The 115343-nt window shown below is 45.9% G+C and carries 104 protein-coding genes and 1 riboswitch (2 of these 105 running past the window's edge); of the genes, 34 read left to right on the top strand and 70 right to left on the bottom strand.

The window, feature by feature from the left end:
• The 3 genes in view from rsgA to EYQ95_RS10835 are tightly spaced (at most 9 nt apart) and all read left to right on the top strand, a layout consistent with a single transcriptional unit that may run on beyond the window.
• On the top strand, positions 1–817 hold the 3' portion of the coding sequence (gene rsgA / locus EYQ95_RS10845) for a small ribosomal subunit biogenesis GTPase RsgA (protein ID WP_243699897.1). It extends 302 nt beyond the left edge of the window; only the last 817 of its 1119 coding nucleotides appear in the window; the start codon falls outside the window, past its left edge; its stop codon occupies positions 815–817.
• Positions 818–826: 9 nt separating this feature from the next.
• Positions 827–1702, top strand: coding sequence for an archaetidylserine decarboxylase (gene asd, locus EYQ95_RS10840; RefSeq protein ID WP_111915723.1), 876 nt, complete (start codon positions 827–829; stop codon positions 1700–1702).
• Complete coding sequence (locus EYQ95_RS10835) at positions 1703–2437, top strand: glycerophosphodiester phosphodiesterase (RefSeq protein ID WP_111915724.1); 735 nt, start codon at positions 1703–1705, stop codon at positions 2435–2437. It begins immediately after the preceding gene.
• A gap of 6 nt (positions 2438–2443) precedes the next feature.
• On the opposite strand, the gene EYQ95_RS10830 is transcribed toward EYQ95_RS10835, so the two are convergent.
• From EYQ95_RS10830 to nudC, 4 genes are all read right to left on the bottom strand, one after another.
• Positions 2444–5590, bottom strand: coding sequence for an efflux RND transporter permease subunit (locus tag EYQ95_RS10830; protein WP_111915725.1), 3147 nt, complete (start codon positions 5588–5590; stop codon positions 2444–2446).
• A gap of 3 nt (positions 5591–5593) precedes the next feature.
• Positions 5594–6649 (bottom strand): efflux RND transporter periplasmic adaptor subunit, encoded by a 1056-nt coding sequence (locus EYQ95_RS10825; RefSeq protein WP_111915726.1) that lies wholly within the window; start codon positions 6647–6649, stop codon positions 5594–5596.
• Between the two features lie 106 nt (positions 6650–6755).
• Positions 6756–7826, bottom strand: a complete 1071-nt coding sequence (gene hemE, locus EYQ95_RS10820) for a uroporphyrinogen decarboxylase (RefSeq protein WP_111915727.1) — start codon at positions 7824–7826, stop codon at positions 6756–6758.
• 58 nt (positions 7827–7884) lie between these two features.
• The gene (gene nudC / locus EYQ95_RS10815) at positions 7885–8706 is read right to left on the bottom strand and encodes an NAD(+) diphosphatase (RefSeq protein WP_111915728.1); all 822 of its coding nucleotides are present in this window, start codon (positions 8704–8706) and stop codon (positions 7885–7887) included.
• A 95-nt stretch (positions 8707–8801) separates the two neighbouring features.
• Here nudC and rsd point away from each other — a divergent pair, with 95 nt between their 5' ends.
• The gene (rsd, locus tag EYQ95_RS10810) at positions 8802–9287 is read left to right on the top strand and encodes a sigma D regulator (RefSeq protein WP_111915729.1); all 486 of its coding nucleotides are present in this window, start codon (positions 8802–8804) and stop codon (positions 9285–9287) included.
• 69 nt (positions 9288–9356) lie between these two features.
• Here the strand turns inward: rsd and fkpA are convergent, their stop codons facing one another.
• Entirely contained in the window at positions 9357–10115 is a 759-nt protein-coding gene (gene fkpA / locus EYQ95_RS10805) for an FKBP-type peptidyl-prolyl cis-trans isomerase (protein ID WP_111915730.1), read from the bottom strand.
• Positions 10116–10228: 113 nt separating this feature from the next.
• Here fkpA and EYQ95_RS10800 point away from each other — a divergent pair, with 113 nt between their 5' ends.
• Genes EYQ95_RS10800 through EYQ95_RS10790 form a run of 3 tightly spaced genes read left to right on the top strand, consistent with a single transcriptional unit; the run spans position 10229 to position 12380 of the window.
• Positions 10229–11230, top strand: a complete 1002-nt coding sequence (locus EYQ95_RS10800; RefSeq protein WP_111915731.1) for a WD40 repeat domain-containing protein — start codon at positions 10229–10231, stop codon at positions 11228–11230.
• A gap of 1 nt (position 11231) precedes the next feature.
• A complete protein-coding gene (locus EYQ95_RS10795) occupies positions 11232–11468 on the top strand; it encodes a SlyX family protein (protein WP_111915732.1) in 237 nt (78 codons plus the stop codon).
• A 30-nt stretch (positions 11469–11498) separates the two neighbouring features.
• Entirely contained in the window at positions 11499–12380 is an 882-nt protein-coding gene (locus EYQ95_RS10790) for a phosphoribulokinase (protein ID WP_111915733.1), read from the top strand.
• Here EYQ95_RS10790 and EYQ95_RS10785 read toward each other — a convergent pair.
• The 10 genes from EYQ95_RS10785 to rpe form a co-directional block, all read right to left on the bottom strand.
• On the bottom strand, positions 12367–12771 hold the full coding sequence (locus EYQ95_RS10785) for an OsmC family protein (protein ID WP_132327488.1): 405 nt from the start codon (positions 12769–12771) through the stop codon (positions 12367–12369). The two genes, EYQ95_RS10790 and EYQ95_RS10785, sit on opposite strands and share 14 nt — an antisense overlap.
• Positions 12772–12780: 9 nt before the next feature.
• The gene (locus EYQ95_RS10780) at positions 12781–13125 is read right to left on the bottom strand and encodes a DUF3802 family protein (protein WP_132327487.1); all 345 of its coding nucleotides are present in this window, start codon (positions 13123–13125) and stop codon (positions 12781–12783) included.
• Positions 13126–13152: 27 nt separating this feature from the next.
• Positions 13153–14637 (bottom strand): succinylglutamate-semialdehyde dehydrogenase, encoded by a 1485-nt coding sequence (gene astD, locus EYQ95_RS10775; RefSeq protein WP_207916363.1) that lies wholly within the window; start codon positions 14635–14637, stop codon positions 13153–13155.
• Between the two features lie 13 nt (positions 14638–14650).
• Positions 14651–15670, bottom strand: a complete 1020-nt coding sequence (gene astA, locus EYQ95_RS10770; RefSeq protein ID WP_111915734.1) for an arginine N-succinyltransferase — start codon at positions 15668–15670, stop codon at positions 14651–14653.
• A 4-nt stretch (positions 15671–15674) separates the two neighbouring features.
• Positions 15675–16898, bottom strand: coding sequence for an aspartate aminotransferase family protein (locus EYQ95_RS10765; RefSeq protein ID WP_207916361.1), 1224 nt, complete (start codon positions 16896–16898; stop codon positions 15675–15677).
• A 161-nt stretch (positions 16899–17059) separates the two neighbouring features.
• Entirely contained in the window at positions 17060–18244 is a 1185-nt protein-coding gene (locus EYQ95_RS10760; RefSeq protein WP_111915735.1) for an HDOD domain-containing protein, read from the bottom strand.
• 46 nt (positions 18245–18290) lie between these two features.
• Complete coding sequence (locus EYQ95_RS10755) at positions 18291–18929, bottom strand: aminodeoxychorismate/anthranilate synthase component II (protein ID WP_111915736.1); 639 nt, start codon at positions 18927–18929, stop codon at positions 18291–18293.
• Positions 18930–19042: 113 nt separating this feature from the next.
• Entirely contained in the window at positions 19043–22507 is a 3465-nt protein-coding gene (locus tag EYQ95_RS10750; protein WP_165924711.1) for a S8 family serine peptidase, read from the bottom strand.
• Positions 22508–22960: 453 nt separating this feature from the next.
• Positions 22961–23965 carry a tryptophan--tRNA ligase gene (gene trpS, locus EYQ95_RS10745; protein ID WP_111915738.1) on the bottom strand — a complete coding sequence of 335 codons (1005 nt, stop codon included), beginning with the start codon at positions 23963–23965 and terminating at the stop codon, positions 22961–22963.
• 23 nt (positions 23966–23988) lie between these two features.
• A complete protein-coding gene (gene rpe / locus EYQ95_RS10740; RefSeq protein WP_111915739.1) occupies positions 23989–24669 on the bottom strand; it encodes a ribulose-phosphate 3-epimerase in 681 nt (226 codons plus the stop codon).
• 139 nt (positions 24670–24808) lie between these two features.
• Here rpe and EYQ95_RS10735 point away from each other — a divergent pair, with 139 nt between their 5' ends.
• Together EYQ95_RS10735 and EYQ95_RS10730 are read left to right on the top strand one after the other, a co-directional pair.
• Positions 24809–25111 carry a hypothetical protein gene (locus EYQ95_RS10735; RefSeq protein ID WP_111915740.1) on the top strand — a complete coding sequence of 101 codons (303 nt, stop codon included), beginning with the start codon at positions 24809–24811 and terminating at the stop codon, positions 25109–25111.
• Between the two features lie 8 nt (positions 25112–25119).
• On the top strand, positions 25120–25329 hold the full coding sequence (locus tag EYQ95_RS10730) for a DUF2970 domain-containing protein (RefSeq protein ID WP_111915741.1): 210 nt from the start codon (positions 25120–25122) through the stop codon (positions 25327–25329).
• Here EYQ95_RS10730 and prlC read toward each other — a convergent pair whose 3' ends face one another.
• Entirely contained in the window at positions 25330–27399 is a 2070-nt protein-coding gene (prlC, locus tag EYQ95_RS10725) for an oligopeptidase A (RefSeq protein ID WP_111915742.1), read from the bottom strand.
• Between the two features lie 137 nt (positions 27400–27536).
• On the opposite strand from prlC, the gene EYQ95_RS10720 reads away from it, so the two are divergent.
• Positions 27537–29825 (top strand): S9 family peptidase, encoded by a 2289-nt coding sequence (locus EYQ95_RS10720; RefSeq protein WP_111915743.1) that lies wholly within the window; start codon positions 27537–27539, stop codon positions 29823–29825.
• 12 nt (positions 29826–29837) lie between these two features.
• Here the strand turns inward: EYQ95_RS10720 and EYQ95_RS10715 are convergent, their stop codons facing one another.
• Positions 29838–31841: a tetratricopeptide repeat-containing diguanylate cyclase gene (locus EYQ95_RS10715; protein WP_165831979.1), complete on the bottom strand. Its 2004-nt coding sequence runs from the start codon at positions 31839–31841 to the stop codon at positions 29838–29840.
• A gap of 253 nt (positions 31842–32094) precedes the next feature.
• Here EYQ95_RS10715 and EYQ95_RS10710 point away from each other — a divergent pair, with 253 nt between their 5' ends.
• The gene (locus EYQ95_RS10710) at positions 32095–32811 is read left to right on the top strand and encodes a YebC/PmpR family DNA-binding transcriptional regulator (RefSeq protein ID WP_111915745.1); all 717 of its coding nucleotides are present in this window, start codon (positions 32095–32097) and stop codon (positions 32809–32811) included.
• Between the two features lie 60 nt (positions 32812–32871).
• On the opposite strand, the gene EYQ95_RS10705 is transcribed toward EYQ95_RS10710, so the two are convergent.
• The 5 genes from EYQ95_RS10705 to EYQ95_RS10685 form a co-directional block, all read right to left on the bottom strand.
• Positions 32872–33192: a hypothetical protein gene (locus tag EYQ95_RS10705; RefSeq protein ID WP_111915746.1), complete on the bottom strand. Its 321-nt coding sequence runs from the start codon at positions 33190–33192 to the stop codon at positions 32872–32874.
• Between the two features lie 73 nt (positions 33193–33265).
• Positions 33266–34243: an aspartyl/asparaginyl beta-hydroxylase domain-containing protein gene (locus tag EYQ95_RS10700; protein ID WP_111915747.1), complete on the bottom strand. Its 978-nt coding sequence runs from the start codon at positions 34241–34243 to the stop codon at positions 33266–33268.
• A 70-nt stretch (positions 34244–34313) separates the two neighbouring features.
• A complete protein-coding gene (locus tag EYQ95_RS10695; protein WP_111915748.1) occupies positions 34314–35261 on the bottom strand; it encodes a DUF4097 family beta strand repeat-containing protein in 948 nt (315 codons plus the stop codon).
• A gap of 11 nt (positions 35262–35272) precedes the next feature.
• Complete coding sequence (locus EYQ95_RS10690; RefSeq protein ID WP_111915749.1) at positions 35273–35785, bottom strand: hypothetical protein; 513 nt, start codon at positions 35783–35785, stop codon at positions 35273–35275.
• The gene (locus EYQ95_RS10685) at positions 35772–36290 is read right to left on the bottom strand and encodes an RNA polymerase sigma factor (protein ID WP_111915750.1); all 519 of its coding nucleotides are present in this window, start codon (positions 36288–36290) and stop codon (positions 35772–35774) included. The genes EYQ95_RS10690 and EYQ95_RS10685 overlap by 14 nt, the downstream gene beginning before the upstream one ends.
• Before the next feature lie 117 nt (positions 36291–36407).
• Between EYQ95_RS10685 and EYQ95_RS10680 the strand changes: the two genes are divergently transcribed.
• Positions 36408–37349, top strand: a complete 942-nt coding sequence (locus EYQ95_RS10680) for a phospholipase A (RefSeq protein ID WP_111915751.1) — start codon at positions 36408–36410, stop codon at positions 37347–37349.
• Here EYQ95_RS10680 and EYQ95_RS10675 read toward each other — a convergent pair.
• The 4 genes from EYQ95_RS10675 to EYQ95_RS10660 form a co-directional block, all read right to left on the bottom strand.
• Complete coding sequence (locus EYQ95_RS10675; RefSeq protein ID WP_111915752.1) at positions 37346–39190, bottom strand: methyl-accepting chemotaxis protein; 1845 nt, start codon at positions 39188–39190, stop codon at positions 37346–37348. The two genes, EYQ95_RS10680 and EYQ95_RS10675, sit on opposite strands and share 4 nt — an antisense overlap.
• A 67-nt stretch (positions 39191–39257) precedes the next feature.
• Complete coding sequence (locus EYQ95_RS10670) at positions 39258–39956, bottom strand: LytTR family DNA-binding domain-containing protein (RefSeq protein ID WP_111915753.1); 699 nt, start codon at positions 39954–39956, stop codon at positions 39258–39260.
• Positions 39957–39990: 34 nt separating this feature from the next.
• The gene (locus tag EYQ95_RS10665; RefSeq protein WP_111915754.1) at positions 39991–41085 is read right to left on the bottom strand and encodes a sensor histidine kinase; all 1095 of its coding nucleotides are present in this window, start codon (positions 41083–41085) and stop codon (positions 39991–39993) included.
• Positions 41082–42677, bottom strand: a complete 1596-nt coding sequence (locus tag EYQ95_RS10660) for a serine hydrolase (RefSeq protein WP_111915755.1) — start codon at positions 42675–42677, stop codon at positions 41082–41084. Before EYQ95_RS10660 ends, EYQ95_RS10665 begins: the two co-directional genes overlap by 4 nt.
• Before the next feature lie 103 nt (positions 42678–42780).
• On the opposite strand from EYQ95_RS10660, the gene EYQ95_RS10655 reads away from it, so the two are divergent.
• Positions 42781–43455 (top strand): DNA-3-methyladenine glycosylase I, encoded by a 675-nt coding sequence (locus tag EYQ95_RS10655; protein WP_111915756.1) that lies wholly within the window; start codon positions 42781–42783, stop codon positions 43453–43455.
• 46 nt (positions 43456–43501) lie between these two features.
• Here the strand turns inward: EYQ95_RS10655 and EYQ95_RS10650 are convergent, their stop codons facing one another.
• The 3 genes from EYQ95_RS10650 to gorA form a co-directional block, all read right to left on the bottom strand.
• Positions 43502–44134 (bottom strand): peroxiredoxin, encoded by a 633-nt coding sequence (locus tag EYQ95_RS10650; protein ID WP_111915757.1) that lies wholly within the window; start codon positions 44132–44134, stop codon positions 43502–43504.
• A 142-nt stretch (positions 44135–44276) separates the two neighbouring features.
• A complete protein-coding gene (locus EYQ95_RS10645) occupies positions 44277–45623 on the bottom strand; it encodes a sodium-dependent transporter (protein ID WP_111915758.1) in 1347 nt (448 codons plus the stop codon).
• Between the two features lie 195 nt (positions 45624–45818).
• Positions 45819–47183 (bottom strand): glutathione-disulfide reductase, encoded by a 1365-nt coding sequence (gene gorA, locus EYQ95_RS10640; protein WP_111915759.1) that lies wholly within the window; start codon positions 47181–47183, stop codon positions 45819–45821.
• A gap of 138 nt (positions 47184–47321) precedes the next feature.
• Between gorA and EYQ95_RS10635 the strand changes: the two genes are divergently transcribed.
• Complete coding sequence (locus EYQ95_RS10635; RefSeq protein ID WP_132327486.1) at positions 47322–48317, top strand: hypothetical protein; 996 nt, start codon at positions 47322–47324, stop codon at positions 48315–48317.
• Between the two features lie 58 nt (positions 48318–48375).
• Here the strand turns inward: EYQ95_RS10635 and EYQ95_RS10630 are convergent, their stop codons facing one another.
• The 3 genes from EYQ95_RS10630 to udk form a co-directional block, all read right to left on the bottom strand.
• The gene (locus EYQ95_RS10630) at positions 48376–49041 is read right to left on the bottom strand and encodes a phospholipid-binding protein MlaC (RefSeq protein WP_111915761.1); all 666 of its coding nucleotides are present in this window, start codon (positions 49039–49041) and stop codon (positions 48376–48378) included.
• Between the two features lie 137 nt (positions 49042–49178).
• Positions 49179–50390 carry a NupC/NupG family nucleoside CNT transporter gene (locus EYQ95_RS10625; protein ID WP_111915762.1) on the bottom strand — a complete coding sequence of 404 codons (1212 nt, stop codon included), beginning with the start codon at positions 50388–50390 and terminating at the stop codon, positions 49179–49181.
• A 34-nt stretch (positions 50391–50424) separates the two neighbouring features.
• Positions 50425–51057 carry a uridine kinase gene (gene udk / locus EYQ95_RS10620; protein WP_111915763.1) on the bottom strand — a complete coding sequence of 211 codons (633 nt, stop codon included), beginning with the start codon at positions 51055–51057 and terminating at the stop codon, positions 50425–50427.
• 214 nt (positions 51058–51271) lie between these two features.
• On the opposite strand from udk, the gene EYQ95_RS10615 reads away from it, so the two are divergent.
• The 4 genes from EYQ95_RS10615 to EYQ95_RS10600 all read left to right on the top strand — a co-directional run bounded on the left by EYQ95_RS10615 (position 51272) and on the right by EYQ95_RS10600 (position 55908).
• Positions 51272–52432, top strand: coding sequence for a chorismate mutase (locus EYQ95_RS10615; RefSeq protein ID WP_111915764.1), 1161 nt, complete (start codon positions 51272–51274; stop codon positions 52430–52432).
• An 82-nt stretch (positions 52433–52514) separates the two neighbouring features.
• On the top strand, positions 52515–54329 hold the full coding sequence (locus EYQ95_RS10610; protein ID WP_111915765.1) for an ExeM/NucH family extracellular endonuclease: 1815 nt from the start codon (positions 52515–52517) through the stop codon (positions 54327–54329).
• Between the two features lie 116 nt (positions 54330–54445).
• Positions 54446–54919 carry a Dps family protein gene (locus tag EYQ95_RS10605; protein ID WP_111915766.1) on the top strand — a complete coding sequence of 158 codons (474 nt, stop codon included), beginning with the start codon at positions 54446–54448 and terminating at the stop codon, positions 54917–54919.
• A gap of 65 nt (positions 54920–54984) precedes the next feature.
• Complete coding sequence (locus tag EYQ95_RS10600) at positions 54985–55908, top strand: rhodanese-related sulfurtransferase (protein WP_207916356.1); 924 nt, start codon at positions 54985–54987, stop codon at positions 55906–55908.
• On the opposite strand, the gene EYQ95_RS10595 is transcribed toward EYQ95_RS10600, so the two are convergent.
• Complete coding sequence (locus EYQ95_RS10595) at positions 55905–57233, bottom strand: MFS transporter (RefSeq protein WP_111915768.1); 1329 nt, start codon at positions 57231–57233, stop codon at positions 55905–55907. The two genes, EYQ95_RS10600 and EYQ95_RS10595, sit on opposite strands and share 4 nt — an antisense overlap.
• A gap of 117 nt (positions 57234–57350) precedes the next feature.
• Between EYQ95_RS10595 and EYQ95_RS10590 the strand changes: the two genes are divergently transcribed.
• Positions 57351–58109 (top strand): hypothetical protein, encoded by a 759-nt coding sequence (locus tag EYQ95_RS10590; RefSeq protein ID WP_111915769.1) that lies wholly within the window; start codon positions 57351–57353, stop codon positions 58107–58109.
• A 43-nt stretch (positions 58110–58152) separates the two neighbouring features.
• Positions 58153–58956: a flagellin gene (locus tag EYQ95_RS10585; RefSeq protein ID WP_111915770.1), complete on the top strand. Its 804-nt coding sequence runs from the start codon at positions 58153–58155 to the stop codon at positions 58954–58956.
• Positions 58957–58988: 32 nt separating this feature from the next.
• On the opposite strand, the gene EYQ95_RS10580 is transcribed toward EYQ95_RS10585, so the two are convergent.
• The 7 genes from EYQ95_RS10580 to trxA all read right to left on the bottom strand — a co-directional run bounded on the left by EYQ95_RS10580 (position 58989) and on the right by trxA (position 66939).
• Positions 58989–59843 carry an aminoglycoside phosphotransferase family protein gene (locus EYQ95_RS10580; protein ID WP_111915771.1) on the bottom strand — a complete coding sequence of 285 codons (855 nt, stop codon included), beginning with the start codon at positions 59841–59843 and terminating at the stop codon, positions 58989–58991.
• On the bottom strand, positions 59804–60397 hold the full coding sequence (gene pnuC / locus EYQ95_RS10575) for a nicotinamide riboside transporter PnuC (RefSeq protein WP_111915772.1): 594 nt from the start codon (positions 60395–60397) through the stop codon (positions 59804–59806). The genes EYQ95_RS10580 and pnuC overlap by 40 nt, the downstream gene beginning before the upstream one ends.
• A gap of 24 nt (positions 60398–60421) precedes the next feature.
• Positions 60422–62539, bottom strand: a complete 2118-nt coding sequence (locus EYQ95_RS10570; protein ID WP_111915773.1) for a TonB-dependent receptor — start codon at positions 62537–62539, stop codon at positions 60422–60424.
• A 60-nt stretch (positions 62540–62599) separates the two neighbouring features.
• A riboswitch (TPP riboswitch) is annotated at positions 62600–62696 on the bottom strand.
• A gap of 61 nt (positions 62697–62757) precedes the next feature.
• Positions 62758–63465 (bottom strand): NAD(P)H-flavin reductase, encoded by a 708-nt coding sequence (fre, locus tag EYQ95_RS10565; protein WP_111915774.1) that lies wholly within the window; start codon positions 63463–63465, stop codon positions 62758–62760.
• On the bottom strand, positions 63458–64930 hold the full coding sequence (gene ubiD, locus EYQ95_RS10560) for a 4-hydroxy-3-polyprenylbenzoate decarboxylase (RefSeq protein WP_111915775.1): 1473 nt from the start codon (positions 64928–64930) through the stop codon (positions 63458–63460). Before ubiD ends, fre begins: the two co-directional genes overlap by 8 nt.
• Positions 64931–65095: 165 nt before the next feature.
• Entirely contained in the window at positions 65096–66358 is a 1263-nt protein-coding gene (gene rho / locus EYQ95_RS10555; RefSeq protein WP_111915776.1) for a transcription termination factor Rho, read from the bottom strand.
• Between the two features lie 254 nt (positions 66359–66612).
• A complete protein-coding gene (gene trxA / locus EYQ95_RS10550) occupies positions 66613–66939 on the bottom strand; it encodes a thioredoxin TrxA (RefSeq protein ID WP_111915777.1) in 327 nt (108 codons plus the stop codon).
• 121 nt (positions 66940–67060) lie between these two features.
• Here trxA and rhlB point away from each other — a divergent pair, with 121 nt between their 5' ends.
• Together rhlB and EYQ95_RS10540 are read left to right on the top strand one after the other, a co-directional pair.
• Complete coding sequence (gene rhlB, locus EYQ95_RS10545) at positions 67061–68329, top strand: ATP-dependent RNA helicase RhlB (RefSeq protein ID WP_111915778.1); 1269 nt, start codon at positions 67061–67063, stop codon at positions 68327–68329.
• Between the two features lie 17 nt (positions 68330–68346).
• The gene (locus EYQ95_RS10540) at positions 68347–69825 is read left to right on the top strand and encodes a guanosine-5'-triphosphate,3'-diphosphate pyrophosphatase (protein WP_126266348.1); all 1479 of its coding nucleotides are present in this window, start codon (positions 68347–68349) and stop codon (positions 69823–69825) included.
• Between the two features lie 4 nt (positions 69826–69829).
• Here EYQ95_RS10540 and hemB read toward each other — a convergent pair whose 3' ends face one another.
• The 11 genes from hemB to recG form a co-directional block, all read right to left on the bottom strand.
• Positions 69830–70834, bottom strand: a complete 1005-nt coding sequence (gene hemB / locus EYQ95_RS10535; RefSeq protein ID WP_111915780.1) for a porphobilinogen synthase — start codon at positions 70832–70834, stop codon at positions 69830–69832.
• A gap of 32 nt (positions 70835–70866) precedes the next feature.
• Positions 70867–72705 (bottom strand): diguanylate cyclase, encoded by a 1839-nt coding sequence (locus tag EYQ95_RS10530; RefSeq protein WP_111915781.1) that lies wholly within the window; start codon positions 72703–72705, stop codon positions 70867–70869.
• Entirely contained in the window at positions 72702–73496 is a 795-nt protein-coding gene (locus tag EYQ95_RS10525) for a TatD family hydrolase (RefSeq protein ID WP_111915782.1), read from the bottom strand. The genes EYQ95_RS10530 and EYQ95_RS10525 overlap by 4 nt, the downstream gene beginning before the upstream one ends.
• Entirely contained in the window at positions 73496–73960 is a 465-nt protein-coding gene (locus tag EYQ95_RS10520) for a hypothetical protein (protein ID WP_111915783.1), read from the bottom strand. Before EYQ95_RS10520 ends, EYQ95_RS10525 begins: the two co-directional genes overlap by 1 nt.
• Positions 73957–74727 carry a twin-arginine translocase subunit TatC gene (tatC, locus tag EYQ95_RS10515; protein ID WP_111915784.1) on the bottom strand — a complete coding sequence of 257 codons (771 nt, stop codon included), beginning with the start codon at positions 74725–74727 and terminating at the stop codon, positions 73957–73959. Before tatC ends, EYQ95_RS10520 begins: the two co-directional genes overlap by 4 nt.
• A complete protein-coding gene (gene tatB / locus EYQ95_RS10510; protein ID WP_111915785.1) occupies positions 74724–75092 on the bottom strand; it encodes a Sec-independent protein translocase protein TatB in 369 nt (122 codons plus the stop codon). Before tatB ends, tatC begins: the two co-directional genes overlap by 4 nt.
• Before the next feature lie 8 nt (positions 75093–75100).
• Positions 75101–75328: a twin-arginine translocase TatA/TatE family subunit gene (gene tatA / locus EYQ95_RS10505; RefSeq protein WP_111915786.1), complete on the bottom strand. Its 228-nt coding sequence runs from the start codon at positions 75326–75328 to the stop codon at positions 75101–75103.
• Between the two features lie 18 nt (positions 75329–75346).
• Positions 75347–77002 (bottom strand): ubiquinone biosynthesis regulatory protein kinase UbiB, encoded by a 1656-nt coding sequence (gene ubiB, locus EYQ95_RS10500; protein ID WP_111915787.1) that lies wholly within the window; start codon positions 77000–77002, stop codon positions 75347–75349.
• Position 77003: 1 nt separating this feature from the next.
• Positions 77004–77555, bottom strand: a complete 552-nt coding sequence (locus EYQ95_RS10495) for an SCP2 domain-containing protein (RefSeq protein ID WP_165924710.1) — start codon at positions 77553–77555, stop codon at positions 77004–77006.
• A 38-nt stretch (positions 77556–77593) separates the two neighbouring features.
• Complete coding sequence (gene ubiE, locus EYQ95_RS10490; protein WP_111915789.1) at positions 77594–78346, bottom strand: bifunctional demethylmenaquinone methyltransferase/2-methoxy-6-polyprenyl-1,4-benzoquinol methylase UbiE; 753 nt, start codon at positions 78344–78346, stop codon at positions 77594–77596.
• A 79-nt stretch (positions 78347–78425) separates the two neighbouring features.
• Positions 78426–80507 (bottom strand): ATP-dependent DNA helicase RecG, encoded by a 2082-nt coding sequence (gene recG, locus EYQ95_RS10485; protein WP_111915790.1) that lies wholly within the window; start codon positions 80505–80507, stop codon positions 78426–78428.
• Positions 80508–80638: 131 nt separating this feature from the next.
• Between recG and EYQ95_RS10480 the strand changes: the two genes are divergently transcribed.
• Both EYQ95_RS10480 and EYQ95_RS10475 read left to right on the top strand, forming a co-directional pair.
• Positions 80639–81865 carry an EAL and HDOD domain-containing protein gene (locus EYQ95_RS10480; protein WP_111915791.1) on the top strand — a complete coding sequence of 409 codons (1227 nt, stop codon included), beginning with the start codon at positions 80639–80641 and terminating at the stop codon, positions 81863–81865.
• A gap of 84 nt (positions 81866–81949) precedes the next feature.
• Positions 81950–82441 (top strand): hypothetical protein, encoded by a 492-nt coding sequence (locus tag EYQ95_RS10475; RefSeq protein WP_111915792.1) that lies wholly within the window; start codon positions 81950–81952, stop codon positions 82439–82441.
• A 1-nt stretch (position 82442) separates the two neighbouring features.
• Here the strand turns inward: EYQ95_RS10475 and EYQ95_RS10470 are convergent, their stop codons facing one another.
• On the bottom strand, positions 82443–83972 hold the full coding sequence (locus EYQ95_RS10470) for a carbon-nitrogen hydrolase family protein (protein WP_111915793.1): 1530 nt from the start codon (positions 83970–83972) through the stop codon (positions 82443–82445).
• 170 nt (positions 83973–84142) lie between these two features.
• Between EYQ95_RS10470 and EYQ95_RS10465 the strand changes: the two genes are divergently transcribed.
• Positions 84143–85492 (top strand): Na+/H+ antiporter NhaC family protein, encoded by a 1350-nt coding sequence (locus tag EYQ95_RS10465; protein WP_111915794.1) that lies wholly within the window; start codon positions 84143–84145, stop codon positions 85490–85492.
• Here EYQ95_RS10465 and EYQ95_RS10460 read toward each other — a convergent pair.
• From EYQ95_RS10460 to gmk, 4 genes are all read right to left on the bottom strand, one after another.
• Complete coding sequence (locus tag EYQ95_RS10460; protein ID WP_111915795.1) at positions 85489–85881, bottom strand: RidA family protein; 393 nt, start codon at positions 85879–85881, stop codon at positions 85489–85491. The genes EYQ95_RS10465 and EYQ95_RS10460 overlap by 4 nt on opposite strands.
• A 24-nt stretch (positions 85882–85905) precedes the next feature.
• On the bottom strand, positions 85906–88020 hold the full coding sequence (spoT, locus tag EYQ95_RS10455) for a bifunctional GTP diphosphokinase/guanosine-3',5'-bis pyrophosphate 3'-pyrophosphohydrolase (protein WP_111915796.1): 2115 nt from the start codon (positions 88018–88020) through the stop codon (positions 85906–85908).
• Positions 88021–88192: 172 nt separating this feature from the next.
• Positions 88193–88483: a DNA-directed RNA polymerase subunit omega gene (gene rpoZ / locus EYQ95_RS10450; RefSeq protein ID WP_111915797.1), complete on the bottom strand. Its 291-nt coding sequence runs from the start codon at positions 88481–88483 to the stop codon at positions 88193–88195.
• Positions 88484–88556: 73 nt separating this feature from the next.
• A complete protein-coding gene (gene gmk / locus EYQ95_RS10445) occupies positions 88557–89186 on the bottom strand; it encodes a guanylate kinase (RefSeq protein ID WP_111915798.1) in 630 nt (209 codons plus the stop codon).
• A gap of 147 nt (positions 89187–89333) precedes the next feature.
• Here gmk and EYQ95_RS10440 point away from each other — a divergent pair, with 147 nt between their 5' ends.
• On the top strand, positions 89334–89930 hold the full coding sequence (locus tag EYQ95_RS10440) for a LemA family protein (protein WP_111915799.1): 597 nt from the start codon (positions 89334–89336) through the stop codon (positions 89928–89930).
• Positions 89931–89961: 31 nt separating this feature from the next.
• Positions 89962–91812 (top strand): M48 family metallopeptidase, encoded by a 1851-nt coding sequence (locus tag EYQ95_RS10435; protein WP_207916350.1) that lies wholly within the window; start codon positions 89962–89964, stop codon positions 91810–91812.
• Here EYQ95_RS10435 and EYQ95_RS10430 read toward each other — a convergent pair.
• Entirely contained in the window at positions 91787–92698 is a 912-nt protein-coding gene (locus EYQ95_RS10430) for an alpha/beta fold hydrolase (protein WP_111915801.1), read from the bottom strand. The genes EYQ95_RS10435 and EYQ95_RS10430 overlap by 26 nt on opposite strands.
• A 42-nt stretch (positions 92699–92740) precedes the next feature.
• Between EYQ95_RS10430 and EYQ95_RS10425 the strand changes: the two genes are divergently transcribed.
• Entirely contained in the window at positions 92741–93496 is a 756-nt protein-coding gene (locus EYQ95_RS10425) for a ferredoxin--NADP reductase (RefSeq protein ID WP_111915802.1), read from the top strand.
• Between the two features lie 11 nt (positions 93497–93507).
• On the opposite strand, the gene EYQ95_RS10420 is transcribed toward EYQ95_RS10425, so the two are convergent.
• Together EYQ95_RS10420 and EYQ95_RS10415 are read right to left on the bottom strand one after the other, a co-directional pair.
• A complete protein-coding gene (locus EYQ95_RS10420) occupies positions 93508–94941 on the bottom strand; it encodes a PH domain-containing protein (protein ID WP_111915803.1) in 1434 nt (477 codons plus the stop codon).
• On the bottom strand, positions 94934–95473 hold the full coding sequence (locus EYQ95_RS10415) for a PH domain-containing protein (protein ID WP_111915804.1): 540 nt from the start codon (positions 95471–95473) through the stop codon (positions 94934–94936). Before EYQ95_RS10415 ends, EYQ95_RS10420 begins: the two co-directional genes overlap by 8 nt.
• 244 nt (positions 95474–95717) lie before the next feature.
• On the opposite strand from EYQ95_RS10415, the gene EYQ95_RS10410 reads away from it, so the two are divergent.
• Positions 95718–96503 carry a hypothetical protein gene (locus tag EYQ95_RS10410; protein ID WP_165924709.1) on the top strand — a complete coding sequence of 262 codons (786 nt, stop codon included), beginning with the start codon at positions 95718–95720 and terminating at the stop codon, positions 96501–96503.
• Here EYQ95_RS10410 and EYQ95_RS10405 read toward each other — a convergent pair.
• Together EYQ95_RS10405 and EYQ95_RS10400 are read right to left on the bottom strand one after the other, a co-directional pair.
• Positions 96445–97404, bottom strand: coding sequence for a RimK family alpha-L-glutamate ligase (locus EYQ95_RS10405; RefSeq protein ID WP_111915806.1), 960 nt, complete (start codon positions 97402–97404; stop codon positions 96445–96447). The two genes, EYQ95_RS10410 and EYQ95_RS10405, sit on opposite strands and share 59 nt — an antisense overlap.
• 5 nt (positions 97405–97409) lie before the next feature.
• Positions 97410–98336: a LysR family transcriptional regulator gene (locus EYQ95_RS10400; protein WP_111915992.1), complete on the bottom strand. Its 927-nt coding sequence runs from the start codon at positions 98334–98336 to the stop codon at positions 97410–97412.
• A gap of 67 nt (positions 98337–98403) precedes the next feature.
• Between EYQ95_RS10400 and EYQ95_RS10395 the strand changes: the two genes are divergently transcribed.
• The gene (locus EYQ95_RS10395) at positions 98404–99072 is read left to right on the top strand and encodes an FMN-dependent NADH-azoreductase (RefSeq protein WP_243699896.1); all 669 of its coding nucleotides are present in this window, start codon (positions 98404–98406) and stop codon (positions 99070–99072) included.
• A 142-nt stretch (positions 99073–99214) separates the two neighbouring features.
• Positions 99215–100720, top strand: a complete 1506-nt coding sequence (locus EYQ95_RS10390; RefSeq protein WP_111915808.1) for a bifunctional diguanylate cyclase/phosphodiesterase — start codon at positions 99215–99217, stop codon at positions 100718–100720.
• Here the strand turns inward: EYQ95_RS10390 and EYQ95_RS10385 are convergent.
• The 6 genes from EYQ95_RS10385 to EYQ95_RS10360 form a co-directional block, all read right to left on the bottom strand.
• A complete protein-coding gene (locus EYQ95_RS10385; RefSeq protein WP_207916347.1) occupies positions 100698–101957 on the bottom strand; it encodes a hypothetical protein in 1260 nt (419 codons plus the stop codon). The two genes, EYQ95_RS10390 and EYQ95_RS10385, sit on opposite strands and share 23 nt — an antisense overlap.
• Positions 101954–102577 (bottom strand): hypothetical protein, encoded by a 624-nt coding sequence (locus EYQ95_RS10380; RefSeq protein ID WP_111915810.1) that lies wholly within the window; start codon positions 102575–102577, stop codon positions 101954–101956. The genes EYQ95_RS10385 and EYQ95_RS10380 overlap by 4 nt, the downstream gene beginning before the upstream one ends.
• Positions 102574–106242, bottom strand: coding sequence for an ATP-binding protein (locus EYQ95_RS10375; RefSeq protein ID WP_111915811.1), 3669 nt, complete (start codon positions 106240–106242; stop codon positions 102574–102576). The genes EYQ95_RS10380 and EYQ95_RS10375 overlap by 4 nt, the downstream gene beginning before the upstream one ends.
• 53 nt (positions 106243–106295) lie before the next feature.
• Positions 106296–107267, bottom strand: coding sequence for an META domain-containing protein (locus tag EYQ95_RS10370; RefSeq protein ID WP_111915812.1), 972 nt, complete (start codon positions 107265–107267; stop codon positions 106296–106298).
• A gap of 26 nt (positions 107268–107293) precedes the next feature.
• On the bottom strand, positions 107294–108763 hold the full coding sequence (dgt, locus tag EYQ95_RS10365) for a dGTPase (protein WP_111915813.1): 1470 nt from the start codon (positions 108761–108763) through the stop codon (positions 107294–107296).
• A gap of 73 nt (positions 108764–108836) precedes the next feature.
• A complete protein-coding gene (locus tag EYQ95_RS10360) occupies positions 108837–109337 on the bottom strand; it encodes a DUF1543 domain-containing protein (protein WP_111915993.1) in 501 nt (166 codons plus the stop codon).
• Between the two features lie 107 nt (positions 109338–109444).
• Here EYQ95_RS10360 and EYQ95_RS10355 point away from each other — a divergent pair, with 107 nt between their 5' ends.
• Positions 109445–110926 carry a YdiU family protein gene (locus tag EYQ95_RS10355; RefSeq protein WP_111915814.1) on the top strand — a complete coding sequence of 494 codons (1482 nt, stop codon included), beginning with the start codon at positions 109445–109447 and terminating at the stop codon, positions 110924–110926.
• A gap of 22 nt (positions 110927–110948) precedes the next feature.
• Here EYQ95_RS10355 and EYQ95_RS10350 read toward each other — a convergent pair whose 3' ends face one another.
• Genes EYQ95_RS10350 through EYQ95_RS10340 form a run of 3 tightly spaced genes read right to left on the bottom strand, consistent with a single transcriptional unit; the run spans position 110949 to position 112245 of the window.
• Complete coding sequence (locus tag EYQ95_RS10350) at positions 110949–111275, bottom strand: YbjQ family protein (RefSeq protein ID WP_111915815.1); 327 nt, start codon at positions 111273–111275, stop codon at positions 110949–110951.
• On the bottom strand, positions 111272–111745 hold the full coding sequence (locus EYQ95_RS10345; protein ID WP_111915816.1) for an anti-sigma factor: 474 nt from the start codon (positions 111743–111745) through the stop codon (positions 111272–111274). The genes EYQ95_RS10350 and EYQ95_RS10345 overlap by 4 nt, the downstream gene beginning before the upstream one ends.
• Entirely contained in the window at positions 111742–112245 is a 504-nt protein-coding gene (locus EYQ95_RS10340) for a sigma-70 family RNA polymerase sigma factor (RefSeq protein WP_165831980.1), read from the bottom strand. Before EYQ95_RS10340 ends, EYQ95_RS10345 begins: the two co-directional genes overlap by 4 nt.
• A gap of 294 nt (positions 112246–112539) precedes the next feature.
• On the opposite strand from EYQ95_RS10340, the gene EYQ95_RS10335 reads away from it, so the two are divergent.
• Positions 112540–113877, top strand: a complete 1338-nt coding sequence (locus EYQ95_RS10335) for a hypothetical protein (RefSeq protein WP_111915818.1) — start codon at positions 112540–112542, stop codon at positions 113875–113877.
• On the top strand, positions 113867–115343 hold the 5' portion of the coding sequence (locus EYQ95_RS10330) for a FecR domain-containing protein (protein WP_111915819.1). The gene runs 6560 nt beyond the window's last position; only the first 1477 of its 8037 coding nucleotides appear in the window; its start codon is at positions 113867–113869; its stop codon lies beyond the right edge, outside the window. The genes EYQ95_RS10335 and EYQ95_RS10330 overlap by 11 nt, the downstream gene beginning before the upstream one ends.

Here is a 115343-nt window from a genome sequence, read left to right as displayed (position 1 = left end):
TTTACGTCGTAATATAGAATCTCTGGTCACTGGTGACAACGTAGTTTGGCGGCGTTTTACTGAGTCCGAGCAAGGAATGCAGGGCGTTATTGAAGCAGTCGAGGAACGCCATTCTGAATTACTTAGACCGGATATCTACGATGGTCTTAAACCTGTAGCGGCTAATGTAGACCGCATCTTTATAGTGTCTTCCCCTCAACCTGCTTTCTCCGATCAAATTATTGATCGCTACTTAGTAGCTTGTGACGAGGCCGGTATTCAAGCTGTTATTGTTTTTAATAAAAGCGACCTGATTACCGACGAGGATCGAGAGCATATCGATAACCGACTCGCCGTATATCGCAACATTGGCTACCCGGTCTATGTAGTAAGTGCCAAAGAAAAGACTGGTATGGAGAAACTTCGACAAGCATTTTCAGATCATATTTCTGTGTTTGTAGGTCAGTCCGGTGTGGGTAAATCAAGTTTGATGAACGCCCTCTTACCGGAGGTGGACCTACAAGTGGGAGCAATATCGGAGAACTCAGGTTTAGGCCAGCATACCACCACTGTGGCGCGTTGGCATGACCTTGAAGGTGGTGGAGCACTTATCGACTCTCCAGGTATCCGAGAGTTTGGCTTGTGGCATTTGCCCATAGACCAAATTGCCCAAGGGTTTGTCGACTTTCACCCCTACTTGGGCACATGTAAATTCCGTGATTGTAAACACGGAACCGACCCAGGCTGCTCGCTACGAGAGGCGGTAGCAAACGGAGAATTGGACGAAGGTAGACTCGCAAACTACCATCGAATAGTAGAATCAATTAGTAATATGTGAGGGCATTCAGTGTCTGCAATCGATAAAACAAAAATTACGCTTCAATACATACTTCCTAAACACTTAGTAACTCGCGTTGTGGGTCGTTTAGCCAGTGCTCGTGCAGGATGGTTGACCCGAATACTGATTAAAGCCTTTATTCGGAATTTTAGCGTGAATATGAGCGAGGCCGCTGAGCCTAATCCGAAAAAATATAAAACCTTCAACGAGTTCTTCACACGCCCACTGAAAGAAGGCGCTCGGCCCATTCAGGCAGAACAGGGGCAACTTATTCACCCGGTCGATGGAACAGTGAGTCAAGCAGGTGATATAGAGGAAGGTAAGCTCATTCAAGCCAAAGGACATAAATATTCTGTTCACGATCTTATGGGCGGAGACCATGAACTCAATAGCTACTTTGAAAAAGGCGACTTTGCCACGATTTACTTAGCACCCAGAGATTACCACCGTATTCACATGCCCTGTGCGGCGACGCTTAAAGAAATGATTTATGTGCCGGGTAGCCTGTTTTCTGTTAATCCTTTAACTGCTCGCCATGTACCGAACTTATTTGCGCGCAACGAACGTGTTATAGCCGTATTTGAAAGCGAGCAAGGACCATTTGCAATGATCCTTGTAGGAGCAACTATCGTTGGCAGTATCGAGACGACTTGGGCGGGTACGGTAACACCTCCGACTGGACCTAAAGTGCAAAGGTGGAGCTATCCAACCCAAGGGAATACCGCCATTCGCTTCGAGCAAGGTGATGAAATGGGTCGTTTTAAATTGGGTTCAACCGTAATTATGCTATTTGGTGACGACCAAGTAGACTTTTTAGACGACCTGCAGCCTGGCAAAACAACACGTATGGGTGAAGTTATGGCCGAATGGGAAAACGCTTCTTAAATGCTGGTTATTGCCCACCGAGGAGCAAGTGCTCTTGCTCCTGAAAACACTATCGCAGCATTTAACAAAGCGATAGAAGCCAAAGCCGACGCTATTGAATTTGACGTTGTTCAGGTTGGTCAGGAAATCTATGTATTCCACGACCGATATTTAGAGCGCTTGACCGCACAACCAGGGCGATTTGTCGATCTCACAAAAGAACAAATCAATAAGCTCTCTATTTTTGGTCAACATCCGATTCCTACACTCGCTGAAACTCTCCAATGTATAGGCAATCATTGTGGCGTAAATATAGAGATTAAGGGCACGGTCGACACTTCGTTACTCGTCGACAATATTCAGCATGCTATTCAAAACTTTAATATTGACCCCGCTCAACTGATTGTATCGTCTTTTAACCACCATTGGTTGAACTCCGTTAAAGCAAAAGCACCACAGATCAAAATTGGTGCGCTGACTTCAAATTGTCTCGTCGACTACGCCAAATGCGCTGCGGACTTAGGCGCTTATTCTTTCCATGTAGACGTGAATTTTATTTGCGACGAGTTGGTTAAAGATGCGCATGCACGAGGACTTAAGGTTTTCGTTTACACCGTAGATGAGCCACACGATATGCATTGGTTAGCAGAATTGGGGGTAGATGGCATATTTACCAACCACCCACTTTTTGCACGTAATGTACTAGAGAACCGCCCCACCTCGGGGAATGAGGTATTCGGGCGGTTTCAGCCTTAACATGCGCTAAGAAGATTTCTCTATATCTTCCACTTCCAATAAAGCCTCATCCTCCGCCCGGCGGTCCGGATATGTTTCCTCGAGTTCGTTCAACTCTCGCTCTAGCATTTTCGGAGACGTTGTGTTCTTCGCGAGCCCCATATAGAGAGCTGGCACCAAGAATATCGTTAAGAATGCAGACACAGCCACACCAGAGAAGATAACTACACCGATAACCATACGGGACTCGGCACCCGGCCCGCTGGCTAACACTAGCGGTAATGCACTCATTAACGTGGTAAATGCAGTCATAACAATAGGGCGAAGTCGCAAACGAGAAGCCCTTGCCAACGCATCCTCAAATTTCATGCCTGCGTCACGTAATTGGTTGGCAAACTCTACGATCAAAATACCGTTTTTAGCCGCAAGACCAATAAGCATTACAATGCCAATTTGGCTATAGATATTGATGGTCATGTCAGTGACGTAGAGACCAAAAGTCGCACCAAATATGGCAAGCGGAACCGTAAGAATAATGACGAATGGGTGCACAAAACTTTCAAACTGCGCAGCAAGCACCAAGAACGTAATTGCGAGGGCTAAAGCAAAAACAAAGATGATTGCGTTCCCACCTTCTTGATACAACATCGACTGGCCTTTGTAATCATAAGTTACGTCGTCTGGTAACTCGGTTTCTACAATGTTCTCCAAAAACGCTAGCGCCTCACCGAGCGAATAGCCATCAGCCAAGTTTGCAGTAATAGTTATAGAGCGCATACGGTTATAGCGGTTCAATTGTGACGCGGTAGCACCTTCTTCCACGTTAACTAGGTTGGCCATTGGAATAAGTTCACCTGTGCGTTGTGAACGCACATAGATATTGTCGATAGCTGTAGGTGAACGGTAATCTTCTCGCTCACCTTCAAGAATGACATTATATTCTTCACCATTGTCTTGATAGCGCGTGACACGACGAGAACCCAACATACTCTCTAAAGTTCGGCCAATATCACCCACTGAAACGCCCAAATCTGCAGCTCTTTGCTGGTCTATACGAATGAGTAACTGAGGTACTGTTTCACGGTAGTCACTGTCGAGTTGAACCAAGCCCGGATTTTCATTTGCACGTTCCATTACGATGTCACGATAACGAGAAAGGCTCTCAAAACTATTACCTTGCAAAACGAACTCTACTGGGCGGCTACCACCGCCTCCACGAATACCACTACGCATGTTCGCGTACGACACTACGTCTGGAATATCTTCCAACTTTGCTCGTATCTCATTGATAAGTTCGAATGAGCTCCAATCGCGCTCATCAAAAGGCACTGTGCCAATAATGGCGATACCTGCACTATTACCCCAACCTGGCGTACGCACAATTAAGCGGTCAATCTTATTCTCGTCGATATACGGCAACAGGATTTCTTCAATCTTGTTCATATTGCGAAGATTCGATTCATAGCTCGCACCTTCCGCCGCGCGCATAATCACGAAGAAGTTGCCACGGTCTTCCGGCGGAACGAATTCTTGCCCTAACTTGTTTAATAACAAATAAGAAGCGCCAGCCGCTAATACAACCACCGCAAAAGCAATCACTGGCATGGTTATCGTTTTTCTGACTGACCGCTCATAAGCGGCTTCAATTCGTTTAAAACCTTTGTCTAAGGCTTCACCAAATTTTGAGTTACGTTCTTTCTTTTTAAGAATCTTCGAGCACAGCATAGGAGAAAGCGTAAGCGCTGTAACACTCGAAAATGCAACTGCGGCAGCAAGGGCTATAGCAAACTCGGTAAAGAGCAATCCTATATTCCCTTCCATGAAAATGAGTGGCACAAACACACTAATCAACACTAACGTTGTGGCCACAACGGCAAAACCGACTTCTCGAGCACCTCGGTAGGCCGCCAACAAAGGTGGATCGCCATGCTCTACACGACGATAAATATTTTCTAAAACTACAATGGAGTCGTCGACCACCAAGCCAATTGCAAGAACCAAGGCAAGAAGGGTTAACAAATTTATAGAGAAGCCCAAGGCCTCCAACACGATGTATGAAGACATCAGCGCAACCGGAACAGTTAACGCAGGGATTAGCGTTACACGTACATTTCCGAGGAACAGATAAATAACCAAAATAACCATCGCCATAGCGATGAATAGGGTTTGATATACCTCACTAATCGAGTCACGAATAAACACACTGGAGTCGTAACTCGGCACTAAAACCATACTCGCAGGTAACGTAGCGCGCATACGTTCCACTTCGCGGTTAACATTGTCCACTACATCCAGCGTGTTCGCATTTGACTGACGAATAATACCGATACCAATCATATTGATACCGTTACCTCTAAACTCGGTTCGGTCGTCTTCAGCTTCCAATGAAACTCGTGCAATTTCCGCAAGACGAACGAGATAACCGTCATCACCAGAAACAATGGTCAAGTTAGCAAAGTCTAACGGTGACAAATAGGTTCTAGCCACACGTACTGTAAACTCACGATCTCTCGACTCGATGTCACCGGCAGGAAGCTCTACGTTTTCAGCACGCAAACGGCTCTCGATATCGGTTACGGTAATGTTCCGCGCAGCCATAGCATTTCTATCTAGCCATATTTTCATGGCGTAACGGCGCTCACCACCTAAATTAACTCGCGCAACACCGTCAGCAACTGCTAAACGATCCACGATATACCGGTTCGCATAATCCGTAAGCTGCAAGGTAGTCATGTTCTCGCTTCGCAAGTTGTACCAAATCACCGTCTCCTCGTCGGAGTTGGCTTTGGTTACTTCTGGCGGTTCAACTTGGTCGGGAAGGTTATTCAGTACGCGTTGCACGCGCTCGCGAACATCATTCGCTGCGGAGTCTATGTCTCTGCGCTGATCAAACTCAATACTAATACGCGAGCGACCGTCGCGGCTCGAAGAGTTAATCGTTTTAATGCCGTCGATACCACTAATACGTTCTTCAATGATCTGGGTAATCTGGCTTTCTATTATTTCTGCGTTTGCACCAGGGTAATTGGTCGAGATAGAAACAACTGGAGGATCGATATTTGGGTATTCGCGCAATGGCAAGCTTGTGAAAGCAACCACCCCAAATATAATCAAAAGAATATTAATAACCGTCGCAAAAACGGGACGCTTTACGGAGACATCAGATAACAACATAACTTAGCGCTCCGTTGGGTTGACTGGTAAACCGTCACGAACGCGTACCGTACCCTCAACTACAATGATGTCGTCGGTAGTTACACCACTTAACACTTCAACCCAACCTGGCTGCCTACGGCCCACTTCAACCTCGGTCATGACAACACGGTTCTCGCTATCTAACGCGTATACGTAATGACTCGCTCTTACGGGAACAACTGCACTTTCCGGTACCATAAGCACTTGCTCAACATTTCGCTCTAGCTCAACTTGTAAAAGCATGCCCGGGCGTAATTCACGGCTTTCATTGTCTATCGCCGCGCGCACTTGAATCGAGCGGGTTACAGGGTCTACACGAGACGCCAAGCTAACTATTTCACCTTCAAATATGCGTTGTTCATAAGCGGCAGATTTCGCGCCTACGCGTTGGCCGGGCAATAAGCTCGGCAAATACACTTCAGGCACGCTGAAGTCGACATAAATAGGGTCTAGAGCATCTAAAGTAGTAATCACATCGCCGGGGCGAACTAAAGAACCGATACTTACTTCACGCAAACCCACACGTCCGGCAAACGGAGCATAAATGGTCATCTCCGCTAATCGGCTTCTGGCTACTTCTAACTCTGCAGAAGTTTGTTCAACTAAAACCTCTTGCTCGTCCAGCATGCTGCGCGACGCAGCATTCCCGCGCGCAAGCTCTCGCAATCTATTCAACTGGCGGGTTTGTTCGGTTAAACGAAACTCAAGCTCCTGCACACGGGCACGCTCTTCACGATCGTTCAGGGCGATAAGCATGTCACCCTTATTTACTTCTTGACCGTCTTGAAAGTAAATTTCACGAACTGTTTGGGTAACACGAGCCATAAGGTTGACTGACTCACTAGCTTTAGCTGTACCCAAGCCATTAATGACATCGCGAAATTCGAGCATTTGTGGCGAGTCCACAACCACGTTTGGCTTAGGCATCTCATGTTGCCCGGTTTCAGAGTCTTTGCCACCCAAGTACAACCAAACAATTACTGCAATGAGTAGAACAGCAAATATGGAAAGAGGCGTAAATAATGCTTTTTTGGCCATGCGTACTCGGGCTCCGTCTTACAATGAAAATCAGCTAAGACATTCTACGTAAAATGCGGCACGCAAGGTGCCGCTTTAACGCGTATTCAGACGAGCCTGTCGCAAATCATTCGCTATGATAGGCGGGACTAAACTCGTGTACAGCTTTAATAAAGGCCTCGGCGTGTTCAGGTTTAACCCCTGGGTGAATACCATGCCCAAGGTTAAATACATGACCCGAACCACTGCCATAACTATCTAAAATAATCTGTACTTCTTGGCGTATACGTTCAGGTGACGCATACAGAATACTCGGGTCCATATTACCTTGAAGCGCGACTTTATCACCGACCATTGCGCGCGCTGTCGACAAGTCTGTTGTCCAGTCTACGCCTAACGCATCGCAACCCGTAGCCGCCATTTGGTCGAGCCACTGTCCGCCGTTTTTAGTAAACAATGTAACAGGAACTTTGCGACCATCAGCTTCACGAGTTAACCCGTCTACGATTTGTTGCATATACAGCAATGAGAACTCGCGATAGTCTCTTGGTGACAGAACCCCACCCCAGGTATCGAATATCATCACTGACTGCGCACCATTCGCTATTTGCGCATTCAAATAAGCTGTTACCGACTTAGCGAGCTTATCCAGCAACATGTGCATCACTTCAGGTTCTTCAAAAGCTAGCTTTTTCACTTCTGAAAAGTTTTTAGTACTGCCACCTTCAACCATATATGTCGCAAGTGTCCACGGGCTGCCAGAAAAACCTATGAGAGGAACTTCACCCTTGAGCTCTCTGCGAATAGTTTTCACCGCATTCATCACATAGCCTAGATCATCTTCTGGATCTGGAATACCTAATGCAGCGACACTCGCAAAGTCACGCACTGGACGTTCGAAACGTGGGCCTTCGCCCGTTTCAAAATAAAGTCCTAAGCCCATCGCGTCAGGAATAGTAAGAATATCAGAGAATAAAATGGCCGCGTCTAACGGAAAACGACGTAACGGCTGCAGCGTAACTTCGCAAGCAAGCTCTGCATTTTTACAAAGCGACATAAAGTCACCCGCTTGCTTTCTGAGTTCACGATACTCTGGTAAGTATCTACCTGCTTGACGCATCATCCAAATAGGAGTTCTGTCTACAGGTTGTTGCGCAAGTGCTCGCAAGTAACGATCGTTTTTTAAAGGTGCGTTCATTTCACTCTCAATTTCTAAGTTTAATCTGGGCGAATTTTAGCAAGCAACGACGCAAGTGTCAGTCACTTCTGGCATGAATTCTTGACTGTATCTCTCGAATCAAGCGACCTGCGATCGTTCGCTCAGGAGGGGTCATAGGGAGGTCGTCAATATCAAACCATCCCCCTTCTTCCAGTTCCTCCGGTTCTAGAGTTAATTCTCCTCCAGAATACTCAGCAATAAATCCAGTCATGAGCGAATGAGGAAAAGGCCACGGTTGGCTAGAAATATACTCTACATTTTTAACTGTAATACCTGACTCTTCAAAAACTTCCCGATGCAACGTATCTTCTAAAGTCTCTCCACTTTCGACAAAACCCGCTAATACTGAAAATAATCCTTCGGGATGTCTTACTCCTCTTGCAAGCAATATATCTCGTCCACGATATATACCTACAATGATAACTGGTGAAATTCGCGGGTAAGAAGTAAGACCGCAGTATCCGCAGACAACAGCAAGTTCATCTCGGTCCTGCGAAACTTCTTGGCCGCACTGCCCACAGAATTTGTGAGTTTTTAAAAAGCCTGCGATTTGACAGCCTCGCGCCGCAAGATTGAACCAACCTTCTGTCGATGCGAGCAAACATTCTCGCAGAGGTTTAAGGGCCCAAGTCTCGAGCATCGGTGTGTTTTCTTCCCGGACAAAAAGAAAAACATCAATCCCTTCGTATTCGCCGATTCTCGCTGTGTACCTCTCATTCGCTTCAGGAACCTGCTCTGCAGGAAGCAATGGAGGCGAAAATTGGCCTTCTCTATCGAGAGTATCGATAACTTGATTGCCCTCAACCATAATCCAAAAGACTGGTGTTTGCGGCTGAGGAAGTACATCGGGTTGTATCATAATTCATCTCTCTTATCCGACCACCGAGAAAAGGTTGATCTGAAGTGCAACTCGAAAGTAGAGTGTAACTAGGCATTTAATAACAAGGAGATGCCATGTTACGTCGAAACGAAGAAGCAAAACAACGTTGGGGTGGTCAAGACCAATCTATAGACCGTTGGTTAGAAGAGCGCCAGCTTCTACTTATCCAATATTGTAAACTAGCTGGCTTACCACCATATGCAGAGCATAAAGGGCAGCTACCGTCGCTTCAAGATATCCACGACTTCTGTGAGACTTTAGTGGATTACGTTTCCGCTGGTCACTTTGAGCTTTACGACCATATTTTAGAGCAAGCTGACGCCAAAGACCCACATACACAGCAGGTAGCAGAACAAGTTTATCCTTTGCTCGCTATAACTACAGAAGCAGCTCTTAAGTTTAATGACGCTTACGGTGACACAGACGACGACAAGAACTTAAAGCAATTCGACGTGGACTTGAGCGCTGTAGGCGAAGCGGTTGAAGCTCGTTTGGAACTTGAAGATAAGTTACTGCAACTCCTTAGCCATAAAGATCTTATTGAAGAAAACGCTTCCTAATTTAGGACGCTCAAAAGAACATAAAAAAACGCGCAAACAGAATTTGCGCGTTTTTTATGACTAAACTTCTTATTCTTCTGTAGCTGGCTCTGCCTCTACAACTTCTAATAACTCAACTTCAAATACGAGCGTTGAATTTGCAGGAATTGGGCTGCCTGGGCGAGCATCGGATCCATAAGCAAGATCTGAAGGAATAACAAAACGGTACTTCGCGCCTTCAGACATCAACTGAACGCCTTCTGACCAACCTGGAATTACACGGTTAAGTGGGAACTCCAATGGCTCACCACGGCTGTAAGAGCTATCGAACTCGGTACCGTCAATAAGTGTACCTGCATAGTGCACACGCACTACGTCTTCAGGACCAGGCTGCGCGCCTGAACCTTCAGTAATTACTTCGTATTGAAGACCACTTTCAGTAACTGTTACGCCTTCGCGCTGCGCATTTTCAGCCGCAAATTCTTGCCCTGCAACTAAATTCGACTCACTTTCCTGAGCGGCTTGTTCTTCTGCACGCTGCGTGCTGATTTCCACTAACGCCTGAATTTGTTCGTCAACTTCTTCGTCGGTAAGTTGCTGGTTGTCGTTCATGGCATCTTCAATTGCCATCATCATCACTTCGGTATTAAGCTCGATACCTGCGTCCGTCAAATAAGACATATTCGACTTCATTTCGCGACCAATTACCGTACCTAAAGCATAAGCTTGACGGTCTGCATCTGTCTCAAGTGCTACTTGGGTAGACGTTTCTTCTTCTGAAGGTGCTCCACAACCAACAATTGCTAGTGCAACCGCAGATGCTAGTACAGCTTTTGCCATAGTTCTCATTCAATACTCCAATATTGCATAGCGGTTTAGGGATATTTTATGCCTCTAAACCTAAATTGATTTAATGTTTTCAGCAGACCACTATAATAAACATAAATTCACTACGAAAACTAATGAGATTCATGCTTCTTAGCCCAAAATCGACACTTGTTATCTTACTTTGCTGCATTTTTACCATAAGCTGCGCAGAGCAAGCTGATTTATTGTCGCAAACCCAGAGAACACAAGGCCGAGTTCAAACCGCAGCGATTTCTTATGACGGTCGGTACAGTCTGATTGCCAGTACCGAACAAGGTCTGCGCATGTTCGACAACGAGCAAGACGAACTAGTTCACAACTGGCAGCAAGAAGACGAAGGAATAAGCCAAATTATTGCTGTTTCCTTTTCCCAAGATAGTGAAATTGCTATTGCAGCTAGTCGAATGACGCTTGCGCTCTGGGATACACAAACAGGTAATGTTATCGGAGCTTGGCGTAACGACGAGAGTATTATTCACGATATCGCTATTTCTAACCAAGGAGAGCACATCGTTTTTGGGCGCAACGACAATGTCGTTATTCTCTTCGAACCCAACACAGGTCGACGCCTAGAGTTTTTTGGTCATACCGATCGGGTAAATCAAGTTTCGATTTCCCCTAACGGCCAGTATGTATTGTCCGGAGGAAACGACCACAAGGCATTATTGTGGTCTACAAACACAGGACAGGTTATTCACGAAATACCAACCGATGGAAGAGTTTTAAGAATAGCGCTAGATATGGAAGGTCGGTTCGGATTAGTTTCTACAGCTACTGAAACTCGAATTATTCATTTAGTGTCCGGAGAAATTATTAGCACGCTCCAAACAAATGTACGGCAAAAAGTATTTAGTACCGCTCGATTTAGTTATGATGGCAGCTTATTGATTACTGGAACAGCCTCCAGACAAGTAGAGATTTGGTCGGTCGAAAGTGGTGAACGTCTAGCGATGTGGCGTGTTGATGGTGGCTCCGACGAGCAACCACCACGGGCTGCGGTACTCGCTGCTTATCTTATTGATCGAAACCGAGCGCGAGTAGAAACCAGTGCAGGCTTTGGTGAAGTTTGGCACTTCGAATTGCAAGAGACTCCTTAATATGGCACAAACAAAAGAGCAGAATCATTTAGAGCAGCGTATTGACGGTTTGGAGAGTCAGTTGGCTTTTCAAGAAGATACGATTGAAGCTTTAAATAAACAGGTCGAAAAACAAGCGAAAGAAATCGACCTATTACGAAGACATTTAGAGCTGGTTGCCACCAAGGTTGCACCTATCGTAGAGCGCTCGGGTATAGAACCGTTTGATGCCAACAACGAGCGACCACCTCACTATTAATTACAGTATTCAATTAAAGGGCCGCAGAATATGTCAGAAAAACATCCAATCATAGCTGTTACTGGCTCTTCAGGCTCAGGCACAACCACTACAGGGCAAGCCGTTCGTCACATTTTTCGACACCTGCATGCGCAAGCTGCGTTTATCGAAGGCGACAGCTTCCACCGCTACTCAAGGCCCGAAATGGATGTCGCCATTCGCAAAGCGCAAGAGCAGGGCAAACACATAAGCTACTTTGGCCCTGAAGCCAACGACTTCCATGCGTTAGAGAACCTTTTTCAAACCTATAGTGAAAATGGTAACGGGGAACACCGCCGGTATTTGCACAGCTTTGATGAAGCCGTGCCCTACAACCTGATGCCCGGAACATTCACGCCGTGGGAGCCTTTGCCCTCTGACACAGATGTATTATTTTATGAAGGTTTGCATGGCGGCGTTCAAGGTGAAAGCTATGACGTGAGTCAACACGTTGATTTACTCATCGGCATGGTGCCTATTGTTAACTTAGAATGGATTCAAAAGCTCTTACGAGACACGTCTGAGCGCGGGCACTCCCGAGAAGCGGTAACTCAAAGTATTGTGCGCAGTATGGAAGACTATATTCACCATATTGTACCGCAGTTTAGCCGCACTCATATCAACTTCCAGCGCGTTCCTACGGTAGACACATCGAACCCTTTCAGCGCGAAAGACATTCCTACTATGGACGAAAGCTTCGTGGTGATTCGTTTCCGCGGTGTGCAAGGTGTCGACTTCCCATATTATCTTCAAATGATCGACGGTTCGTTTATGTCTAGAATGAATACGCTAGTTGTTCCGGGAGGAAAGATGGGACTAGCGATGGAGCTTATACTCACACCGCTCATCGAACAGCTATTAGAGAGACGAAAAAAAGCGCTTAAGCCGGCTTAACTTCAAAGCTGTGTGTCACCTCTACGCTGTGACCCAGCATAATAGACACAGAGCAATACTTGTCTGCTGAGAGTTTGACGGCTCGCTCAACGTGAGAGTCAGCAACATCGTGACCCGACACAACAAAATGCATATGGATTTTTGTGAACACTGCCGGCGTTGTAGAGGCTCTTTCAGAATCTAGCTCTACCTCACAGCTTACTACGTTTTGGCGTGCCTTTTTCAAGATAGAAACAACGTCAACAGAAGAACAACTTGCCGCAGACATTAAGACCATTTCCATAGGGCTTGGTGCGGTTTGTCCACCGTCCCCATCCATAACTACTGAATGGCCACTACCGCTAGTTCCTACAAAACGTAAATCAGAGAGCCATGCTACTTTTGCTTTCACTGAACTTCCTTAAAGCTTCATCAACTCGGTGTCTATTAGGTTTTTTACCAAGCCCACGAATTCATGAATAAACTGTTGTTGTTCCTTGTTAGGATGCCTATCGAGCACCGAGGCCAGAACCTCTTCAAGGTCGTAAAGAATAGCGTCTGCCTCACGAACAATATCTAAACGCGTTGTAGCGTCTAGGTCATGCTGCTGGCACACACGCATAATTTGATTGGACAGTTGAGTTTCAAAAAGCTCCCGCACAGATACGGGAGCTACTGAGTCACTCTCAGGAGGCTTAGCAAAGACATGCAGATGCTCGCTCAAGTACTGAACGAGTTCGATATAACCATCGGTTTCTACAATCATTGACGCCTCATTTCTTCAAGTTAAGCGTTAAAACTTTAACCCAGGACTTAAGTTTTCTGGTAAATCCAATTTATCAGACTCTACCGATGCAACAGGATAAGCACAATAGTCAGCAGCATAATAAGCACTTGGACGATGGTTTCCGCTGTCACCAATACCGCCAAACGGAGCTGCACTGCTTGCACCCGTAATCGGTTTATTCCAGTTCACAATACCCGCACGAATTCTTGGGTAAAAATAATCCCAGTCTTCTCGATTAGTCGCCAACAAACCAGCAGACAAGCCAAAGCGTGTGTTGTTTGCAGACGCAATTGCTTGGTCAATGTCGCTATAACGAACCACTTTCAACAATGGTCCGAAATGCTCTTCGTCTGGCATATCAGTTACTGCAGATACGTCTAGAATTCCCGGCGTTACAAATCCTTTGTCGGCAGAAAGTTGCTCTAACTTGAGTAACTCTTTCGCACCAAGACCCACTAATTCCTGTTGTGCCGCAACCATTCCAGCCGCAGCTTTTGCAGAAATCATCGCGCCCATAAATGGTTGTGGGTCAGCGGCGTAGTCACCCACTTGAATATTTTTAGTGACTTCCACTAATCTTTGCAAGATTTCATCGCCCTGAGAAGTTTGTGGAATATACAAACGACGTGCGCAGGTACAACGCTGTCCGCTAGTTACAAAAGCAGACTGCACTATCGCATGAACTGTAGCGTCAACATCATCAACTTCTTGCACGATAAGTGGGTTGTTACCCCCCATCTCCAAAGCAAGAATTTTATCTGGGCGTCCACCAAGCTGTTCGTGAAGCAACTTACCAGTGTTCGAAGAACCGGTAAAAAATAGACCGTCCATTTCTGGATGAGAAACAATAGCTTTACCTGTTTCCACTAAACCTTGAACTAGGTTAATCACGCCTTTAGGCAGTCCTGCTTTGTGCCACAACTTAATGGTTTCTTCCGCTACCTTCGGCGTTAACTCACTAGGTTTAAATACAACCGTGTTTCCTGCTAACAATGCCGGAACGATGTGGCCATTAGGTAAGTGCCCTGGGAAGTTATAAGGTCCGAAAACTGCGACTACACCGTGAGGTTTATGACGAATAAAAGCCTTCGCTCCAGGCATTTCATTTTCAACAACTCCGGTGCGCTCGTCGTATGCACGTGCAGAAATCTCAATTTTGCCCACCATAGCCGCAACTTCGGTCAGCGTTTCCCATTGAGGTTTTCCAGTCTCTTCAGCGATAACTTTAGCTAATGATTCTTTATTTTCCTTCAGTTGTTCTGCAAACGCACGAGCAATACTTAAACGATGCTCTAGTGAAGTTTGCGACCACGAAATAAAAGCTTCTCGGGCTGCTTTCATGGCCATGTCTACTTGTTCAGGAACCGCGGTTTTACCTTCCCAAACCGGCTCATTTCTGGCGGGATCAATCGACTGAAAAGAGTCGCCTTGCCCTTCTACCCACTCACCATTAATCCATAGACCAGAACTTTGTATATTTGTCTGACTCATAATTTACAACTCCTTAAAAAGGTGCCAGCCGCACGGTATCTCCGACTGAAACATTCAATGCATCTGCAGTAGCTTGGTCAATTAGTACAGTTCCTTCAGAGGTTACCGCTCTAGTTTGCAATGCTCTAAAAGATTCTAGCTCACGATTACACATCAGCACGGTTTCAGACTCATCGTCTGCGAACTGACCAATTTCCACTCGAGCTACAACGCTGTTCTTAACCGTTCGTAGTTGGCTAACTTCGGCTTCAACAGTAGGACCAGCGTCAAAAATATCTACATAGCCTTTAAACCTAAAACCTTCTGACTTCAGAAGCTTTAAAGCAGGTAAGGTGTTTTCGTGCACCTCGCCCACAACTTCCTGAGCCGCTTTATCCAATAAGCTAATATAAACAGGGTGGCGCGGCATCAACTCAAATATAAATGCTTTGTCACCAATACCCGTGAGGTAATCGGCATAAGAAAAGTCCATACCGAAGAAGTGTTTTTGCAGCCAATTCCAAAATGGCGAGTTACCATCTTCGTCAGACACGCCTCGCATTTCTGCTATGACGTGGCTAGAGAATCGTGACTTAAACTCTGCCATAAATAACAATCTAAATTTCGACAAAGCTCGCCCATTGCGATTCACGCGAAACGGTTCGCGTAAAAACAACGTGCATAGTTCACTTACACCCGTGTAATCGTTATTTAATGTAAGAGTTTCAAGCGTTTTATGAACGCCATGACGACTTGAGTGATGTGTCTCTTTACCTATTCGGTAATGCCAAAAAGCGTCACTCAAACCTACCGCAGCTTCTATACCACTTACGCCCATAATTTGCTGTGACTCTGTGTCTTCCATGACAAAAAGGTAGCCTTCCTCTCCTGGACGGTCCACAACTTGCTTGTGGAACGCATCTTCGGCGCCAGCAATTCTTTTTCGCAACAGCGACTCGTCAACAGGTAACGAAGTAAATCCGTAGCCAGACTCTACAGCACATTGATAAAGCGCCTCGTAGTCAGAGGCGCGTATAGGTCTAATGACAATCATAGATTTACTTTTGGGCAGCAACTACGCGCTCAACCGCGCGCTCAAAGCGAGCCATTCCCTCTTGAATGTCTTGCTCGGTAATCACTAGTGAAGGTGTAAAACGTACCACGTCCATACCCGCAACAAGTACCATGAGTCCTTCTTCACCGCTCGCGACTAAAAAGTCTCTTGCCTTGCCTTTAAACTGGTCGTTTAGTGCAGCACCAAGAAGTAAACCTTGGCCGCGAACTTCAGCAAAAACGTTGTGCTTCTCGTTGATACGCGAAAGCTCTTTTCTAAACATAGCTTCACGCGCTTTCACACCTGAAAGAACTTCTTCGGTGTTTACAACGTCCATTACTGCTTCAGCTACCGCGCAACCTAATGGGTTACCACCGTATGTAGAACCGTGCGTACCCACTTTAAGATGCTCAGCAATGTCTGCTCGCGTCAACATGGCACCAATTGGGAAGCCGCCGCCTAACGCTTTTGCAGACGTCAGAATATCTGGCACTACACCTGTTTGCTCGTATGCATACAATGTTCCTGTACGCCCAAAACCAGTCTGAACTTCGTCAAAAATAAGTAGCGCATTGTGCTCATCACAAAGTTCACGCACACCCGCTAAGAACTCTTTGTCACCTGGAACTACGCCGCCCTCACCCTGCATTGGCTCAACCATTACTGCACAAGTGCGATCTGACATAACTTCCTTCAACGATGACAGATCGTTAAAAGTAACGTGTTGTACGCCACCCGGTTTTGGTCCAAAGCCGTCTGAGTATGCGGCTTGACCACCAACGGTAACGGTGAAGAAGGTGCGACCGTGGAAGCCCTTATGGAAAGCAATAATTTGGTCTTTCCCTTCGTCGAACTTATCCATCGCCCAGCGACGCGCAAGTTTCAAAGCTGCTTCATTAGCTTCAGCGCCTGAGTTTGCGAAATAAACACGCTCAGCAAAAGTTGCTTGAGTTAACTTCTTAGCTAATCGAAGCGCAGGTTCGTTAGTCATCACGTTACTTAAGTGCCACAGTTTTTGCGACTGCTCCTGAAGCGCTTCAACCATATTAGGGTGACAATGCCCTAAACAACTCACTGCGATGCCGCCCGCAAAGTCGACATACTCTTTACCTTCTTGGTCCCAAACACGAGAACCTTTTCCTTTCACCGGAATAATTGAAGAAGGGTTATAGTTAGGTACCATAACGTCGTTAAAAAGGGCACGACCTACTTGCATTGGTTGCGACATAAGAATACTCCTGCGCTAAAATTCAGTTCGACATGGGTCAAAATTAAAGACGTATTATGGCAGATTCGAGCATAAAAATCTCGCTGCCAAGCCATTGATATAAAAGGGAATAAAAGAAAATCTAGATTTGCATAAAAGCCGCATAATTATGCGGCTCCGGGTTATTCTGCAGCAGTACCACGGCTTAGGCGCAAACGTCGTAAGTTCACGGTTCTCAATACTTCCAGCTCATGCCGACCTAATTGCGCGTCTTTACACATAACGCGGCCGTCTTCAGCAGAGACTAAATTAGCGGCATGCATCATTCTGAACTCAGAATACGCATTAGCCTGATATAGAATCCGTGCTAATCCAGTGAGTTCTTTCACTCCTGAAGACGCAGCAAAGCTTTCCAACGGATTAGTTAGCGGTAGGTATTTTAAATCGAGCGCAGCCATGAACTGAGCACTAGCCTTGGCTTCAAACTGCAGCATAATATTGCGAAGGAAAAGCTCTGATGGTTCTAACTCAATCAGAGCGTTATAACGCTCTGAACGTACTTCTTCCCGCAACTCTCTAAGCATATCCCGTTGCACATCGTCGAAACACATACCATATAAGCGGGCTAATATAGCTTTACCGATGTCATGGAACATACCTAACGCATAAGCATGAACAGGGTCTACGGTGCCGTCTAGCTCGGCCAATACTTGCGCTGTAATAGCCGTACCAAGAGAGTGTTCCCATAGCTTTCTACGCAACAAGTTGAAGGGTTCCATGTTCTTTGGAATCCAATGCTGCATAATAAACGCGGGAATAAGTATTCTTAAATCTTCAGACCCAACAAAGCTCATAGCATTACGCATACTCGTCACTTTCACACGCTTGGGGTCTTTCGGGTCGGCAAAAGGGGGCATATTCACAACACGGAGCAAACCGTCTTGTAACCAATCGAGGTCAACGGTGTAATTTTCCAATTTCCGCAAAGACGCCGCTTTAGCATTTAAAGCGTCTAATAATTGCACCGAATTGTCTTTTACATAAAGTACACGAGAAAGAATGTATTCTGGGTTATCTAAGGTCTCTTGAAGGTGTTCAAAAACTCGCTCATGAAGTTCAGCGGACATTTGTTCACGCTGGTACCTACGAGAAGCCTCTATACGGTCACGCTCTTCTTGACGGCGCTGTTCTACTTCCAGCAACTCACGCTGACGAATTAGCTCTTCTTCTTTCAGAACCGTATACGTTGAATCTAATTTTTTCGAAAAACTTAAGCTGATCAAAAAACTAGTGAACAACCTCTCAATTAGAGCGGGTTGCCCTTCTTTAGGGGATTCCGAAACTACTTTAAACTTTTGATAGTTCACCTAGTCTTACCTTCAGCACTTATAAATACAGTATTGCCCACGAATATTAACCCACTAATTCAGGTAACACTTCTCGCGGCAGTTGCGTAATCGGCAGATTCGCAAGCTTACAAAAATTCTCTAATAACGAATGCCCGCCGTGGCTAAGCACAGACTCTGGATGAAACTGTACTCCCCAAATCGGCAAGTCTTTATGCTCAACAGCCATAATGACTTGGCGTTGCTCTTGCCCATTTCCCTCTGTTACCCATGCTGTTGGCGTGAGTACCGTCGGCAAACTTTTCGTGTCTATCACTAATGAGTGATAACGCACCACTTCAAGCGGGTTCTTAACACCTGCAAATAACCCACTTCCATTGTGCTCAACAGTAGAGCGCTTACCATGCATTACCCGCTCGGCTCGTGTCACTTTGCCTCCAAATACCTGGCCTATCGCTTGATGGCCAAGGCAAACACCTAATATGGGTACTTTATCGGCAAAGTACTCGATGGCTTGAAGTGAAACTCCTGATTCGTCGGGCGTACATGGACCGGGCGAAATAACTAACGCGTCTATCGATAACTTTTGTAACTCTTGAATGGAAATTGCGTCGTTTCTCACGACCTTCACGGCTTGACCCAATTCAGCAAAGTAACGTGCAAGGTTGTGAGTAAAAGAGTCGTAATTATCGATGATTAATATCACGCCTTGTAACTCTAATTTTATTATTTTGTGGGGGAAACTATAACATTAGTTAACAAAAGCAAAAAGCCCGAATTACTTCGGGCTTTGTTTAAGGGTCTTCAGTGCTGTTTGACTTACTTGCGATACAGTCTTCTGTATCCAAATAAACCTACAAAGCACATAAACAACCAACCAAGGCTACCTTCGTACCACTTATCGGCGTCACGCGGTGCAACAGTAACTACAACCTCATACTCCGAGCTTGTATTTTGCATTCCGTCACGTAAGCGATAAGTAATCACTTGCTCACCTTTGAAGGTAACGTCTGGCGTAAAGGTAATTACACCATTAGACACTGTAGCCTCGCCGCCTTCTACGTTGCCCGTAAGTACAACAGACAAACCGCTTTGTGGCTCGATCAACAGTGGGGCACGCGCATTATAGGTAGCTCCATCAACCTCAGCAGAAGCAGAAACCAACGAACGAGCGGTAACTACGTCAACACCGTTTAGTACATCTACAGTCACCGCTGTGTTCCACTCGGTTGCGGCCGTGAAGTCTCTACCGTGATCCAATACTAGGTCGTAATCAACAGTTACCGTTGAGTCTTCAACTAACAAGTTACCTAATAACGCATCGCCAGTAGTAACAGCAGTGCCTTCACCGTCGTAATAATGGCTAAGACCAGATGTTCCTGAAACGTCTTCCATACCAATAGTTACAAACTCAGGCATAGCAGGCACTTCAATGTAGTTAAAAATAATGTCCTGCTGTTCTTCACCTAATGGCAACCAGACTGAAACAGTGTAGCTAGGGTCTGACGCCGCCACAGTTTCTGTCCACAACTTAGCTTCCGACCACTCAACTACCGCATAATCTGTGCCATCCAAAGTCACAAGCGTGAAGTAAATTTCACCACCAAGATCTTCACCTAACACCAAGTCTGTCCAGAAAGGAGCAATCAGGTTGTTCGGCGCGGCATCATTCGGCATGTCTTCGTTTAGGAAGGTTTGCGTCGTTGCAGACTGATCACCCGCAGCCACTAAGCCATTCGTGAAAATGGTAATACTCTCGTAGTTTGTGCCGTTGTAAGTAAAGCCATCATATGAACCTAAGCCAGTCACATGAATTGCAGCTTCATCACACTGACTCTCAGCACAACCAACACTTTGCGGTTCCAAATCTGCGATAGTGCCATAAGGAGATTCAGCAAGCGTTAGCTCAGAGTTACCGACTACGCTCTCGAACGAGCCTGTCCAAGTCAACACACCGTCAGCTACGTCATAATTTCCTGAAGCGTAGAACTCATCAACACGAATGTTGCTCGCGTCAAAGTCTTCTGGAAGGTTTACGCTTAAGCTAACTTCTTCGCCTTTCACAGGGCTACTAAAGTTTGTTTGAACCGTAACGACTTCTCCCCACGAAGGTTCACCCGTTGTAACTGAGGTGCTTAATACAGAAGCGTCATCTGCACGCTCAGAAGAGAACACAATTGGGAACGTCTGAAGTGAAGCGTTCGTGCCTTGTGAAATTTCCAACGCACCAAAGTTATAGCCATCGTCAGCGAAACGGCTGTCGATTGTCATGGTGAATGTTGCCGACTCTCCCGCAGGAATTGTTAGTTCTAATTCCTCAGCGGCTTCAGCTTCTCCAACTACAAATGATGCAGTTACATAAGAGTTACTGAACTGTTGAGTGTCCACGTAAACAACGATTTCTTCGTCAGACAAGTTGCTTACCGTTCGGTCGAACGAACAGCTGCTTTGGCATTCAACATCAACCAAAGACGGCGCGTCTATGACAAAGTTTGCGTTCTCAGCACCTGCGACATTCAATAAGCCTGCACCTTGACCAAAGGGCGTTGCGAAGAAACCATCTGAGTCACGAACAGAGTTATTCGTAGCAGTACCCATTAGCAACGACTTCACTTCAAAAGCGTCAAGCTCTGGGCGTAATTGGCGAAGAACCGCCGCTGCACCTGCAACGTGTGGAGACGCCATACTGGTACCACTCTTCAAACCAAAATCGCCAGTTAAGTCAGGTGAGTCTGCACTTAAAATGCTTACACCTGGAGCTGTGATTTCTGGTTTTAGAATCGTGTTGTTACCGTTTTGACCACGAGAGCTGAAGCCGGCTAGGTCGTTTACAGCACTCTCATCAATAACGCGCTCAACTGCGCCAATGGTAATTTCATCGCCTTCAACATAGGCATCGCGTAAGGCCACGCCATCGTCTTGCGTAAGAGACACAGAAACGAGAGTCGCACCCGGCATAGACATCGAAATTGTGCCTTCAGTGTTGTTCGAAACAATCATTCCGACAGCACCTGCGGCTTCTGCATTGTTTGCCTTTTGTGTGAATGAACAATCTCCACGAACAACTAATACGATATTGCCCGTTAAACTGTCTTCAGGATAAGCATTACAACCTAAAGTGTTACCTTCACTCGCATCTTCAGCAAAAACTAAAGTTGCAGTGACGTCTTCACTAAGTAGGAAGTCTCCATTTCCAGGAATTGCACTCCAGCTCTCTTCACCGTAGTAAACGTTGTTTTCAAACGTACGGCCTGTGCTTGACGCTGCAACAGTAATACCAGCTTCAACACAGCCAGGGCAGCCAATAGTTTGCTCGCCAGGACCATCGTTACCTGCCGCCGTTACAACAACGACGCCAGCAGCTTCAGCATTAGTGAAAATATCGTCGTAAACACTACCTGTGCCATCAAAACCAGGACCACCGCCCCAAGAATTGTTGATTACGTCTGCACCATCTTCTACAGCGTGCTCTAGCGCCTCTACAAGCATTACGTCTGAACCACTACCTTGACCGGTAGGTGTTCTAAACAATGCTTTGTACACCATTAAATATGCACCAGGAGCTACACCTGAAAGTTCAATTTCGCTGCCACGATATGGAGCATCTATGCGTTCACCCGCAGCTGTACCTGCAACGTGAGTACCGTGCCCGCCGTAGTCTAATGGACTCATATATTCATTATCGTTCACAGTGAACGTTGGGTTTGAATAACGCGCAGCAATAATTTTCGTAGTACAGAAGCTTGCGTCAGTCGTTGCGCAGTAGTCATCCGTAGGTACATCTGTCGCTGGGGTAAGATTTGTACCCGCGAACATCGGATTTTCAGGTCTAATACCACCGTCTACGATAGCAATGCGAACACCTTCACCAGCGTTGTCCTGTCCGCCAGCACTTGCCCAACTATCAGCTACGTTGATCAAGTCTAACGAGCTGTCCATTTGCTCGTAACGCATTTCATTACGGTAAACGCGCTCAACCTGTGGCATGTTTGCAACGTCCTGCATTGAAGTGCCCTTAGGTACTTCAATAGCAACTGCGTTTACCACAGTAGCGAACTGACGATACATTTCAGCTCGAGGAATACGGCGTTGCAGGTCCGAAACAAACGCGCGCTGTTGTGAATGCAAAAAGCTTTCATGCTCGCGGGCTTGAATAGAGTTAAGGTTTAACTGCGGTGCCACTGTACGGCCATTTTCCATTGTTCCAACTTGCGTGTATGCGCCTGCATATGCAGCAAGAGGCTCATCTTTAAGCTGAACAATATAAAATTCGGTTTCTTGCACTCGAAGAGGGTTTCTCGCCTCGGCTTTTTGCTGGGCTAGCTCTCCTTGCGCTCGCTCTACGCGCTCTACTTGCAAGCCATCGTTCGCCACTGCACCGTATGCTACGCATAGTGCTAGTGACACAGACGTTGCAAGTAAACGCGGTTTACTTGGAATAGACATAGTTTTGTTCCCTGTTTTACTTCACGATTGTTGTACGAGTTTATGTTTACTCGTTCATCTGCGCCTTCCATTGCTGGGCTCAAACAGCAACTCACCGCAGTAATCTTCGAGATTATCGCAAAGCCTACACCGATCCAATGTGCTTATACATAACTCAATTACATAACCTATACACTTTTGGCTATAAGGGTATAACATAAGATATAAAAAAAGCGCGATTAGTACGTTTTTTGTACTATCTTGCGCTTTCTCTTGTAATACTTGTTTACAAATTAAGAATGTAAAGTCCGCTTAAGGTTTGGTCACAAAACCCACAGCATCGTAAACAGCTCTCAAAGTGCTTTGTGCTTTCGCCTGTGCCTTCTCTGCACCTGTTTTCATAACCTTGTCCAAAACCGCACGATCCTCACGCAAGGCTTTGTATTTCTCTTGAATCGGCTCAAGCAATGCAACAACAGCGTCAGCTACATCGCCTTTCAAGTGACCATACATCTTGCCTTCGTATTCTGGCACAAGTTGATCAATGCTTTTTCCAGTGGCTCCAGAAAGAATCGTCAACAAATTCGAAACTCCTGCTTTTTCTTCAGGGTCGAAGTAAATACGCGCCTGCTCGTCTGAGTCAGTTACAGCACGTTTAATTTTCTTCGCTATTTTCTTCGGCTCTTCGAGTAACCCAATGAAGTTGTTTGCGTTTTCATCAGACTTCGACATTTTCTTGGTTGGATCTTGCAAGCTCATAATACGAGCGCCATGTTCTGGAATGAACGGCTCTGGCACTACAAGAACATCGCCATAAATGTTGTTAAAGCGAGTCGCCACGTCACGCGCTAACTCTAGGTGTTGCTTTTGGTCATTTCCTACAGGAACTTCATTAGCCCCATAAATCAGAATATCTGCAGCCATAAGCACAGGATAAGTAAACAAGCCCGCATTCATATTCGACTCTTGCTTCTGCGATTTGTCCTTGTACTGCGTCATGCGATTAAGCTCGCCCATTTGCGTGTAGCAATTCAAAACCCATGCAAGTTGAGAATGCTCTGGGACATGAGATTGTAAAAACAGTGTGCTCTTTTCAGGATCCAAGCCGCAAGCAAGATAAAGCGCAAGACCGTCTAGCGTAGCTTCTCTAAGCGCTTTAGGATCTTGTCTTACAGTAATTGCGTGTAAGTCTACCAGCATAAAATAGCTGTCACGGTCGTCCTGCATAGTCACCCATTGGCGCAATGCACCCATATAGTTTCCAAGGGTGAGTTGACCCGAAGGCTGGCATCCACTTAATACAATGGGTTGGCTCATGTGTCTTACTTCCTATTTTACATTCAGCGACTTTGCGTCGCGATTTCTATTTCTTTGCGCATTTGCGCGATAACTGCACGATAATCTGGGGCATTAAATATGGCACTGCCCGCTACAAACATGTCTGCGCCAGCTTTAGCAATGTCACCAATATTATCAACTTTTACTCCACCGTCGACTTCTAATCGAATATCGCGGCCACTCTCATTAATTCGTTGCTTCACCTGGGCAATTTTCTGCAGTGTCGTAGGTATAAATTTCTGCCCACCGAACCCAGGGTTTACAGACATCAACAAAATCATGTCGACCTTGTCCATAATGTAATCTAAGTAATGAAGAGGTGTTGCAGGATTGAGTACCACGCCAGCTTTACAACCATTATCATGTATCAACTGTAGTGTGCGATCTACGTGAACAGAAGCTTCTGGATGAAAGGTAATCATAGACGCACCAGCTTTAGCAAAATCGGGGATAATTCTATCAACCGGTTCAACCATTAAATGCACGTCAATTGGCGCAGTAATGCCATAATTACGCAATGCATCGCAAACCATAGGACCAATTGTAAGATTAGGAACAAAGTGGTTGTCCATAACGTCAAAATGAACAACATCAGCGCCAGCTGCAATAACCGACTCTACTTCTTCGCCGAGTCGAGCGAAGTCTGCCGACAATATAGACGGGGCGATTAGAAATTCCGACATGATTAGCCTCACAGTTATCCTACGAAGCGACGTATTCTATCAGTACCATGAATTTCAATCACCTGATAAACAAAATTACTAGTGATTATTTAAATTAAATGTTAAATTGGTCGTTCACTTTTTAGGCAAGGAGAAGAGCATGCGTCGAATGATCATCGCGATGATCCTTTTTGGATCGACAATACTCGCTACTGCGGTATTGCTCAATGCAAACCATACTAGGCAAGAAACAGCATGTGTAGCTGTATTTAATGGTATCCAAAGCCAAGTTTGTCCGCAGCCTGAAAGTGAAGAGCAAGTAAATTGGTTTGCATGGGCTCAGTTCAAAAGCAAATCAGCACAGCTTCATTTCTTAGACTTAGTTGAACTTATTTTTGGTTCAGAACCGCCTCAGAATGTTAGTCGAGGCAACTTAGATGAACAGTCTCTAAATCGCCGATAAGATTATAGATGAGCGAGAACTCCCAACGCCCAACTTTATGGAACGTTATTGTTAGCGTTCTTGCGGCAATGTTTGGTGTACAAACAGAACACAACCGAAAGCGCGACTTTAACCAAGGCAATCCCCTTGCTTTCATTATTGTCGGCGTCATTTTTATCGTGCTTTTTGTACTTAGCATTTATGGACTGGTGAGCCTACTTGTAAGGCTCAACCAGTAGTTACGCCGCTGGTCGCTCTTCAATGCCCGAATGTCTTAATAGTGCAGCAAGCTCCGGCTTTCTGCCTCTAAACCGCTCAAACAATACAGCGATGTCTTCGCTGCCCCCGGCTTCTAAAATGTTGTTTAAAAACGAGCGACCCGTTTGCGCATTGAAAATACCGTCTTCTTCAAACTTTGAGTATGCGTCTGCCGACAGTACCTCTGCCCATTTATAGCTGTAATAACCTGCTGCGTAACCACCCGCAAAAATATGACCAAAGCTATGCTGGAAGCGATTAAACGCCGGAGGAATAACTACCGCTACTTTCTCTCTAACTTTGTCCAAGACACTCTGAATAGCGTCTGCTGAATCAAGGTCTCCACGGCTATGAATTTCCATGTCAAATAACGAGAACTCAAGCTGTCTCACCATTTGCATGGCAGCTTGGAAGTTCCTTGCTTTCAACATATTGTTAAGTAGTTCGTCGGGTAATGCTTCATTCGTTTCGTAATGACCCGCGATAAACTGAAGCGCCTCTTTCTCCCAACACCAGTTTTCCAAGAACTGACTCGGTAACTCAACTGCGTCCCAAGGAACTCCGTTAATACCGGAAATTGAACCAATACTCACTTGTGTAAGCATATGGTGTAAGCCATGACCAAATTCATGAAACAAAGTAACTACTTCATCATGGCTAAATAGCGCCGGCTTATCGCCTACTGGACGGCTGAAGTTACAAGTCAAGAACGCGACTGGAAGTTGCAAGCTTCCATCTTTTCTTTCACGGCGCACTACACAGTCCGCCATCCAAGCGCCGCCCCGTTTTTTCGCTCGAGCATAAAGATCTAAATAAAAACTTGCTCGTAAGTTGCCTTCCTCATCAAGGACCTCAAAATACTTCACATCCGGGTGCCAGGTGCTTACGTCCTTCCGCGCCTTAAATTGGACATTAAATAAGCGTGAAGCCACCTCAAACAAACCGTCGGTAACCTTTTGCTCAGGGAAATACGGGCGTAACATTTCATCAGAAATTGCGTAGTGTTCTTGTTTGAGCTGTTCTGCAAAATAAGGAATGTCCCACGCCTGCAAGTCAGAACATCCCTTTTTCCTTGCGTATTCCTTTATTTCTTCCAATTCACGCTGTGCCTGCGGATATGCTCTTGTGGACAGGTCATTCAAAAACGATAAAACCTCTTCTGGAGACGATGCCATTTTAGTTTCTAGTGACAGTTCAGCGTAATTTTTAAAGCCCAAGAGCTGCGCCAACTCGTTTCGCAAAGCCAGTGTTTTAACCATCACTTCTGAGTTATCAAATTGGGTTTCAGCACCCTGTTCAGAAGCTCGTGTAACAAACGCCGTGTACAATTTCTGTCGCAGCTCTCTATCATGAGCGTACATCATTATGGGTAAGTAGCTAGGAATGTCGAGTGTAATAACGTAGCCCGATAACTCTCTACTCTTCGCCTCTTCTGAAGCAGCTTCTAAAGCGCTTTCTGGAACACCAGCTAGAGCCTCTTCACTTTCCAGGTGTAAATACCAAGCATGAGTTGCGTCGAGTAATTGATTGCTGAACTTTGAGCTTAAATCAGACAGTGAAGACTGAATTTTGGCATAAGTACCCTTTTGTTCGTTAGGTAATGCAACACCGCCGAGCTTGAAATCTCTCAACGTATCTTTAATCACTCGTTGCTGTGGTTCAGACAACTCTTTAAAGCCATCACTCTCTGCAAGTTTTCTGTAGGCTTCATAAAGTCCTTCGTGCTGGCTTACGAATGTGCCGTAGGCTGACAATAAAGGTAAGCATGCGTCGTGCGCTTCACGCAGGTTATCGTTGCTCACGACCGCATTTAAATGAGAAACTGGGGACCACAAACGACTAAGGTCGTCGTCGGCTTCTTCTAATGGTGCGACAAGGCTTTGCCAAGTAGGGGACTCTAATTGCGCTAACTCATCGATTAACTTTTGGTTGCGTTCAACAATAAACTTAACAGCGGGTTCAATATGTTGCGGCTCGATACTGTCGAAATTAGGCAATGTATTCGATGCCGAGTGGGCATACTCCAGTAACGGGTTGGTTGTCTCGGTCATAAATAAAATACTCCGTAATTTGCCGCTTTATTTGTTTATTCATTTTAGATAACACATAAATGTGGCTTAACAACCTTGTTTTCAAGCCTGAACTTAGTAACCTTATGTCCACGTTTAGGGCATTCATAGGAATAAGAATGAAAATTAGAGCAATAACGTTAGGGCTTACGGCAATGATGACACTTGGTGCCTGCCAATCAGAAAGTGATGCAACCGCGGTTACACAACCTCAAGCGCCTACTTTCACGCTAGAAGAGGCGATAACCGAGGATATTTTTAAACTCGCTAATGTCCCAGCTACACGTTGGTTAGCCGACGGAAGTGGCTACACGACATTAGAAAGTAATGAAAATGGCGGTGAAGACATTGTTCGCTACCACCCTGTCACACAGGAGCGCACAGTACTCGTTAGTGCCAGTCAAATTACGCCAGAAGGTCAAGAAGAGGCGCTGGAAATTGCAGACTACCAATGGTCGCAAGACGGTTCTAAGGTTATTATTTTCACCAACACAGTACGTTCATGGCGTACACACACACTCGGTGACTATTGGGTACTGGACCTTACAACCAATAATCTCAAACAACTTGGTGAATTCGCAGAAGAGTCTACGCTTCAATTTGCGAAGTTTAACCCTCAGGGTAACCAAGTTGCCTACGTACAAGCCAACAACCTCTACGTTGAGTCGTTAGCTAGTAACGGCGGTGTGCAACAGCTTACCTTCGACGGTAGTGACACCATTATCAACGGCACGTTTGACTGGGTAAACGAGGAAGAGTTTGGGCTTAGAGACGGTTTCCGCTGGTCTCCGTCGGGTGATGCTATTGCTTATTGGCAAGTGGACACCAGTGGTGTTGAGTCGTTTACCATGATCGACAACACCAGTGACAACTATCCGCAGCTTACTACATTCCCTTATCCGAAAGTGGGTGAAACAAACTCTTCACTTCGTGTTGGTGTTATTCCGGCAGACGGCGGCGAAACCACTTGGATGAACCTTCCTGGCGACCCTCGCGCGCACTACATTGTTCGTATGGAATGGGCTGGTAATAATAACAAGCTCATGCTGCAACAAATGAACAGAGCGCAAAACACCATGCATTTCTGGCTTGGAGACCGAGAAAGCGGTGATGTAGAACAGTTGATTACCGAACAGTCGAACGCTTGGGTTGAGCAGGTAGATGACGTTCGCTTCTTTAGAAACGGTCAGAGCTTCACTTGGCAAAGTGAGCGCAGTGGATTTCGTCACTTATATCGTTACGACGCGGATGCTGAGGGAGATAAGCTAACACAGCTTACGCGAGGCAATTTTGATGTTGTCCAGCTACTCGAAATCGTGGCAAACGAACAAGGCGAAGGTAAAGCTTACTATATTGCTTCTCCACAAAACCATTTAGAGCGCTACTTGTTCAGTGTCGACCTCTCTGGTGAAAGCGACCCCGTTCGCCTGACTCCTGAAGAGTGGGACGGTACTCATGGTTATCAGATCGCTCAGAATGGTGAGTTCGCTATTCACAGCTTTAGTGAAGTAGGTGTAGCCACACAAACAAACTTAGTTGCGCTACCGAGCCACGAAATTATTCAAGTGATTGAAGACAACAGTGCAGTGCAAGAAGTTATTGACGAGCGCATTACCAGTACCACTGAGTTTTTCCAAGTAGAAGCAAGAGATGGCTTGGTACTCGACGGTTTCATTATGAAACCGCGTAACTTCGACCCAACTCAATCTTACCCGCTCATTATGTATGTGTACGGGGAGCCATGGGGCCAAACTGTTGCCAACAAGTGGCTTGGCAACCGCTGGCTGTGGCACGAATACATGACCCAGCAAGGTTATGTAGTCGCGTCAATAGATAACCGTGGTACAAAGTCGCCAAGAGGGCGAGAATGGCGCCACTCGATATACAAGCAACTCGGTATTGTTACTGTGCGTGACCAAGCCGACGCCTTACAAGCGATGCTCGAGCGCTGGTCTTGGTTAGACGGAGAACGTGTGGGTATTTGGGGTCACAGTGGCGGTGGTTCGCAAACGCTTAACGCATTGTTTAGATATCCTGAGCTATTTCACGCTGGCATCGCCTCTGCACCAGTACCGGACTTACGCTTGTACGATACCATTTATCAAGAACGTTACTCGGGACTGTTACCAGAGTCTGCTGAACAGTACGAAGCTACTTCAGCCATTACTCATGCGGCAAACTTAGAAGGTGAATTGTTACTCATTCACGGTACAGGTGACGACAATGTTCACTATCAAGGCTCTGAGGCTTTGATCAACGAACTCATAAGGCACCAGAAGCAATTTGAGTTTATGGCTTACCCAAATCGCTCTCATAGTATTCGTGAGGGAGAAGGTACTGTTTTACACTACCTTCAATTGAAAACCGACTTCTTCCTAGAGAACTTGCCGGTTAGTGGCGCACCGTAACCCAACGGGTTATTATACTTCGGGTCCGCTCACATCAACAGAGTGGACCCATCCTTTCTCAATAGCACCTGCTAGGTCTTTCTCTAAGGCCTCTTTGGTTTCCTCGAAAGGCACATTAAGACCCATAACACCAAGTCCACGATTGCGACCATGCACTTTGCCTATGTAAAGCGCCATATCTGCTATTTGTAAGCACTTCTCCCAGTTCAACTGAGACTCTGAAACATTACCAAACGGCAGCGGAATGAAACCCGCTGTAGCTGTTACTTGAATCGCCTCATCCTTCGTTTGCACAGGCTTTTCACCAATAACTTGCAACACACGCTGAGTAAATTCAGGAAGGCGCTCCGGATTCATCTCTTTGAGGTAGAGTAAAAACTCCTCGCCACCCCAACGCACAACCATGTCTGTTGCTCGAGAGACTTTTTTCAAACGCTTTCCAAGTTCGACTAGAACCTGATCTCCCGCCATATGACCTCGGTTGTCATTAATTTTCTTAAAGAAGTCCACGTCCAATAATAGTAATGCATCTGGGTACTCATGCTGATCCGAATAGCGCGCTTGTCGTTCCCGCTTTTTCATTGCTTCCTGGAACGAACGTCGATTTAACAACGCTGTAAGCGCGTCGTGGGTCGACTGATACTCCAACTGACGGTTGGTGTCTTTTAACTTTCGGTTTGCACGTCTTGCTGCGCGGTAGAGCTGGAACAATAGTACCGACCCTAAAACAACAACTATCGCGAACAAAATGAAGAGTTTCTTTTGTAGCTCTGCATTTTCAATAGCTCGTTGTTGTAGCTCATTACGTTGTTCCAATAAATCAATTTGCGTAGCTTGCTCATTCGCTTCATAACGCGTTTGAAGCTCAGACAGTGTTTCTTCTCTTTCTCTTTCGTGCAGTGTTTTATTTAAATCTCTTTGCTCAATGAGTGCGTTTGTAGCATTCTCAAACAGCCCAGCTTCCACATAAGCTTCTATCAATGAATTCAAGGTATCGGCATGGTCGGCATCAGTGGAGTCTTCTTTCATAATCTCCGCATTAGTTTCCATCATGGGAATACCAACCTCTGCATTCCCTGTCATCACTTCAACGTAACCTAAATTAAACAGAAGCAAGGCTTTCGTGGCCTGATCGTCAAGGGCTTCTGCCTCAGCCAAAGCTTCCTGAAAGACTTCCCGAGCCTGCTCAAATTCTTTTTCGTCTAACCAAGAAGAGCCGATATTGTTCATCGACAGCAACACAATTTCAGGTATATCAAACTGCCTTGCCCAAACAATCGCTTCTTCGTGGGAGGCAATGGATGCTGCAGACTGCCCCATTTGCCCCTCTAGATACCCTTTAAGCAAATAAAGATCGGGTAGGTCCCGTTCAAAACCTTCAGTTTTCGCTGTATCGATAGCACGTTGGCTCGTTTCTAACGCACTCTCATAATCTCTCAAATCTGATTGCAAGTAAGCGATGCTGGTATTGAGGAACTGACGACGTAGAACTGTTCTCTCGTCATCAGTTTCTCGCACAGCTTCATATGCAGATAAGTAATGCTCAAGCGCCCCCTCGTAATCACCCACATCATGAAATACTCGACCCACTAAGTTGTGAGCAAAGTACCTTACACGAGGTGACTGTATGTCTGTCATTAAAGGAAGCACACGCTCTATTGCTACTAGCGCGTCTTGGGTTTGGTCTGAAAAGTAATGAAGCGTAATTTCAACTGCACGGGCTTCAACTATGGCATCTGCCACCCCTGTGAACTCAGCCACCGTGACCATATCCTCGGTGATTTCCCAAGCTTTCTCATCTTGCTCGTCCACCAACAGGTCAATGGCGTAATAACCGCGAGCGCGAACCCAGCTCATAATCGGCGTTTGCTCGTCTACTTTTGCGACAATACTCTCTATTAACTCATGAGGATTTTCAGCTTCTGGATTGCGAGGAGCGCGAAGGTAGTCGTCTAACTCAGATTCTATCGTAGGATCTTCATGCACACGGAAGCTGTACTCGTCTTGAGCGAACAAGCCGAAACTGCAACACAGTAGCGCAAAAGTTAAAAATAAAGCTATTCGCGTGGCTAGGTGCATGGCATCAAAGTTATATGAGAGAGTTATACCCCGTTTTTATCAAATTTTTGGTTAAAACAGAAGCAAAGCATAATAAATTATCCGGAAGAAGCTAGGCCTCCGATTTCCACCGGGGTGAGAAAATCACTCGAATTCATCAACCGTTAGCAGTAATATGTGCCGTCAATATTGAGAATTCGAGAGTATTTATATGGGTCGCGCGTACCAAAATAGAAAAGATTCGATAGCAAAAACAGCTGCAGCTAAAAGTAAAGTTTATAGCCGCTACGGGCGTGAAATCTATGTTGTGGCAAAGTCAGGTGGCACTGACCCTGACGGTAACCTAGCATTAAGAAGCTTGATCGAGCGTGCAAGAAAAGACCAGGTTCCTGCTCACGTAATTTCTAACGCGCTAGACAAGGCTTCTGGCAGTGGTGGCGAAAACTACGAAGCAGCAAGATACGAAGGCTTTGGACCAGCAAACTGTATGCTTATCGTGGAATGCTTAACAGACAATCCAAATCGTACCTTCACCGAAGTTCGTAACTGCTTCACCAAAACAAAATGCAAAATTGGTGCGCCAGGTTCGGTAGCTCATATGTTCGACCACTGCGCTATTTTCAGCTTTGCGGGTGACGACGAGGACGCTGTACTAGAAGCATTAATGGAAGCTGACGTAGATGTTACCGATGTTGAGAGTAACGATGGTTTCATCACTGTATTCGCGCCAAACACTGAATATGCGAAAACTCGCGAAGCGTTGCAAAGTTTTAATACAGATATTGAGTTTGAAACTGATGAAATTCAATTTGTCCCACAACTCACTACCGAGCTAGCTGGTGAGGACATTGAAGTTATGGATAAGCTCATGGATATGCTAAACGACTGTGATGATGTGCAGCAGGTGTATCATAGCGCTAGCTATTAAAAACCCCGCTTTTAAAAACAAAAGAGGGCGGTAAAACCGCCCTTTTTTCCTTCTAATTCGTCAGACCTGTGTATCAATTTGCGTTCCGGTCTGTCTCTGTAAACTTCCCGTAACTGTCTTAATTTGCCTGTCTAGAGTGCTTATCGTTTCTTCTTGGCGAACCGCACGTTGTGCAATCTCAGCACGGTTATCTTGCCGGTCTGCATCTCTACTTAAGCGGTCAGCCTCAGACTCTAGTTCCTGAGCTTCTTGACGTTTTTCTTCCGCCTGCTCTTCTAGCCTTGTTGCTTGCTGCTTAGCTAATTCTGCGGTGCGTTTAGCCTGTTGTTGCTGATAGTCACCAAACGCACTGACGGTTAATGATGCCGAATCAGTAATCATGTCAACCGCCCTCTTATGTTATTTCACCTAACATAAAGATTAGCACTTGATTAAAATTCAGGCAATTTATGCTCTACCCACTAATAAGCGAATAAGGAATATAAATAATGAGTGCCAAAAGTCCTAGCAGCACTATAGCGAGAATCGAATTCACAACAAACTTAAGCGTTTTATATAACGGCTTATTTGTCTCTTTCAGTTCTTTAGAACGCGCTAGTAAAGGTGAAACGCTGGAAAACACAGCATTGGCTAGTCCTTTTTTATCTGACTCATCATTCGGAACAATGGTCATGCGCATGAGCTGACGATAGAAAAAATTGACAACTTTACCAACCACACCCATAGGTCTTTCCACGTCTAGCATCAATATAAGACGAGGCTTGCCGGTGTTGTTTGCTACATGGTGAACGTAGGTCTCGTCGAACAATAGAGCTTCCCCGTCACGCCAGCTGTACTCTTGGTTATCGACGTTAATCCAACAATTGTCGTCGTTCGGTGTTTCCAACCCTAGGTGGTAACGCAAAGAGCATGCGAATGGGTCAGAATGAGGTGTTAGCTTCCCTCCAGGTGGCAACAACGTAAACATTGCGCCTTTAACCTGAGGAATTTGTTCAATGAGTTTTACCGTTTCAGGACACATTCTTTTCGCAGAGTCATGCGTATACCCATACCACTTAAGGTAGAATTTACTCCATCCGTATTTAAAAAAGGTTCTGAAACCAACGTCGTAATGACCGCTATTATTCTTGTCCTTGGTCTTTTCAAATTCGTTGTTTTCTCTCAATGCCAAAGCTTCATCTCGAATGGTTTTCCAGTTCACGGTGACGTTCGCTAACTCAGGGAATTCGTCGAGATTAAGAATAGGTCTACGAGCGCGCTTCTGCGTCGACATATACAACATGCAATTTAATGGCGCGAAGATTGGCCAGCACTTGCGAGCGTACTCATTAAAAGAGGGATGACGATACGTGCCACGAAAAGCATAAACATATACCATCGAGGCGACGGTAAAGGTTGCTAATGCAAGAAGAATGAGAATTAATGGCTCCATTGTACGCTGACCTTCTATTAACTATATCGGGCGCACCATAGAGCCATTGCTGGGTAAAATCAAGTTTTAGTTAGTTGCGTACGACTATCTCACCATTCACAGAGTCAAGCTGTACGCGGCCAGTACCGCTACCAACGGTAAATTCTAACGAGCGCCCAGGACCGTAGCGGTCGCGAGAAACTTCATCATTAGTGAGTCGGTTTTCAATATCACCACCGTGCGTATTAATCTCAAACTTTGCACTTAGGTTTTGCGCGAACTTAACGTGGATTTCTCCATGTACAGTTGAGGCATCTAAGTTAACCGACGGATTACCTAGTTCTAACGTGACTTCGCCACCCACGCTCTGTGCTTCAACTTCTTCAGCATGAGCCAGAGTCATCTCGATTTCCCCATTCACGGTTTCTGCTTTAACAGTCTGGGCTCGGCTGGTCGAAACAATATCTCCATTTACCGAGCTGTAGCTTGCACTTCCTGTTGAATCGATATCTTCGATTTCACCATTAACTGTGCCCAGCTCAATATCACCACTCGAGCCTGAAATTTCGATATCGCCGTTAATTGTACTAAGGTCAACTTGATTCTTCAGACCCATACCTGTGACATCACCATTTACGGTTTCAACTTTGGTCATTCCCTCAATACCTTCAGCAGTCACATCAACGTTCACACCGGTAAGGCTGACACGCGCTCCCACAGGAACCAAAATAACGAGCTCCGACTCCTCTTGGTTTCTCCATCCCCCAGAGCTTACTCGGCGAGGCATTTTCACTTCAAAGCGTGTGGTGCCCCCAGAAGACTCAAGAATAAATCCTTCTGCTAGTTCGTCTAATGTACCTTGGACCGAGAACTCATTGCGGTTGTGGGCAATAATTTCTACGTCTCCGCGCATGACTTCCAGGATGATTCGCTCGTCAGCACTTACATCGCGTTGTTCGTCAATAGCTTCTTGCGCTGGCAGCGGCCCGGAAGCACAACCTGCCAAGATCACTAATATTCCTAACCATTTCGCTTTCATCAGTTGTCTCCTTAAACAAGACTTGTTTGGCTACGCAACATGGTTTGAGTCCAAGCCAGTTGCTGCCTATAGGTATAAATTAATAGTTCTTCTAACGCTTTGTTCCCCGGCGAATTTTGAAGCGCCAGCGCTACGTCACGCGCAGCACGTTCAAATTCCTGATTTTGTAATGAGATATCTCCATACATTGAAGAGGCATCACTCGGCAATTGCTTCTGGAGTAGCTCGATGTCTCGCTGCAGCCTTGCCACGGTAATTTCGTGCGCTCGCTGTGTAACTGCTTGTTCTAGGAATTCAGGACTTTGCTCAGCCATTTGCACATCGTTATCACGGTATTCATGTACTGTTGCAATTACTCCAACGAACGCGATAGTGACGATACTTGCCGCTATAGCAGCGAAGTTAGACCTCTTGTGCGTGCCTCTATCTTCAAGTTTGGACTCAATACCATCCCAAAGATCCGGCACCTGTTCTTGTTTGCTTTTTAATTGTTCGATGGCGTGCTCAAAATCATGCAACTTCATAATTACCCCACCAATGCTGTAATTGCTCTCTTGCTCGTGAGAAGTGAGACTTACTTCCACCTTCGGTGATGCCAAGTAAATCAGCTACTTCTTTATGTGTATGGCCTTCTATTGCATAAAGCACGAACACTATTCTCGAGCGCTCAGGTAACTTTTCTATCAACGAACACAACTCATCGACGAGACCAAGGTCTGTTTCCGTAATCGGCAAACCTTGTTGTTCATCAATATCCACCGTTTTTAATTTGTTCTTGCGTAACATATCCACCGATGTGTTTACCGCAATGCGATATACCCAGGTTTTAAAAGTCGATTCACCCTGAAACTTAGGTAGCTGTTTCCATACCTTCACAAATACTTCCTGAGTTGTTTCTTGCGCCTCGTCTTGGCATATCAGCAACCGTTTGCATACTCGAAATACCATATCTACGTGAGCATGGTATAAATGTTTGAATGCACGCTTATCGCCTTTAGCGGCTTTGCGTATTAGTCGCTCTTCATTCACGTTGTGATATGCTCGCCTTGGTCTCAGGTTAAGCTCATTTGCTTCGTTGTTATTAGGTTAGTCGTTACGAGGTAGAAAAAGGTTTAAACCACTGTAATTTTTTTTGGAGCAGATTACATGAAAAATCTATCTTGGTATGGAGTAATCGCTGGTTTTGTATCCTTGTTTTCTCCACCTGTACTTGCTCAAAGCGAGGCAGAACAGAGCGAGGATACAACATGGACTTCACCCACAGCACAATACTTAGAACAATTCTGGGAACTCGGCGAAGTACAAAAGCGGGGGACGTTTACATTGCGGACTTATAATCCGAACTATGTTCTTCCCTATCATCATTCCGACAATATAAACCAAGTTCCTGAAAGCCCAACACGAGGGCAAGTAACAGGCTTGCCCGAGTACCAAGACCATGAAATGAAAATTCAACTGTCTTTCCGAACCAAGATTTTGGAAGATTTTCTGTTACCGAATGGCGATTTATGGATGTCTTATAGTCAAACTTCGTTATGGCAAGCTTGGAATTCAGACCAGTCTTCTCCGTTTAGAAGCACAGACCACAACCCAGACGTATTTTATGTAGCGCCAGTTGCAGCGAGCTACGACATTATTCCAGGCAACTGGCGGTTAAGAATGGTTAAATTTGGTTTAGCCCATGAGTCGAATGGACAAAGCAAGCCCTCGTCTAGAAGTTGGAATTATTGGTATGTGGGTGGCGTTGTTCAAATGTCTAACTTCGTTTTTGAAACGACCTATAAAACCCGAGTCAATGAAACACTAGAAGACGACGACAACCCTGATCTGACAGATTACAGAGGAAACGTTGAAACACGCCTTACTGCAATGTTTGATCAAACCAGTGTCGCTGTTACCCGTCACTCGCCAGAGTTTTCTTTCGACCGAGGAAACTGGCAGTTGGACATCACACACCCTTTAATACCTGGGAAGCCAGAGGGTGTGCGCGTCCATCTTCAATTGTTTAGTGGGTATGGTGAGTCTTTAATTGACTACAACCATAAACAAAACCGTATTGGTATCGGCTTTGTACTTATTAATATTTAAGCGACTTTAAATGCCTCGACTTGTTGCTGTAAGTCAGCCGCAAGTCGAGCAAGCTCCTCACTCGAGCTCGAACACTGTGAAGCACCCGTAACCACGTCACGAACACTATCGGCGATGTGGTTCACATTCTTCGAAACGTCTTCTGCAACTGAAGCTTGTTCCTCTGTGGCAGTAGAAATTTGAATGTTTAAGTCGGCAACATTAGACACTGAAGTGCTTACTCTAGAAAATGCTTCTCCAGAATGCTTAGACAACTCCACACTCTCTCCAGCCTGTGTTTGCGACACTTCCATTGCTTCCATAGCCTCTGTTGCGCCGCGAAGTAAGCGTTGCGTCGTGTCATGAATCGTAGAAGTCGACTGCTTGGTATTCGCAGCAAGATTACGTACTTCGTCCGCGACCACAGCAAACCCACGCCCTTGTTCACCCGCGCGAGCAGCTTCAATTGCGGCGTTCAATGCCAGCAAGTTGGTTTGTTCAGCGATATTTTCAATAACCTGAACCACTTCCGTAATTTCAGCTGCTCGATCATTCAGTATTTGCAAGCGTTCAGCAGTTCCTTGAACAGAAAGTGTTAAGTCTTCGATCGCCTTCACACTCTTGTTCACGGTTTCACTACCTGATGTAGCTTGCTCATCTGCTTCTTGTGCAGAACCAGCAGCTTCTTGGGCATGGCGAGCCACTTCCTGAATAGCTGAAGACATCTGTGTAATCGCGGTCGCAATCATATTTGTCTGTTGCTCTTGATCGCCCGCCACTTTCGTTACATTTTCACTTACATGCTCAAGCTCTTGCGCTGCTGCGGCCAATGCAGACGACGTCGAGTGCAGCCCGGTAATTAGACCTTGGAACCGCTCAATCATAGAGTTGAAGTCTTTACTCATGCCCGTTAACTCGTCTTTGCCGTCTTGGTCTAAACGTATAGTCAGGTTTGAGTTTTCCGCGATATTCGAAATTGTCCCTCGAATACGTTCTACTGGACGAATAATGCTAAGCCCGAGCAAGACATTTCCACCTACTACGATAGCCATAATCAGCAGGAATACCGCAAATACAATGACTTCAAGCTGAGTTTGGCGCGCCTGTAAATTCTCCACAAGCTGTTCGTCGAGACTTTCAAGGTTGGTTTCCGTTTCATGCACGGCGCCTCGCATAACGCCTTTAACCCCTTGCGTTTCGTCTAACCCAAGTGTCTGTTGGCCTTCAACATACGCGTTGAATGCTGCAACATAATTGTTAAAAGAAGACCGGGCTGAAGCAGGAACAGAAAAGTTACGGGCTTGGTTCCTAAAACGCTCTACATATTCCAAGTCGCCACGAAGCATAAAGTCTTTCTCATGACGTCTTAGCAATAGGAGTTCCACCTGTAAGCTGGCGTTATTTAAAGTTGAAACTGCATCTTCAATTTCGCTCGCCGCTGCCCGCATTTCCCCATATAAACCCGACTCCGGATCAAGCCCTATCTGTTCGGAGGTGCTTACATAATTCCCAAACTGAGTTTCATACTCATCTAAATTGCGCTCAAAGGTATTCAGTAAGCGCGTTTCTATACCTTGCTGCTCAAGAATTCCAGTTAGGTTTCTTGCATACCCCCTCAGAGTTGACATATTCGCTTCAAAGCGAGCTAGGTAACTTGGGTCACCACGCAGCATAAAGTCTTTTTCGCGGCGTCGAAGCATGAGTACTTCAGTATTCATTTGTTCAACTAAAAGTCGAGCATCGGAGAGTTCTGCAACCTGGTTCGCTTGATACATCTTCAAGCCGAGAATCATAACCAAGCCTGCGACGAGTATAATACCGCTGCCGATAAGACGTTGTTTGATGGAGTAATTACGTAACATAGATAGGCACCTAACAGATGAATAGGATTACTTCATTATAGTTACTATCGGCACGTTTGCTGCATTTCTAAAGCGACCATTTCTTTTTAAATTCGGCGGCTTGCCGCTTTGAAATCGCTAACTTAGAACCATTTGTAAGCTCAAGGTCAAAACCGCCACTAATTGCCGGCTCTATATTCGCGATAAAGTTAGTATTCACTAACCAGCTGCGACTGGCTTTAAAAAACACCTCGGGGTCGACACGCGACTCAATGCTACTGATAGGCCGGTATACTGAAGGCTTGTCTTTGTCTAAATGAACTCGCGTGTAGTTTCCCATGGCTTCAAAGGCTTGTACTTCGCCCACACTCACAAAAAAGCATTTATCTCGGTCTTTGATAAAGATTCTCTTTTCAGGCTCTAGCCGTCGTTCTTCCACGGCATCATCTACTTTTGCTAAGGCTTGCTGTAAACGTTCAGCTCGGGTGGGTTTAAGTAAATAGTCAAGGGCGTTCACTTCAAACGACTTTATGGCGTATTCGTTGAAGGCAGTCACAAAAATAACTTGAGGTACTTTGCTCGCCTTCTCGAGTACGTCAAAACCGTTCCCATCGGGAAGGTCGATATCGAGCAGCACGACATCGATGTCTACTCGGTTAATTAGATCGACTGCTGACGCAACCGAGTCAGCCTCGCCGACAATGTCGAACTCATCTGGTAACGCATCAATTTGCGTTTTCAGTTCCAGTCTCGCTAACCGGCTGTCATCGACGATAGCTATACGCATTTCACAATTCCTGTGTTCCTATGGAGCAATGTTCCTATGGAGAAATGTTATCTTCGGAAAAAAGAAGAGGAATAACAATATATGTTTCAGCCATTGCATATCCTTCCGACACGGGTTTAAAGCTCAGCCGCACTTCAGTCTGTTTGTAGAGCAGATTTAAGCGCTCACGTATATTCCTGAGTCCAATACGAGTCGTTTTATCTTTTTCTGAAGCTCCTGCAGGGGACAAAGATGAACTGGCTGGGCATGGATTCGTAACAAAAATTTCTAGCCATTGACCCTCTAGCTCACGCATAGCAATCGAAATTGTCCCACCTTCTGAACGTTTGGATATTCCATGCTTAATGGCATTCTCAACGCACAATTGTAATAGCATTCTCGGCACACGCGCCGCTAATAGAGATTCTGAAATCTCAGTTTCAAATTGCAATCGGTCTTCAAACTGAATACGGCACAAATCAACATACTCAGAAACAATCTCCAATTCTTCGGTGACTGTCACCTCGCGGCTTTCATGCTGTTTTAGGCTATACCTCAGCATGTCGGCTAACTGCGCAAGTGCCAGTCTTGCTTTTTCTGGGTCTTCTAAAATGAGTGCGCGAATATTGTTCATCATATTGAAGAGAAAATGTGGGTTTAATTGCTGAACTAAAGCTTCTAATTGGCTGCTCGCCAAAGCTTCCCCTGTGTCTCTCACCGCTCTAGCTTTAATGGTAATAAGATAAAACGCACTCCATAACACAAGCGCAATAAACATATTTATCGCATTGCCCCAAAATATATGTTGGAACACGAAGTGAATTTGCCCAGGTACTAAAGCATCGACTATTCCCATCAACGAGAAAATATAAACTACAGAAAAAAGAACCAACGCTGCAAGGCTAGAACCAACGATAGCATTAACAAGAAAGTATAAACCCTGCACCCAGAATGGAGCACTGTTCACCCATTGCTTATAGCCAAACCGCATTCCGTGAGAATAAAGTCCTGCAGTTGCCAGCAAAACAAAAGCAAAAAAGAATTCAAGAGCGTTAAAAGCCGGGGTCAGGTACAGAGAGCCCACAATAAGTGAGTACATCGCGAACCAGCCGCCGGCTTGGTAGAACCGATAGTATTTTGAATCTATCACTGCTTCAAAAGCTCCATAGCTTCTTCATTTATAGAAATAGACTGGTTATTCAAAATGACCACAGCACGCGAACCGTCTAAATAGAAGCCAACAAAACTACTAAAGCCTGCTGTTTGTCCGTTATGCCAAGCATACTGCTTGCCGTTTTCATCTGTTGTGATCATCCAGCCCAAAGCTTGCCCTAAACTATCGCTCAACTGCACTCGAGGTGTAAGCATATTGCGAATAATCGGGTTGTTATCGTTATACCCTTGGCTGACGAATTCTACGTAACGCACCATGTCTGGTAACGAAGACACCACAGCCCCCGCCCCAGCTAGCGCATCAAAGTTCCAGTTGGGAACAGGATCTCCTGCAAGCGAGTACCCTGTAACCAAGTATTCAGAAGCGTTAATGCTAGGCAAAGCCACATAGCTTGAAGTCATGCCCGCCTCTGCAAACAGCATATCTTGTATAAGCACAGAGAAAGTCTTCTGGTAAACCTGCGCTACCGCCTCAGCTAGCGCACCCACCGCAAAATTAGAGTACTCGTATTCCGGCGCACTTGGCTCTAACGCATTCAAAGCATTTTCAAGTTCAGTAGCACCAAAATGGGCATATGGGTCGTTCGGATCTGCTGTGGGTAGCAAGCTTTCCGGCAGTCTTGGAATACCGCTATGATGCGTAGAAAGCGACACCAATGTTGGCTCGACACCTGCATTTGGCCAAAATCGAGTAAGCTTGGTTTGCTCATCAACCTGCTCATCTTCCAAGGCGTGCGCCAATAAATAAGCCACCATAGTTTTCGTGACCGAACCTATCTCAAACAGAGATTCAGCACTGTGCTCACCGTAGTAAGATGTTTCGGTGCCGTCGGGAGTGATTACCGCAACCGCGCCACCGTATGTCCCTACCTCTAATTGATTTGTACTTGCGGCTAGAGGCTCACCGCGTTGAAACTTTTTTAAATTAAGAACTCTCGCTTGCCCCTGCAAGAATCGGCCTTCATATAACTCTCCATTAAACTCACCTTCATAACTCGCTTGAATCATCGGGGAATTGAAAGACAACGTCGAATCTGAAACTTCCAAATCTGAAATTGGAATGCCATAACTCTGTTGTTCTGGGCTGTCTAAAGTTGCTAAATAACCGTCTGCAAGTACCGCAATGTTGAGCACGAGGGGTAAAGTAGATCGACCGTTCAGCACCAAATCACCTGCGTATCGCCCCTCAAAAGATTCCATACGACTGATATCTTCAGCATCCAGCTTATTTAACGGAAATTCATAAGTGCGCCCTTGAATAAACTCACCTTGTAGAACGCCGTTCTCTAAGTTTCCTTCAAATTGAATACTCAATTCAGTATCCGAGAATATCACCTGGTTTTCAGAAACTTCATAATTCGTTGGTGTGCGTCCAAACATACCCTGGTTCGGGCTCTGCAAAGACACTTTATCACCGTCTACTTGAATCCCTATGGCCATGTATACGCCTTGCTGTATTTCCATCTTGCCACGCCAAATTCCGTCAAGATCATTGGCACTTACAGTAAGTGGTGATAAAACTACCGCAGCCACTGCAATAGTTTTTAAAAGTTTTTGCACCTTAGTCATAATATTGCTCCTTTATTTGAGTTGAGCCTAGCATAGTCCTTATTTTCAAGGCATTGGAAAATTTATGACGAACGGTAAACCTACATGACCAACGGGAATATTCATGAAATTTAGCGACTTTTACCAGCGCGCACTCGAACGGAAAGGAAGCGAAGAGGCTATTTCTCAACGCTTACCGAAGCTAGCGACTCCTGACCAAATTTCAGCAATATCAGACGACCGTATACTGTCGGACATGACACGCTGCATTTTCAGAGCTGGGTTTGTTTGGAGAATCATCGATCAAAAATGGCCTGGCTTTGAAGAAGCGTTCAAAGGATTTATTCCACGTTATTGGCAACAAGTGCCTCCTGAGATCATTGAAGAACTGGGTCGAGACACAAGAATTGTGCGCAACCTACAAAAAATTGCCACAGTGCCGCAGAACGCTTTTATGATTATGGAAGTCGTAGAAAGTCATGGCAGCTTTGGTGCCTTTCTTGCAAATTGGCCTTCGCACGACCAAGCAGGTTTACTCAAGTGGCTTAAAAAGAACGGGTCCCGGCTTGGTGGAGCGACTTCTCAGTTCTTTTTGCGCATGCAAGGTTGGGACGGATTTATTACTTCACCAGACGTTATAACTGCCCTAGAGAACCATAGACTGATTGACGCTAACCCAGCTTCGCAAACAGGGTTAAAGCAAATACAAGCCGTATTTAACCAGTGGCACGAAGAGTCAGGCCTTCCTTATGCGCACCTCTCAAGAATACTTTCCATGACTCTTGATGCGCGTGCATAACTTGCAAATAGATAAATGGACCGCTCGGCGGTCCATTTTTTCCTCTTTATTTTTCTATCTGTGTGAATCTCAAATAGGGACGTAACTCTTTCCAACCTTGCGGAAACTTAGTTTTTGCATCTTCATTGCTTACCGTTGGGCGAATAATAACGTCATCACCGGGTCGCCAGTCTGCCGGACAAGCAACCTCTTGAGCGTCTGTGGTTTGCAATGCATCAATCACCCGCAGAATTTCGTCAAAATTACGACCTACCGTCATTGGGTAAGTCATCGTAAGACGTATTTTATGAGAAGGGTCGACAATAAATACCGAACGAATAGTCGCATTTTGATCTTCATTCGGGTGAATCATGTCGTAAAGTTCAGCAACCTTACGCTCTTTGTCAGCAACAATAGGAAATTCGAGAATAGTTTCCTGTGTGTCGTTGATGTCGTTAATCCAACCTTTATGTTGTTCAACCGTATCGGTAGACAATCCCAAAGGCTTCACATTACGTTTTGCAAACTCTGGCGCTAACTTAGCAGTACGCCCCATTTCTGTTGTACATACCGGCGTGTAGTCTGCTGGATGACTAAAAAAGAAAACCCAAGAGCCTTTAGCCCAGTCGTGAAAATTAACCTTGCCTTGTGTTGTTTCTATCTCAAAATTTGGAGCTGTATCGCCAATTCTTAATGCCATAACGTAGATCTCTCATTGATGTATGTAGAGGTACCTTAAACATAGGTACGATTAGCCACAATTCCAAATAACCGTTCGCAATAACCAACAACAGAGAGTTATAAAAAAGGCACCTTGCGGTGCCTTTTGGAATTGTTCTTTGTTAGCCGAAAATAAGGAAATAAGTTACGGCTGCAATCAACGCTGGCGACAATACGCCGGCGATAAACCTAAACAAGTGAACACACCATGGTGGACATTCGTCATCTAGGATATTGCGAATTCTAGGCCAAGCTTTCCAACCCACAAATACAGCTGCAAGCATGCCGCCGAGAGGCATAAGTATATTCGAAGCTATGAAGTCCATTAAATCGAAAGGCGATTTGCCAAACAACATCATGTGCTCCACATATTGTCCGTTCGACAATGCAGCAGGAATTCCTAACACTAAGAAATTTGCGGTAGCTACTGCAAAGGTTGCCACTTTACGACGAATACCAAATTCATCGATAAGGAACGCAACTGCCGGCTCCAAAATAGAAATAGAAGACGTAATGGCTGCAAATAGCAATAAGAAGAAGAACAGTACCGCGAAAATCTGACCTCCTGCCATCTGTGCGAAAAGAGCTGGCATTGTAATAAACGTCAGACCGGGGCCTGCAGCTGGGTCTACACCAAAAGCGAATACCGCTGGCAAAATCATGGTGCCAGCAAGAACCGCAGCGATAATGGCAAGCAAGCCAATCCATAGTCCTGAATTTACGATTCGCGTTTCTTTAGGTAAGTACGAACCGTACGCCAGCATTAAGCCTGCACCTACAGACAACGAGAAAACGGCTAAACCTAAGGCATCGAGTACCATTCTCACCGAAAGCTTCGACCAGTCTGGAGTCACCAAGTAAACTAGGCCGTCCATTGCTCCAGGCAGCGTTAAGGTGCGAATAGCTAAGAACAGCATGAGAATAAACAATGCTGGCATTAGCACCTTACAGATACGTTCAATACCCGACTGAACACCTGCAATTACGATTGCCGCAGTGAAAAATAGGAAAATAAAGGTATAGCTAATACTGCTAAACGGCGTTCCAATGAAGTCGCCAAAAGCTTTTTCTAGTTCTGCGCCGTCGGTAATTAAAATATCACCTTGGAAGGCTTCCACAATATAGGCAATGGTCCAGCCACCTACAACGGAATAAAAGCCAAGAATGAGGAATACACAGGCTACGCCTATCCACCCGGCCATACGCCAGTGCTTTCCGCCCAACTCTTTATATGCAGAAGTAGCAGACTTTTTCGTGGTACGCCCGATCATCATTTCCGAAAGCATCATTACGATACCCACGGTAAATACACAGGCAAGATAAACTAGTAGGAATACACCGCCACCGTTTTGGCCGGCTATATATGGAAACTTCCAAATAGCTCCTAAACCGACGGCTGAACCCGACGCGGCTAGAATAAACCCTATTTTAGAACCCCAAGTTCCTCTGTTATCGCTTGTTGTTGTCATAAAACTGCGCTCTTTTATTATGTGCGATTATATTTTTTGTAATGACTGCTCATTTAAGAACACAGCAGACTATTACGAATCGACAGGAATTAAAAGGGCTCAAGCGATATCAGCGTGAATATTGTCGACAGGTTGCAGGCAGGTCGGAGCAGTTCTGAGGGCGATGAGACGCTCATCACCCTCCTGTTTCCGAAATTATCTTAAGGTAACAAACTCTTCAGCAGAGGTTGGATGGATAGCAACAGTGGCATCAAAGTCCGCTTTTGTTGCACCCATTTTCATAGCTACAGCAAAGCCTTGGAGTATTTCATCCATGCCTTCTCCAATGCCATGAATACCAATAACCTTCTCTTCTTCGCCTAGGCAAATAAGCTTAAAGGTACTTAATGCTCTGTGCGGTGTTATTGCGTTATACATGGCCGCGAAATTAGAGGTATAAACTTTCACGTTTTCCTTACCATGCATGTCTACAGCTTCTTCCTCAGTGAGTCCCATAGTTCCAATCGTAGGATGGCTGAAAACCACGGTAGGAATCAGGCTGTAATCCATTTTTGCGTTTGACATTTGCGGATTAAACAGACGCTCGGCAAGTAACCGGCCCGCTTTAATCGCCACAGGAGTAAGTTGCGCTTCCCCAGTAATGTCACCGACGGCATAAATGCCCTTTACATTAGTGTTCTGATACTCATCAGTGCGAATATAACCTTGCTCGTCGGCTTCAACACCGACAGCAGACAAGTTAATTTTATCCGTAACTGGCTCGCGACCAATTGCCCAAATCAAACAGTCGACGTGGTCGATAACTTGGCCTGACACAGTCATAACAGAAAGGCTTCCATCGTCATGTTTTTCTACTCGAGCAACCTCAGAGTGCTTGTGAAGGTGCGGATGACCATCTTGTTCCATACGCTGCATTAAGCGAGAAATAATGTCGTGGTCAAAGTTACGCAATGGACGGTCATGACGCACAAGTAGGTGCGTATCGGTTCCTAAAGCCCCCAAAACCTGCGCTATTTCTACAGCTATATACCCTGCGCCCACAACTACCGCTTTCTTCGGTTGCTGCTTTAGCGCAAAGAAACCGTCTGAGTCGATACCGTGCTCTGCTCCTGGTACATCAGGAATAGTGGCTCTGCCACCCACTGCTATAGTGATATGGTCTGCAGTAATACGTTCACCGTTCACTTCAACTTCATTGGGTCCAACAAAGCGAGCGAAACCTTCGATAAATTCCACGCCATTGCCTTCGAAGCCACGATGGTAGGCGCCATGAATGCGCTCTATATAAGCTTCTCGGTTAGCCACAAGTGTCGCCCAGTCGAAACCTTGCTGGTCGAGTTCAAAACCATATGCTTCCGAGTATTTAACTGCTTCTGCAATATGGGCGCCGTACCACATCACCTTCTTAGGTACACATCCAACGTTCACACACGTTCCACCGACCGACTTCGCTTCGATAACAGCAGCCTTCGCACCGCGTATCGCAGCTCGGTTTGCCGACGCTATACCGCCGCTACCTGCGCCTATACTTAAATAGTCAAAATGTTTTGTTGCACTCATATTGTTCTCTACAGCAAAAATAAAAACCTATGATCGCATTGTGTGAAAGGCGCTGCAAATCGACTTTTTCTCTAGCAATAAACGATTCTTTGCGGCAAGCTTTAAATAATGAACTCGAAGTATAGACTTTTAACATTGATGTTACGCCGACTAACACTACTTTTAAGCTTGTTACTTTATACCGCATCTGGCGGTACTTTCGCGCAATCACAAAACAACGAGTCGGAAGAAGGTGAGGCTCAGACCGAGCAACAAGAAACTCCGCCTCATTGGATAGATAACTTCAAAGGCGGAGTAGAGAACACCGTAGACAACACTGCCCGTTGGTTCGACCGCTTCTTCGGTAACAGTCGGCGTTTTGAGGACAGCTATAACTCTCAAGGGCGCCTTACGATTGAACCTCAATGGAGTCAATACGATGGCTGGGAAGTGAAGTCGAGCTTTCGTGCTGAGTTCAAACTTCCCCAAGCTGAGGAGCGCTTTTCCGCAATTGTAGGTCGCGGTAATTTCGACGATGTAGTTACCGACGAGCCGGACCAATTCCGTAACTCTGTAATTGACTCGGGAGAAGACGAAGAGTGGATTCTTGGTTTGGGCTTCAACCCCAACCAAGGCGAAACCAATAGGTTTTATTTCAGCGCAGGTATTCGAGGTGGTTTAGATCTCGACCCTTACGCGCAGGTTCGTTATTTGTGGCAACGGCGCATGACCGATTTCTCGCAGTTACGGTTACGTTCGACGCTGTTTTGGCGTGACAGTGACGGCTTCGGTGTAAACCAAAGACTCGACTGGGAAGCAAGTATGCGTGAAGCCTGGCTTGCACGCATTACGCTAGACGGCACCCATGCAGAACGCACTCAAGGTGTTCGTTGGGCAACTATAGCCGCGCTTTATCATCTCTATTCAGAAGAAAAGGCTATTGCAGCTGAACTCTTTACTCGAGGTCAGTCTAGCCAACAAATTCCTTTACGCGACGCAGGGTTCCGGTTTATTCACCGCCAAGAATTTTTCCGTGACTGGCTTTATTTGGAATTTTGGGGCGGTATGCATTGGCCCAGAGAGCTCCCAGAAGAGCGCCGTCAACAGCAATGGATGTTCGGTATTGAAATTGCGATGTGGTACGGAGCACAGTAAACACTGAGCAATAAAAAAGGTGGCCTAAGCCACCTTTTATTTATTCTACCGCTCTTGGTTAGTCGTCTAAACCTTCCAAATCTACTTCTTCGTCTAAGTCGATGTCCGCATTAGCGCGTTCTTGAAGTAGTTCAATTGTGCCTTGGAAACCACGCTGCCTTAATGACGCTTGAATTTCTGACTGCTGAGCATTCAGCATACTTACGCCTTCCGCTACCAGGTCATAAGCGAGCCATGGTGACTCTGGCGTACGACGCTGTAAATGAAAGTCTAAACGCACAGGTGGACGCCCGCCTTCTTCAACAAGCTGTGCGCGAACAACAACACGGCGTTCATTTGCGTAGTCTTCTTCACGACCAAAAGTTAAAGAGTGCTTAGTTTCGTCGAATTGTGTGAATACTTTTGAGTAAGTGGTCACAAGGTAATCGCGAAATACGGTAACAAATAGGTCTTGTTGTGCAGGCTCTAAACGCTGCCAATTTCGCCCCAGCACCATACGCGCCGCGAATTCATGGTCAGTATGTGGCAGAAGCTCCTCAGCAAGAATGCTCCGTAAATAATTCGGATTTTCTGTGATTTCTGAACGTTCGTTGGTAATGCGATCCACAACTTCCTCGGCAATGCCTTGCAGCAATTGGTAAGGGTTCTGGGTTTCTGTAGCCATTGCAACCGGTGCTACTACACTCGAGATTGCAACTACCATGGCTAAAAGAAAAGATTTCATTCACTACTCCAAAAAGGCTCGAAAGGTAGCCCTGAATAAAAAGGACTACCTATATTCGGAAGATACACTATTTTGGTTCACATCTTTTCAGGCGTCTAGTGCAGAAACTGTAACAAATCGTCAAGATTTGGGGCTCCCTAGCTAGCGAGTGTAAAAAATACGCCTGCAATCGTGGCACTCATGAAATTCGCCAAAGTGGCTGCCAGCAAAGCGCGAACGCCTAATTGAGCGATATCTTTACGACGACTCGGAGCCATTCCGCCCAGACCACCTAATAAGATGGCAATTGACGAAATATTTGCAAAACCACAAAGCATAAAGGTGATAATTACTTGCGAACGCGCACTTAAGTCTTCTTTGTAATTCGCAAAGTCTAGATACGCCACAAACTCATTGATGGCCAGCTTTTGTCCAATAAAGCTACCTGCTAGCTGAGCTTCTTCCCACGGCACGCCAAGAATCCAAGCCAATGGCTGGAAGATGTAGCCAAAGATTTGCTGTAACGTGAGCGATTCTAGCCCGAACCAACCACCAACGCCGCCGAGAATACCGTTCACAAGTGCGATTAAAGACACAAACGCAAGTAACATTGCGCCGACGTTCATCGCAAGTTGCATACCGCTCGAAGCTCCAGACGCTGCGGCGTCGATAACATTCGCCCGACGCTCTTCGGTTGGAGCATTAGGCAGTTCGCTTACCGGCTCTTCTGTTTCTGGCATAATAATTTTAGCCATTAATAGCGCACCAGGTGCAGCCATGAAACAAGCTGCTATAAGGTACTTAAGCTCAATACCGATACCGGCATAACCTGCAAGCACCGATCCTGAAACAGAACTAAGTCCACCCACCATTACTGCGAATAATTCAGAACGAGTCATCGTGGGAATATAAGGCCTTACAACCAATGGAGCTTCAGTTTGGCCTACGAAGATATTCGCAGCCGCCGACAAAGACTCAGGTTTGCTGGTGCCTAATAGCTTTTGTAGTCCACCACCAATCAGGCGAATAACCCAAGCCATCACACCAACATGGTAAAGAATAGAAATTAACGCCGAGAAAAATACGATAACGCCCAGCACGTGGATAGCAAAAATAAAGCCTTGTGAGTACGCACCAATGTCACCGAACAAGAAGGCAAAACCCGCGTCTGCGTAGCCAATTACCGTAGATACACCGTTTGACATGCTATAGAGCACGTCTTGTCCGAACGGGATGTATAACACAAATGCGGCTAAACCCAACTGAATGGCAAACGCGCCCCCAACTGTTCTCCAGCGAATGCTTTTACGTGCAGATGAAAAGGCGTATGCCACGCCAAGCAAAAATACAATGCCGATTAGGCCGATCATAATTATTCCCTAAACTTTTCTACGCCAAGCGAGATTACTCTGCGAGTAGCTGACGAATTTTTGTTTTAATAATATCTATCGCTATCTCGTTTTGCCCGCCTCGCGTTACTACCAAATCAGCATAGTGCTTTGAAGGGGCAATAAACTCAAAAAATGCGGGACGTACATACGTTTCATATTGTTCAGTAATCGCATTCAAACTGCGGCCACGTTCTTCAATATCTCTATTAATACGACGCAATAAACAAATGTCTAGCGGCGTGTCCATAAACACTGAAATATCGAATTGCTCACGTAGCTTGGGATCACTAAGTAGCAAAATACCTTCAACTAACACTACGCGAGCTGGAGTAACCTGAATGGTTTCTTCCATACGCGTATGCTCACGGTAACTATACTGTGGCATATCCACAGTTTCACCCGTGCGAAGCTGCTGTAAATGCTGCTCTAATAATTCATGCTCAAATGCACTCGGATGGTCATAGTTGGTAAGTACACGCTGTTCAAACGCAAGGTGGCTTTGGTCTCGGTAATACGCGTCTTCCGACAATACCGAAATACGTTCACCCCCTAGTTCTGCCACCAACTCTTGATAAACAGTTGAAGCAAAGAGGCTTTTTCCAGAAGCCGAAGGGCCAGCTATCGCGATGATCGTTGTTTTACCCACGAACAATCCTTCCGAGAATTAGATTTTATACACAATTGGTGCGCATTATCCCCAATTCGAGGCCATTTATAAACAGTAAATTTTCCTTCGCTTAATAATTCGCTCATGCAAGTAGCAGAAAAACACGGCTTCGTTTATCCTCGAAGGTAAGCCCAATAAGTTTTCAACAGAACAAGCCTGCATTTTCTAAACAAGAAGAATCTAGGAAGCAAGAATGGAATTAAAAGCACTACGCGAACAAATTGAGTCTCTCGATTCTGAGTTACTGCAATGTTTAGCGAAACGCAGGCAGCTAGCACTAGACGTTGCCCGTAATAAAGCGAAACATGAGGGCTTGGTTCGCGACACGGGCCGCGAGGCAGAGTTACTCATGAAACTTATGGAGCAGGGGCGCGACATGGGCCTCGACCCCGGCTACCTCACGCGTTTGTACCACATTATTATTGAAGACTCGGTACTTACGCAGCACGCCTGGATTCAACAAGGTGACGAACGCGGGCAGCTTGCCATTGCACACCTTGGTATGCCGGGCTCTTACTCTCACTTAACCGCGCAAAGTTACGCCACCCGACGCAATTGCAGTTTACAAGGGTTATCTTGTGAAACTTTTGAGGACGTGGTGGCTGCGGTAGAAGACGGCAGAACTACATTAGGCGTGTTGCCTATAGAAAACACATCTTCAGGTTCAATTAACGATGTTTACGACCTACTGCGCCATACACACCTGCATATTATTGGTGAAGCTTATTTACCAGTCGACCATCATTTGCTGTCTACATCTGAAGCTAGCATTGAGAACATTAAAAAAATCTATGCTCATCCACAGGCACTGACGCAATGTTCTTCCTTCTTACAGCGGCTAAATGGTGTAGAGCTGCAGGCTTGTGCGTCTTCTGCTCATGCAATGAAGTTAGTTGCTGACAGCAACGACCCCACTCTCGCGGCAATTGGTCCACAAAGCGGCGGTGCCTTATACGACCTATTCGCGCTCGCAGACAGTATGGCGAATCAGAAAGAAAACCATACACGATTCATCGTTGTAAGCCGCGATCCGCTGCGTGTGCCGTCGCAATTACCGTCTAAAACCAGTTTAATTATGGCTACACATAATCAGCCCGGCTCGTTGGTAGACGCTTTACTTATTTTGAGAGCGCACGACATTAACATGACCAAACTTGAGTCACGCCCAATGCCCGGGAATCCGTGGGAAGAATTATTTTATGTCGATGTGTTGGTCAATAGTGCATCTACACAGTGGGAAGCCGCGTTGAAAGAACTCAGCACCATCACTCGTTTTGTCAAAGTACTCGGGTGCTATCCCGACGAACGTATCAAAGCTACACACGCTCCGATCACCGAGCGGGAATTTTCCTAGTTATCTCGGAGCAGCGAACGGCGCGCAGATATGCGATACTTGCCCTATAAATTATTAATTATCAGATAGAAAAGGTCTGGTCATGAGAAAGTTTAGTTACCTTATCGTTAGTTTCACCACTGCATTATTGCTTGCAGCATGCGGTTCAACACCTGTCGACCCCAATAGTATTCCTATCGCGCAGCGCTGCGGAGGGCAGTCGGTACCTATCGACCGCATTACTCGTTATCTTGACGACGTTGTCATAGTGGAAGGCGTTGTAAGCGCTACATTTCAGGATGAAGACGAGCTAGGTGGCTTTTTTATTCAAGAGCCGGGACAAACATTAACTGTGCCACGTCCCGCTACTTTCGTGCAAAGTAGTGAAGCGAGCCGCAATGTGCGTCCAGGTGATCGAGTACGTATCGAAGGTACTAAAGGTGAGTATGCTGGCGGTCTACAAATTTCTGACCTTACCGCCGTTACGGTTTGTGCGAGCAACCAGTCTTACAGCGTAGTTCCTATGGAATTACCATTTGACTACGTTGCGCAGTTAGACAATTTGCTTCATCAACGAATTCGCATAGCTCAACCTATGACCGTGATTGGCAATTACAACCTGGCTCGTCATGGCACACTTGATATTGCTACAGAACGTCTATGGATTCCTACTCAAATTACGATGCCCGGACTTCCTGCACGTGACCACTCTACCTATAACTTCCTGCGCCGTATTGTTTTAGATGACGGCTCTCTGGAAGAAAACCCAGAGCCTATTCCATACCCGGCAGCTGGCCTCAGCGCGAATAACACCGTGAGAGCTGGTGACACGATTACCGGTATTGAAGGCGTACTCGTTAAAATAGGTAGCAATTATCATATCCACCCAATTGAAGAGCCTATCGTAGAGCCAACTAATCCGCGCACTGCGGAGCCTTCTTTACCAGGTACAGGTGATATTCGAGTAGCGGCTTTTAATGTGTTGAACTACTTCAACGGCGACGGCATGGGCGGTGGCTTCCCAACAGCGCGAGGCGCGCAGTCAGCACAAGAGTTCGAACGCCAAAGACAAAAAATTATTCAAGCCATGCTAGACATTGATGCAGACGTATATGGCGTTATGGAAATCGAGAATGACGGATTTTCAAGCCAAAGCGCAATAGCCGACTTGGTTCGAGGCCTGCAAAATGCGGCTCCTGCAGGTGCGCGCTATTCCTATGTAATTCCAGAAATGAATCGCATTGGTGGTGACGCTATTGCTGTAGGATTAATTTACCGATCAGACAAAGTTTCTGAAGCGGGAACTGCAGCAGCAAATACCGAAGGCCCGTTCGCTTGGGGCAGTCGCCCTCCACTCGCTCAAACTTTCCGTGTGAATAGCAATCAGCGTATGTTTACGGTTGTTGCTAACCACTTTAAGTCGAAGGGTAGTTGCCCAGACAGCAGCACCGACGCCAACGCTAACCGCGGTGATGGCCAGGGTTGTTGGAACGCTTTACGCACAGAAACTTCGGTTGCTCTAGCTCGCTGGTTACGTAACAACCCAACTGGCATAGATACACGCAACACAATATTGCTTGGCGACTTCAATGCTTATGCAATGGAAGACCCCATGATGGAGCTTCGCCAATACAATTACATCAATATTGCTAATCGTCTTGCACCTGAAGGCTATAGCTACATTTATCGTGGAGAAATGGGCAGTTTAGACCATATTTTGACCCACGGTTCTATGATGGATGCAGTAAAAGGCATAGACTTTTGGAACATCAACGCTGATGAAGCCATAGCACTGCAGTATTCGCTGCGTTATAAGTCGCCGCGCCAACAGAACACGCTGTATGCGCCAACGCCATACCGTTCCTCTGATCATGACCCAGTAGTGATTGAGATAAACTCAATTCAGCTACCTCAATAACCATACAGAAGATGAGGTTTTAATTGGGAAAATCGATTAAAAGGATTCAATACAGTCGCGTTAAGTTGCAATAAGAATTTGTTATTGTTGAATTATTGAATTGGAAGGAGCGAATTATGAAACAACTTAATGTTATTGGTTTAGATCAGTCAGGTGCGAAGCAACTTACGGAGAAGCTAAACGAACTGCTTTCGAACTACCAAGTGCTATATATGAATGTTCGAGGTTTTCATTGGAACGTGCGCGGCGAGCGCTTCTTCGAACTACATGCGAAATTCGAGGAAACCTACAACGACTTGCTGCTCAAAATAGACGAAATTGCCGAGCGTATTTTAACCCTTGGTCAAAAGCCAGAACACAGCTACAGCCATTACCTTAAGGGAAGCGAAATTAAAGAAGCGACCGACGTAGTAGATGGCAGAGAGTGTGTGGTAGAGCTGCTTGAAGGGTACAAAGTACTTATAGCTCTGCAGCGCGACATTCTTGAGCAAGCGGGTAGCCTTGATGACGAAGGTACAGCTTCTTTGATGAGTGACTACATCAAAGAACAAGAAAAAACAGCGTGGATGCTCACTTCATACTTGGGCTAAATCCTGTATAATGCGCCGCGATTTTAATTGCTCTGAATTTGCGATTCAGATAGCTGAAGGAAAATATGATGAACTATATTTGCGCGGCGCTTTACAAATTTGTAGAGCTCGATAACTATTCCGATCTTCAAGATCCCCTGTACCAAGTTATGGCTAAACATGACGTTAAAGGTACGCTTCTTCTCGCTCGCGAAGGCATAAACGGCACCATTTGCGGTACCCGTGAAGGTATTGACGCGGTGCTTAATTGGCTACGTTCAGACCCAAGGCTTGAAAACGTAGAACACAAAGAATCTCCGAGCGAAACTCAGGCTTTTTACCGCACAAAAGTGAAGCTGAAAAAAGAAATCGTTACGCTTGGCGTAGACTGGGTTGATCCTAAAAACCTAGTAGGTACCTACGTAAAGCCAAGTGAATGGAACAATTTAATTTCAGATCCAGATGTACTGCTTATCGACACTCGCAACGACTATGAAGTTGCTGTAGGTACATTTGAAGGCGCCGTTGACCCAAAAACTGTAACCTTCCGTGAATTCCCGAAATACGTGGAAGAGCACTTAAATAAAGGTGAACACAAGAAGGTGGCGATGTTCTGCACTGGGGGTATTCGCTGTGAGAAGTCGACTGCGTATTTAAAAGGTTTAGGCTTTGACGAGGTTTATCACTTACAGGGTGGTATTTTAAAATACCTCGAGGAAGTGCCTGCTGAAGAGAGCATGTGGAAAGGCGAGTGTTTCGTTTTCGACCAACGCGTAACCGTGAAGCACGGCTTAGAACAAGGCACTTACGACCAATGCTACGCTTGCCGTATGCCTATTACCGAAGAAGAAATGGCTTCGGACCAATACCAGAAAGGCGTTAGCTGCCCACATTGCTACGACAAAACCACCCCCGATCAAAAAGCCCGTTATGCGGAGCGCGAACGTCAGATTCAACTCGCCAAAGCGCGCGGAGAAAAACACATTCGCGACGGCCGCTTAGAAGGTTAATCGTTAGACTCGGATACCGAGGGTAGGCGTAAAGCCTGCCCTCCTGCGAGAATCGCAAGCAAAGCTAAAAAAACAAGAACCGAAAGCGTCCCCAGCCAATAATCAAGCGCCCCAAGTACACCACCGCACAGTAAAATCACTCCAATTAAAGTATTACTTACAGCGGTAAATTGAGCTCTGTTTTCCTGCGTAGCCATGTCTACCAAATAAGTGGTACGCCCTATTCTTGCCCCTTGGTGCGCAACTGCCGCACTAAAAATTAGCGCTGAAGCTACGAATATATTGCCAAGCAATGCAGCGTTGAACGATGCCAATACAACGGTAAGTACCATAATAGCACTCGCAAGCCACGCAGCAGCAGCCATCACATGATGACTAGCTTTGTCTGCCCAGCTCCCCCAGAAGCGACCAGCGACCATGCCTGCAGCCCCACTTGCGAGCATTAAACCACCCAGCGTAGACAACGTCGACTGGTCTTGCTGTTGCACCAATACCACGATATATGGAATTGAAAACGCAGAAGAGACTAACAAGGCTCGAGTCATAACAAACTTGCGAAAATGGCTGTCGGTTACAAGCAATGACAAAGACTTAATAGCTTCGGCGCCAGCATTTCCTCCACCTTCGGTAGCGCCCGGAGTTTCCGGCACAAAGCTATAAATAGTTGCTGCAACTAACCATAAAAGAGCAGAGCCGCCAAGCAAGCTGTAAAACACTGCGCTAGACTCCGTTAGTTCTGGGAACGCAATAATCAATAGCGCCACCAATAGAGTAAGCACACCCGCCGCGCTAGAGGCGTTTCCAGTTAATCGACCTCTTCGAGATTTGGAAATGGTTTTCCCCATCACGTCTTTGATGGCCACCGAGCATACGCCTCGCGACAAGCTGAAAAACAGCAATGCGCCGATAATGCTCCAACCGAGTACCGTTCCTTCTGTATAAAGCACCGCCAGTAACATAGCGATTAAACCAACACACTGTCCTAAAGAACCGATGACCCAAAACCATTTACGAATAGGTTGTTCTCGTAGCTTTTGAGCCACGAGAAGCTGAGGTAGCAACGCCATAGACTCCCGAAGCGGTACCAACCATGCAATGAGAAAACCTGGAGCCCCAGAAGCGGTCATTAACCAAGGTAAAATAAGACGTGCGGAAACGAGTGAGTCACCCAATTTAGTGAGTACTAAAGCGAGTATATGTAATACAAACGACTTGGGCTGAGCGTTACAAGCCTCGTCTGGAATATCACGACATACTCTAGCGTCTTCCTCGTCTACCAAGTATCGATAAACACGTGTTGTCCATGCTCTATTTTGGTCGTTCATGGTTCCTCAACTATAAGTATCTCTTTTTTCGAAGATTAATAATCCCGCTCAAAAATTGTCCAAAGCGGCATTTTTTTATATACTAAAGAGTACGCCACGTTTAACTAGGAGGCGTTCATGCAAGTGTCTAACTACGATATGTTTAGCGGCTTGGTTCAATTCGTCAACAATCGCAGCTTGGTATCACCTGGCTCGAACAATAACGAATTAACTACGTCTCTGACAAATCCAGGTCTCGAATTAGCCAATGAGAGACTAGGTTCACTTGTGGATGAACAGAGAAGCAGATTCACTGAAGCGCGTTCTAATGCTATCGAATCTGGCAGTGCAGCATTTGCTAGCGAAGATCTAGAGTCTAGAGTTTCGGAGCTACGCGACCTAGCTTCTCAAGCTTCCGACACTTCGTTAACCGACGAAGAACGAGCAGATATCGAGTCGCGTTTTAATACGCAACGAGATGAGTTAAACGAGCGGTTTTCTTCACTTATCGAGCGCTCGGACAACGAGACCGGCACGCAAAGAGACATCAGAGATTCATTCTCTGCGTTACAAGATGAAGCGTCGTTCATTAACGAAATTGATATTTCAGACGCTGAATCACTAGAGCAAAGTGAAGAAGGCTTTGAACAGTTTCAAGAGTCGGCTCAGCAACAACGAGGCGACTTTGTAGAAAGTCGAGAAGACTTTCTCGCGAGTGCGCAGGCTGCGCAAAATGACACGGATGAAATAGACAGAGCCCGTGAACAAGTATCTAGCCTGGAACAAGCAAGCACTCAAGCGCAAGAGATTCAACAACAAATCTCACAAAGTGGGGCCTTTGTGACACAAAGCCAAGCGAATATTTCGCAAGCTTTTGCTGTAAGTTTACTAACTTAGATTCGTTGTTTGGGCATACCATGACTCAAAGTAGGGGGAGTCTATGAAAATTGAAAGCACACAAAATACGCAAAGTTTGCTGCAACAGATTCAAGAGCAACAAACCGAGCGTTTACGTAAGCTAGCTTCAGGTAAGCGTGTAGAAAACGCCGCTGACGATGCTGCAGCTTCTCAAATTATCGAGCGTCTTACTGCCGAAAGTAACGCTTACCAGCGTTCTATGGGCAATGCGTACGATGGCATTTCTATGGCGCAAGTTGCGGAAGGCGGTTTGGCAAACGTGAACGACGACGTTAACCGTATTCGTGAACTCACGTTGCAAGCTGGCAATGGAGCACTCAACGACTCTGACCGTCAAGCATTGCAAAGTGAAATCGATCAACTTCGCGGCAATATCGACCAAACCCTAGAAAGAACTGAGTTTGCGGGTAAACCTTTGCTCACTTCTGATAGTAGCCAAGAGTTCTTGGTGGGTAGCAGTGCAGGCCAAACCATTTCCATCGATTTGCAAGACGTAAGCGGACAGCTTTCAGGTCTTGATAACATCGACCTAACTGATCCAGAGTCTCGCGACAACTTGCTAGGCGAGCTCGATTCGCTGCAAGAAAACATTTCTTCTCAGCGTGCTGACCTTGGTGCGGTTCAAAATCAATTCGAGTCTGCGGCTCGTAACTTGAATAACACCGATATTAATATGCAAGAAGCTCGTTCTCGTATACAAGACTTAGATTACGCAATGGGTACAGCTGAAAACATTCAAGGCCAAATCCAGCAAAGCGCAGCCATTTCGGTACAAGGGCAAGCGAATGCACGGAACGAACAGGTATTGTCTGTATTAGGCGGCTAACCCAACCGCAAATGAAAGTGATTAAAGAGCGCCTACTTGGAAGAGTTGGCGCTTTTTTTCTGCAGGCTTTGCTGAACCTTGAACCAGATACGGTTCACCAACGCGACCAATCTTATCCAGTCGGGTAGCTCTTCTCGGGACATGTTGAACTTCGAGTATTGATTGTACTCATCTAAGAACACATCAATCTCATTTTCAAATAAGTCGTTCATCACCACGGCCATGGCGACATCAAAGGCAGGGTGTGAATACCCAGCGTATTCCCAATCAATAATTCTCAAATGCGGATTCAAGAAGATATGATCCATGCTTAAGTCGAGGTGACAAAACACATGCGGGCCATTTTCCCAAAGTGTAAGCAAATCTTCTGACTCGTGTAAATCGTGCTTTAATTGCTTCGCTAATGCCGGTGAACTCTCTTCTAGTGCATCGCAATATAAATAAAGCCGCTCACGCAAAGACCAACGAGGTAGGTTTGGCGTTAGGCGTTGTACACCTGCAAGCGCTCGACCAAGCACGCGAAGTTGAAGTTCCTCTTCATGCACCACGTCAAACATTGAAGTTTCCAAGTAGTCGTAGATAACCACGCGGTCTTCTCGAACAGAAAGCACAACCTCAGGCCCTAACGACTGCTCAGCAACATAGTGTTCTAGCGCCAGCACTTGCTCCATGTCACGAGAAAATGCTTCCTCGTAACGAAACTGCTTAGCCAAATAACGTTTCTCACCATTACTAAGCACCCAAGTACGGTTGGCCAATTGATTTCCAATCGGTTCGATTTTCCATGGCCCACCAGCGACTAGCTTATCTAGACACTGGCGAGGAAAACCGTTTTGACTCACCATATTCAGGCTTCGCTTCCAGATGGTTTTAATTGTGCTTGCCATTGCTTATATCCATATCCGGCCATAACCAAAAACGCGCTGTACAATAGCGCTGTGAGCCAAAAGCCTTCTGTTGCAAACAAGTAAACATAAAACGCATCGATAACTATCCAGTACAACCAATTCTCAAGTATCTTCTTCGCGACCATCCACTGCACAGCTAAACTAGCCACGGTAGTAAACGTGTCTAACATAACCGAGTCGGCCCGCGTGTAGGTTTGCATATAGTAAGCAACCAACACCGACGCAACAGCAATACCTGCGATAAAACCAATGTGCCACTTCCAGCCTTTGGTACTTATGACCAGTGAATCCTCACCACGTTCACCAAATTTCCACTGCCATAACCCATACCCGGCCATGAGTACATAGCAACCCTGTAGTAAGGCTTCCATGTACAAGCGACTCTCCATGAACAAAATCACGTAAATGGAAGCGCTAAATGCAGCTACTGGCCAACACCAAAGGCTTTGTTTAATTGCCAGTATAACGTAAGTGAGCGCTAACACCACTGCTAGCGCTTCATACGAAAGTAAATACCCAAGAATATCATTCATGTGTTTCTACCCATGAGTTCACACCTAAAAGTGCAAACGCGCTCCTATTCCTATGCGACGCGGCTCGCCATATTGAACATAATTCTTCGCTTGATATTCGTCTCGCGGATCGTTCCCGAAATAGAAACCTCGGGTTGTATACGTTTCATCTGTTAAGTTACGGGCGAATAAGCTAAAAGTCCAATTACCCCAGTCGTAATCGATACGTGTATGCAGCAACTGGAACTCATCGCTGCGCTCATCATGTGAGTTGGAATAGTAAAACGCGTCTTTTGCATCGACTTCAAAGCGCCAAGTCATATTGCTGGTTAATGCATAGTCGAAGCCAGCGTGCGCTTGATAGGTAGGCGCATGCGCTTGCTCACGACCCGTTAAATTTGTGCCGTCTTGCAACAACAAACCATCTAATTCTGTTTGCAACAACCCTGCACTCGCAAAAAGTCTTAACTTGTCAGTAGGAACCCACTCAACACTTGCCTCTAAACCATAGTTTACACCGGAAGATGCATTGTCACGGTAGGTTACAAACACAGCACTGCGTTCAACATAAGCGTTAACTTGCATGTCGTCTCGCCAGCTATAAAAGCCAACGAATTCAGCACGCAAGCTTTGCTCCGCAGAAAAGTAGCGTAAACCAAACTCTAGAGAAGTTAAGTATTCCGGATCGTACTCTGCTTTAGATGCCAAGAAGTCACGGAATTCGGTTAGGTTTTCATCTTCAACACGGCCTAGTGCCTCACCATTTACCCCACCTGTTTTGAAGCCACGAGCTAGGGTTGTAAACCATTGAGTTGTGTCGGTCCATTGGAACTCTAGAGAAGCCCTTCCACCCCAAGCATTCGAGTCTGGAGACGCTGTAATGTTGCGGCTATCTGAGTAATCGTTGTCATAACTTTCAAAACGTCCACCGATGGTGCCTCGTAAACGTTCAGAAAGCTGTGCGCTCAACTCACCATAAACGGCTATGTTTTGCGTGTCATATTGACTACTAAAAGGTCCAGATAAATAGGTGTAGTTACGCGTTAACTCTTGCTCTCTCGACTGTAAGTAAGCACCTACCAACCAGTCTACTTCAACTCCGGAAGCTAACCATGCTTCATCCGACAACACACGAACCTCAAGCTCTTGCTGAGTTCTTGCGCGGTCGTATTCGTCGTATGAATTATATTCCCAACCAGGGCGAATACCTTCGTAAGCCCAGTCTTCATCGTAGCCATAAAGCTCGTCTGCTGTTAAAAATGAACCGCTCAATTCGGCAATATAACCTTGCTCGCTTGCATAAGCTGCTAAGAACCTTCCCGCTGTGCTTTTTAATGTGTCTTCACCGGGAGTGTCCGATAAAGTTTCACGATTTAAATCCAACGAGAACGCATCATAGCCGTTATCAACGTCAAAATGATGCAAGGTAAGCTTGGTGGTCCACTGCGAGTTTAATTCCCATTCGGCGTTTAAACGAATCGTAGTTTCGTCTCTATGCTGTGTGTCTTCTCTATCTAAGAAAACATTCTCCATAAAGCCGTCACTTTCATATTGGTAAACACTTAAACGCGCAACACCTGTGTCGCTCAGAGTTTGGTTGAATGCCAAACCTGCGCCATAAGTGTTGTACTCTCCCCACTCCATATCAACTACGCCGTCGTTATATATTGTTGCAGGCGTACTACTTAAATAAATCACTCCAGCCATTCCGTCAGCCCCAAACCGAGTGCTTTGTGGGCCGCGGAAAACCTCAACTTGTCCGATATCAAACGTAGTGCCTGCAGCCCCTAAGCCGCTGTAATTGATACCATCAATAACCAAACCTACCGAAGGATTAATAGGGTCTACAAATTGACTGCGCTCACCAATTCCACGAATTTGGAAAAAGCGTCCGCGGGAAGCGCCTGAAGCCACATTTACATTGGCTGCCATCGCTAGAATATCTTCAATATGCGCAGCTTGGCGTTGTTGAATGTCCTCTCCGTTAAGTACGGAGACACTTGCAGGTACGTCCTCTATGCCGCGCGCACGAAAGTCGCCAACCACTTCGATACGTTCAATGGTTGTTTCTTCTTCAGTAGCTTCTTCAGCGGAAACGGAGTGAACACCAGCTACAGCTAGTGCAATTAGACTTAAAGGAAATACTAAATTTTTCTTAGACATGGTTTGGATCTCTTCTTTTTTAACCACTAAAAGATGAGACCCGGTTATGCGGTGTACGGGTATATTGTTTCTACCAATCCCTACGCCAGTATTAACCGGATCAGGTACAAAGAGTTCGCTCTCGCATCTCAGCCTTACGGCACCCCTTTGGTAACTTTGCTGCTCTCAAGAGCAACTGGCGGCAAGTATAACGCTAACCCACCGCAGTTCCAACACACTTAGTCAATGAATGATAAAGCGTCTCCAAACAACTGTGTGTTCGGTAAGCCCTTACGATAAAAGTCGTCGCGAGCGGTTTTTACCATTTCAAAACGCCCAGCAATGTAAATATCAAAATCGGCCAGTGTGTCAAAATCGTTCATCACAGCTTGGTGTACCCAGCCAGTGCGCCCTTTCCAATCGGCTTCAGCTTGCTCAACGACAGGCCTGAAATCAAACCGAGCATCGCGCTCAGCCAACTTTTTAAGCTCAGCGTATGCGTACAAGTCGCTTAACTGTTTGGCTCCCCAATAAAAAACAATCTTTCTCGACTCGCTCGTCTCAAGATGAGCTTGCGCTATAGACCAAGCATAGGAAAAACCTGTTCCTCCTGCGACTAGCAGTAAATCTCTGCTGCTAGCTCGGTAACCAGCTTCCCCTTGCGGCAAAGAGATAGTAAGTACTTGCTCTTCTCGCGCTTTCTTTAATACTTCCCATGCATAAGGGTTGTCTGGCGTTGCGCCTACGTGCAACTCAATGTATTCATTCTCGCTAGGCGACGAAGCAATAGAAAATGGGCGCAGATCAGTCGTACCCATTTTGACGCAAATATATTGCCCCGCAATAAACCTACAGGACGTTTCCGGCTTCAACAGAATACGATATACGTTCTCTGTTAACGGCGAAATCGACTCAACCGCACAGCTGACGGTTTCAATATTACTCATCAAAAATACCTAACTCATCCCACATCAAATCTACTTTGTCTTTGATGTCTTGATTCATTTCAATGGGTACGCCCCATTCTCGGTCTGTTTCACCAGGCCATTTATTTGTGGCGTCCATACCCATTTTAGAACCTAAGCCTGAAACAGGTGACGCAAAGTCTAAATAGTCTATTGGCGTATTTTCCACGAACGTCGTGTCACGCGCAGGGTCCATCCGTGTAGTCATGGCCCAAATGACATCTTTCCAGTCACGTGCATTGACGTCGTCGTCACAAACAATAACGAACTTGGTATACATGAACTGCCGTAAGAAAGACCACACCCCCATCATGACTCGCTTCGCATGACCAGGGTAAGACTTTTTCATGGTGACTACGGCCATACGGTACGAACAACCTTCCGGCGGTAAATAGAAGTCTACAATCTCTGGAAATTGCTTTTGCAAAATGGGTACAAATACCTCATTCAAGGCCACGCCCAGAATTGCGGGTTCGTCAGGCGGTCTGCCCGTATAAGTACTGTGGTATATCGGATCCTTACGGTGGGTTATTCGCTCCACCGTAAATACCGGGAAACTCTCTACTTCGTTGTAATAACCCGTGTGATCTCCATACGGTCCTTCAGGAGCCATCTCACCAGGCTCTAAATACCCTTCCAGTACAAATTCGGCATGCGCAGGCACTTGTAGGTCACTACCCAAGCATTTCACCACTTCGGTCTTACCATCTCGCAGTAACCCCGCAAACGCATACTCCGACAGCGTGTCAGGTACTGGAGTGACAGCACCCAAAATAGTTGCAGGATCAGCACCGAGAGCCACAGCGACAGGAAATCGTTCACCTGGATTTGTCTTTTGAAACTCTTGAAAATCGATGGCGCCACCACGGTGGCTTAACCAACGCATAATTAGCTTATTCTTAGCCAACAACTGCTGACGATAAATACCAAGGTTTTGGCGCTTCTTATGTGGACCGCGAGTTACCGTTAACCCCCAAGTAACCAATGGCGCAACATCACCAGGCCAGCAGGTCTGAATCGGAATATGGTTAAGATCAACATCATCGCCTTCCAGAACCACTTCTTGGCAAGGTGCATTCTTAAGCACCTTCGGCCCCATGCTTAAAACCTTTTTCAGTAAAGGCAGCTTACTTACGGCATCTTTGAGGCCTGCAGGCGGTTCAGGCTCCTTTAAATACGCAAGTAACTTTCCAACTTCGCGTAATGCCTGCACGTCGGCTTGGCCCATTCCCATGGCTACGCGTTCAGGAGTACCAAATAAATTCGCAAGTACAGGAGTGTTATGACCTTTGGGATTTTCGAACAGTAATGCAGGACCGCCAGCTTTAAGAGTGCGGTCTGCAATTTCCGTCATTTCCAGGTTTGGATCGACTTCTTGGCTTATTCTTTTCAGCTTGCCTTGCGCTTCTAGTTGCGCAATAAATTCGCGCAAGTCGCGATATTTCATGCAGTTGCTCGCTATATTGAACCTAATACCGTCATTATAAGGGTTTTCACATCCTATTGCAGGCATGTGAATTCAGTACGTGCAATTCCGGAAAAATGACTACAAACAGTTATAAAAAAGCCGCGCAACTTTACGCTGCACGGCTTTCATGAATCTGTATTAACGCTACTTTTGACGCTTCATCGACTCAAAGAACTCATCGTTCGTTTTCGTCATTTGCAGCTTATCAATGAGGAATTCCATCGCTTCAATTTCACCCATTGGATGAACAATCTTACGCAGAATCCACATCTTCTGAAGCTCTTCAGCTGAAGACAATAGCTCTTCACGACGCGTGCCTGAGCGGTTGAAGTCGATTGCAGGGAAAACACGCTTCTCAGCAATTTTACGGTTCAGGTGTAATTCCATATTACCTGTACCCTTAAATTCCTCGTAAATCACTTCGTCCATCTTCGAACCAGTGTCAATCAGCGCCGTCGCAATGATAGTTAAGCTTCCGCCTTCTTCAACATTACGTGCAGCACCAAAGAAACGCTTCGGTTTGTGCAATGCATTCGCGTCAACACCACCCGTTAGTACTTTACCCGAGCTTGGAATAACCGTGTTGTATGCGCGAGCTAAACGCGTGATCGAGTCAAGAAGAATGACTACGTCTTTCTTGTGCTCTACCAAACGCTTGGCTTTTTCAATCACCATTTCTGCAACTTGTACGTGGCGGCTAGCTGGCTCATCGAACGTCGATGCGATAACTTCACCTTTTACCAAGCGTTGCATTTCCGTAACTTCTTCCGGACGCTCGTCGATAAGCAATACCATCAAATTCGCTTCTGGATGGTTCGCAGCAATAGACTGAGCAATATTTTGTAGTAATAGCGTTTTACCAGCCTTCGGAGGCGCAACAATTAGGCCACGCTGCCCTTTACCAATAGGTGACGCTAAATCTAAAATTCTTGCTGTAATGTCTTCGGTAGAACCATTACCACGCTCCATGCGCATACGCTCGTCGGCATGCAAAGGGGTAAGGTTTTCGAAAAGAAGTTTATTGCGAGAATTTTCAGGTTTGTCGAAGTTAACTTCGCGGATCTTTAGAAGTGCAAAATAGCGTTCACCGTCTTTTGGAGGCCTAATTTTGCCCGCAACGGTGTCACCGGTGCGTAAGTTAAATCGTCTTATTTGACTTGGCGAAACATAAATATCGTCAGGCCCTGCTAGGTAAGAAGAGTCTCCCGAGCGTAGGAAGCCAAAGCCATCTTGCAGTATTTCCAGTACACCGTCGCCAAAAATATCTTCGCCACTTTTAGCATGCGCTTTCAATATAGAAAAAATGATGTCCTGTTTGCGCATGCGAGCCATATTGTCTAGGCCCATACTTGCAGCGAGTTCAACCAGATCGTTTACGGGTTTGTTTTTTAATTCAGTAAGATTCATAGGCAGTAGGTTGGTTGGTCTTAGATAGTTGTTCTTTGGTTTAGTTGGTATCTTGAACACAGCTTGTGCCCGGAGATACGTTCATTAGTAAAATTGGAAATCCTGTTGCTCTGTGGGCCTCGGGAAAGTCGGATGATGCCCTAGAAATGCTTTGCGTGTAAAAGTAACACCAAAATTAGAATACGTCCAGTTTTTGACCGCTCGTCACAAAAATTTAAGATAAAACCTTCGAAACGAGCGGCAATCAACCGAACTTAGATGTTTTCGTTGATAAATTCTGCAAGTTGAGTTTTGGACATAGCGCCAACTTTCGTACCTACAACTTCGCCGTTCTTAAACAACAATAGCGTTGGAATACCACGAATGTTGTACTTTGGAGGCGTCTGATTGTTGTGGTCTACATTCAGCTTACCCACAGTAAGCTTACCTTCAAACTCTGTAGCTACTTCGTCTAAGATAGGCGCGATCATTTTACATGGTCCACACCACTCAGCCCAAAAATCTACCAAGACGGGTTGGTCAGCGTTAATTACGTCAGCTTCAAAGCTGTCGTCGCTTAGCTGAACAATCTTGTCACTCATGTTACTTCTCCAAATTTAGTTGCATGCGTGTCTAGTTAAGACAACATTATAGAACACTATGGTACGCATATTGAAGCATTTATGTTTCCTAATGCAAGCGTAAACCTGATACAATTTAGTTATGACTAATAAACATTTAACAGAAACCAAGTTTGCCGAGCTAGGTTTGCACCCTAAAGTACTGGATGCACTAAATAATCTCGGCTTTGAGAACTGTACACCGATTCAGGCAATGAGCTTGCCTGTTGCGTTACAGGGCAAAGATGTGGCTGGCCAAGCGCAAACCGGAACCGGAAAAACAATTGCGTTTCTTGTGGCGCTCTTTAACCACCTTATTACCCGTCCCAAGCGCATTAGCGACTCTAATCATCCTCGCGCCCTTATAATGGCACCTACGAGAGAACTTGCCGTTCAGATCTTTAACGACGCAGAAACTATCGCTAAGTCTTGTGGGCTAAAAGCATCTGTAGTGTACGGCGGAGAAGGTTATGACGCGCAGCGTGCAGAGCTTCAAGAGGGTGTAGACGTTCTTATAGGAACATGCGGACGACTTATTGATTATTTCAAGCAAGGGGTTTACCAACTCGACAACATTGATGTTGTGGTACTCGACGAAGCAGATCGCATGTACGACCTCGGCTTTATCGACGATGTTCGTTACATGCTGCGTAAAATGCCTTCCCCAGCAGAGCGATTGAACTTATTGTTCTCTGCCACGCTGTCTTTCCGTGTGAAAGAGCTCGCATACGAGCATATGAACGACCCTACCGCGGTTGAAATCGAGCCGGAACAAATGACCGGTGCGCGTATTGAAGAAGAGCTTCTTTATCCAAGTAAGCCCGACAAAATGAAGCTACTGCTGACGTTAATGGAAGAAGATTGGCCAGACAAAGCCATTGTGTTTTCCAATACTAAGCATGGTTGTAGCGAAGTTTATCATTGGTTAGCGGCCGACAAGCACCGTGTAGGTTTGCTTACTGGGGATGTGCCACAACGTAAACGCCTGAAAATTTTGGAAGACTTTACCAGCGGTAAAATTGATGTGCTGGTGGCTACAGACGTTGCGGCCCGAGGCTTACATATCCCATCAGTAAGTCACGTGTACAATTACGACTTGCCAGACGACTGTGAAGATTACGTGCACCGCATCGGTAGAACAGGACGAGCAGGCGCGAGTGGTAAGGCAATTAGCTTAGCCTGTGAAGAGTACGTATATAACCTACCGGCTATCGAAAGCTACATTGGTCATGCTATTCCGGTTACTAAATACGACCCTAACGCACTGCTTTCCGACCTTAAGAAGCCTCATATTCCGCACAAGCGTCGAATGCAAAGTGGAAAACAGTACAACCGTCGGAACAACCAGTCTCGCCCACGAAAGAACGGGTAGGATAGAGTTTGGAGCCTATGCGATCTAAAGAATATTATGCAGCGATCGATTTAGGCTCCAATAGTTTTCACATGCTTGTTGTGCGTGTGGTAGCGGGCTCTATTCAAATAGTCTCTAAAATAAAACGCAAAATTCGCCTAGCCGAGGGGCTCGACGAGCAAGGAAACTTAGCGGCTGACGCCCAACAACGGGCATTAGATTGCTTAGCCATTTTCGCTGATCGCGTGAACGATATTGCTCCCGAGAACATCAGCGCTGTTGGTACGGCGGCATTGCGACAGCTCGACCCGCAAGACCCTTTCCTCGACACCATGCAAGAGGTGCTTGGGCATCCGATCAAAATCATTCCAGGTGAAGTAGAAGCACAAACTATCTATCAAGGTATCGCTCACACCACAGCAACGAATCATAGCTTAATGGTTTGCGATATCGGCGGAGCTAGTACCGAACTTGCTATTGGCGAAGGCTATATACCTAAATCGGTGAAAAGCTTACCTATGGGCTGCGTAACTTGGAAACAGCGTTACTTTCCCGAAGGCGTTATTGAGCAAGCCAATATCGACAAAGCAGTAGCTGCTGCAGAAGCCGTGGTTGCTCCTTATGTTCAACAGTTTGAGAAAGCTAGCGAACTGCGTGTACTTGGCGCCAGTGGAACATTTAAAGCGCTACAAGACATTGCTAGGCACCGGCAACAAAGCGAAGTTTTTCAGCTCGACTGGCTTGAGGAAATGTTGCACGAGGCGGCTCAATTTGAGCACTTAGATGAGCTAAATGTACCGGGCTTAAAACCCGATCGTGTGCTCGTTTTCTTACCTGGCGTTTGCATTCTTATCGGTATTTTTAAGCAGCTCAAACTCCAAGGTGTTGAAGCAACCGAGGCAGCGCTGCGCGAAGGGCTTATCTATGGAATGTTGACCGAGCTGCAGCACGATGATGTACAGCTTAGAACACTTGAAAGCCTGTCAGAGCATTATCAGATTGATGCCAACCAAACCATTCGGGTACTAACGGTATTTCAAAACTTTGAACAGCAACTGAATAACTCAATGCTACAAGACGAAACTGTCGCCTCTGTAGCAAGAGCTGTAGCCTATTTACACGAAATTGGTTTGAGCATGAGTTATAAGAAGGCTGGTCGTCATAGCCGTTATGTACTCAAAAATACCAATTTGCCGGGCTTCTCATTACGAGAGCGTGAAGCGTTATTAGAAGTGCTCGAGGGAGTCGGCGGTACCATTGATGAAGACAGCACCCCCGACAAGTTGCCGGCAGAACCACAATTTGCTTTACTCACACGGCTGCTGCGGTTAGCTATTTTATTATGTCAGCGCCGTAATAACGACCGAGTCCCTAGCGTGAAATTAAGCCTAAAAGGCACCCAACTGTCGGTGCAGCTACCTAAAGGCTTTTTCCACGAGAACCGCTATTTAGCAAGCCTTCTGTTAGAAGAAGAACGCTTTCAAAGCCAGTTTGGTGGTTTAGAGCTCTTTGAGTAGAGTTCTATTTTTGGGCTAAGCGTTCAGCCATCCACTTGGCAAAATAAGTTAATATTCCGTCTGCCCCCGCGCGCTTAAAGCACAACAAAGACTCGACAATAGCGTCTTCTGTTAACCAGCCATTCTGTATGGCAGCTTGATGCATCGCGTACTCACCACTTACTTGATAAGCAAAAGTAGGCACACCAAAGTTTTCTTTTACGCGGCGAACTACGTCTAAATATGGCATACCCGGCTTCACCATAACCATGTCTGCGCCTTCGTCCAAATCCAATGCAATTTCATGAAGTGCTTCATTGCTATTGGCAGGGTCCATTTGATAAGTCTTTTTATCAGCCCCTTTTAAGTTACCGGCAGAGCCCACTGCGTCGCGGAATGGGCCATAGTAATGAGACGCATACTTTGCGGAATACGCCATAATTCGTACATTCACGTGTCCCGCTTCTTCTAGCGCTTCACGAATTGCACCAATACGGCCATCCATCATATCTGAAGGCGCAACCACGTCTGCACCTGCTTCTGCATGCGACAACGCCTGCTTAACCAACGCCTCTGTCGTAACATCATTCTGCACATAGCCTGACGCGTCTAATATGCCGTCTTGGCCATGAATGGTGAAAGGGTCTAACGCAACATCGGTCATTACGCCTAACTCTGGTACAGCTGCTTTTAATGCTTTTACAGCTTGCTGTGCTAACCCATTAGGATTCCATGCTTCTTCCGCCAGCTCTGACTTAACCGACTGAGGCGTGACCGGGAAAATAGCCATCATAGGAACGCCTAATGAAGCGATATATTTCGCCTCTTCTACCAGCAGGTCTACAGAGAGTCTTTCGACTCCTGGCATTGAACTTACTGCTTCGCGCTGCTGCTCTCCGGGCAATACGAATACTGGGTAAATAAGGTCATTGGCAGTTATCGAATGCTCTGCCATTAAACGGCGGCTAAAGTCGTTCGCGCGCATACGCCTCATTCTGCGAAAAGGAAACCCACCATAAGGAATATTCATACTACCACCTCTTTTTCTCGCGCAATTTACGATTACTCGTCAATCTTAATTTCTGGTCTAGCGACTACAGTTTGGTCGCGCCCTCTATTCTTGGCGCCATATAATGCTTCGTCTGCGGCTTGCAACAATTGCTCAGGCACCTCGAACAACCCTGGTGAGGCCACACAAACACCCATGCTCACGGTAATCGCCAGTTCCCCCGCATCGGTTTGAAACTTGTCATCTCTCACCACGGAGCCAATGTTCGAGGCGACCTGCTGAGCTTCAGATTCTTCCGTATTGGCTAAGATAATGGCAAACTCTTCACCACCATAACGGCAAACGGTGTCTCCAGAGCGTCTCACAGCTTTTTTCAAGCGTGCTGCCAAAGCCACTAGAATTTGGTCGCCAATCATATGCCCGTACTCGTCGTTTACCGGCTTAAAGTAGTCGATATCGAGCATAATCAAAGCGACCGACTCCTTATTGCGCCAAGCTCTTCGAAACTCGGCTGTAAGCTGCCGGTCGAAATGACGGCGGTTATACAACCCCGTTAAACCATCTTCACTATTCTTGCGCTCAAGTTCGTTATTTACTTCTTGCAGCTCACGAAGTGCCATTTCAAGCTCAAAAGTTCGTTCGGCTACGTGCTCTTCTAATTCTTCATTAAGTTTGCGCTGACTTTCTTGCGCATCGGCTGCCTGTCGCAATGCCTCTTCTTGCGCAGACATTTTCTGTGAGCGCTCTTCTGAGTATCTTAAAGTAAGTACCCAAGACAACAGCAGAACTTCTATGCCGGAACCTGCCATAATGGCGTAACGCTGAATAAATTGCGCATCTAACACACCTAAGTAAGCTAAGCTGTTCAGCACCACAGCCAGCAAGAAAGCGCTCCATGCTAAGGTGAAAACTCGCGCATACACTAACCCTCGACGCCACATCGACAGGGCCATCCAAATAATAAAAACACACGCAACGATTGCGAAAATAAGCAGTAATTTAATGGTTAACGCATACCCTGCAATAACACTTGCCGCTCCAATAAGGAGTGCCACAATACCGGTTGTCCAGAGTCCACGATAATAGGTTCGGCTATATGTCTTAACGTCCAGCAATTGACTGATAAATAGCGCTGCGAATGCAAAACATAAGCTACCAAATAATGGAATTGCTCGGTCTTGAATCCAAGTAAGCTCAGGCCAAATATATCTGAAGCCAGCGCCACTTAGCGCTGAAACCATCAAACCCACAAAAATAACGTAAAAAGAGTAACTGAGGAAAGTCGGTTCACGAGTCATGGCATAACCAAATAGGTTATATACCACCATGCAAATAAGCACACCAAAGTAGATACCGTATAAAAGTTGAGGTACCCCTTGAGCGGCGTGAAATTCGTCCTGCTCCCAAATTGAGAGTGGTAGCGTAACCGAGCTTTCTGTCTGCACCCGAAAATAAACGGTTACCGCCTGACTGCCAGGGATGGGCACCACAAACTCTTCGTGAGGTATTTCGCGCGCATTAAATGGATAACGATCCCCAAGCATGTCCTGGCCAACGACGCGCTCTGCCCGGATAAAATATATATCTAAGGCGTCAAGCAACGGATAACGAACATGAATAAGTCTGGTATCACTACCAGCGTCGAGACTGAGCTTAAACCAATACGTATTTAAGTCGTAACCGAAACTAGGATGCTCTCCATGTACTTCCTCCCATACATAGTCAGGAAGTCCCATAATCTCGCCAATTGTTTTACTACCACTGCCGTCGATATAGTAACTATCCACCAATACATGGTTTCCGTGCTCTTGCTCCTGCGCTTCGCTAAATGACGCAAAACCAAAGAAAAGAACAAACAGAATAAAACTATAGAGCAAGCGCTTTATCGTCATTGAGGCAGCCCCCAAACACCAAACAAGTCTTTGGCATTTTGCGAGGTTATTGCAGCTAACTCTTTCTCATCCTGTCCTCTCAACTTCGCAACCACTTCCCCAATATGCGGCAAATAATGAGGGTAATTCACACGACTTCTCGGCTTAGGTCGCAATGTTCTGGGCAGTAAGTATGGCGCGTCTGTTTCCAGTAGCAGTCTGTTTTGCGGTATTTGGGATAATGCTTGTTGTAGGCTTTCCCCACGTCGTTCGTCGCAAACCCAACCGGTAATACCGATGTAAGGGTTAAAGCGCATGTACCGCTCTAAAGCTTCAGGACCTTGGGTAAAACAATGAATAAACAATGCGGGTAACTGAGCTTCAAATTCGCTCAAAATAGCAATTTGGTCGTCTATGGCGTCTCGTTCGTGCAGGTACAGGGGCAACCGTAAGTCACACGCTATTTCGACTTGCTTGTGAAAAACGCTACGCTGCTGAGCTGGCTCTGAGAAGTTTCGATTATAATCTAGACCACATTCACCAATAGCTCTTATTTCTTGATGTTGAGCAAGCTCTCGTAAACTTTCAAGCGCTTCTAAAGTTACCGAATCCGCTTGATGAGGATGTACCCCAGCGGTTCCGATACAGCTGTTGTATTGCTGGCAAGTGCTCAGTACCTGCTGGGTTTCCTCAAGATCACTACTAATTAGAACAAAATGATGAACGCCCAGGCTTTCGGCTTGCGCTAGAACCTGGTTTTTATCGGAAAACTGACTGCTATGGAGGTTTACTCCACAATCAATCCAACTCATTAGTTATCTCGAACAACCCGAACTCTGCGATTCAGACCCGGAGTGCGCAAATAATGCGAATTGAACATGCCTTTCTGAAGGTAATATTGACGACCCACCTCAAATGGGAAGCCTGTGTCTCTTTCTTGCTGACGCCACACTTCACCGTTTCTTAGACGTAGGTGCCACATTTGGCGGCTGTCTTGCCACATTTCGGTGATATCAAGGAACGCTTCACTGGTTTCACCCTCTTCTACCGTTTGTTCGCTTACAGGCGTTTCCGCCAAAGTTTCCGAAGCAGGTAAAGCCGCTACAATATTGTCAAAGCAAACTAACCGAGCTAAAGAGTCTTCTATTCCCTTACAGGTTTGCAGCTTCTCAATAAGGCTTGGTAATGTTTCACCGCCGGCAGACTGCGCCTGAGCTGGCGCATTAAAACTATAAGCTCCGACAAATGTCAGCAACAAAATAATAAGTTTCTTCATGGTTGATCCTGTTGTGCCTTTTCTTCTTCGCCTGACTCGTTATGTTCTTTTGAAGCAGACTTTCCATACATTCCGCCAACGATGACCCCGACCTCAAATAATAGCCACATAGGCAATGCCAATAGGGTCTGAGAAATTACATCTGGAGGGGTTAAAAGCATACCAATTACAAACACCCCAACAATGACATAAGGGCGTTTTTGGCGCAACTGTGCGGCTGTTACAGTTCCTGTCCAGCACAGTAAGATGATTGCGATAGGAATTTCAAACGCGAACCCGAACGCAAAGAATATTTTTAGTACGAAATTCAAATAGCTGGATATGTCTGTGGCAATCGTTATGCCTTCCGGAGCCATCTTGGTAAAGAACCCAAAAGCAAGCGGCAGTACAACGAAAAAGGCAAACGCAATTCCCGCATAAAATAACAAGCTACTACTCACCAACAGCGGCGCAACCAAGCGCTTCTCATGTTGATATAAGCCTGGAGCTATAAACCGCCATATTTGATGCAATAAAAAAGGGACGGCTAACGCGAATGCCACCACAAAGGTTAATTTAAAAGGCGCGAAAAAAGGTGCGGCTACGTCCGTAGCAATCATGTTTGAACCGGGTGGTAGCACAGCCATAAGCGGTGCGGCTAAAAGCTCGTAAATGTCGCGGGCAAAGTAAGCGAGCGCTAGAAAGATAACAACAATAACAAGCACACTGCGAAGTAGTGTCTTGCGAAGCTCAACTAGATGGTCAAGCAATGAACCGCTGCCACTCATGAGTTACCTCGCGGCTTTCGTTCTTCACTGCTGCTTTCGTCTTTTTCTTCCTTATCTTGCCACTGGCCGTCTTGATAGGGGTTCTGTACTTTTGCGGCGGCCGACTCTAGCTCCGCCAAAGAACGTTGTAACTCTGGCGACATCTGGTCTTTACCTTGCATCGACTCAATTTTCTTTAGATTGTCGTGCAGCTCTTTAATACGCAACTCATGGTTTAACTCAGCATGCATTTTTGAACCAAACTGCTTCACACTGGCTACCGTGCGTTGCACTGAACGCAAAGCAGAAGGCAGCCGCTCCGGCCCTAGCACCAACAGAGCGACTACGCCAATAACAAGTAATTCCCAGAAGCCAATATCAAACATGGAGCGAATTAGTCGTTTTTAGACTTTTGTTCTTCGGTCGAAGACTTTTGCTGAGGCGTTTGCTCAAAATCAGCGTCTTTATCCTCAAGCTTTTGCTTTTCTTCGTCACTCATTTCTTTTTTAAAGCCACGAACCGCTGAACCCAAATCTCCGCCAAGAGAGCGTAATTTTTTACCACCAAACAATAGCACCACAATGAGCAGTACAATCAATAATTGCCAAATACCAATACCCATTTCTTACACCCTTTAGTTCTAACTCAATGGGTTGCGCTTGGGCGACTTACGCCACGCAACAATCCAACACAAAACAGACACAGACGCCGCTGTAATGGTCATCCATGGCTCTAAATTAGCCGCATAAATTACCGTTGATCCAACTGTTAAACTAGCCGCAAGCATGGTCCACCAGCGCTTGGTTTCCACTTGTTGCATTAACTCGACTTGGCGAGCTTGCATAGAAACCTCCTGGCGCTGCTGACTGCGCAAAGCATGCAACGTGTCATACAACAACATCGGCATTTCCGGAAGCTTTTCCGCCCACCTCGGAGCCTGCTCTTTCACACTTCTCCATACTGCGCGCCAGCCGATTTGTTCTTGCATCCAGCGCTCGAGAAACGGTTTAGCTGTTTTCCATAAGTCTAATTCAGGATATAAATTGCGGCCTAAGCCCTCAACGTAAAGCAATGTTTTCTGAAGTAAAACAAGTTGAGGCTGAACTTCCATTTCGAATCTGCGAGCAGTATTAAATAAATTAACCAACACGTGACCAAATGAAATTTCAGCAAGCGGCTTCTCAAAAATAGGCTCACACACAGTACGAATAGCTGATTCAAACTCTTCGATGTTGATATGCGACGGCACCCAACCTGAATCTACATGTAGCTCTGCTACTCTGCGATAATCACGATTAAAAAACGCTATAAAATTCTCTGCTAAGTAGCGCTTATCTTCTCGATTAAGCGTACCTACAATTCCGAAGTCGACGGCGATGTAACGAGGCGACTCGGGTCGCGTAGGGTCCACAAAAATATTTCCTGGATGCATATCAGCATGGAAGAAGCTGTCACGGAACACCTGGGTAAAGAAAACTTCAACACCCCGCTCCGCTAAGACATTAAGGTGAATACCCGCCTTTTTGAGAGCTTCTACGTCACTAATAGGAATACCTGAAATACGCTCCATCACCATCACATTCGCGCGACTGTAGTCACTATATACTTCAGGGATATACAGCATTTCCGAGTCTACAAAATTACGGCGTAGTTGAATTGCGTTTGCCGCCTCCCTTGCTAAATTCAACTCGTCGAGAAGTGTTTTCCGATACTCTTTGATTACTTCAACCGGCTTTAAGCGCTTTCCATCAGGTAACACACGTGCCGCCACACGAGCAACGGTGATCATCAATTCAATGTCGGCATGAATAGTGTTTAAGATGTCCGGACGAATCACCTTAATGACCACATCCTGCTCGCCCCGAGTTTCTGTCGCGGCTAGCTTAGCTGCATGCACCTGCGCAATAGACGCAGACGCTAATGGCTCAACCTCAAATTCGCTAAACACCGTGTCTAAGTTAAAGCCTAATGATTTCTCGATCACTTTCTGGGCTTGTTCGCCAGGAAAAGGGGGAACGCGATCTTGCAGCTTAGAGAGCTCCATAATCATGTCTGGCGGAAGTAAGTCACGTCGCGTGGACAGCATCTGCCCAAGTTTTACGAAAACCGGACCCAAGGTTTCGAGCGCCAGGCGTAACCGCATACCTAAAGGCTGGTCTTTGTGCTTGTTACGCATCCAAAACAAACAGCCGCGAAGAACTCTTGCCCACCAAGGAAGAACATCCTTGGGTAGCATTTCGTCGACACCGTACTTCATTAATACGCTGAGAATTTTATAGAATCGAAATATCCGCACGTTACTGTAACTTCCTTAAATCACTCTCAAGCGCACTTAAACGCTCGTTCATCGCTCGAATGTCGGCCTTTACGTACTCAAAATCTACAGAGCTTGCAGCCAGTTGCAATTCCTCAACTAGCAACTCTTGCACCCGCCCCTGAGCTTCTTGCAAGCGTCCTGGTTTATGTAGAGCTCTTATTTTTTTCGCCATTAAATGAGCCGGAACATCACCAATAACGCTGGACAAAAGCTCTTCCCAATCGATATCAAGCTTTACGAATACGTCTGCCGCTTGCTGTAACAAGATTGGGTCGCCTTGCACTTGCAGCTTACCGGCTTGGATAGCGGCAGTAGCTTGAGCGGCGTCCATAAGCAATGGTGCATCAAAAATCGAAAATGTGACTTTGGCGTCAACATGTTCGTAGTCGGGACCGAGCATCATAATTTCGCTTTCCATAAAGCGAAATACGAACGGCATGGGTAGCTCTGCCACATTGATATGCACAACCTTTTGGCTTAATGGTTTCAGTCTATTCGACGCGCTATCGTCATGCGCCAGCGCATGATTCAAAGCTCGCTCAACTGCACCTCGAAGCGCGTGTCCAAACATTAAAATTTGAACCCTCGGTGCAATGCCACAATACCGCCAGTCATATTCTGATAAGACACCTGAGAAAAGCCCGCCGACTCCATCATACCTTTAAGCGTTTCTTGATCTGGGTGCATGCGGATAGACTCAGCGAGGTATTGGTAGCTGTCCTTATCTTTAGCAATGAACTCGCCCATCTTCGGTAAAATATGAAACGAATACATATCATAAGTCTTCGACAACCACTCTTGAGTTGGCTTTGAAAACTCTAATACCAACAAGCGACCGCCAGGTTTCAATACACGAAGCATAGAACGCAATGCATTCTCTTTTTCGGTGACATTTCTGAGACCAAACGCAATGGTAATACAGTCGAAGTAATCGTCTGGAAAAGGAAGTTGTTCGGCATCGGCTTGCACAAAGGAAACATTTCCTACCACGCCTTGGTTGTAAAGTTTCTCGCGGCCAACTTTCAACATGGAGTCATTGATATCCGCAAGCACAACTTCACCTTCAGCGCCCACGATTTTAGAGAACTTTGCGGTTAAGTCTCCGGTGCCGCCTGCAAGATCTAAAACTCTTTGACCCGCGCGAACACCGCTACTGTCGATAGTTTGCCGTTTCCATAACCGATGAATACCTGCCGACATTACATCGTTCATAATGTCGTACTTGGCTGCTACAGAATCAAATACACCAGCGACCATTTTCGCTTTATCTTGTGCATTCACGGTTTTGTAACCAAAATGCGTGGTTTGGTCTTCGTTTTTCATGGATACCGCTCAATCTAAATCGTGTTTTCGTCTAGCCCTAGTGTACTCTATGCAGGGCGATTGCCCAAACGCATTCCCTTTAAACTTGTGCGAATTTCTCGCCTTGCGGCAACCAACGCTGCATAAGTGCCTCTGTTTGTTCTGGGTAAGCATTAAATATATCAACAGCTAGCTTCTGAATGGTTGGTAGCATGTCGGCATCTCGCTCTAAATCAGCGACCTTCATATTCACTAACCCAGTTTGTCGAGACCCAAGCAACTCTCCCGGGCCGCGCAGTTCTAAATCTCGCTCAGCAATAACAAATCCATCGTTACTCTCTCGCAATACAGACAAGCGTTCATTAGCCTGTCTCGAGAGTGGACTTTTATAGAGCAATACACAGTGAGACGCCACCGACCCTCGTCCGACTCGTCCCCTTAATTGATGGAGCTGTGCCAACCCAAGCCGCTCTGGGTTTTCAATGATCATTAAACTTGCGTTTGGAACGTCAACACCCACTTCAATCACAGTAGTAGCAACCAAAACATCAAGCTCGCCGTTTTTAAATGACTGCATCATTTGCTCTTTTTCTGCCGACTTTAAACGACCATGAACCAACCCAATTTTCAGGTCGGGTAACGCTTCTTGTATTTGCGCTGCGGTGTCTTCGGCGGCCTGGCATTGCAGCGCTTCAGACTCCTCGATTAGCGTACACACCCAATACACTTGCCGACCTTCATGTTTAACGTTTTGGTGAACCCTAGCGATCACTTCATCTCTTCTCGTGTCGGGAATAGCGACTGTCGTTACCGGAGTTCGCCCCGGTGGAAGTTCGTCGATAATAGAGGTTGCTAAGTCTGCGTAGGCTGTCATTGCCAATGTTCTGGGTATCGGCGTTGCGGTCATTACCATTTGATGAGGGTGAAGCCCTTGCTGTTCCCCCTTCTCTCTTAATGCGAGGCGCTGATGAACCCCGAACCTATGCTGCTCATCTACAATGACTAAAGCGAGATTCTGAAAATGAACTTGGTCTTGGAATAGCGCGTGCGTACCCACGGCCATTCGAGTTTCACCGGCTTCTAGGGCTTCAAGCTGCATTTTCCGTTCTTTCACACCTTGCTTACCCACAATCCAACCCACTTTTATACCTAAAGGTTCAAGCCACATGGAGAAGCTTCGATAGTGTTGTTCTGCCAATAGCTCTGTGGGTGCCATTAAAGCCACTTGATACCCTGCTTCAATCACCTGCAGCGCAACCATAGCGGCTACGAGTGTTTTACCTGAACCTACGTCCCCCTGCACAAGCCTTAACATTGGGTATGGCGCTGCTAAATCAGCCTCAACTTCTGCCACAACCCTTTTCTGTGCTCCCGTAGGCTGAAAAGGTAGGCCTTGCAGAAACTTCTCCATTAGCTGCTTGTTGCACTCTATCTTCGGTGCAAGCACTTGTTGCGCCGTACTCCGCACCTTGAGCATGCCTAATTGATGCGCCAACAATTCTTCAAGTGCTAACCGTTTCTGTGCCGGATGATAACCTTCCATAAGCGCGACGATATCGTCATCAACAGATGGCCCATGAAGAGTCTTAATGGCTGAATACAGCTCGGGCAAGCCGCCACGCAAAGACTCAGGTAATAGCTCCGGTAAACTTTTCTCATTCAGGTAGTCAAGTGCTTGGTGTGCTAGGCGCTGTATTGAAAGTTGATGAAACCCTTCAGTAGTAGGGTAAATAGGGGTGAGCTCGTCAGGTAAGTCTGGTGATTCTCCAAGTTGCAACACTTTAAGCTCTGGGTGCACCATTTCAGGCCCGGTTGGGCCAGGTCGAACCTCACCATAAACTTGAATAGACGCACCTTTGTTATAAAGCTCTTGCTGATGTTTGCTGAATTGAAAAAGGCGAACGGTCAGCGTACCTGTACCGTCTGAAATTGAAACGAGTAACGCGCGGCGTCGACCGAAGTGCACACGGCTACCCAATGATTCCCCCACAATAGTCGCGTAGTCTTGCACACGCAGCCGAGCTATCGGTGTAATTTGAGTGCGATCTTCATAACGCAGTGGCAAGTGAAACAGCATGTCCTGAACACTATGTAAGCCCATTCTCGCTAATTTTTCTGCTGCCTTTGGTCCCACACCTTTTAAGGTTGTTAAGTCAATAGCAGTCAGGCTTGAACGGCTCATTAGGTCGGCGCTCCTTCACTTATATTCGACGTTTCAACCAGTATACTCACCATTTAACCTTCAGACTAGTTGCCTAAAATAGGCGCTATGCGCTATCGTTTTGTTCTCTTGTAACATGGATCATAAATTAAATGGCTTTCTCGTACATTGCTCGACAACCCATTCTTGACCGAGAAAAGAATGTGTATGGCTACGAACTCCTATTTCGTAACAGCCAGCGCAATGAGTTTCCAGACATACATCCCGACGAAGCAACATCTAAGTTATTGCTACAGCAACATCTTATTGGTGACATTCGCACTGTATGTATGGGAAAAACAGCATTTATAAATTTTCATACCAATACCCTGTTACACAAATTTCCGGGCTTCTTGCAGTCTGAGTCGGTTTATATTGAAGTTTTAGAAACCGTAGATGTTTCCCGCGGATTAGTAAAAGCCTGCAAGAAAGCTTCCGACCTTGGCTACAAAATTGCCTTAGACGACCACGACTTTAATGATCGATGGGACGAGTTGCTCCCCTTTGTGTCTTTGATCAAAGTCGATATTCAACAGCAACCGCTTATCACACTTCCTGCGCGGATGAAGCCATTTAGAGAGCACAACGTTCCTATGCTGGCTGAACGTGTGGAAACGGAAGAAGAATATCAGCGTTGTTGCGAATTAGGGTTCGAATACTTTCAAGGCTACTTCTTTGAGCGTCCAGAAATTGTAAAGCGTAAAGTACTCGCGCCGCAGCAAATGATCCTCATGGAGTTACTTGCAGCAGTGCACCAAACTGACATCGATTTTCAACATGTTGCTGACATTATTCGCAATGACCTCTCTTTAACCTACAGCTTACTAAAATTCGTAAATAGTGCGGCCTTTAATAAAGGCCATGAAATTAAAGATATTCAGCACGCCATAGCCTTTGTCGGTGAGAAAGAACTTAAAAAGTATGTCGCTCTGGTCGCATTAGCGAACGTAGCCAAAGATCAGCCCGAAGAATTAGTCGCCAAATCACTCACGCGTGCTCATTTTATGGCTGAATTAGAGCGACTTTCTGTAGGGGAAAGCGTAGACAACGCTAGCTTTATGACAGGCTTGCTGTCGTTATTAGACGTACTATTGCGTACACCCATGAGTGATATTCTTGAACGCCTTCCCATGAGCAAAACCATTAATGCGGCTATCTTAACGAGAACGGGGCGGGTAGGTTACTTGCTTAGATTGGTAGAAGCATACGAGCATGGCGACTGGAAGCGTGTTGAAGCACTAGCTCGAAAAATGTACCTAACAGAGCTCGACATTGGTCAATGCTTTCTTTCTGCCAGCCATTTTTGTGAAAGCCTTATGGCTTCTACGCAGCAACATTAAAAGCATTAGTTCAGATAAGCGACTGTTTTTATTTCATGATCTTGTTATCATGCATACGCATCTAACAAAAAAGGCAAACCACACATGATGAGAGGCTTATTCTACAGACGCCGACAGTGGCGTTTAGGTACCTGTCTGGCAGGTATCATTAGCCTTCTATTAATTGCGTTCATTCATGGTTTGTTAAACACCGTAGCTACTTACCCTTCAACCGAAGTACAAACAACGCTAAATTCATATCAAGTATGGTCTTTGTTTAACCATACCGAGTTTTGGTCGGCACAAGCTTATTTCTTTACCGCTGTTCAGTCGGCTACCGAATTTTGGTGGCATCCTTTTCTGTTTGTCATCACGACAGCTATTTTTCTAGCTTTATGGGTGTTGGCGGGCATGACCATCATTCGCCGCTCGCTGGCGTTGTGGCTCATGCTTGCGTTGAGCGTGGCTACCCTTATGGGCTTGCATAACTTATCTGCGTTTTTCGGTTTCGACTTAGCACCCGGCGCAGCGCAGGCTGCAGCGGGCTACTTAGTCGTTGGGGCATTATTCATGACACTTGGGCATTGGCGCAACTAAACTACGCACGCCACTTCTTATTCACACTGTACATATCTGTTCGACGATCTTTAAGATTGGTCACGGAGCCTTCGTGATGCAAATACCGTAACTCATCTAAGTTCAAGTCTGAGAACATAAGCATTTCTGTGTTGGGTGTTGTTTCTGACATTACAGCGTCATGTGGAAAGGCAAAATCAGAAGGTGAAAACACACTCGACTGCGCATATTGAACGTCTAAACTTTCCACTTCGGGGAGGTTACCTACGCTACCGCAAATAACTACATAACACTCGTTTTCAATGGCGCGCGCTTGAGCACAATGGCGTACACGAAGATAAGCATTTCGCGTGTCTGTCCAGAATGGAACAAACAAAATTTCCAAACCTTCTTCGGCCATAAGTCGACCAAGTTCGGGAAACTCTACGTCGTAACATACGAGAATACCGACACGACCGGCATCCGTTTGGAACACTTGAACTTTATCACCACCTTCAATGACCCAGTCACGTTTTTCGTGCGGAGTAATATGAATCTTGCGCTGCTCTTCAACCGACCCATCCCTTCTGCATAAGTACGTAACATTGTACAAAGAGTCGTCTTCAAGAAGAGGCATGGAGCCCGTAATAATATTAATATTGTAGCTCACCGCCATCTGTGACATTTCCTTTCGGAAGCGCTCAGTGAACCCGGCTAAAAAGCGTATAGCTTCCATTTGACGGCTTTGGTCCGTTAGACCCATTAACGGTGCGTTAAAAAACTCGGGGAACAACGCAAAGTCACTTTTGTAGCTCGACAACGCATCGACAAAGTATTCAACTTGTTTAAGTAACTCTTCTACCGACTCCACAGCCCTCATTTGCCACTGCACGGCACCAATTCGAACATTGCGTGAGCGGGCACTAATAATGGTGTCTGCCGGTTCATATAGAAAGTTGCTCCACTCCAGCAACGTAGCATAGCCTTTTGATTTCTTATCTTCCGGCATATATTTATGCAACAAACGGCGAACATTGAAATCGTTTGCAAGCTGAAACGTCAGAATAGGGTCGTAAATTTCTCGACGACGGACTTTTTCTAGGTATTGGCTCGCGCTAATTTCGTCGGAATATCGGTGATAATTGACAATACGACCACCCGCAAGAATTGCCTTTAAATTAAACTGCATACACAGTTCTTTACGAGCATCGTAAAGGCGCCGTCCTAATCGGTATCCTCGGTAGTCTGGGTGAATAAGCACATCTAAGCCATACAGTGCATCGCCGTTAGACTCGTTGAGTATCTTGTCTCTCTTACCGAGCAAATCGTCATATTGATGCGGGTTACTGAACTTGTCATAAGTTACTCGAACCGTTAACGCCACCCCGACAATAGTGCCGTTGTCTTCTAGGCAAATTTGCCCCTCTGGAAAGTCGCGAATTAAATTGAATATCGTATGCTCTTCCCACGCCCCGCCGATGTCATCATAAACTTTGTCCATCAATAACTTGAGTTGTGGATAATCTTCTTCACGTAAGTTTCTCAGTTGCAAATGTAAATCATCAGGACTCATACGGCTTAACCTCACAGGCGATATCGGACGACTCAAAACAAGGTCGATTGAGTGTGTTAGTGTACTACTAGTAAAACAGATTAAGAAATGATCGTCATTCGCACTTTTCCACTTGCGCTGACGCACATAAGACGTTTAAACTTCTGGACGTCTAAATAAAAGGTATTCGTATGTCAGAACTAGGAACGTCACCACAACCAGCTCGTGCTATTGCCTTGCTTCCTTTATTTGTTTTCCTCGCTTTGTTCTTAGGAACAGGTATTTATTTTCACAGCCAAGGCGTCGATATGGCGTTCTATCAACTTGCTAGTCCTGTCGCTATTTTACCGGCGATTATTCTTGCAGTATGGATGTCGAAAGAAGCGCTCAACCAGCGGATTCAAACCTTTGTAGAAGGTGTTGGGCATCCCAACATAGTTACCATGTGCATGATCTACCTACTAGCCGGAGCGTTCTCTACTGTAGCGAGCGCCACAGGTGGTGTAGACGCCATGGTTGCACTAGGTTTAAACATTATCCCACCAAGCTTTATTTTACCGGGCATCTTCCTTATCGCGGCGGTTGTTTCTACAGCTATGGGTACATCCATGGGAACGCTGGCTGCATTAGCACCGGTGGCATTAGGTTTGAGTAACGAAGCAAATATAGAACCAGCGTTAATGGCTGGTGTATTGGTGAGTGGTTCCATGTTCGGCGACAACCTTTCGTTTATCTCTGATACAACGATCGCGGCTACACGCACTCAGGGTTGTTCCATGAAGGACAAATTTAGAACGAACCTTCGTATTGCTGTTCCCGCTGCTGTACTCACCATTATCGGGCTATTGTTTATTGATACGGGTAATGCACCAATTGAAGCGCCTGATGCAAATCTATGGCTCGCTATTCCATATTTCGCCATTATTGTATTAGCAGTTACCGGCCTAAATGTTTTCGTAGTGCTAACTCTCGGTATTTTATTAGCAGCAGCTTTTGGCATGGTTGCGGTGAATTACCAATGGGTCGCCTTTAGCCAAGACATTTATACTGGCTTTACCAGCATGCAGGAAATATTTTTGCTGTCGTTGTTAATTGGTGGGCTTTCTGCACTTATTCGACAACAAGGTGGCTTGGCATTTTTAAGTCAAAATGTAGAACGCATCGCACAGAAACTCACGAAGAAAAAGTCACGTGCTGCATCCTTCGGTATTGCAGGACTCACCGCTGCCACTAACTTTTCCGTAGCGAATAATACGGTCACTATCTTAATCTCTGGTGAAGTAAGCAAACGCTTGGCCCAAGAAGGTAAGTTAGCGCCACGCCAAGCAGCAAGCTACCTCGATATCTTTGCATGTGTTGTACAAGGCGCCCTGCCTTATGGTGCACAAGCACTATTGATGGGGGCTAGTTTTGGTATTTCACCGCTGTCGGTAAGTATTCATACCTTCTACTGCTTTATTCTTGCAGTGGTAGCTGTGTCTTCGATGTTTCTTGTGAGCCCCATCAAAGTTGACGAGGACCCACAAGCAGAAGCAGCTTAGTTGGTGGAAGGAAGCTCCATAACGCCATCTATCTCGATTTGAGCGCCTTTAGGTAAGGCGCTCACTTCAATTGCAGCCCGCGCTGGGTATGGCTGCTCAAAATATTTAGCCATCACCTCATTAACAACCGCAAACTGACCTAAGTCGGTTAGGTAAATTTGAACTTTCACCATATCTTGAAGTTCGCCACCAGCAGCTTCACATACCGCGGACAAGTTCTTAAAAACTTGCTCTGCTTGGTCCTGAAAATCTTCACTAATCATGGTCATCGTTTCAGGTAGCAACGGAATTTGCCCTGAAAGGTAAACGGTAGTACCAATTTTTACCGCTTGTGAATATGTGCCGATAGCTTCTGGCGCTCGGTCTGTTTGAATAATAACTTTACCCATTTTGAATCCTTTTACTTACTTCTTTTACTTCCGTAACCGAGCCACGCGCTGCACATGCTGCATCTTACGGATTCTTCTCATTACGTCAGCTAAATGCTTACGATCACGAATCGTTAACCCTACATCGATATAATAGATGGTAGAGTCGACTTCTTCAGTTTTTAACCCTTGAATATTACAACCCGTTTCAGAAATAACCTGAGTTAACCGCGCCAATGCACCTTGGTGATTAACAATTTCTACGCGCAGTTCAGAAATAAACTGATTATCCGGCTTGTTGTCCCACTGCACTGGGAAATAGCGGCCCGGCTCATCTTCGTGTCCACGAACGTTTTTACATTCTCTGCGGTGAATAACTAATCCTTTACCCGGGCTAACATGAGCAATTATATCGTCGCCAGGTATGGGGCGGCAGCATTTAGCGAAGCTAAGTAGCAATCCATCGGCGCCTTTCACCGCTAAACTATGGCCTCGCTCTTCGCTATCTGACGCCGAGCGTAGACGTTGGTGATCGCCCACTAGACGACGTGCCACGGCAACACTCATTAAATTACCCAATCCAATTTCTTTGAGTAATTCGTCTTTGCTTTCCCGCTTCATTTCTTTCGCTACTCGAACGAATTCGGCTTCTTCTATGTCGTCGAACCTAAACGAACCTAGTGCAGCACGAAGTAAACGCTCTCCAAGAAGAAGCGCCTCGTTACTCTGCTGATTTTTCAAGAATTGACGAATTTTCAAACGTGCCTTGCCAGTCACCACAAAGTTCAACCAAGCGATGTTCGGACGTGAGCCAGTAGCTGTTCTAATTTCAACAGTTTGTCCGGTTTCTAATGGCTTACTTAATGAATAAGGCTTGTTATTTACCCGAGCTCCGATACACGTATTACCAATGTCAGTGTGGACTGCATAGGCGAAGTCTACCGCAGTAGCGCCCTGTGGAAGTTCAATGATTTTTCCGTCTGGTGTAAACAAATAAATTTCGTCAGGGAATAATTCTGACTTCACATTCTCAATAAATTCAAAAGAGTTACCCGCACTTTGCTGTAACTCTAATAAACTTTGCATCCACTTCTGGGCGCGAATTTGTGCCGTTGTACCGCTATCTTCCGCATCTTTATAGAGCCAATGTGCCGCTACACCACGGTCAGCCATCAACTCCATTTCTTCAGTTCGAATTTGAATTTCTACCGGAACCCCATGAGGGCCTTTCAACGAAGTATGTAACGACTGATAACCGTTCGACTTCGGAATTGCGATGTAATCTTTAAAGCGAGTTTCTATCGGTTTGTAAAGATTATGAACGGCACCTAACACGCGGTAGCAGGTATCAACAGAGTCCACCACGATTCTAAACGCGAAAATATCCATAACTTCTTTGAAGCGGAGTTCTTTGTGCAGCATTTTCCGGTAAATACTGTACAAATGCTTTTCACGACCTAATACCCGAGCTTGAATACCCGCTTCTTTCAAACGCACCTCAATTTCACTCAAGGTGCGTTCAAGCACTTCTTTGCGGTTGCCCCGTGCTCTTTTCACTTCACTTTCAAGCAAGCGGGCGCGCCATGGATACTGCCCTTTAAAACCCAGTGTTTCTAGCTCGATTTTAATATCGTGAATACCCAGCCTGTGCGCCAGCGGAGCATAAATTTCTAGCGTTTCTCTTGCAATTCTGCGGCGTTTATCAGGACGCAAATGCTCTATCGTGCGCATATTGTGGGTTCTGTCCGCAAGCTTAATCAGAATCACCCGAATATCTTGCACCATCGCCATAATCATTTTGCGATAGTTCTCAATTTGGGCTTCTTCAATGCTGTTGAACTGTAATTTATCGAGCTTAGACACACCCTCAACCAGCTCGGCTACTGTAGCACCGAACTCTTCGGCCAAATCTTCATGGGTTTTTTCTGTGTCTTCGATCACGTCATGAAGCAATGCCGCCATTAAGGTTTCGTGATCGAGTCGCATGTCGGCTAGCATAGAGGTTACGGCTACCGGGTGAGTAATATAAGGCTCGCCACTCGCACGTTTCTGAGGCTTATGCGCGTCGAATGCAACTAAAAATGCTTGCTCTACCTTAGCTACTTGCTCGGCGGGTAAATAAGCTTTGATTTGGTTTTTCAGGCCTTCAAATAAATACACACACAACTCTCAAAAATTCTTCAATTAAACAGAGAATAAGGCTTTCACGCAGAATTTCCAATCGGGAAATACGATAGGCATAAAAAAACGAGCACTCAGGTGCTCGTTTTCTAAAATCTTATTTCCAATTGCGATATCAGCCGAAGCCACCGCAACTGAAATTACAAAGCTATTATTGTTGCTCGCCAGCGTTTTCGCTGTGCTGTAACGCTGTCATTGCCGCTACTTCAGCTTCGTCTTGTGCGTACTGCGCCGCTTGCTCTTCTTCGTCTAAACGCGCTGCGTCTACCAAGCCTGCTTCAATTTCACGAAGCGCAATTACTGTAGGCTTTTCGTTCGAAGTTTCTACCATTGGCTGCTTGCCATAGTTTGCGATTTGACGTGCACGACGTGCAGCAACCAAAATCAAATCAAAACGGTTGCCAATCTTTTCTACTGCGTCTTCAACTGTTACACGTGCCATTTGTTTCTCCGCTTTACTCGAACTCTAAACTGCTAACTTATCCACAAGGGGGAGTGATTGTACTTTAAACGAGCTATTCAGCCAAGAGATCATGCAAAATTTCACGATATCTTATTTGCTGCTTCGAACGTCTGAGGCGTTGACTCAGGACTATATGCTCGAAATTTTGTACCGACTCGTCGAAATCTTGGTTAACCAAAATGTAACTAAACTCACCGTAGTGCGACATTTCTGTTTGTGCTTTAGCCATACGTTTGGCGATGGTTTCAGCACTGTCTTGGCCACGCTCTTGTAATCTGCGCTCTAATTCTTCCAAAGACGGAGGCAGGATAAAAATCGTATGTACTCCCGGATAGGCAGCCTTTACTTGTCGTGCGCCTTGCCAATCGATGTCTAAGAATACATCTACGCCCGTCTTCAAAACGTCTTCTATTACGGTTTTAGAGGTGCCGTAGTAATGGTCAAATACTTTGGCGTACTCATAAAACTCGCCTTGCTCCACTTGCTCAAGGAAAGTCTTTTCGTCTACAAAGTGATAGTGCACACCATCTATTTCACCGGGTCTTGGGCTTCTTGTAGTGGTACTCACGGAAACTTGCATACTGCCTTTAGGGTGTCTTGCCAACAATGCTTTAATAAGGCTCGACTTCCCGGCACCACTTGGTGCTGCAACTACAAACAAATTACCACTAACTGTCGACATAATGCGCTTCCAGACCCAATTTGAAGTGCTCTATAAAGTACTAGAATTCAGCGAAAAACGCCAATTTCGTTACATTTCTTTGCTGGCTGTCCACCCATGAATCGGATATATTCGAAGTATCGTTATTGATTTATAGAGGAAATAAGTATGAGTCTCACAGGATGGATAATTATTGCGGTTGTTGTGGTACTACTTCTCGTAGTTATTCGCATTTACAACCAGTTAGTTACACTAAAAAACCGCTTCCAAAATGCGTTCGCGCAAATCGAAGTGCAACTGAAGCGCCGCTACGACTTGATTCCTAACCTCGTAGAAACTGCAAAATCTTATTTAGCTCATGAAAGAGAAACGCTAGAAGCGGTTACCCAAGCCCGAAATCAAGCAAGTGCCGCATTAGACGCCGCGAAGCAACAACCAGGCGATGCAGGCAGTATGGCAAACCTTGCGGGAGCAGAGGGTGCTTTAGGAAGTGCTCTGGGCCGCTTAAACGTAGTTATGGAAGCTTATCCAGACTTGAAAGCGAACCAGAATATGATGCAGCTCAGTGAAGAACTTACCACCACTGAGAACAAAATTGCATTTTCACGCCAAGCGTTTAACGACTCAGTGATGACTTACAATACTTACCGTCAGTCTTTCCCAAATGTAGTGATTGCGGGCATGGTTGGTCACGGTACCGACGCATCTCTATTGGAGTTCGAAGACAGCGCGGAAATTCAAAAAGCGCCTGAAGTTAAATTTTAATCAATAGAGTTAGGTTCAAATGTCGTCTCAAATGAACTTTTTTGAACACCAAGACATAGCGCGTAGAAATACGCGCTTATTGGTTATTCTTTTTACCATTGCCGTTATCGCTGTAACTACCCTTACAGGCTTAGTTGTTGCCATCGCATTTGGTGGACTTTCAGCCCAAACACAAAGCAAAGCAGCACAAGGCTTTGTAATGCACTGGGACATTTTACTTGCCAGTAGTGGTGTCGTTATTTCTGCCATTGGCCTAGCTGTTGCATTCAAATGGATGATTTTACGCCCCGGCGGAAAAATAGTGGCTGAGAAGCTAGGCGGTCGTCGTTTAAGCCCAGACAGCACTGACCCACTAGAACGTAAAGTACTCAACGTAGTGGAAGAAATGGCCCTTGCCGCTAATATGCCAGTACCTCCGGTTTATTTGCTGGAACATGAACAAGGTATTAACGCGTTTGCCGCAGGCTATAGCCCGAAAGATGCAGTTATAGGATTAACCCGAGGCTGCGTGGAAAATCTTACGCGCTCGCAGTTGCAAGGCGTTGTTGCACACGAGATTGCCCACATTCTAAACGGCGATATGCGAATGAACATTCGCATTATGGCACTTCTAAACGGCATTCTATTTATCTCTCACGCCGGCTATCTCCTGCTTCGTACGGGTATGTTCGCAGGTAATCGCCGCGACAACGGCAAAAACCCATTACCCTTACTCGGCTTAGCACTATTGGTTATTGGTTCAATTGGTGTGCTTTTTGGCAATATTATTAAGGCCGCAGTAAGCCGCCAACGCGAATTCCTTGCCGACGCTTCTGCCGTGCAATTCACGCGTGAGCCCGAAGGTATAGGCGGTGCATTGCAACAAATCGGAGCCTTACAAAGTGGTAGCCGTGTTGAAAGCAAAAACGCTAGTGAAGCCTCGCACTTGTTTTTTGGGCAAGCCATCAGTAAGGCCATGTCTATTTTCGCAACGCACCCGCCATTGGAGCAGCGTATAAAGCGCGTTCTGCCGCAATGGGACGGTAAGTTTGAAGCGAACCCGCCCACCCAGAAGGGTAATGAGCCAAGTGAATCTGCGAAACAACAGGCACAAGGTAATTCAGCACAAGACAACTTAAACCGTACGTTAGGTATGCTCGCCATGCTGCCCGAGTCGTTGCGCCAAGAAGCTCGTAAACCTTCTCATGCACAGTCGTTCATTTACGCCTTGTTGCTAAGCGACGATGCAAGTAAACGCAGAATCCAAGTTGAGCACTTAGCGGCTGAGCGCGTTGGTTCGTCTGTTATCGAGCAAATGCAAAACGATTATGAGCAACTCGGGTCGGTTTCCACTACTGAGCGGTTGCCCCTTATCGAACTCACCATGCCAACGTTGAAAGGCTTAAGCAAAGAAGATAAGCAAACCATTTTAAAACATGCACGACAGCTTCCGGAAATCGGTGGTGCTGTTAGCTTGTATGAATGGTGTTTAAGCCAAATGGTGGTTCGTTATTTATCAGCAGACTTAAAGCCTAATCCGCACGTAGGCGGCGTAAAACAAAATGCAAAAGACGACTTAGCACTTACGCTGAGTGTTCTAGCGCAGTTTGGTCACAGTGACGCGAAAGAAACACAACATGCGTTTAATCAAGCCTGTGCAAGCTTTGGTGCGGAATTAGCACTTACGCCTGCCAACGCACTGAACTTCTCGCATTTAGACGAAGCGCTTACCCGTATAGATAAGTGGAGCGCTAAGAACAAAGAGCGATTAGTGAATGCGTGGATAGCGTGTATCGAAGCTGACAATGAAGTAACAGATGTGGAGTATAAGCTTATTTATACACTAGCAAACTGTATTAGTGAGCCACTTCCCGAGCTTAACTTGTCACCTGCAAAGTCTTAACGATTTCCTGAGCGATAAATTGAGGGTGTTGCTGCATAAAGCAATGCCCTCCTTCCACTGAAACAATCCTCGTTTGCGGCTTTACCTTCTTCCATTTGCGCATGGAGCGCCACAAAAATGGATACGTATCCTCACCTACGAAAATGTCTACCGGCGACTTAACTCGGGGAATTAACGACCATATTTTTAAGAAATAACTACTGAAAATTTCAGCTTCGCGGCTGGGTTTGCATTTCAAATGCCACTCGCCATTGTCCATTTGCTCCAACCCATGTTGTACAAAAGCCTCCATGGCCTCAGGCGTCCAGCCTTTATGCATACCTCTATTGTTTAACGCTTGTAGTGCATCTTGTTGAGAAGGCCAAGAGGCACGACGTCTGCCTGCGCGCTTCGCATGAGGATTTTTGTGGTAAACCTTCAGCCAAGAGAGCGTTTTCAAGAAAAGCACCATAGCCGGTGGCATCACAATAGGATCTAGCAACATTAAACGGGAGAACATATCGGGGTATTGAGCCTGAATAGCCGTGGTAAGTACGCCACCAAAGCTATGCCCCATACCAATCACCTCGGGCATTTCACCTTGTTGCTGAAAACGAGGTTTGTGTGCTCTCCAAACCTCAACAGCAAGCTCTGCACTTCGCTCCCAGCCCACAAAATATTCACCATGGTCGCTATCACCGTGTCCCTGCGCGTCGTGTAGGAAAATATCAAAGTGATGTTGTAATTCATGCCATAGCGGAGCGTAAATCAGTCCGCAATAACTATTGCCATGAATAAAGTGAAGTATGGGCAAACCTCGAGGCGTGGTGTGCTGACCTCGAAGTGTAAATCCTTCGCGGGTTCTCCATTCCCATGTTTGCCATTCAACTTGCGCGCGATCCGTCATACAATATGTACTTCCACTAAATATGATTAAGGTTGAGTTTACATGCCGGGCTGGATTGAAGGTACCGTAGTTGAGAAAAAGTTTTGGAATCCGCACCTGCTTACTTTGTCGTTAGAAGTTGAGCCTCTCGACTTCACTCCGGGACAATTCGTTCGAATAGCATTACCGGTTACCTCAGAACAAGAACGACCTGTATTCAGAGCTTACTCACTGGTCAACTCACCCAACTCAAATATCTTAGAATTCGTCATTGCGGTTGTGCCCGACGGTGAAGTTACGCCTCAATTAGCAGCCCTTGAAGTGGGCGCCCAGCTCATAGTAGCCCAGCCCGTCGGCGGCTTTTTCACCTTAAACGACGTACCACAAGCGAAAAGCCTATGGATGATGAGCACTGGCACTGGATTAGGACCTTATCTCAGTATGCTGAGTTCTGAAGCACCATGGCAAAACTTTGAAAAAGTAGTGCTCGTACATGCGGTAAGGACACAGCAAGACTTATGCTACGCCGAAAAAATCTCAGGTTGGAAGCAACAGTATCCAGAGCAATTTGTATTTCAACCGGTCGTAAGCAGAGAAGCAATATCAGGGGCGCTGCAAGGTAGAATTCCAGGGCTCATTGAAAGCGGTGCATTAGAGCAGCAAACTCAAGTTCAGCTCGACCAAAGCGCACAAATAATGCTGTGTGGTAATCCACACATGATTAAAGACACTCGAGAAACATTAGAACAGCGAGGGTTAACTCTAAACACTCGCCGTAAACCCGGTAATGTCACCATCGAACAATACTGGAAAGGGTAGTCAGACTACCCTTACATCCAACGTAACTGACAAGTTCTGGTCTGGGTAACAAAGGTTGCTCCAATGCGTTTTGCTTCAACTTCAGGAATATCGCTGAGATGATAAGTAATTGAAGCACTTTTAATCGTTAAAGTTCCTACGTTAAATAGCCTTTGTAGTGGACCTTGACGCCAAACAATAGACTGCATTTTCGCAAGGGGCATATAGCGCAATGTGGTACCAATAAGACCTCTACGGGTCACCAACCATTGCTCAGTAATATGCCAACTTCTGCGAAGCCAAAAGCCAATACTTAGGGCATACAACCCGATGAAAACCAATATAGAACTCCACCATGGCCAAAAGATTGCAGTCAGGCCCGAGATGAAAAATAGAAAACTAAAGGTCGCTACTGGGTGAAACCTATTCCACTCAGTGACTTGTGGTAAACGCAGGTCAGCTTCTACGCGCGCTCTATTTTCCGAAGTGAGTGAGGGAATGGTGAATCGTTCTTTCTTTTGACCGATACCACCGGCTTGCGCCAACTCTATATTAACCCTTCCTAAGGCTCTCGCCACCCAGCCTTGGCGCGCAGTTACACCTTGCAATTTTCGAGCGCTAAAACCTCTATTTAACGTGCTCAATAATCCGGCTTCATAATGATAACGCTGACCAGCTCTCGATAACCGATAGCCATAATACTTGTTCACCGCGAACAGAATTGAACCCAGCATCACCACAACGATGACCGCGACCGTTAAACCGATGGCAATAAGAATTGCGGTTGTACGGTCGGGAAACTGCCCAAAGAAAGCTTCGGCTTTTCCTTCAATCCAGTCGCGAATTGCGTCGTTGGAATTTAGGAATGCAACCAACAAACCCAAAACTATAAAAGGGTTTTGCATTAAGCCAATACGCCAAACATCCCTGTTGGTTAAAGCCAAGCTAAAGTCTGAAGACTTGTTTGACGAGCTGCCTGAATTCTCTGCATGATCAGAATTCGCAGTTTCGCTATCTGTTGAGCTTACCCGAGCCTGCAAAGACAAGGCTTGCTCTAACGTTAATCCTACTAGCTCAACCTCACTTCCTTTCGCACCTGCACTTTCTAAGCGAACCACCCGCAAATTGAACGGCCGCAAATACCAAGGAAATTGAATGTCTGCTTGTTGAATGCGCTCGTACTCTAAGTTGAGTTCGCTACGATTAAACACGCCCCGACGAACCGAGACTCGGGAGTCTGAAACCTGATAAGTAAACCGCAAGAACGTAAGTACTACCATAACCAAGAACAAAGCTAGCAGTACTAATAAAATAAGAGGCACATACTCCCTTACTGGTTTCACAAAAACCCAAATACTGACTAAGCCCGGTAACATTTGGTACCCGTGCTTCACTGTGTTCTTAATGCCGGAAAGAAAGAAGAAAATAAGTGACACTACCGGCAAACGGTGCCATTCGTTATTCATCTACTTGCTCTCCAACTTCTGAAATAACATCATCAGAAAGCTGCTCTGCACGAACACGCTCAACAATGGTGCGCTTTAAATTCTCGGCGTCGTCTTCAGGTAACCCCGGCAGGCTGAGGTCTGCTCCCTGACCACCGGCGGTATAAAGCATGAGCCGGCTAATACCCAGCCAACGCTCAATTGGGCCACGAGCGAGTTCTATGTGCTGTAGACGATTAAAAGTCACAGTCACTTCCTTATGCCATAGCGCGCCAACACGAAATCCGGTTTCATCATCTGCTACATAATACTGGGTAACGGCGTAACGGCGCGGCACCCAGAAAATAATGAGTACGAGCCACAATACAAGCAGAGCAGCTATTACCGCATGAGGAATCCAGTTTGGTAACGGAATAGGGGAAACTCTAACGGCTACCGCTACAGCGATAAATATAAAAAGCGTAATCGAGGTATGTATACGTAAATAGGTTTTATACGCTGGAGCAACCGCTTGATAGTCGCTCGACTGCGTGTTCAGTAGGGCTTCGTTCATATTATTCTTTTTATATCCTCAATTATGTTTTGGATCTTGCAAACTACTTGCGCTTTTCTAACCTTATTATTACATTGAACACATGACCATACGACAACACATTTATAGTGTAATCATTTGTTTCGCAGGCCTACTTTCTTGCGCCGTAAGTGCTCAAGAAGACCCAGCTAGCGCACAAAAAATAGACGCTATTACTTGGGCGATTAATAGCGCCCCGCCTTTTCATGTTTTGTCAGGCCCGCTCGTGAATCAGGGCATGTGCGACGAATTAACACACGCCTTTGAACGCGCACTTCCAAATACCGAATTTAGTACGGTTTTTATGCCTCAAGCGCGCATAGGTATAGAGTTTGAACGCAATGCAAACCTTTGCTTTCCCTGTATGATTTACAATCCAGGTCAACACGATCGCGTATATTTTACCGAACCCACGCATTGGTACCCGCCGCACGGTGTAATTACTACGCACGAACTTGCGGCTGAACTTACTGAACAGTTTGGCAACCCTATTGAGCTCAGCGCACTTTTAGAGAGCGAGCAGTACTATTTAGCTTATCCTCATGGCCGTAAATTTGGGGACTTGCAGCCCATTTTAGAATCTCACTCCAGTCAAAATAGTTATCGCATTGTACGCACCGGAGACAACGCACCTACCGCCATTTTAGCCATGATCAGGGCAAACCGTGTTCACTACACTATCGACTATCCGATCTTGGTTGAATACGACAAGCAAACCGCAGAGTCAGATATGGCTTTTATTCCCATTGCAGAAAATCAAAACTCAGTGGTCATAGGAGCCATCGGCTGCACGAAAAACGCATGGGGTGAACGCGCTGTGCAACACCTGAATAGAGGATTGCCCGCCATTCGGAATGACGAGCAATTTATGGCTAGGTTAGCTATGTATTACAACAATATTCCAGACTACTTTGAGCGTTACGAACAGCTTATTCGTCAACACCAGAGAGAAACTAGCCCTCAGACTTCGCCAGACCGATCAGATAATCAGCCAGAGCTCCCATCCCTGTAGTCTCTATACCTGCCGCACGCTCTGCGTCTTGGTTGTAATTGGTATTGGTATTTACGTCGTACACGTACAGGTCTCCCTGCTCGTCTTCAATAACTTCAATACCCGCCACGTCTATGCGCGCGTTGTGCATAAAGTCATGTAGCTTGGTGAGAATTAAATAGTTGTCGAACCGGTTGGTAATCGTGAATTTTGACGGTGTATTGCTCGTGCTATCCGAACCAGCACCCACAGGGCAAGCTTGATCGTCTATTGCACAAACATCAGCAGGACATAACTCGAATCCTTCCGAAGTGTCTACGTCCACCGCATAAACAAAATTCCGCCCCACAAATTCACAGCGCGTTATACGGTTATCTTTGGGTTTTATATATTCTTGCAGTAACCATAAACCGTCTAAAGGCTCAGCGTAGTCATCACTGCTTAGGTAGGTTTTTAGCCCTTCAATATCATCAAACTTCAAAACGCCAAGGCCCTTACCACCACGGTTAGGCTTTAAAATAAGAGGCCACTGCTGAAAGTCTTCAGCGGCAGTAATGACGCGAGACTTACCGCTGACAGCTCGAGTACGAGGTACTTTAACACCCGCTTCACGCAAGGCGGCGTATTGAGATATTTTACACACTTCAAGGTATAAAGCTTCTGTACCATTAACCACTTCCACCGGGTGCTCTTCAAGCCATGTTAATGCTGCCCGTGTTAGTTCTGGTGAGAAACGATGCCCTCGGGTATGCGAAGAAGCACTCATTCGATTGTAATAAACTGCGTCTTTTGGAACGCTATCGAGTGCAACTACCCCTTCATGAATAAACCATTCGCTAAAAGAGCAGCCTCGCTTTTCAAATTCCGCGTACAAAGGCTCTAACCATTCTTTATTCTCATGAATTACGATAATTTCTTTCATAAAACTCAACTCAAGGTTCTGTGAATACCTACGGCACCTGCGGCGTCGGGTAGCTTCTCAACTAAAAACTCAATTAAACTTCGCACTGCGGGTAACATACCCCTTCTAGACGGGTAAACCAAATGCATAATACCCGTGGGAAGTCGCCATTCAGGCAGCACGCGCTTTAAAACACCTTTTGCCTCTTCTTCTTGGCATAAATAGTTCGGTAAAGATACCACACCGAGTTTTTCACTCGCTGCGGCTTTGAGCATCCACATATCGTCGGTAATTAAACTTGCTTGGTAACGAACTACATATTTCTCTCCAGAGCTATGACTAAGTTGCCATTGATATCGACCAGAAGACTGATGCATGGATAAGCACGGCCATGTGACCAAGTCTGCGGGGTGACTGGGCCTTCCCATCGACATAATAAACTCTGGATGCGCAAACAACGACGACGGAGAAGCAATAATACGACGAGCAATAAGTGCTGAGTCTTCTATCGTAGGCCGAACACGAAGCGCAATATCGATATGATCTTCAATTAAGTTCACCGGCTGATTCGTGGTAATTAAATCTATGGAAACCTGTGGGTACATCGCCATAAATTCAGGTAATACTTGCACCAGCAAACTCTGGCTAATTGCGTAAGGACAACTCACCCGTATACGACCCGACGGCTTTTCTTTCGCCACTTGGGTGACAAGCTCAGCCGCATTGGCAGCGTCTGACAAAGATTTGCAGTGGATAAGCACCTCTCTGCCAATGTCAGTTAACTCAAGCTTGCGCGTTGTACGGTGAATAAGGCGAACACCTAAATGCTCTTCAAGTTGGGAAATACGGCGGCTTAATGTCGACTTCGGCATATTCAGGCTGCGTGCCGCTGCACTAATACTTCCGGCCTCAACGACCTGTGCAAACAAAGCAAAGTTAGTTAGGTCCTGCATAACAAAGGGCACTCTATTGTTCCATTTATGAAACAGTAAATTCCAAAAACACCATCTAGTCAAATATATGGAACAAATTAAAATACACCCATCGGAATTTCAAATTCATAAAGAGGTGATTAATATGAAAATCCTAAAAATCGATTCAGGACTATTTGTTGAACAGTCAGTTAGCCGTCAACTCACTGACAAGGTTGTAGCACAACTTAGCCGTACCAATTCTGATGCGGAAGTTATTACACGAGACGTAGTTGCAGAGCCTATCTCTCACCTAGACGCCAACATTCTAATGGCGGGTGGTGTTGAAGAAGCGGAGCGCACTGAACTTCAGAAACAAGAACTAGCGATGAGCGAAACACTGCTTGAAGAGATCTTTGCTGCAGACGTGCTCGTTATTGGTGCTCCTATGTATAACTTCACGGTTCCTTCACAGTTAAAAGCGTGGATTGACCGAATCGCTCAGGCAGGGAAAACCTTCCGCTACACCGAAAATGGTGCAGAAGGTCTGCTAAAAGGTAAGAAAGCGATTATCGCTTCTGCACGTGGCGGTATTTACTCTGAAGGTGCAGCAGCTGCTTTAGAACACCAAGAAAGCTACCTTACTGGCGTACTTAACTTTATTGGCATTACTGACGTCAGCATAGTTCGTGCTGAAGGCGTAGCGATTAGCGAAGACGCTAAACAAGCAGCCATCGGTAACGCAGAAGAAGACATTAAAGCGTTAAGCGCCGCTTAATCATAGCGCTTACCCTTAGCTGCCTCGCACCTTCCCCCCTTGCGAGGCAGCTTTTTTATTTTTCAAAAACAAAGCTTTATATTTTGAACAATACCCAATCTTTGCTACATTCAAGAATGTTTTAATGCAAGGATAGGCCTCCATGTCACCGCGACGCATTGCACTTCGTATCACATTGATTTACGTCACATTTGGCGTGCTCTGGATATTATTCTCAGACAGTATTGTCGCGTCATTTGTGAGTGATGTTGAGACTTTATCTAAAGTGCAAACCTACAAAGGCTGGTTCTACGTTTTACTCACTGGTGTTTTATTCTTTTTTCTTACCTATGGAAGTTTAAAGTATCAACAAACATTGAGTGAGCGCGACTCATTGACCGGGTTACTCAACCGCCATATGTTTCGTAACCACTTAGAACAATTAATAAAAAGACTTGGTGGGCAAAATGGCCACTGCACTCTGGTACTCATCAACCTCGACAATTTTAGACAGGTCAACAATACCGCTGGGCAGCAAATTGGCGACAACATTCTTCAACAAGTCGCTCAGTCTTTGAAAGAACAATTCTCCGATTCAGCGCTGCTCGGTCGCTTCGCGGGCGACGAGTTTGCTATTGCCATCTCCGAAGATCAAAAAATTGATGTTTTTGAAAGCCTACAAACTCTCCAGTCCAACTTAGAAAAGCTTACCGTTCCGGCTTCACCTGATTTAACTGTCTCTGCCCGCATAGGTATCGCTACATTTCCAGAAGATGGCTCTTCATTAAAGTCGCTAGTAACCGCAGCCACTCTTGCTCTAGAGGAAGCAAAGGTTTTAGGTGCCGGACAAATACGGGTGTATAGCCACCGTTATGGTGAAGAGGCGCAAAGCCGGCTAGAAATGCTTGCAGAGCTACGAACAGCAATAAGCGAGGAGAAGCTTTCGGTAGTCTATCAGCCTCAATTTAATCTAAGTTCACGAGAAATTACTGGCGTCGAGGTTTTGGTTCGCTGGCACCGCGAACGTAAAACAAGCGTGCGACCAGACGTCTTTATACCTCTTGCTGAGCAGTCTGGGCTTGTTCACCCCATTACTGATTTTGTCTGCAAACAAGCAATTCAAGAACTTAAGAAATATGACCTACTAGGGAAGGCAAAAGCTATTCCAAAGGTTTCTATCAATATTTCAGCGCGAGACTTCGACCATATAACCGGTGCGGACCGTTTTTTTGAACGCTTCTCTTATTTAGAAGGAGATTGGTCAACCATTCAGTTAGAAATTACTGAAACAGCGTTAATGGAAAATTTTGAGCAAGCTTTACCGTTGCTACACCAGATTCGCGACAAGGGTATTCGTATTTCTATCGACGACTTCGGTACGGGATATTCCTCGCTAAGTGTGCTCCGCAAGTTACCTGTGCGCGAACTGAAAATCGACCGCAGTTTCACCCAGGAAATCACCGAAAACGAGAATGATCTACAACTCGTCAAAGCTATTATTGCCATGGCTCGCTCGTTGAATATTAAAACTCTGGCTGAGGGAGTAGAAACAACAGAGCAAGCATTAAAGCTGAAAGAGTTAGAGTGTGAGGAAATACAAGGTTTCCTAATGTCGCCACCACTTAACATTGAGCAGCTTGTGGAGTTTATTGAGCGCCATCAGCCATAAACTGTAACTCAATATCTTTCACTAATTGAACTTGGTTAAAGTAAGACATTGGCGTTTCACTGTAAGTTAAACGGAACAGCTTGCGTTCTTCGATCGGAAGTCCTTGATACTCAGAAATCACCTGATACAGCCATATTTCACCATCCCAATCTAAACCCTGTTGCGCGAGATAGTCGAGTGCCCGAACAGGCTTTCCTTTTCCAGCAGCTAACACAGACAAATAGAACGACTCGACATCTTGCTTTAGTCGCTCTTGTTTCACCTGCAGAGCAGCGGTTTCGCCATGCGCTATTGCAGTAGGCTTCGTTCGCACTTCTTGCAGACGCTTTATCCGCGTGGGCCGCACAGGAGTTTCATTAACCAACTCTGCCATAGCTTCGGCGTCTGTGGCGCGGTCTATAGCAACTGAAACCGCAGGTACCAATGGTTTCGCTTGATTCAGTAGGTCAGGCAATGACGCTCGCCAGCTGTAGTCACCCGGTTCGAAGTCTGGATGTTGTCGCAAGTACGCTGCCATTCCCGCAACCAATAGCGAGCGTTCTTGCTGTGCACGAAAACGCGTAAGCAACTCGGTCATGCGCTCTTGCACGGCAAGCAAGCTCGCATGGTGCACACTTAGCTTTTGATTCAGGTACACCACCAATAACTTACGCAATTCACTGCTTGTTCCGGCAAGCGTAATCATTTCGTCAACACGCACGAGTTCCAAGCCTTCAAGTAAGCGATGTATTTGCTTGTGCGCAAGCTCGTTTTCCCGAATCTTGTCCGTCAAGCTAGCAACGAAACCAAAGTGTGAGTTTAAGCGTTGCCATAGGCTATCAATGGCTTCCTCAAATTGTCCGGTAAGGTCGTATACAGCCTCGGTAAGGAGCTGTAACTGTAAATCAGCGTAACTATAATTACCTTTGTGCTGAGCTTCCGTATAGCTTATTGCTGTCGCTTCAATACGGTCGAGTTCACCACTCACATCAGCGTGCGCTTGTCGCCTGCTTTCGTCGGCAATTAAGCCCGCGATCATATTGGCGATTTGCGGGCGCAGCTTTAGACCATAAGCATCGTCAGGTCGCCATAAAATTCGCGCTTGAATAAGCTTTTGTAAAACACGCTCACCTACGGCGGCTTCGTCGAACTCCCCCCGAATGTAGGCATCCATAAGTAGCTCGGCATGGTTACCTAACAATTTGAGGCGCTCGCCACCTAACTCCAGCATTTTTTGGTTTTGTAAGCCAGAGCTCACGACCATAGCTCCTCTTGCGTAGAACTTTCTTCCACCGGAAGGTTCTCTTCGTCTTTAATAAAGCGCACTAATTCAATTAAGTAGTCTACTTTTCCGGTAGCAATGTAATACTGGCGATCGGCATGAGGCTGAGTTAAATACCCATGTTCTTTCAGGCGCTTAAATACCGTTTTCGCTTGCGCATCCAGCTGCTCTGCCTGGGAGTTAAAGAACTTGTCAGCGGCAAGTTGACCAAATCGCTGTCGAAGCCCTTGGTGGTCTTCGGTTTTCTGCACAAACTCATGCAATTTGATCGTGTCACCCGGGGCGATGGTTCCGTCTTTACCTAACGACTCCTGAACAATTTGCATCCAGTCTAGCAATGGCAATAGTGCATGCATGGTGGTAGAAAACTGTTGCTTTAATTGCTCTCTAATTTCAGGTGTTAACTCATTCCAGGCCAAGAAATACACCGCACCATCTTCACTTTGCGCAACGCGTCGATTCAAAGGACGCAAGTATTCATCAATTACATTTCTCACGTCATCTTGTGCAAGCTTTTGGTGCATTTCTGGCGCAGTCACTTCACACACGAACTGTCCAGACAAGAGGTACTCCACTAAAGATCCATAAGGCATCATGCTTCTACCTCCTGTCTCGCTTGCTTAAGCTTTTGACTTAGTTTCGACACGCGGGGTTCAATACGTTTCAGGACACGCTTACTGCTGTCAGCACCGTCTACTTCAATTAAATAACGATGTTTGAATAACATGAGTACGTCGGACTCCGGATTAGGGAACGCACCCACAATATCAATTTTGTTTTTGTCGCAAGCAGCGAAAAGTCGTTCCACATTGTGGTACGCCAAGGTACCAATTTCGTCAATTGGCCAATGAATTCGTGTGTCGGCTTCGCCTTTCAGTAAGCGCGTGAATGCGAGTAAGTATTTGCACAAAATAAGGTACGCCATACCATGGCTAGACGACTCAAGTAATTGACGGTCGTTGCGAATAACGAGGTCTGTGCCACCCTCTCGCAAATGCAGCTCAATGCGAAGTAAAGACTCTAATGCATACTCCTGATCTGCGCGCAGCATTTCCGCTACCTCTGCCAGGCTGTCCATATAAGCTTGGCTCGGTAAACTTTGTCCCGAATCACGCCAAGCCTGAATATGTTTCGCACATCGTTTCAATGGCTCCCAGAATCCAAGCTCATCTATAGTCGACGAAATTCGTACTTCCGACTTCTCAACTTCATCAAGCTCTAAGTCGTCTCTCACCGCCTGGCTTAGTCTACGACTGAACTGCTCAACACGGTGGTTAATGTCTTCAAAAATAGCGAAGAAGTTCAGTAGAGCATTACCAATAGTACGACCTTGCTCGACCACTTGTGTTTGTTGGTCGCGAAGTAGTGTTAACAAGCCACCTAACACGCCATACACATCATGGCCTACGAGAGAGTCTTCCAGCCCACCAAGCTGCTGCTCGATGGTATCTAAAAAGTCTGGTGTTGCGTCTTTACGAAGCGCACTCTCAAACTGTTCTAACCGCGCTTTAAGCTGTCTTTCCACTCTGTCGCGGGTAGCTAAACCTTCTGAGCAACGGTGTACACGCTCTTCAACACTTAACTGGTCATATTTCGTTTTATTAGGATGCTCTGCCACAGGTAAGTTATGGAGCTGCGACATGAATGGCGTAACAGAGTTAAGAAGGTTTTCTGCATCTTTCTTAGTTTGCTTGCTCTCTTGTAACCGCTGTTGAATTTGCAGCAAGCTGTCTTTACTGCTTGCTACAACCTTCTCTAACTCTCTTTTATTTGCTCGTAAAGACTGCTGCAACTCACGCTCTCGGTTCAACATTTCAGGGCGAGTTTTCTCGTAATCTTCAGCCATAAACAATTGAAAAGCTCTTAAAACGTCGTGCTTTCCTTCCAACTGCCTAATTTTCTGCTGCAATGCTTCTTTTTCTTCTTTGAGCTTTGCCAGCTTTTTCTTGTCGATACCTTGTTGCGCCAGCTCGTCACCAAAGTCGACTTCTAATGCCTTAACTTTCGCTTCAACGTCACTGCGCTTCTCGTCAATTTGCGTTTCTAGCTGCTGCCGCTTGTCATCGTACTCAGCAAGCTTCTCTTGTGCGTCTGCAGTTAACTCTAGTAGCTGGGCTTCCAAGCCATGACGTCTTTCTGCCAACTCTTCATCTTTTGCACTGCGAAGCTCTACCAGCTGCTTCTCGAGCTTTTGCAGCTCACTCGCCGCCGACTTGTTTCTTTGTTTCGCGTTCAGCTCTAATTCTTGCACAAGCCGTTGTTTACTCTCACGCGCGTAATTCCGTTCTTGCTCAAGTTTCTTCACCTGATGTTTAGCGGTAGTTTGCGCTTCCTGCTTTTCCTTATACTTTGCATGAGTACTCGCCAGCTCTGCTTCTGCTTCCTTTACCTGCTTTTCGGCTTGCTCACGCTGCTCTTGCGCATGCTCCAGCTGCTTACCAAGCTCGGCTTCAGCTTGCGCAAATGGCTGCGCATCGACACTGTCTAAATTCAGTTCAATATCAAGGATCTGGTTCGCGGCTTTCTTGGCTAATTTCGGCTGTAGATCTGTCCGTGCTAGTAGGTTTTCTGCGAGAACCTTACCTACGCCTTGGTGCCAATCCTTAACTTCGTTGTTCAGAAAAAACCTCAAGCTACGCTCGTCAGGATTCGCTTGTGCCTGCAATGCACTCTCATGTTGCTGCGCTGAATTGAATGTTTTACGAGCATTTGCCAACGCGGCGTCTGCGTTACTTTGCTGCTCACTCAGTCTTTGTAATGCCCGTTCATGGTCGCTCAATACCTCGCGGGCACTATCGAGATCATTTTGAATCGTTTCAATACGAGCTTCATATTCTGCTATTTGTAACTGCTCATCGGCACTTAAATTCGCCGCTTCAGAAGTGACCTTCAAACGCAATAAGCGCTCATTCAGCGCTTCAATTTCAGACTGCAGCTGACCTTGCAGCTCTTGCTGTTCTCGCTCAAATTTCTGCTTAATATTCGACTGCTCAGACTCAAGTTTGCGCTTCTCTTCACGTTGCTGCTCATCTACACCCCGAATTTGCGTCTGATTCCTCTTCACCAGTCGGTCCAGTGACTCTCTTAGCTTGAGTTTTTGCTGATCTAACGCTTGTTGCTGACTCGCATGAGCATCAACTAACAGTTGGTAGCTTTCTTGGGTTTCTTCTAAAGATTCACGAAGGTCGGGTAACGACTCATAATCTCGAGCAATGGCACTCATGTCTTGCTCAACAAAATCGTCGTATTGACGTTGATTACGATCAAGCCATCGCTCTGTTTCTTCAAGCTTGAGCTCATCGGTCGTTATTTTCTGGCTGAGTTCCGACTTTTTCTCGTCAAAATTATCTCTAAAGCTTTCACGCTCTTTTTCTAACCCAGACACAAGCGCTTCGGCTTCAGCAATCTGTGTTTTTAAGTCGTTCGCATCATCTTCTAATAAGGGTTTCAGTTGCCATAGTTCCGACAAGTTGTCTTGCGACTCGGTCACCAAGTCACCCATAGCTTGATATTGCTTTTCTAAGCTGGAAAGGCCTTTAAACAACCGCATTTGCTGTAGCCACTGACGAATTTTAGTGGCCTTTATAGCTTGGGTCGGTTGGTGATTCCCTTCTTCTTCTAAAATGGTTGCTAACATGGTGCGAAGGGTGTCCATTTTCCCTTCCTTCGCATGAACAGCACTCACCAATTTCTCAATATGGCGTAACTTCTGAGGGCTTTTGCACAGGGCAAACCTAGCTGCCGTTTGGCGCATTTTCAAGTTGTCACGACTTTGCCCTCGCATCATCGTAAAGTCATTCTGAATAATGGCTTTATATTCGCTAGTTGCCGTTATTTTGGACGTCGCTTTGCAATCTTGTTCCTGTAATCGAGCAAGCCAATCACTTTGACTCACGCCAACCGCGCCCTTCTTGCTTTCACTCAATAATTGTTCAGGACTGTATGGCGCAGGAACAAAGCGATACTCAACACCGCCGTCATTCTTACGAGTTAAAACCACCTGACACATATTGCCATGGCCATTTTCATACTCGTAAACCAAATAACTGTTGTCGAATGGAAGATAAAATTCATCGAACTTCTTGCGGGTTTTGGGCACCACTCGGTTTGGCTGTTCACCATAAAATACCGGGATAAGACGCTGCAAAGTGGTTTTACCCGAAGCATTGGTACCACATATATTGGCATGACCGTCTAGGTTAAGCTCTACCACGCCTGGTAAATGCGTATGAATGAGAATAATGCGTTTTAACTGAGCCATGCCAATACGTTCCTAGTTGTTTTCAAGTTACTACGGCTGCTTGTTGTCGTTCATTACAGCGCAAAAGCACGAATCGAACCGTCGCGGCCACGCAGAATAAGCGCGCCAACACTGTCTATTTCAATACCAATTACACGTTCAAGTTGTTGCATGTAAAGCTGTTCAATGCGACCAACTTCGGTCATACAAGCTCTTCGTGTCATGCCTAACTGGCCAAGTTCTAACCCCTCTCCAGAGAAGCGATACTCACCAAAGAAACGGTTACAACCTGTTTGCCCAACCACGCGACCATCGGGGAGGAATGAAATCGTAGCAATCACGCTACCTGTGCTATTGCCATTGATTTCACTTACATGCCATTCCACACCCTGAAGCATGCGCTGCGTGTCGCCACCACAACCTTTTACCGACTGCTGGCCAATGGTTCCTTCTACTTCGTATGGGAAGGGCAAACCAGTCATCGAGTCATGGCAGACACGACGCGTAATATTTAACGCTAAAGAGCCGTCGGCCGTGTTCGAGGTTAAGACATGCTGAGAGCGAAAAGGCTGCTCAAGTTGAATTCTGCTCACAGACTGAGTACTTGGTGTTTGATACTCTAGCGAGCCTTGTGCAAAACGAATACTCCAAAAAGGCTCATTGCCACGCGCTTCAAAGTTAGGCGGTAGCTTCCCCTGAACATAACATGTCGGTAATGCCTGACCTTCAAGCGTCAGCGTTGCTTCATCACCTTTATTCCAAAACTCTGTTGTACCGTCTTGCGAACGGTAAAGTGCACCTGAAGCAGACTCTACACTTGCCAGAGAAATAACTTGGTCACGAACGAATAACTCCATAGACGAGCGACCTGCCGTAGAAGACACCGGAAGCCTTGCACAAAACCAATCTTGTGTTTGTGTATTACTTGGCACCGCAGGTGGGCGCTCAATAGACTGAGCAGAACTTTGTTCTGTGGTCGTTTGGCAAGCACTCATAAGTACGGCAAGTGCCGCTGCGCTTAGCATTTTCAAGCTTATCTGCTTCATTGTTCTACTCCATTATGATTCTTAAATTAAGATACTGCACCTGCAGACAAAGTTCTGTATTCGTCCAACGCGAATTGGTCAGTCATGCCACTCACCATATCTTGCAATAGCCGGCAGCGACAATACATCTCCCATACTTCAGGGTCGTCATGTTTCTTGTTTTTCATTTCCACATAAGCTTTCACGTGCTTATTCGGCAAGCGATTGAATAGACGACTCTCGCGCAGCGGCTTATTTTTGGCATTGCTGTCTAAAAGTAGTGTGAAGTCCTTCTCGCTGAGCTCTAACAGAGGCGCATAGTGTTCTAATACACCCGTTAATATTTGATACCCCTGCAACTCTAGCGTTTCTACTTCCGGGGTAGAGAAAATATGCCGTCTAGCAACTTTTTTTAGCGTTTCAATAACGGCATGCTCTGGCGAGCCGTCTTCGAGTAATGCGCGGTTCAAGGAACCGTCAAAAACTTCTTCAATATGACCCACAAATTCTTTCGCAGCATGGTGTACCAGTGGATAAATCAGTAGTACTCGCAATTTAATGAAGAAAACGTGCGACTTATTAATGCTTTCTTGCTGCGCGGCCTCTAACGCTTGCTGCACAATGTCATTGAAGCTCAAACCATTGAAGTGTCGTGCATTGGGGTCTTGCTTGCATTGCTTCTGAAACTCTTCGCTAAGCAGTTTTACCAGTTCTTTCAGCGTCAATAAGTCTTTGTCGACCCCGTCTTCGATATCTGCGAGGCAGTAGGAAATATCATCTGCCGCTTCCATAACATAGGTCAAAGGAAAGCGATGTCCTGGGTCGATATCTAAGGCCTTCAGCAATGCTTTCACATATTCTTTTTCTGAATAGTAGAAACCCGGCTTTTTCTTCAAATAATCGAACGGATCGCCATCTTTTGGTTTAGCCTCGCTCGCAGCACGGGTGTATTTCAAAACACAGGCAGCTTGCGCGTACGTTAAATTCAACCGCTGTAGGTTTGCAATCAAACGTATTGCTTGGGCGTTTCCCTCAAAGTTAGCAAGTTCAATTTTAAATAACTGGGAATTAGATGTGTCTTTTTTAAAAGCCTTTAGGTACTTTACTTTTTTCTCGAACCACTGAGAAATCGCCGCTTCACCAAAATGACCAAACGGCGGGTTACCCATGTCGTGCATTAGGCAAGCCATTTCTACCAACGATTCAAATTCGCGATTCAGGTTCTTTAAACCATATTGCTCTAGCGCACCCTCTGTTTTCTGAAGCTCTCGAAAGATTTGCTGGCTAATGAATCGCCCAGTTTGTTGGACTTCTAAAGAGTGTGTCAGCCGGCTACGTACCGCCGCATTACGTTCTAGTGGAAATACTTGTGTTTTCTGCTGCAACCTTCTGATGGCCGCTGAATTAATAATACGCCCACGATCACTTTCAAATGCACGCAACAAGCTGCCATCACCGTCAAAGTCATTTGAGGCTACTGGACGTGTTGCGGTTATTTTTTTGGAAAAGTCTGTCATGTTGTTTTAGGCGTAAACTTATTTATTTTTATAATTTTAGTATACCCTAGCTGTAGATCAGCACCAATGCTCGTTATGCAATCACTTCATAACCCGACCAATCCGGCACAAGGTCTTGTGTATTTCCGTCTTTGTGCAAGTGAACATGCCAGCCTTCCAGCATATCTACCGTAAGTAAGTCGTCTAGTGCGTACAAGTTGTCTTTATGAGGCATATTTGTGCCCAGCATCAGTCGCTGCTTACCCAACGCTTTTGCTTCCTCAACCGAACGCGCCACGCACACCATAAACTCATGGGCTTCGGCTAATTGACCTTGCTTGTACCCACCAAAGTTTACGAAATAGAGTCTTTCGCTTTGCTCGCTAGGGTCGCTTTTTAATTCAATCTTGTATCCATCAACATGATGAAGTTGCACATAGCTATCTAAATGCAAACCTTTTTGCGTACCAAACCATTGCTTTCGAAGCTGTGGATAACAGTCTTCTATCGTTTCACCGACCACAAAACGTACGTCGTGCAGTTCTATGTTGGCTTGAGGCGCAGAACCACCCAAGTACACTAAAAACAACTTCATCAGTTTAAGTCTCATTTTTTCATTATTCAGGCATGTTAAACTAAGGCATTCCTTTCTTTAAGGAAAGAACTTAAAGAGAGAGCAAAGAGGAAGAGCTAGGAGCAATCATGTCGCAACAGGCGCGCTTTTTGAATTTGTCGTCGTTTTTCTGGCAGCCATGCCAACCTACGCCAGTGAAAGCACCACAATGGATGGTATGGAACCAAGACCTAGCTCAACAACTTAAGTTACCCGAAGAGCTCCAATATCAACATCGAGAAAGCCAAGCCTTAGACATTCTTGCAGGTAACCAAGAACTTCCTATATGCACAGCATTCGCAGCCACTTATGCCGGCCATCAATTCGGCTATTTTAATCCACAGTTAGGCGACGGTCGCGCTATCACCTTGGGCGAGGTTAAAGACAGCCACGGTGATTATTGGGAGTTGCAGCTTAAAGGCGCAGGGAAGACCCCTTATTCACGCTCAGGAGACGGACGCTCTCCTATTGGGCCCGTTATTCGAGAGTACTTGCTCAGCGAATATATGCATAAAGTAGGAGTTCCAACAACCCGTGCTCTTGCCGCTGTTGCCACTGGTGATTGGGTATATCGTGAAGACCCCGAGCCTGGAGCTATATTAACTCGCATGGCGCAAAGCCATCTGCGGGTAGGAAGCTTTCAATATGCTGCTGCGCATGGTGGTGCAGAGAAAACCCAAGAACTCGTCGAGTTTGTCATTCAGCATTATTTCCCCCAGCTCCAGCATGCCCCTTTTCCCGCGTTAGCGTTACTTGATGAAGTTGTGAACAAACAAGCTCAGCTAATCGCGCACTGGATGCAAATTGGCTTTATTCACGGTGTAATGAATACCGACAACATGAGCATTTTAGGCGACACCATAGACTACGGCCCCTGTGCATTTATGGACGACTTCAAAGCGGACCAATTCTATAGCTTTATCGATAAAAATGGACGCTACCGCTACTCGCGCCAGCCCGCTATTGCTCAATGGAACTTATCACGCTTTGCAGAGAGCTTGCTCACTATTCACATCCCGCAACGTGAAAGTCAGGAACAGGCTGTTGATGAACTCAAGAGCGTCATTCAGCAATTCAAGCCAAAATACGAACAAGCTTATTACAGCGGAATGCTTAAAAAGCTGGGAATGCCCGAAGTCGAAACCATTGCTACGCAAGATGTGCAACTTATAGACAATTACTTGTCGTTATTAGAAGCAGACCAACTCGACTACACACGTTCGTTCCTTGCGCTGGAAGCTCTGCTGGAAGAGGGCGAAACAGAAAATCTATTTCCTGCCAACGAAAGCTGGGAAGCATGGTTAAAAGAATGGAAAGAAAGGCTGAAGAACCTTCATATTCGAGAAGAACAGGCCGTGGCGACTATGCAAGCCACTAACCCGTCTGTTATTCCTCGTAACCACCTCATCGCACAAGCTATTGAAGAGGTAGAAAGTTCAGGGTCACTAAAACTGTTTAATCAACTGCAAGAAGTTTTCGCAACCCCATATAACCGCACTTTGGTGAACGATTCATTTGCTCAACCTCCACAACGCGGTCAAGAAATAGAGAATACCTTTTGTGGAACTTAATGGGTTCGCTTATTAGCAAGCATTAGTCTTTGAGCTTAACCGCAGTTCCGAACACTAAGATTTCTGCTGCGGACTGAGCCACTACGGACGTAGCAAAGCGAACACCAACAATTGCATCAGCTCCAAGATCTCGAGCTTCGTCAATCATTCGGTCAATCGACTGCTCACGCGCCTCAGCCATAAGCTTAGTATAGTCGTGTAGCTCTCCACCCACTATATTTTTTAAACCCGCAAGAATATCTCTACCCACATGGCGCGCACGAATCGTGTTACCGCGAACAATACCCAAAGTTTCCTCAATGTCCTTACCGGCAATTGTTTCCGTTGTACTAATCATAACGTGGCTCATAATTTCACCTTTCTATATTTATCTGTTTTTAAACTTTTAATACGTTGTCTTAAAACCATTACAAAGAGACCTGCAAAACCTAGGTATAACGCAGCAATCGAGGCGCGTAACCATACCGGTTGCGAAGTGTCTTGCCATAACGCTAAACCAAGCTCCCAAATGGCATAGCCACCCACAACTAACGCTCCTAAAATCACGAGCAACCAAGCAGTTGTGCCTAGCCATTTCGAAGGCTTGTCGTTTAATAATTTGTCGAGCTGCTCAATTTCGGCTGCTGTATGACCCGACTGCTCATGTAATGTCTCTTTTAAATCTGTATGCACGGTTTCAAGCTCCGCTAGTAGGGCTGAACATTTTTCACAACGCTTAAGGTGTAACGCTACGCGCTGCGACTCTGACTGCGACAACTCGTCGTCCAAAAAGCCGGACAATAGAGGTTCTATCGCTTCACATTGAATGGCTTTACTCATACCTCACCTCGCTCATTTTCCAAACCTTGTAACTTTTTACGCAGTGCCATTCGAGCTCTGTGCAATCTAGACATTACCGTGCCTCGCTCTATCCTTAGCACTTTTGCAATATCGTCGTAAGCCAACTCATTAAGCTCTCGCAACACCAGTATTTCTCGCATGTCTATAGGCAGCGCTGTTAACGCTTGATGCACCCTTTGCTTTCGCGAATCCTGAAGCCAGCTCTGCTCTGGTGAGCAATCCACTTCCACGTCAGTATTCTGCTCGCTGTCCGCAAACTTCTTTTGGCCGCGTAAAACATCTATACAAGCATTTCTCACTACCTTAAGAAGCCATGCTCGTTGAGCTTTGGCTTCGTTAGGAAGGCGAACATTCTGAAAGCTTTTCAAGTAGGCGGTTTGCACAATATCCGCAGCCTCGTCTGACCCATTCAATATTTGACGAGCCAGCGCTAAAGCGCCCGGATACCATTGCAACCACGGATGTTGATCTGATTTCAAAATGTCACCTCAATTTTCTGTGAGTATGTAATAAACGAGCGAGCTGAACGATTTATTCCATATTTTTGAAAGTATCTGTCATTTTTTGGTCAACTTCTTGTTGAAAAATGGGTTTTAGCTATAATTGTTAAATTATTTTAAACAAAACTACGCTACTTGACGGTAGTGTGAAAAGAACAATGTCAGGGTGTAATTCTTAACGCTCGTTGTATTAGCTCACTGCTTTTCGCTAGTGAAGTTTCTTAGTTGCTACACACGACTACGCTTTTCTAAAACTTAAGGCAGGCATTTAGAATGTTGAATATTCGCGCTTTTGCAATTGCTGCAGTAATTGCACTGTGGGCCGTCCCTAGCTATGCACAGACTGTAAATTCAGTTATATCAGAGGGCAGAGCGTTGTTAGAAAGCGAGCAAACTCAAGCCGCTTTTGACGTATTCCGTGAGCAAGAGTCTAAATTCGCGGGTAACCCTCAATTCGACTATTGGTTTGGCGTTACTGCATTTCGGGCAGGTGAACCCTTCGAAGCTTCAGTCGCACTAGAACGTGTTATTGCAAATCAACCACGTCACGCAGGAGCGCGATTAGAGCTAGTTGCGGTCTATATTCAACTTAACCAACTTACGCCAGCAGAGCGGCAACTCGATTACTTAGGCGGCTTAAATGCACCACCACAAGCACGTATTGCTATGCGTAGATTTCGTGAAGTTATTGCGGAGCGAAGAGAGCAAGCCAACCAAGACCCGCAAATGATCATGCTCTCACTAGACACCGGTTACGACAGCAACTTTCTAAACTACCCAGATTCATTCGACTTATTTGCAGGTACTATTTTACAAGGTATAGCGGTATTAGAGGCCGACGACACCATGTACAACACCATTCGTGGTGTCTATTACAAACGCTGGAACCAAGAGGACGGTTCTTACTTAGAAACAAGTGCAACCGGGCAGTCGCGTAAAAATCATAATAGTGAAGCAAGTATTTTTGACACTACAATAGTGCAAGCTGCTGCCACAGTAGGCATGCCAATTGATATGACGAGCGAACTTCGCTTCGGCGCAGAAGTAGCACAGCTTTGGTTAGACAACGACCGCTACCGTACTCACTCAGGTGTTTCCGTAGGCGTTCGGAAAGCCCTGTCTCAGCGTTCAATATTTAACGTTGATTTAGGGTATAGCGAATATAATCACGCAGAACAGCGCAATAACTTCACCAGCTGGGACATCGATGCTAGCTATATTTACACCGTGTCCGAGCGACTTCGCCTAAGACCTCAGTTCCAAGCTATCTGGGAAACAATGAGCAGAGAGCCTACTCGACAGGGTGGGGCTGCTAACAATTATAGTTTGTCGCTTACGGCAGACTGGGCACTCAATGCTAGCCACCAAATTTCTTCCAGTATTGGCTATGAACGCAAAGAATTCGACCAACTCGGATTTTCTGTATTTAACCGCGGGCAAGCGGCTATTCGCGAAGACGACAGTTATCGACTGCGGCTAGAGTGGCGCTGGGATATCAACCAACACTGGCGTACCACATTTTTCGCACAAGTTCGCGAGCAAGACTCAACGGTCAACTTTTTTGATTTAGACCAAAACCTCGTACAAGGGAGCATAAGCTATGTTTTCTAATCTTTTTAACGCATACAGAGCAAACCATGTCGGGGTGTTTTTAGCTTCTTGCCTCATTGTTGTAGCCTGCTTTTCAAGTACCGTCTCCGCTCAAGAGAGCGACACCGAAACGGCTGGCCAGCTCTTATTTACCCACGGTACTGTAGAAATCACACGCAATGAAGAAACCACGAGCGCTTCACGCGGTGAAGACCTTTTTAACCAAGATTTACTCATCACAGGCACGGCTTCCAGTGCGCAAATACGTTTTTCCGACAACAGTTTGATAGCCGTACGCCCAGAAACAGAGTTTCTCATTGAAAACTATGCCTACGACGAAACCAATCCAGAAAACGGCCGTCAATCAACACAACTCATTCGCGGTAGCTTACGCGCCATGACAGGTGCAATTGGCCAAGCGCGCCCAGAAAATGTGGAATTCAAAACCCCAGTTGCCACCATGGGTATTCGTGGCACTGTGCTTTCTATTGTTCATATTCCAGAGGGCTCTGGCAATTCAGAGCTTGCCTCAGGTACTTATCTTCAAGTTGAAAGCGGCTCCGTAGAAGTAGTTAATAATTCAGGAGCTCAATTAGTTAACGCGGGGCAAACCGTATATGTAGAAAATGAGAACACTGCGCCGGCCCCTGCTTCAAATGACGCTGTGAATTACTTTGCCAGCCAACAAACGCAGCAAGATGATGAAAACGATGAAGAAAACGACGACAGCAGCAAAAATAACGACGGTAATAACAATAACAACAGCGGCAGTGGAACGAGTAATTCGTCTTCAAGCTCGTCTAATAACAACCCTAGCAACCAAAATAGCGGAACTACGACACCACCAGACGACGCGAACACTAACCAAGGTGAGGACGATATAGAGGAGAATACGCCCGAGCCAGAACCGCTACCCGAGTTTGGCTTAGACTTCTCCCCATATGGTATTTTCGGCATTCTAGCGGGCGGTGACATTACCCCAACAGGTGAATTCACTATAGGAGACTACAGCACCCCTGCTCTGCGCTTTGACGGTGGGGAAACGTTCGAATCTGGTTATTTCAACACAAACCAGTATTACCCTGGCTCTAACTCAGACATTAACTGGGCGCGTTGGGCTTATGGTGACTATGAACTTGTAAATTCGATCCTAGAAGATGTAGATACCGGCCATGATTTTATGTATCTACTGACCAATAATCCGATTACTGACCTAGGCACATTCAACGATACATTTAATAGCACTAGTACTGGAACCACTAGCAATCTGCGCTTTAGCTTAGCTAACAGCCCTGGTATTTCATTGAGTAATGGGGAGTCGCTATACATTGGCGAGGACAGCTACATATCTGTTGGCACTCATGTTGTTTCCGATCTAGCAATGCACGGGACTGTACAAATTGTCATTAACTTCGGCTTCTCACCCTTCGAAGCTAATTACACAATGAGTAACTTAGTTGGATTTGCGCAGCTATTTGATACCTATA

This window comes from Lysobacter sp. N42 (genome assembly GCF_004344885.1).
The sequence above is the reverse complement of the archived record's forward strand: the minus strand, read 5'-3'. Positions and strand labels throughout refer to the sequence as shown.

Bases quoted from the DNA above. Each gene is read 5' to 3' on its own strand.
- EYQ95_RS10835 (WP_111915724.1), top strand. From the start codon at position 1,703: ATGCTGGTTATTGCCCACCGAGGAGCAAGTGCTCTTGCTCCTGAAAAC.
- EYQ95_RS10830 (WP_111915725.1), bottom strand. From the start codon at position 5,590: ATGTTGTTATCTGATGTCTCCGTAAAGCGTCCCGTTTTTGCGACGGTT.
- EYQ95_RS10825 (WP_111915726.1), bottom strand. From the start codon at position 6,649: ATGGCCAAAAAAGCATTATTTACGCCTCTTTCCATATTTGCTGTTCTA.
- hemE (WP_111915727.1), bottom strand. From the start codon at position 7,826: ATGAACGCACCTTTAAAAAACGATCGTTACTTGCGAGCACTTGCGCAA.
- nudC (WP_111915728.1), bottom strand. From the start codon at position 8,706: ATGATACAACCCGATGTACTTCCTCAGCCGCAAACACCAGTCTTTTGG.
- rsd (WP_111915729.1), top strand. From the start codon at position 8,802: ATGTTACGTCGAAACGAAGAAGCAAAACAACGTTGGGGTGGTCAAGAC.
- fkpA (WP_111915730.1), bottom strand. From the start codon at position 10,115: ATGAGAACTATGGCAAAAGCTGTACTAGCATCTGCGGTTGCACTAGCA.
- EYQ95_RS10800 (WP_111915731.1), top strand. From the start codon at position 10,229: ATGAGATTCATGCTTCTTAGCCCAAAATCGACACTTGTTATCTTACTT.
- EYQ95_RS10795 (WP_111915732.1), top strand. From the start codon at position 11,232: ATGGCACAAACAAAAGAGCAGAATCATTTAGAGCAGCGTATTGACGGT.
- EYQ95_RS10790 (WP_111915733.1), top strand. From the start codon at position 11,499: ATGTCAGAAAAACATCCAATCATAGCTGTTACTGGCTCTTCAGGCTCA.
- EYQ95_RS10780 (WP_132327487.1), bottom strand. From the start codon at position 13,125: ATGATTGTAGAAACCGATGGTTATATCGAACTCGTTCAGTACTTGAGC.
- astD (WP_207916363.1), bottom strand. From the start codon at position 14,637: ATGAGTCAGACAAATATACAAAGTTCTGGTCTATGGATTAATGGTGAG.
- astA (WP_111915734.1), bottom strand. From the start codon at position 15,670: ATGATTGTCATTAGACCTATACGCGCCTCTGACTACGAGGCGCTTTAT.
- EYQ95_RS10765 (WP_207916361.1), bottom strand. From the start codon at position 16,898: ATGTCGCAACCAATGCAAGTAGGTCGTGCCCTTTTTAACGACGTTATG.
- trpS (WP_111915738.1), bottom strand. From the start codon at position 23,965: ATGAGCCAACCCATTGTATTAAGTGGATGCCAGCCTTCGGGTCAACTC.
- rpe (WP_111915739.1), bottom strand. From the start codon at position 24,669: ATGTCGGAATTTCTAATCGCCCCGTCTATATTGTCGGCAGACTTCGCT.
- EYQ95_RS10735 (WP_111915740.1), top strand. From the start codon at position 24,809: ATGCGTCGAATGATCATCGCGATGATCCTTTTTGGATCGACAATACTC.
- EYQ95_RS10730 (WP_111915741.1), top strand. From the start codon at position 25,120: ATGAGCGAGAACTCCCAACGCCCAACTTTATGGAACGTTATTGTTAGC.
- prlC (WP_111915742.1), bottom strand. From the start codon at position 27,399: ATGACCGAGACAACCAACCCGTTACTGGAGTATGCCCACTCGGCATCG.
- EYQ95_RS10720 (WP_111915743.1), top strand. From the start codon at position 27,537: ATGAAAATTAGAGCAATAACGTTAGGGCTTACGGCAATGATGACACTT.
- EYQ95_RS10710 (WP_111915745.1), top strand. From the start codon at position 32,095: ATGGGTCGCGCGTACCAAAATAGAAAAGATTCGATAGCAAAAACAGCT.
- EYQ95_RS10705 (WP_111915746.1), bottom strand. From the start codon at position 33,192: ATGATTACTGATTCGGCATCATTAACCGTCAGTGCGTTTGGTGACTAT.
- EYQ95_RS10700 (WP_111915747.1), bottom strand. From the start codon at position 34,243: ATGGAGCCATTAATTCTCATTCTTCTTGCATTAGCAACCTTTACCGTC.
- EYQ95_RS10695 (WP_111915748.1), bottom strand. From the start codon at position 35,261: ATGAAAGCGAAATGGTTAGGAATATTAGTGATCTTGGCAGGTTGTGCT.
- EYQ95_RS10690 (WP_111915749.1), bottom strand. From the start codon at position 35,785: ATGAAGTTGCATGATTTTGAGCACGCCATCGAACAATTAAAAAGCAAA.
- EYQ95_RS10680 (WP_111915751.1), top strand. From the start codon at position 36,408: ATGAAAAATCTATCTTGGTATGGAGTAATCGCTGGTTTTGTATCCTTG.
- EYQ95_RS10675 (WP_111915752.1), bottom strand. From the start codon at position 39,190: ATGTTACGTAATTACTCCATCAAACAACGTCTTATCGGCAGCGGTATT.
- EYQ95_RS10670 (WP_111915753.1), bottom strand. From the start codon at position 39,956: ATGCGTATAGCTATCGTCGATGACAGCCGGTTAGCGAGACTGGAACTG.
- EYQ95_RS10660 (WP_111915755.1), bottom strand. From the start codon at position 42,677: ATGACTAAGGTGCAAAAACTTTTAAAAACTATTGCAGTGGCTGCGGTA.
- EYQ95_RS10655 (WP_111915756.1), top strand. From the start codon at position 42,781: ATGAAATTTAGCGACTTTTACCAGCGCGCACTCGAACGGAAAGGAAGC.
- EYQ95_RS10650 (WP_111915757.1), bottom strand. From the start codon at position 44,134: ATGGCATTAAGAATTGGCGATACAGCTCCAAATTTTGAGATAGAAACA.
- EYQ95_RS10645 (WP_111915758.1), bottom strand. From the start codon at position 45,623: ATGACAACAACAAGCGATAACAGAGGAACTTGGGGTTCTAAAATAGGG.
- gorA (WP_111915759.1), bottom strand. From the start codon at position 47,183: ATGAGTGCAACAAAACATTTTGACTATTTAAGTATAGGCGCAGGTAGC.
- EYQ95_RS10635 (WP_132327486.1), top strand. From the start codon at position 47,322: ATGTTACGCCGACTAACACTACTTTTAAGCTTGTTACTTTATACCGCA.
- EYQ95_RS10630 (WP_111915761.1), bottom strand. From the start codon at position 49,041: ATGAAATCTTTTCTTTTAGCCATGGTAGTTGCAATCTCGAGTGTAGTA.
- EYQ95_RS10625 (WP_111915762.1), bottom strand. From the start codon at position 50,390: ATGATCGGCCTAATCGGCATTGTATTTTTGCTTGGCGTGGCATACGCC.
- EYQ95_RS10615 (WP_111915764.1), top strand. From the start codon at position 51,272: ATGGAATTAAAAGCACTACGCGAACAAATTGAGTCTCTCGATTCTGAG.
- EYQ95_RS10610 (WP_111915765.1), top strand. From the start codon at position 52,515: ATGAGAAAGTTTAGTTACCTTATCGTTAGTTTCACCACTGCATTATTG.
- EYQ95_RS10605 (WP_111915766.1), top strand. From the start codon at position 54,446: ATGAAACAACTTAATGTTATTGGTTTAGATCAGTCAGGTGCGAAGCAA.
- EYQ95_RS10600 (WP_207916356.1), top strand. From the start codon at position 54,985: ATGATGAACTATATTTGCGCGGCGCTTTACAAATTTGTAGAGCTCGAT.
- EYQ95_RS10595 (WP_111915768.1), bottom strand. From the start codon at position 57,233: ATGAACGACCAAAATAGAGCATGGACAACACGTGTTTATCGATACTTG.
- EYQ95_RS10590 (WP_111915769.1), top strand. From the start codon at position 57,351: ATGCAAGTGTCTAACTACGATATGTTTAGCGGCTTGGTTCAATTCGTC.
- EYQ95_RS10585 (WP_111915770.1), top strand. From the start codon at position 58,153: ATGAAAATTGAAAGCACACAAAATACGCAAAGTTTGCTGCAACAGATT.
- EYQ95_RS10580 (WP_111915771.1), bottom strand. From the start codon at position 59,843: ATGGCAAGCACAATTAAAACCATCTGGAAGCGAAGCCTGAATATGGTG.
- pnuC (WP_111915772.1), bottom strand. From the start codon at position 60,397: ATGAATGATATTCTTGGGTATTTACTTTCGTATGAAGCGCTAGCAGTG.
- EYQ95_RS10570 (WP_111915773.1), bottom strand. From the start codon at position 62,539: ATGTCTAAGAAAAATTTAGTATTTCCTTTAAGTCTAATTGCACTAGCT.
- fre (WP_111915774.1), bottom strand. From the start codon at position 63,465: ATGAGTAATATTGAAACCGTCAGCTGTGCGGTTGAGTCGATTTCGCCG.
- ubiD (WP_111915775.1), bottom strand. From the start codon at position 64,930: ATGAAATATCGCGACTTGCGCGAATTTATTGCGCAACTAGAAGCGCAA.
- rho (WP_111915776.1), bottom strand. From the start codon at position 66,358: ATGAATCTTACTGAATTAAAAAACAAACCCGTAAACGATCTGGTTGAA.
- trxA (WP_111915777.1), bottom strand. From the start codon at position 66,939: ATGAGTGACAAGATTGTTCAGCTAAGCGACGACAGCTTTGAAGCTGAC.
- rhlB (WP_111915778.1), top strand. From the start codon at position 67,061: ATGACTAATAAACATTTAACAGAAACCAAGTTTGCCGAGCTAGGTTTG.
- EYQ95_RS10540 (WP_126266348.1), top strand. From the start codon at position 68,347: ATGCGATCTAAAGAATATTATGCAGCGATCGATTTAGGCTCCAATAGT.
- hemB (WP_111915780.1), bottom strand. From the start codon at position 70,834: ATGAATATTCCTTATGGTGGGTTTCCTTTTCGCAGAATGAGGCGTATG.
- EYQ95_RS10530 (WP_111915781.1), bottom strand. From the start codon at position 72,705: ATGACGATAAAGCGCTTGCTCTATAGTTTTATTCTGTTTGTTCTTTTC.
- EYQ95_RS10525 (WP_111915782.1), bottom strand. From the start codon at position 73,496: ATGAGTTGGATTGATTGTGGAGTAAACCTCCATAGCAGTCAGTTTTCC.
- EYQ95_RS10520 (WP_111915783.1), bottom strand. From the start codon at position 73,960: ATGAAGAAACTTATTATTTTGTTGCTGACATTTGTCGGAGCTTATAGT.
- tatC (WP_111915784.1), bottom strand. From the start codon at position 74,727: ATGAGTGGCAGCGGTTCATTGCTTGACCATCTAGTTGAGCTTCGCAAG.
- tatB (WP_111915785.1), bottom strand. From the start codon at position 75,092: ATGTTTGATATTGGCTTCTGGGAATTACTTGTTATTGGCGTAGTCGCT.
- tatA (WP_111915786.1), bottom strand. From the start codon at position 75,328: ATGGGTATTGGTATTTGGCAATTATTGATTGTACTGCTCATTGTGGTG.
- ubiE (WP_111915789.1), bottom strand. From the start codon at position 78,346: ATGAAAAACGAAGACCAAACCACGCATTTTGGTTACAAAACCGTGAAT.
- recG (WP_111915790.1), bottom strand. From the start codon at position 80,507: ATGAGCCGTTCAAGCCTGACTGCTATTGACTTAACAACCTTAAAAGGT.
- EYQ95_RS10480 (WP_111915791.1), top strand. From the start codon at position 80,639: ATGGCTTTCTCGTACATTGCTCGACAACCCATTCTTGACCGAGAAAAG.
- EYQ95_RS10475 (WP_111915792.1), top strand. From the start codon at position 81,950: ATGATGAGAGGCTTATTCTACAGACGCCGACAGTGGCGTTTAGGTACC.
- EYQ95_RS10470 (WP_111915793.1), bottom strand. From the start codon at position 83,972: ATGAGTCCTGATGATTTACATTTGCAACTGAGAAACTTACGTGAAGAA.
- EYQ95_RS10465 (WP_111915794.1), top strand. From the start codon at position 84,143: ATGTCAGAACTAGGAACGTCACCACAACCAGCTCGTGCTATTGCCTTG.
- EYQ95_RS10460 (WP_111915795.1), bottom strand. From the start codon at position 85,881: ATGGGTAAAGTTATTATTCAAACAGACCGAGCGCCAGAAGCTATCGGC.
- rpoZ (WP_111915797.1), bottom strand. From the start codon at position 88,483: ATGGCACGTGTAACAGTTGAAGACGCAGTAGAAAAGATTGGCAACCGT.
- gmk (WP_111915798.1), bottom strand. From the start codon at position 89,186: ATGTCGACAGTTAGTGGTAATTTGTTTGTAGTTGCAGCACCAAGTGGT.
- EYQ95_RS10440 (WP_111915799.1), top strand. From the start codon at position 89,334: ATGAGTCTCACAGGATGGATAATTATTGCGGTTGTTGTGGTACTACTT.
- EYQ95_RS10435 (WP_207916350.1), top strand. From the start codon at position 89,962: ATGAACTTTTTTGAACACCAAGACATAGCGCGTAGAAATACGCGCTTA.
- EYQ95_RS10430 (WP_111915801.1), bottom strand. From the start codon at position 92,698: ATGACGGATCGCGCGCAAGTTGAATGGCAAACATGGGAATGGAGAACC.
- EYQ95_RS10425 (WP_111915802.1), top strand. From the start codon at position 92,741: ATGCCGGGCTGGATTGAAGGTACCGTAGTTGAGAAAAAGTTTTGGAAT.
- EYQ95_RS10420 (WP_111915803.1), bottom strand. From the start codon at position 94,941: ATGAATAACGAATGGCACCGTTTGCCGGTAGTGTCACTTATTTTCTTC.
- EYQ95_RS10415 (WP_111915804.1), bottom strand. From the start codon at position 95,473: ATGAACGAAGCCCTACTGAACACGCAGTCGAGCGACTATCAAGCGGTT.
- EYQ95_RS10405 (WP_111915806.1), bottom strand. From the start codon at position 97,404: ATGAAAGAAATTATCGTAATTCATGAGAATAAAGAATGGTTAGAGCCT.
- EYQ95_RS10400 (WP_111915992.1), bottom strand. From the start codon at position 98,336: ATGCAGGACCTAACTAACTTTGCTTTGTTTGCACAGGTCGTTGAGGCC.
- EYQ95_RS10395 (WP_243699896.1), top strand. From the start codon at position 98,404: ATGGAACAAATTAAAATACACCCATCGGAATTTCAAATTCATAAAGAG.
- EYQ95_RS10390 (WP_111915808.1), top strand. From the start codon at position 99,215: ATGTCACCGCGACGCATTGCACTTCGTATCACATTGATTTACGTCACA.
- EYQ95_RS10380 (WP_111915810.1), bottom strand. From the start codon at position 102,577: ATGATGCCTTATGGATCTTTAGTGGAGTACCTCTTGTCTGGACAGTTC.
- EYQ95_RS10375 (WP_111915811.1), bottom strand. From the start codon at position 106,242: ATGGCTCAGTTAAAACGCATTATTCTCATTCATACGCATTTACCAGGC.
- EYQ95_RS10370 (WP_111915812.1), bottom strand. From the start codon at position 107,267: ATGAAGCAGATAAGCTTGAAAATGCTAAGCGCAGCGGCACTTGCCGTA.
- dgt (WP_111915813.1), bottom strand. From the start codon at position 108,763: ATGACAGACTTTTCCAAAAAAATAACCGCAACACGTCCAGTAGCCTCA.
- EYQ95_RS10360 (WP_111915993.1), bottom strand. From the start codon at position 109,337: ATGAAGTTGTTTTTAGTGTACTTGGGTGGTTCTGCGCCTCAAGCCAAC.
- EYQ95_RS10355 (WP_111915814.1), top strand. From the start codon at position 109,445: ATGTCGCAACAGGCGCGCTTTTTGAATTTGTCGTCGTTTTTCTGGCAG.
- EYQ95_RS10350 (WP_111915815.1), bottom strand. From the start codon at position 111,275: ATGAGCCACGTTATGATTAGTACAACGGAAACAATTGCCGGTAAGGAC.
- EYQ95_RS10345 (WP_111915816.1), bottom strand. From the start codon at position 111,745: ATGAGTAAAGCCATTCAATGTGAAGCGATAGAACCTCTATTGTCCGGC.
- EYQ95_RS10335 (WP_111915818.1), top strand. From the start codon at position 112,540: ATGTTGAATATTCGCGCTTTTGCAATTGCTGCAGTAATTGCACTGTGG.